Consider the following 115,343-nt stretch of genomic DNA (forward strand, 5'->3'; position numbering starts at 1 on the left):
TAAGAACGGCGGGGATACGGAGGCGACCCCCACGACCTTGAGCGTGACGGACGGCGAGACGGCGGCTGCTCTCCCCGCTCCGCCAACCCGTCCCGGCTATACGTTCGCGGGATGGAACACGCTGCCGGACGGCAGCGGAACCGTCTTTGACGCGACGACCGCCGTGAGCGGCAATGCGACGGTCTATGCCCGGTGGAGCCTGCTTCCTTCTTACACGGTCACGTTCGATAAGAACGGCGGGGACACGGAGGCGACCCCCACGACCTTGACCGTGACGGACGGCGAGACGGCGGCTGCCCTCCCTGCTCCTCCGAGCCGTCCCGGCTATACGTTCGCGGGATGGAATACGCTGCCGGACGGCAGCGGAACCGTCTTCGACGCGACGACCGCCGTGAGCGGCAATATGACCGTCTATGCCCGGTGGAGCCTCAGTCCTCCTGCCAATCTCAAGGCGTCTCCCGGCAACGGTCAAGTATCATTGGCCTGGGACGCGGTCCCGTCGGCCGACGATTACCGCTTGTATATCGGCACCGCGTCAGGCGCATACGATCCAATGCCGCTCGCCACGGTGACAGGAGCTACCTACACGGCAACAGGTCTTGTCAACGATACGACCTATTATTTCGTCGTGAAGGCGCACAACGCCGCGGACGTCAGCGAATACTCGAACGAGGCGAGCGCGACGCCGCACGCCCCGAATTCGTCGGCGCCGTCGACGCCGGAATCCGAACGGTCTACGATTCAAGTCGTAGACGGCAACGGCGGGTCCCTCGTATCGAATGCCTATATCGTCCGTTCGTCTGCCAACGACGGACGCCGGCAAACGGCGGTCGAACTGACGCAAGAGCAGGCGGCCCGAGCGATCGACAAGCTGGGGGCGCTCGGTTCCGATTTCGCGAAGATGCTCATCCCGGACGAAGATAACGGGGACGTCGAGCAGGTCGTGACGTTCCCGAAGGTTTCGGTCGATTTGCTGTCCGAAAGCAAGATCCGGATGGAGATTTCCGGGACGCGGGCGCATGTCGTCATCCCGGACGCAACGTTCGAAGGGGGAACGGACGGGCTTCGTTTCCGCATCGAACCGGCCAGGGAAGAAGACGTCGAATCGATCGAATCGCTGGCAACGACGGATCCGCTCGTGCTCGAAGCCGCGAGAGGCGGCACGGTCGATACCGTCGGACGTCCGATGACGATCGGATCGAACGCGACCGGCGGATACGAGGCGATTCTGCCGCTGACCGATGCGCCGCTCAACGACGAACAGCTGAAGCGAGTCGCGGTCTTCGCGTCGTATGACGACGGCACGAAGGAGCTGGCGAGAGGAAGCATCGTCCCCTATGACGGCGAAGATCGGCCGGGGATCCGCTTTCCCGTCTCCGCCGGCAAGACGGGCACGTTTACCGTCGTCCTTTGGACGAATCCGGAGCATCAAGCGTTTCTGTTCGGTAATCCCGACGGGACGTTCGCTCCGGACCGAAACGTAACCCGCGCGGAAGTCGCGGCGATGCTGGTCCGGGTGTTCGACCGGGATGAGGACGCGGCGCCTGGAGATTTCCCGGACGTCGGGGATAGGCATTGGGCGAAGGAGTACATTGACCGCGCCTCCGCCATGAGCCTCATGATCGGATATCCCGACGGCAGCTTCAAGCCGGACGCGACGATCACGCGGGCGGAGATGGCGAGCGCGATCGCCCCGTTGCTGCCCGATGCCACGGGCGCAAGCGCCGGATTTGCCGATATCGACGGAAGCTGGGCGAAAGCCGTCATCGAGCAAGCGAATGCGGCAGGTATCGTATACGGGTATGAGGACGGCACGTTCCGCCCGAATTCGACGCTGACCCGCGCCGAGGCGGTCGCGATGATCGACAGACTGCTGGACCGCGGACCGCTGATCGAATCGCCGCGGCAATGGCCGGACGTCGCGCAAGCCCACTGGGCGTACGGCTATATCCAGGAAGCATCCATGGATCATTCCTACGAGCAACAGGACGGCACGGAGAAGTTCATTCCGGAACCGTAAGCCGGTTCCGTCGGACGGCGGGGCTAACGCCCCCCCATGGTAGAAGTAGAATATGAGGAAATGAACGATGGAAAACGCAGATCGTAGAATATGGGAGTGTCTATCATGTCATGGATGCAAGGGCGAAGAGTCATTCTTCTTGTTCTGTCTTTCGTGTTGCTGCTGACTGCGGCGGTTCCTTACGGTTCCGGGAAGGCGAATGCGGCGGAGACGGGAACGGGAAGCCGAATCGTGAAAATCGCCGCGGGAGCCTATCATTCGCTGGCGCTGAAGTCGACCGGAACCGTGGTGGCTTGGGGAAGTAATAGCGCCGGTCAAACGGACGTGCCGGCCGAGCTTGCCGGGCCGGGGAAAGTGATCGATATCGCGGCGGCGGGGAATTATTCGCTGGCGCTGAAAGCGGACGGCACCGTCGTCGGCTGGGGTGACGATCATAACGGTACAACGGACGTGCCGGCCGGACTGACCGGGGTTGCGGCGATCGCGGCGGGAGGGGCTCATGCGCTGGCGCTGAAAGCGAACGGCACCGTCGTCGCCTGGGGAAGAAATAGTCAGGGTCAAACGGACGTGCCGGCCGGACTGACGGGGGTCGTGGCGATCGCGGCGGGAGGGTCGCATTCGCTGGCGCTGAAGGCGGACGGCTCCGTCGTTGTCTGGGGAAGTAATTCCAATGGTCAATTGAACATGCCGGGCGGCGGACTGACCGGAGTCGCGGCGATCGCGGCGGGAGAGCTTCATTCGCTGGCGCTCAAAGCCGACGGCACCGTCGCTGCCTGGGGAAGTAATGGCGGCGGCCAATCGACCGTGCCGGGCGGACTGACCGGGGTCGTGGCGATCGCGGCGAAGTTGACTCATTCGCTGGCGCTCAAAGCCGATGGCACCGTCTCCGCCTGGGGAAGCAATAATTTTGGCGAATCGACCGTGCCGGGCGGACTTGCCGGGGTCGTGGCGATCGCGGCGGGAGAGACTCATTCGCTGGCGCTCAAAGCCGACGGCACCGTCGTCGCCTGGGGGGATGATAGTTATGGCCAAACAGACGTGCCGGCCGATCTTGCCCAACCGGTCAAAGCGATCGGTGTCGCGGCGGGATCGATTCATGCGCTGGCGCTGAAGTCGGACGGTACGGTCGTCGCCTGGGGAGGCAGCGCGGGAGATGTCTGGGGAGGCGACGACCCGAGACTTGGTGAAGTGACCGTGCCGGCCGGGCTGACCGGAGTGGCGGCGATCGCCGCGGGATCGTATCATTCGCTGGCCCTGAAAGCGAACGGCACTGTCGTCGCCTGGGGAGATGACCGTTACGGTCAAACGGACGTGCCCGGGCTCGCCGGCGTGAAGGCCGTCTCGGGGGGAACGGAACATTCGCTGGCGCTGACGGCGAACGGCACCGTCATCGCTTGGGGAGACGATCTTTATCAACAATCGGATGTGCCTGCCGATCTTAAGGTGCCGGGGGCAGTGGCGGCGATCTCGGCGGGAGGCTTTCATTCGATGGCGCTGAAGGCGGACGGCACCGTCGAAGCCTGGGGAAGTGATAGCAATGGTCAAACGGACGTGCCGGCCGATCTTAAGGTGCCGGGGACCGTGGTGGCGATCGCGGCGGGCGGGTCGCATTCGATGGCGCTGAAAGCGGACGGCACGGTGGTCGCCTGGGGGGGAAGCGCTCTTTCCGGCCAAGCGTACGTGCCGGCCGATCTCTCCGACGTGGTGGCGATCTCGGCGGGCGGGTTGAGTTCGCTGGCGCTGAAAGCGGACGGCACCGTCGTCGCCTGGGGAGAAGGTCAATCGGACATGCCGGCCGGACTCTCCAACGTGGCGGCGATCTGGGCGGGAGGCACGATTTCGCTGGCGCTGAAGACGGACGGCACCGTCGTCGTCTGGGGAGCCAGCCCGGAAGATATCGATTATTACGGTCAAGCGGACGTGCCGGGCAATGACCGCCTGAGCAGCCTGACGGTGCAGGAGGGCGGGCTGGACGCCGCGTTCTCCCCTTCGGTCACCGCTTATACCCTCGACGACCTGTCGGTATCGAGCGTGCATATCAAGGCAACGCTGGCGGATACGGCGAACGCCCAGCTGTATATCAACAACAAGCTGGTAGCCAGCGGGGCTACCGCTACGGTCAACCTCCCGGGAGCGACGACGGTCATCCCGATTCGGGTGGAACCGTATTTGAAGCCGGCTCGGACATACACGATCACCGTGCATAGAGACGCTGCGCCTCCCGACGTTCATTTCGCCACGAACGGCAATGCGGCGCCTTCGCACACGGCGGCAAGCACTGTGACCGTGACGGATACGGAAAGCGGCGTCGATGCGGCCTCGCTGCAATACGCGTGGACGCAAAGCGCGGCCGTTCCCGCAGACGGCTGGACCGCTTTCGCCGACGGCGACACGCTGCGGCAGACAAGCGGAGACGGCGAGTGGTACTTGCATATCCGCGCGCAGGATCTGGCCGGGAATGTCGCCGACGCGGTATCGAATGCGTTCGTGCTGGACAACACGGCGCCGGAGCTTGCGCTGAACGGCAGCAATCCGATGAATATCCCGCAAGGCGGGACGTATGCGGAACCGGGGGCGGTGGCGACCGATGCGATCGACGGCGCGATTCCGGCCTCGTCCATCACGATCTCGGGCGCCGTCGACACGACGCGCCTCGGCCATTACCCGATTCAATATGCGGTCGCGGACCGCGCCGGGAATAACGCTTCGGTCATCCGCGATGTGTACGTGTACGACGGGGACGCGCCGGCGATTTATTTGAACGGACCGAATCCCATGACGGTGGAAGCAGACAGCGTCTTTACCGATCCAGGCGCAACGGCGCAGGATGTGCAGGACGGCGACCTTTCCGCTTCGATCGCGGCGACCGGAACGGTGGATACGTCGACAATCGGCACGTATACGCTGACCTATGACGTTTCCGATGCCGCAGGCAATGCGGCCGCGACCGTGACGCGCACGGTCTATGTGAAGGATACGCAGCCTCCCGTTCTCACGCTGCTCGGCGATCCCGTGATGAGCGTGCCGCTTGGCGCAGGGTTTGCCGATCCCGGAGCGCAAGCGACCGATGCCTATTACGGGGATGTCTCCCCTCTCATTGTCGTGTCCGGAACGGTAGATACAAGCCAAGCGGGCGAGTATACGCTGCGGTACCATGTGGAAGATCCGTCCGGCAACGCCGCCGCGGAAGCGACGCGCACGGTGACGGTCACCGCTCCTGATAGTTCCGACGGATCCGACGACGGCTCCGATGGCTCTAATGGCTCCAATGGTTCCGATGGCTCCAATGGCTCCAATGGCTCCAACGGTTCCGATGGATCCAACGGACCCGGAAATTCGGGGAACTCGGGAACGAACGAACCCCCGGACAACGGGTCTGCGGTCTTCCACCAGGTGAGCGTCAAAATCAACGGCGCGGTCAAGTGGGTGGCCGCATCGTACGAGATGTCCGGCGGGCAAAGCACAACCCGGATTTTCCCGACGGCGGGGCAGCTGTCCGAAGCGTTGGAAGCCATGCCGGACAGCATTCGGATCGAAGCGCAAAACATCGGAGACTCGGTCAAGATGGACGTTCCGGCCGCTCCGCTGCTGCACGCGCTGGACGTTCGTCCCGACGCCCTGTTGGAATGGAGCGTCAACGGAAACGGCCTGCGCCTTCCGCTTAACGTCCTGCAAAGCGTTCCGAAGGAGGCGACCGTGACCTTCGGGATCGCGGCAGCTGCGGGTTCCGCCGGCGACGCCGGGAACGGAGCGATCGCGCGTGCCGGCGGGGAGCCGCAGCTCCCTCATCCGGTCGTTTATTCGCTCCAGGCCAACGACGGCAGCAGCATCGATTGGGGCCGAACGTACGCGATCCTGACGGCCGTTCTGCCCGAACCGGCCGATCCGGATCAAGCGACGGCCGTACGCATTGACGAGAACGGGCGGATGCGGTTCGCGCCGGCTGTCTTCTCGAACGACGGCTCCCCCCTGGTGACGATTCGTTCGCCTTACGCCGGCGCTTATTCGGTTATCCGATCGGAGCATTCGTTTGCGGATTTGAACGGGCATTGGGCACAAAAGGATATCGTCCTGATGGCGAACAAGCTGCTTGTCGCAGGCAGAACGCAAGACCGATATGTGCCGGACGCTAACATTAGCCGCGCCGAATTTGCCGTCCTGCTCGTGCGCGCGCTCGGCCTGGACGATGTACCAAACGATCCGACGCCTTTCCGGGACGTGGCGCCGGGTGCATGGTATGCGGGAGCCGTCCGGGCCGCTCATCAGCGTCAGCTCATCGGCGGTTTCGAAGACGGAACGTTCCGCCCGGAAGCTCCCATTACCCGCGAACAGATGGCGGTCATGATCGTCAGGGCGATGGCGTACGCCGGATATGCGCCGGACGCGAACGGGGCCGCTACGGGAACGTTCGCCGACGAATCGGACATCGCGCCATGGGCGGACAACGCGGTCGGTCGGCTGACCGGAGCTTCCATCATCCGCGGTTTGACCGCAACGAAGTTCGGCCCCCAAGAGTATGTGTCCCGCGCGCAAAGCGCCGTCCTGTTGAAGCGGATGCTGCAGGCGATGCAATTTATCAATCCGTAAGCTTAAGGTTTCGAGCGGAAATGCGGGGCCCGTACGTTTTGGCAAATGCTCGTGTGCTTTCAGCGCCGGCAGGGCGGCGGTGATTTCATGGATCGTGCGATGATTCGTTCTTATGGCATTGGGTTGAGATCGGCTATTGTAACTCAAACATTAAGCCCCGTTTTTTAGCGGGGCTTTCGGCAATACCGTACTGTAAAAACTCCCTTTCTCGTTCTAACTGTAGAATCCGATCCATCCCTTCAATGTCTCCGGAAGTGCGGAGCAAGGAATGGAGAGAGGCAAATTTGCGATGGGCTGAGTTATCCTGCGGTAGCCCGAACCTGATAGACCTTATGGGACAATCATTCCTTGAAAAAGATCGCCATGCGGAGGGGATGCTTCGGCCGGATACGATATTTTAGATCGTTAGGCGGCAGGAGCGTCGGGACGCCAACGGACTACAGTAGCTAACCTCTTTTTCAGTACTTTTTTTCCTCTGGCGGGATGTTTATACTAAAGGGGAATTTTTCCGGAAAGAGAGGGATCGACATGGAAAAACGGCTTTACGGCAACACCGGCATGGAAGTGAGCGTACTCGGCTTCGGGGGCGCGGAGATCGGGTCCGGGGCGACGGTTCAAGACGTGGACAAGCTGCTCGGCGGCGCGCTCGATGCGGGTCTCAACGTGATCGACACGGCCGAGTGCTACGGCTCGAGCGAGGAATTGATCGGAAAGACCGTCTCCCGTCGGCGCGGGGACTATTATCTGTTCACCAAGTGCGGGCACACGTCGGGCCTCGACGGAACGGATTGGGATCCGGCCATGCTGGAAGCGAGCATCGACCGCAGCCTGAAGCGTCTGCAGACCGACTACGTGGACGTCATCCATCTTCATACGTGTTCGGAGGAGCTGCTGCGGAAGGGCGACGTGATCGACGTGCTGCGGCGGGCGAAGGAGAAGGGGAAAACCCGGTTCATCGGCTACAGCGGCGACAGCAAGGCGGCCCTGTACGCCATTCAATGCGGCGCGTTCGACTCGCTGGAGACGTCGGTCAGCATCGCCGACCAGGAAGCGATCGAGCTGACGCTTCCGGAAGCGCAGAAGCGCGGAATCGGCGTTGTGGTCAAGCGCCCGATCGCCAACGCGGCGTGGAAGACGGAAGAGCGGCCGGCGAGCGACTACGTCGCGCCTTATTGGGAACGGCTGCGCAAGCTCGGCTACGATTTCCTGCGCGCGGATTTGCAGGAGGCGGTCGGCACCGCGCTTCGGTTCACGCTGTCCATCCCCGGCGTATCCGCGGCGATCGTCGGAACCCGGAATCCGTCCCGCTGGCCGGAGAACGCCCGCCTGCTGGAGCGGGGACCGCTGACTCAAGAGCAGTACGCGGAGATTCGCCGGATCTGGCAGGAGACGGCCGAGCCGGATTGGACCGGGAGGGGCTGAAAGTCCCAAGCCGCCGGTCCCCCTGGGCTTCGATGAAAAATCACTCAGAATTAAGATGACTCCTTGGCTGAGAATGTATAATAACCAGCAGATTAGTTGGTTGTTTTTTCCGGTCAAAGGAGATGACGACGATCAGAAGCCTGATACGAATGGCGGCGGCGGCCTTGGGGCTCTTCCTTGCGGTCGGCACGGGCACGGCGCTGGCAAGCGAACAACAAGCTTTACCGATAGAGAACGGCAACGCGGTAGAAGTGAGCGAGCATCTGTGGACGGTGAACGGAGAGACGTTCGCTCCGGTCAAGGAGCTGGCGGACCGGATGGGCTGGCAGCTTGCCTACGAGCCGGAATCCGGACTCGTTACCGTGAGCAACGGGATGGACGACACGCTCTCGTTCCAAGAGGGCACATCATCGCTTGAATTCAACGGAAGCACATACGGCACGGAAAGCGCTGCCAAGCTTAAGGACGGCGACATGTACTTCCCGCTGCGCCTGCTCGCGGAAGCCATGAACGCGAACGTAACCTGGAACGAAGAGCGGAAGGCTGCGGTGATTCAGCCGCAGCCGGAATACGTCGTCGCGGAAGGCGACACGCTGTGGAGCCTCGCGGAAGATCAAGAGACGACGCCGCGGGAGCTGATGCTCCGCAACGGGCTGCCGGATATTAATTTGCAAATCGGTCAGCAACTGAAGCTGGTCGTGCCCGAATTTCTCGATCCAAACGTTCAGGCCGCAGCGAAGGCCCAGGCGGAGGTTCAGGCCAAGGTTGCCGTCGCCCGGGAAGTGAAGGCGTCGGAAGCCGAGCCGGAGATCGATGCGGAAGACCTGGCGCTGCTGGCGAAGCTGGTGCAGGTGGAGTCGGGCTACGAGCCCTACGAGGGCAAGCTCGCCGTGGCCAACGTGGTTCTGAACCGCGTCAAGACGGGCCGTTATTCCGACACGGTCAAAGGCGTCATTTACGCCCCCGGCCAGTTCCCTCCGGCGACGAACGGGACGCTGGCGAAGACCAAGGCGTCCGAGGACAGCATCAAGGCGGCCAAAGCCGCGCTGTCCGGAGAGAACAACGTGCCCGGAGCGGTATACTTCTTCAACCCGCAGCGGGAGCCCGGCAAGTTGAAGTCGCTGACGAAAGTCAAGCAGATCGGCCATCATGTATTCGCGAAATAGAAGCGTCAGCAGAGCGCCCGCGCAAGGTCCGGAGAATTCATCGCCGGGCCGATGCGCGGGCGCTTTTCGCTTGGCCGGGGCCAGGGGCGGGCCGCAGGTCTAAGTTCCGGCCTGCCGCTTGTATTCGTTGGGGCTGAGGCCGACATCGTGCTTGAACAGCTTGGAGAAGTAGGAGTAATTGGCGTACCCGACTTTGCTCGCGACGGCGTAGACGGACAGGCGGGTCGTCGCGAGCAGCCGCTTCGCCGCTTCGATCCGGGCCTGAATGACATAATTGCCGATGGAGACGCCGGTCTCCTTCTTGAACAGCCTGGCCAGGTAGTCCGGATGAAGGTAGACGATCTCGGCCAGGCTGTTGCGGGTGAGAGGGTCCCCGCAATGGGCGTGGATATGCCGCTTGATCTGCTCGACCACGGATTGAGGCCGTTCGGCGAACACCTGGTATTCCATGGCGGTGTTCGCCAGGCAGCTCAAGTATTGCTCCATATCTTCGACCGAGTCCAAGGAACGGGCCAGCAGCGTGTCGTTCGTCCTGCCGGTGTACAGCCGGTGGGCCTGGATTCCTTTCGACTTGAGGAAAGAGTACACCAGCTGCACGATATCGAGCCGGAACAGGCCGAGGACGGTCTTGTTCAGCGCTCCGTCCCCGGAACGGTCCCGCAGGAAGCGGATCGTCTCTTCGAGGAAAGCGGCGGGGCGGTTCCCGTTCAACAGCTCCTCCAGCCTCGACAGATCCGGCGGAGCATAGCCGGCAGGAGCCTCGAGGCGGAATTGCTCGGTTCGAAACGTGCGGTTGCGGCATCGCACCCAATCTTCGTCCAGATCGAGCAGCCGCTTCACGCCTCGGCCGATCGATTCCAGACGTTCGGGCGGCGCGATATTGCAGATGACGTCGCATTTCAGGAACCGGTTCGCCTTCTCGATGAAGGAAGCGCATAGTGCCGTCAGGGGCCGGCCGTCGTCGGGCGGGCCGTTCCACCGAAGGACGGCGATCCGGTTGTCGTCCTTGTGCTCCAGCACCGTCTCGACGGAGAAGCCGGGGTGCCGGAACAGCTCCCCGAACACGTTCAGGAACGCGAAGTCGAACAGGCTTTTCTCTTCCTTGCCCATGCTGCCGTCTCGCGGGAAGACGTTCAGAAGAAGCGTCTGGAACTGATCGTCCAGCCGGTAAGAGAGCTGCTCCTCTTCGGCGGAACGGGCGACGGCGGCCGGCTTGGGCGGCGAGGAAGCGCAGCTCCCGATCAATCCGCGCCAGAAGTGCTCCAAGCGCTTCGCCCGGCTTCTTTTCCAATAGTAGCCTTCCTGAACGGCCTGCTCGCGGTTCATCTGCTCGTTCGCCCGGGCGACCGCCTTCTGGATAATGAGCATCAGCTTGTCGAACTCGATCGGCTTGAGAAAATATTCGAAGCTCTGCAGCTCGATCGCTTTCTGCGCGTAATTGAAGTCCGCATAGTTGGTCAGCAGGATCGCCTGGACGTCATAGCGCTCCTCGCGGATCCAGGCCAGAAGCTCCAGGCCGCTGCCCTGCGGCATCTCGATGTCGGAGATCAGGATGTGCACGGGATGGTTTCGCAGAATTTCCCGCGCCTGGGCGACGTTATGGGCCGTATAGACCGTCTCGATCCGGAGCGATTCCCAATCGATCTTCTTCTCCAGTGCGGTGACGACGTAGAAGTCGTCGTCGACAACCAGCGCGTTCATCAGGCGCTCTCTCCTCTCTCAGGCAGTTCCCCGGGCGGATTCGGAAGCAGCAGCTCGATGCAGGCGCCGCCCGCCTCCCCGTTGTAAAAACGGACTTTCGCCTTCTGGCGGTAAAGATAACCGAGACGCTGGACGGTGTTCATAATGCCGATGCGGCTGCCGTCGGTCTGGTCCAGCGGCTGCCCGCCGGCCAGCTTCTCCAGAATGTCCGCCGCGAAGCCGGGACCGGTATCGGCGATGCGGATGACGGTCCACTCCTCGCCTGCCTCCGTCCGCCGGTCCGCCGCCAGCGAGATTTGCGATTCGTTTTCCCTCGACACCCCGTATTTCATCGCGTTTTCCACGAACGTCTGCAGCACCAGAGGCGGAACGAGCGTGCCGCGCGACCGGTCGGACTGCTCGATCCGGTACGCGAAGGAGTCCCGGTAACGGTTCTTCTGGATCTCGAGATAGACCCGGACGTGGCCGATCTCGTCCTCCAGCCGGACGAAGTCCTGGCCGTGCTTGAAAATATAACGGAAATACTCCGAAGTGGACAGCGCCATCCGCTGGATCTCCTCGTGCATCTGCATCTGGGCCATGCTGTAGATGGTCGTCAGGCAGTTCAGGAAAAAATGCGGCTTGATCTGAAGCTTCATATAATCCAGCTGAATGCTCCGCTTCTCCAATTCGCGTTCGTAGATGTCGATCTTGAATTCCCGAACCTGTTTTACGAGGTTCAGAAACTGCGTGTTGGCTTTCTCCAGCTCCGCAAGCTTGCTGTCCCCGATGTCCTTCAGCTCGCCGTCGCCGGTCCAGAACGCCAGGTTGTACGAGAAGCTCTTGATCGGCTTCAGCACTTTATTCTTGATGTAGAGCATCATGAACCCGAGGCTGCAGGCGACGATCGCGGCCAGCAGGACGATCAGCAGCTGGGCGATCATGATCTTCTCGAAAGCGCCGAATTGAATGACGAGCCGCACGTAGAAGGAAGCGTTCGAGAACTCGCCTTTGACCGTCGTCCGGGAACGAACGAGGTTCTGCAGAGCCATAGACTCCGTGCCGTTCGTCAGCGCCTTGCCGTTGTTCAGCACGGGGCTGGCCACGCTTTTGCCTTCCTCGTCGATCAAGGAGATATAGCCGTTCTTGCCCAGATCGATCTGCCGCAGCGGCCGGATCAGATCGTCGGCGGAGACGAGGCAGATCAGGAAGGTGCCGTTGTAAGGGATGATGTTGAAGATGTAATGCGTCCCGCCCAGGCTGAGCGTCGACCATCGGGAGGAGTATTTCTCGTAAAGGTTCTTGTCTTTGACGAACGCCCGGATCTGATCCTGCAGCGCCCCGTATTCGGCATAGGTCAGGTTCATGGGCGCGCAATTGACGAGAAAGTCCTGGCCGCTTAAATAAAGGAAGAAATCGTACTCCTCCCCATAGCCCTTCTGCAGTTCGGCGAAGCGCTTGTACAAGTCGTTTTTCGCCTTGATGAACTTGCCGTCGAGAGAGCCCAGCTTGTTCATCGTCTTCAGGTTCTCGTCGTTGGCCAGCGTCCAGCCCATGAAGTGGTTGATATACGCGAAGTTGCTGTTGATCCGGTCGAGGTACAGGCTGGCGGTGTCCCGCAAATACCGGGCGGACTGCTGCTTGACGATCGAGATGGAAGCGAAGCTGATGATAAAGTCGAGCACCAGCACGGAGAAAGAGATGACGAGCATGATTTTCACGTAGTGCTGGATCGGATACAGTTTGCCTTCCGCCCGTTGTGCCATGCGCTTCGCGGCCTCGCTTTCGGATCCGGTTCTATGAATGCGATTTCTTTTGTTTGAAATATTATAAAGCCACCCTGCGAAAAAACAAGACGCCCGGCATAGGAACGCCGCTTAAGGTCCGGATAGCGTCAGGGAAAGTCCGGATTTCGCCCTTGGCCGATCCGCTGCCGGATGCATGGCCGCCGGCGGTTCGCCCCCGGAGGTCCGGATCGTGCCCCAGAAGGTCCGCCCGTCGCCCGGCGGCGGACTTATACTAAGAATCGTTCCGCGGCTATCGCACGGCGCGGCGGACTTAAGAGACCGGCAGAAGGGGGATACGGGCTTTGAATCATCGTGCGGCAAGCGGCAATTGGCAGCGCGCGTTCGGAAGGGTCGGGAGGAACTGGGGGCTGTACTTGCTGCTGCTTCCGGCCGTCATTCTGCTGCTAATCTTCACTTACAGGCCGATGTACGGCGTCATGATCGCATTTAAGGATTTCAGCCCGGCTTTGGGCATTACGGGCAGTCCTTGGGCGGGACTCAAGTATTTCGAGAAGTTCTTCCATTCCTATCAATTCTCCATCACGATCCGGAACACGCTCCTGATCAGCTTGTACAGCTTCGCCACGTTCCCGATTCCGATCGTCTTCGCGCTGCTCGTCAATCAACTGCGCGCGAACCGGTTCAAGCGGGCGTTCCAGACGCTGACCTACATGCCGCACTTCATCTCGACCGTCGTCGTCGTCGGCCTGCTGCTCATCCTGCTGTCCCCGGGGAACGGGTTGATCGGCCAGCTGTACGGCTTGTTCGGGGCGAAGGCGCCCAACCTGATGGGATCGTCCGCCCTGTTCAGCAGCGTGTACGTCTGGTCCGACGTCTGGCAGCATACGGGCTGGGACAGCATCATCTACCTGGCGGCGCTGTCCGCGGTCGATCCGAGCCTGTACGAAGCGGCGACGGTGGACGGAGCGAGCCGGTGGCAGAAAATCCGGTTCATCGACATTCCGATGCTGCTGCCGACGGCCATCACGCTGCTTATTCTGAGAGTCGGCGGACTGCTCGGCGTCGGATTCGAGAAGGCCTACCTCATGCAGAACAACCTGAACCTCTCGGGAAGCGAGGTCATCTCCACCTACGTGTACAAGATCGGGCTGATGAGCGCCCAGTACAGCTTCTCGGCGGCGATCAACCTGTTCAATACGATGATCAACTTCGTCCTGCTCGTCCTGGTCAATCGGATCGCCCGAAAATATTCCGAGCACAGTCTATGGTAACGGGAGAGGAGGAGCAACGCTACATGGAAGCGACCACCCCGGCGCCGCCCCGGCCGAAGAAAGGGCGATCCTCCGACGCGCTGCTGGAAGCGCTGCTGTATGCGGGTGCCGCGATCGTGCTCGTCGCGACCGTGTACCCGCTCTATTTTATCGCCATCGCGTCGTTCAGCGATCCGTCCGCCGTCGGCAACGGACAGGTGTGGCTGTATCCGCGGGGATTCACCCTCGACGGCTACAAGGAGCTGCTGAAGCACGCCAACATCTGGGTCGGCTACAGGAACACGATCCTCTATACGGTAACCGGCACCCTCATCGGTCTGGCGGTCAACGTCTCGGCGGCATATGCGCTCTCGAGAAGAGATCTGGTCGGCCGCAAAGCGATTACGCTGTTTTTTATCTTCACGATGTTTTTCAACGGCGGCCTCATTCCGACGTTCCTGACGGTCCGCGATTTCCATCTGTACGACACGTTCCTGGTCATGGTGCTGCCGTTCTCGGTCGCGGTGTTCGATATCATCGTGGCGCGTACGTTCTTCCGGACGAGCATTCCCGCCGAGCTGTGGGAGGCCGCCCAGCTGGACGGCTGCGGGAATCTGCGATTCTACGTCCGAATCGTCCTGCCGCTGTCCAAGGCCGTCATCGCGGTGCTGGCCCTGTGGTTCGCGGTCGGCCAATGGAATTCTTACTTCAACGCGCTGATCTACTTGCAGAACAAGGATCTGTTCCCGCTGCAGCTCATTCTGCGCGACATCCTGATCACCAACCAGATGCAGTCGAGCATGGGCACCGGCGAAGCCGCGCAAATCGCGCTGCGGCTGGCCAATATGCTGCGTTATTCCGTCATTATCGTCTCGACGATTCCGATCATGTGCGCGTACCCGTTCGTTCAGAAGTATTTCAACAAGGGGGTGATGATCGGCGCGGTCAAGGAATGATGGCTTCATCGGAAACGGCATGGTAAGGTAAAAACAACCGAGGGGGATTGGAACGTGGGAATCCATTCATCGAAATCCGCGAAAAGAAGGTTCGCCGCCGCGGCGCTGGTAGCGGCGCTGGGCGCTTCCGTCCTGGCGGGCTGCAGCGGCAAGAACGAGAACGCGGCCGGCAGCTCCGCGTCGTCGCAGGCCAAGTCCGACGGCAACTTCCATCAGGAGGGGCTGCCCATCGTCGACAAGCCGGTCACGCTGAACGTGCTGACGATCCGCTGGGGCAACATGGGGGACAGCTTCGCGAAGAACCAGTGGCTGCAGGAGCTGGAGAAGAACTCGAACGTCAAGATCAACTGGCAGGTCGTCTCCTCCAACGATTGGAACGACCAGAAGTCGGTCATGCTCGCCAGCGGCAAGCTCCCGGACGTCATCATCGGCGACCTGGCGTTCAGCGACTCGGACATCGTCAACAATCTGAGCTTGTTCCGGCCGCTGGACGACTATATCGACAAGGACATGCCGAACCTGAAGGCGGCGATCGAGGAATCTCCGGAGCTGAAGAAGATCAGCACGTTCCCGGACGGGAAGATGTATTCCTTGCCGGCCCGGCTTCCGTCGCGTCCCGTTACCCAGAACCAGCCGGTCATCAACAAGGCCTGGCTCGATAAGCTGGGACTGAAGGCCCCCGCGAATACGGACGAATTGTACCAGGTCCTCAAGGCGTTCAAGGAGAAGGATCCGAACGGCAACGGGAAGCAGGACGAGATTCCGACCAGCAATTCGGGAGACATCGAGATGCTGCTGCTCTCGCCCTTCGGCATTACCGATCTTCGCGGCAATCATATGCTGGTGAACGACGGTAAGCCAGAATACTTCCCGACGTCCGACCAGTATAAGAAAGCGATCGAATGGGCCCATCAGCTTTATGCGGACGGCCTCATCGACCCGGAATCGTTCACGCAGGACGGCACGATGCTGACGGCGAAGCGCCAGAATCCGGACGCTCCTCTGATCGGATTTACCTATCAATGGACGCCGGACGCGGTATTCGGTCCATGGAGCAGCCAGTACGAGGCGATCCCGACCATCGCCGGCCCGGACGGAAAACGGTATCAGGAAGGCGACCCGAACGGCCTCAGCTACCGGCGCAACGAGATGCTGATCACGGCCTCCTGCAATTACCCCGACGTAGCGGCCCGTTGGGCGGATCAGTTCTATACCGGCGAAGCAAGCATCCAGAACTTCTGGGGCGCCATCGGAACGGCCATCCAGAAGGATGCCGGGGGCGCGTATACGCTGATGGACCCGCCGGAAGGAACCAGCGCCGACGCCTGGTATTGGGATAACTCCTTGCGGGACTTCGGTCCCAAATACGTAAGCCCCGATTTCGAGAAAAGCATCAAGCTGGACCCGACGACCGGCGACGGCCTGAAGCTGGAGATCGACAAGCTCGGCAAGGACTACGTCACGACGCCGTTCCCGAACGTCATGTATACGTCCGAGGAGTACCAGGAGCTGCCGACCCTGACGACGGACATCGACAGCTACATCGCCAGCACCCGCGCCCAATGGGTCACCAAGGGCGGCGTCGACGAGGGCTGGGACGCCTACGTGAAGAAGCTGAACGACATGGGGCTGGAGAAGCTGGTCAAGATCTACAACGATGCCTATACGCGGTACATGGACATCAAGTAATCTGCCAAAAGGAAAGCGCCATCGGGTCGATGGCCTCAGGGGCGGGCGCTGCTCTAACGAATCCTGGAGACGCTATTCGTGCAGAAACAAGGGATTTCAAAATGTAACGAACCTGTAAGATCTTATTTGGGGTGACGAACGCCGTTATTCGGACTTTCTGGGCCCATAAGATCGCTCGGCTTCGTTAAAATGCAAAGATTTTCTTTTTTGGCCAAATAAGAGCGCGAGGTTTCGTTAGAAAGGCAACGACGACTTTCCCTCCGGGCGGTTAAAGCCCGGGGGATTTTTTTATCCGAAAGCCGATTTTACAAAAAACTCGACTTGGCGAAAACGCTGCGTTAACAAAACGGGACTATGATGGTTCTGTTCTCATCAGTCTCTATGAGGGGCAGGTATCTATCATGAAACGAAAACGCATTCCGAACAAGAAGTGGGCGGCACCGGTACTCGGACTGGCGCTCGTTCTCCCGGCGGCATTGCCGGCTCAGGCGGCAACTCCGGCGCAGGCTGCCGTGAAGTCGATCGAATTCGTGGGCATGAACGCACCGGCGGGCGCGCAGCAGATGGCTCAGGTGTATACCGGCGCATCCGTGAAAGTTACGTACGGCGACGGTACCGTCAAAACGTTCCCGCTCGCGTACAAACAGCTGTTCAAGTCGACCGATTCCGTCGGCGGCACGATCGCGGGCGTCTCCGTAGACGCCAACGGCAAGCCGATCATGGATACGAGCGCGCCGAACAACCCGGTGCCCTACGTATCCGACGCTCCGGATGCCAACAGCCTGTTCCAGGTTCCCGGAATGAGCCCGACTTCGCTCGGCGGCAATCCGCTGTCGCTGGTCACCCACTACGAATACATCACCTCCAACAATGCCGGGGATTCCGCCTACGGTCTCGTTCCGGCCAGCATGAGCCTGACGAAGATCGACCAGAACAAGACGACCGGGGAACTGACTCCCGTCGAGCTGCAGAAGGTCGATTTCTCCGGAGTGGACGGGCTGTGGATCCCGTGCAACGGGTCGCTGACTCCGTGGAACACGCATTTGGGCAGCGAAGAGTATGAAGCGGATGCGAGGGCCTACGAGGCGGATCCGACCCAGACTTACTTGAGCTCCTTCGTGCAAAACTATTATCAGGATACGACCAAGAAAGGCAATCCGTACGACTATAACTACATCGTCGAAGTGTCGGTGGACCAGGACAACAAGGCGAGCGCGGTCAAGCACTACAGCCTCGGCCGGTTCTCCCACGAGCTGGCGAAGGTGGCTCCGGACGGCAAAACGGTCTATTTCGGAGACGACGGCGGGAACACGATGCTGTTCATGTACGTCGCCGACAAGGCGCAGGACCTGTCCGCCGGCACGCTGTACGCCGCGAAGTGGATTCAGACGAGCGCGGCGAACGGCGGCTCCGCCAACCTGGAGTGGATCAGCCTCGGCCATGCCACGGATGACGAGATTCGCGCCGAGATCGACAAGGGACTGACGTTCAGCGACATTTTCGAGACGTCGGACAAGCCGGCCGACGGCTTCGCCACGATCAAGACATACCCGAGCGGCAAAACCGAATATTTGAAGCTGAAGCCCGGCATGGAGAAGGCGGCCGCGTTCCTCGAATCCCGGCGCTATGCGGCCATGCTCGGCGCGACGTCCGAGTTCAACAAGATGGAAGGCGTCACGCTGAATGCCAAGGACAAGAAGGCGTACATCGCCATGTCTTACGTGGAGAAGTCGATGGAGAAGGACAGCAAGGGAGCCGATCCGGTCGACGATATTCACGTGGACAAAATCTCTTCCGGCGTAACGTACGAGCTCTCGCTGGGCGGCGGCCAGAAGGACCGGAGCGGAGAAGCGATCGCGAGCGACTACGTGCCGCAGACGATGAAGGGCCTGCTCTGGGGCGAAGATTTGTCGGCGCCGGACGCCAAGGGAGACACGGCCGCGGACGACAAAGTCGCCAATCCCGACAACCTGAGCTATTCGGAGCAGCTTCGCACGCTGTTTATCGGTGAGGACAGCGGAATGCACGCCAACAACTACGTTTGGGCGTACAACATCGACACCGGCAAGCTCTCCCGGATTCTGAGCACGCCTTCCGGCGCGGAAGCGACCGGCCTGCAGGCGGTAGAAGACCTGAACGGCTTCAGCTACGTGATGAGCAACCTGCAGCACCCGGGCGACGAGATGATCGTTCCCGATCCGCTGAAGACCGAAGTGCTGAACAACATCGACGCGAATTTCAACAACCGCAAGTCCGGCGTCGTCGGCTACGTCTCGGGCATTCCGAGCATGGAGCAGATCGCCGCGGCCGCTCCCGAGGAGTCCGGAGGCGGTCAGATTTCCTCTCCGGCGGACGATTCGCTGATCCCGCTGCGCGATACGGCGCAAGCGGCCGGAGCGAAAGTGGACTGGCACGGGAAAAACAAAGAAGTCGTCGTCACCAAGGGAACGCATACGCTGAGGCTGAATGTCGGCGAGAAAACGGCCCTGCTGGACGGAAAGAGCGTAAGCCTTCCGGTCGTCACGCAGTTTTCCAAAGGGAAAGTGATGTTCCCGTCCGGCGTCTGGGACCAATTCGCCAAGCTGTAAGCCGTTCTTCAAAGCAGCGCTTGCGCGGAACGATCGATTAACCGTGAGACCGTCCGGTTCGCCGGGCGGTCTCTCGTCCGAAGGAGAGAGAAAGATGAAGGCAGGAATTCGCTCCAGGAAATGGAGAGTCGCCGTTTTTGCGGCGCTGCTCGCGGCAGCCTCGTCGCAGCTTCTTCACGCGAGCGCGATGAGCATGAGCTCCGGCGACGCGGAGGCCGGCGAAGGCGCCGGCATTCAGGTGACGCTGGACGGCCGGCTGCTGCCGAATCCGGGAATCGAGAGCGGCGACTTAAGCGAGCTGCGGGTGCAAGTGCGGGACGTCGCCGAGGCTTTGAACCTGCCGGTCAAATGGGATGCGAAGCACCATGCGGCCATTGTCGGAGACGGCATGTATCCGGCGTCGGACGGCATGGACGGCTCCATGGCGGGCTCCATGGGGCACGCCGTCGTCTGGAACGGCGAACGGCTTCCGGCAGACGTCGACCCGATGCTGATGGGCCGCAGCATGACGGCGGTGGCGGATTCGCTGGCGGAAGCGATCGGCCTGTCGTACAAGTACGACGCCGGCCGCCATCGCATCGAGCTGCTTACCCCCGAAGCGGCCGAGCAGTTTGAGGCGGAAAAGCCGCAGGTGGAGGACGTGCTGAACGGCAAAGGCATGACGCCGACGATTGCCGCCGACGGGACGAAGGAGTTCACGTTGACCGCGGAGCTGCACGATTGGGTCCCGGTCGACGGCGTGATGACGACCGCCTGGACGTTCAACGGCCAAGCTCCCGGACCGACCATCCGGGTGACGGAAGGCGACCGCGTCCGTATTCATTTCGTCAATCATCTGCCGGAGCCGGCCACGATCCACTGGCACGGCGTGCTGGTGCCCAACGAGATGGACGGGGTGCCGGGCCTTACGCAGGAGGCGGTTCAGGCCGGCGGCACGTTCGATTACGAGTTTACGGCCAGCCACGCCGGGACGTTCATCTACCACTCGCATTACGACGATATGAAGCAGGTGGGCAACGGCATGTACGGCGCCTTCATCATCGATCCGAAGACGCCTGCCGTTCCCGCGGCCGATAATGGCGAGTTGACGGCGCAGACGGCTTACGACCACGATTACACGATGCTGCTGTCGGGCTTCCACGTCAATACGACGCCCGAGGACGAAGAGGACTATTTCACGATGAACGGCGTCAGCTACCCGGACACGCCGCCGCTGAACGTCAAGAAAGGCGAGACGGTGCGGATTCGGCTGATCAACATCGACACGATGGAGACGCACACGATGCATCTTCACGGCATGGACTTCCGGCTGATCGCGCGCAACGGCAGCCCGCTCAAGTCGGTCGAGACGATGAACACGCTGCTGATCGGGCCCGGAGAGACGGCCGACATCGCCCTGCGGGCGGACGCCGTCGGAAAATGGATGTTCCACTGCCACATTCTCGACCATACGATGAACGGCGGCGACGCCATGGGCGGCATGAGCATGGGCGAGATGGGCGGACTGATCAGCATTCTGAACGTGACGGAATAAGCAAAACGGCAAAAAAAAGATCGCTCCGCCTCCCGCTGGGAGGCAGAGCGATCTTTCGTTCATGCGGGAAATTATAAACTTTGATAGAATTGCTTCGCCTTGTCGATGAACACCTTGCGTTCTTCCGTCAAATCGTCCTCGTAAAAAATGGCTCCGACCGGGCAAGCGGTTTCACAAGCGCCGCAATCGATGCAAGTGTCGGCGTCGATGAAGTACTGATCGTCGCCTTCCTTGATACAGTCGACAGGGCACACGTCCGTGCAGTCCGCCGCCTTCTCGCCAATGCAAGCTTCCGTGATTACAAATGCCATAACACTCACACCCTCCTACAATTTGGTATCAGCTTCGAGAGTTGCCCGACATAGCTAATCATACGTTGGAGATTGGACGAGTATTCCGGATCCTAGCCATTGCCTGTTCGCTTTCATCTTACCGCATAACCTGTACGTGTTCAATATACTCTTGTGAGAATCGGCGCGTACGGCTAATCTTAGTTACGAACCCATTATTTTGATTCTCCCGGTAAAGGAGCGGAATGCGAAAGTGAAGATCAGGAGCCTTGAATTGTTCAAAGTGCCGCCGCGTTGGCTGTTTCTCAAGATCGAGACGGACGAAGGGCTGGCCGGTTGGGGCGAGCCGATCGTGGAAGGCAAGGCGGATACGGTCATGGCAGCCGTCAAGGAAATGGGCGAGACGATCGTCGGCAAGGACCCGATGCGGATCGAAGACCTGTTCCAGACCTTGTACCGGGCCGGCTTCTACCGCGGCGGTCCCGTTCTGACCAGCGCGCTGTCGGGCATCGAACAGGCGCTCTGGGACATCAAGGGCAAGTTCTACAACGCGCCGGTCTACGATTTGCTGGGAGGCGCCTGCCGCGACCGGATCCGCGTCTACAATTGGATCGGCGGCGACCGGCCGAGCGACGTGGGCGCGGAGGCGAAGAAGCAGATCGCCGCTGGATTTACGGCGGTGAAGATGAACGCGACGGAAGAGATGCACTACATCGACTCGTTCTCCAAAGTCGAACAAGCCGTCGCCCGGATCGCGGCGGCGCGCGAGGCCGGCGGGCCGGAACTCGGAATCGGCATCGATTTTCACGGACGGGTGCACAAGTCGATGGCCAAGATTCTCGCGAAGGAGCTTGAGCCGTTCCGGCCGATGTTCATCGAAGAGCCGGTGCTGCCCGAGAACAACGAAGCGCTGAAGGAGATCGCGCGCCATACGTCTTGCCCGATCGCCACGGGCGAGCGGATGTATACGCGCTGGGGCTTCAAGGAGCTGCTCGCGCAGGGCATCGTCGACATCATCCAGCCGGACCTGTCGCACGCCGGCGGCATTCTCGAGACGCGGAAGATCGCGGCGATGGCGGAAGCCTACGACGTAGCGGTCGCTCCGCACTGCCCGCTCGGCCCGATCGCGCTGGCCGCCTGCCTGCAGCTGGACGCCTGCACGCCGAACGCGATCATTCAGGAGCAGAGCCTCGGAATCCATTACAATCAAGGCAACGACCTTCTCGACTACGTCAAGGATGCTTCGGTCTTCCGGTACAGCGACGGCTACGTCGACAACCTGAAGCTGCCGGGGCTCGGCATCGAGGTGAACGAAGAGAAGGTTCGCGCGATGGCGGAGATCGGCCACCAATGGAAGAATCCCGTCTGGCGCCAGGCCGACGGCACGATTGCGGAATGGTAGAGTGCGAGTGACGCCGGTCCTCTATTAGCCAACAAGGGAGATGAGAGGCGATGAAGGTTCGGTTTCTCGGGACGGCGGCGTTCGAAGGCATTCCGTCGCTGTTCTGCAGCTGCGAGCTATGCCGGAAGGCCATGGAGCTCGGCGGGAAAAACATCCGGACGCGCACGTCGGTCCTGCTGGACGACGACCTGAAGGTGGATTTTCCTCCGGACACGATGTACCATATGCTCCGCGACCGGCTCGACTTGGACCGGGTCAAGGACATTCTGCTGACCCATTCGCATACCGACCATCTCTACGCGCCGGACCTGGCGGCCCGCCTGCCCGGTTACGCGCAGGCGGGCGAATCGCCCATTCATCTGTACGGGAACGACCTGGCGATCGCCGAATGTCTCCGGGCTCTGAACGCCGAAGGGGGCGTTCGGGGCAAATACGCGATTCACCGGGCGCAGCCTTTTCGGCGGATCGAGCTGCAGACGGGGATTGCCGTTCCGCTTCCGGCCAGCCACGACCCGAACGAGACCTGCCTTCTCTACTATATCGAGAAGAGCGGCAAGACGGTGCTGTACGGCCACGACGGCGGCTGGTTCCCGGAGGAGACCTGGAACTGGCTCCGGGACAAGAAGCTCGATCTCGCCATCCTGGAATGCACGATGGGCCGCATCGACCATCGGACGAACCATATGAACGTCGACGCCGTGCTGGAGACCGTCGACAAGTTCGCGGAGTACGGCATGATGAAGCCGGGCGGCGCGGTCGCGGTCACGCACTTCTCCCACAACGCGCATCTGCTGCACGAGGAGCTGATCGGCATCTTCGAGCCGCACGGCATCCGGGTTGCCTATGACGGGATGGTTCTGGACATGTAGAGCATTCCATCCCGAGACCTTTTTTCCAGATTGCGGTATACTGGGGAAAAGGGAGGAATGCGCATGAGGGCCAAGGAAATCGCGTTCGTTCTGCTTCGGATTATGGCGTTATACGTCATCATTCGCGGAATCGGCCAATTCGCGAACCTGTTCCAGGCGTTATATCCATACTTCATCGATCAGGATTCGGGTCAGCTGCTCAATTGGGGGCTGATCGTGACGGCCATTCTGGCCAGCGGGATCATCTACCTGCTCGCCGGATGGTGGCTCTGGAACCGCACGGGCAGGCTCGTGCGGTTCTTCGCCGTCGGCAAGAACGAAGTTCCGGAGCAAAGCCGGCCGGCTTCTTATCGGGAATGGTATGCGCTCGGCTTCACGATCGTCGGGATCGTGCTGCTCGTCGAGAACATCCCGAATTTGTTCCTGTACATCGCTCAGCTGGTTCAAATCGCCCATAGCGAAATTCCTTCCGGATTCGATATGCTCCGGCGTCAAACCTGGATCGCGCTCGTCGCCGTGCTGCTGAAGCTGGCGATCGCGCTCGTTCTCGTCCTGAGGGCGCACGGTTTGTACGGCCTGATCCGCAAAATCCGCGAGCTCGGGACAGGGGACCGGCGTTCGGAAGCGTAGGAGAGCGGCTGATCACGGAGCAAGCGCCTGGCGAGCGGTGTCCGTGATCAGCCGAGCTACCCGATTCGCGCTTTTATCGGGGGCTCCAGCGCTCTTCGATCTTCATCAGCTTCCAGATTCCGTACGAGACGGCCCAGGAGACGGCGAACAGGGCGACGGTCATGTATCCGACGTCGGCGAGGTTCAGCGCTTGAACCCACTGCGAGAAGGAACCGTCCATGCCGAGCTTCGAAGTCAGCACCTGGGCCAGCTCGATGGAGCCGATGAAGAGCGCCGCCACGACGGACAGGCCGGTGACCGTCATATTATAGTAGGCTTTGCGCAGCGGAGTGCGAAAAGCCCAGCGATAAGCGGTCGTCATGAAGACGCCGTCCGCGGTATCCATCAGGCTCATGCCGGAGGCGAACAGCAGCGGCAGGGCCAGAATACCGGATACCGGGAGCTCGTTCCCGCCGGTCCCGGCCGAGAGCGCCATGAGCGCCACTTCGCTGGCGGTATCGAACCCGAGGCCGAACAGCAAGCCGATCGGATAGACGTGCCAGCTTTGGCCGACCAGCCGAAACAGCGGATTCAGCAACCGGGCCAGAAGTCCCCGGGATTCGAGCATCCTCTCCAACTGATCGTTCCGGTACGAGCCGGAGCGCATCTTCCGGAATACCTGGTAGATCTGCAGAAGAATCGCCAGGTTCAGCGCCCCCATCAGCACGAGGAAAAATCCCGATACGGAAGCGCCGATGACCCCGCCGATATCCCGGAACTGCGGCAGACGGGCCCCCGCCCAGCGCGCGGCGAGCGCGACGGCGACGGCCATGCAGCAGACGACGGTCGAATGTCCAAGAGAGAAGTAGAATCCGACTCCGGTCGGATTTTTGTTTTGCTGCAGAAGCTTGCGCACGGTATTGTCGATGGCGGCGATATGATCCGCGTCGAACGCGTGCCGAAGTCCCAGCGTATAAGCCAGAATGCCCAGGCCGAGCAGGGCGGGGGATTCCTTCAGGGACAGAAGCAGCAGGCCGATGCCGGCAAGATGGAGCGCCAGAACCGCCGCCCCGTATTTTTTCCACTTCGGTTTTCTCCGTTCGGCAATTTTCATAGACCCTTCCCCCTCATTCCGATGTTCACGTTCTTTTGCGTAATGAAATATAACATAATAAACCAAGGTTTGTGAACTGTTACAGCAAAATCAAATTTAATGCGGTAATTTTTTGTAAGATATATTGACACAAAATAAACAACAAACCTATAATGGCAGCAGAAACACTGGCATGATTTGGTTTTTCATCACAATGTGTGTTAGGTTTTACAAATGGAAAGCGGAGGGAGACAAGAGAATGAAGAGAAAAAGAACGAAGAGGTTCGGGATTTTGGCATTGGGGGCCGGTCTGCTGCTGCTGGCAGGATGCGGCGCGAACAATTCGGCGAACAACGGAGCGAGCCCGTCGGCAAGCGGCGGGTCGAGTCAACCGGCGAGCAGCAGTGCGGCAAGCGGCAGCCCGTCTGCTTCGGGAGACGGCATCAAGGTCGGCATTCTGCATTCGCTTAGCGGTACCATGGCGATCAGCGAAGTGTCGGTGCGCGATGCGGAGCTGATGGCGATCGACGAGATCAATGCCGCAGGCGGCGTGCTTGGGAAACAGATCGTGCCGGTCGTGGAGGACGGAGCCTCGGATTGGCCGACCTTCGCCGAGAAGGCGCGCAAGCTGCTGACCGACGACAAGGTCGCGACGGTGTTCGGCGGCTGGACGTCGGCCAGCCGGAAGGCGATGCTGCCGGTGTTCGAAGAGCTGAACGGCCTGCTTTGGTACCCGGTGCAGTACGAAGGCATGGAGAAGTCGCCGAACATTTTCTACACGGGCGCGACGACGAACCAGCAGATCGTGCCGGCGGTCGATTGGCTGCTGGAGAATAAAGGGAAGAAGTTCTACCTGCTCGGCTCGGATTACGTCTTCCCGAGAACCGCGAACATGATCATCAAAGCGCAGCTCAAAGCCAAGGGCGGCGAGCTGGCCGGAGAAGAATACACGCCGCTCGGCCACACGGACTTCAGCACGATTATCAGCAAGATTCAGGCCGCCAAGCCGGACGTCGTCTTCAACACGCTGAACGGGGACAGCAACGTCGCCTTCTTCAAGCAGTTGAAGGACGCGGGCATCACCAGCGACAAGCTGACGACGATGTCGGTCAGCGTCGCGGAGGAAGAGGCGCGCGGCATCGGGGCGGATGTGCTGGCGGGCCATCTGACGGCGTGGAACTACTTCCAGTCGATCGATTCGCCCGAGAACAAGAAGTTCGTGGACGCCTACAAAGCGAAGTACGGAGCGGACCGTGTCACGGACGACCCGATCGAGGCGGGCTACACGGCGGTGTACCTGTGGAAGGCAGCGGTGGAAAAAGCGGGCTCCACCGATGTGGATAAAGTGAAAGAAGCGGCCAAAGGCCTCGAATTCGACGCGCCGGAAGGCAAGGTGAAGATCGACGGCGACAACCAGCATCTGTACAAAGTGGCCCGCATCGGCGAAGCGCAGCCGGACGGACAGTTCAAGGAATTGTGGAATTCCGGCGACGCCGTGAAGCCGGATCCGTACCTCGAGACTTATGACTGGGCGGCCGGGCTGAGCGGCGGCAACGGGTAACCTCGCCTCGCGGTATTGCCGCGGGCAAGGGCGCGCGAGGCGGGAGATCTTCCCGCCTCCCGCCGTCTATTTGAGAAGAAAAGGAGGCGTCCCTGATGTCGGTCTGGCTCGTACAGATGTTCAATTCCTTGAGCGTAAGCTCGATCCTGCTGCTCATCGCGCTGGGGCTCGCCATTACGTTCGGCCTCATGAACGTCATCAACATGGCGCACGGCGAATTGATCATGATCGGCGCCTACACCGCCTACGTCATGCAGAACCTGTTCGCGGACTATTTACCCGCTTCGTGGTTCGGCGCGTATTTCGCGGTCGCCATTCCCGCCGCGTTCTGCGTGTCGTTCCTGGTCGGGCTGGCGCTCGAAGCGGGGCTGATCCGGTTCCTGTACGGCCGGCCGCTCGACAGCCTGCTGGCGACGTGGGGCGTCGGCATGGTGCTGCAGCAGCTGGCCCGCACGATCTTCGGGGCGCCGAACGTCGGCGTCAAAAGCCCGGAGTGGCTGAACGGCGGTCTCTCGCTCGGCGGAAGCGTGCTGCCGTACAAACGGCTTTTTATCATCGGGCTCGTGATCGTGACGCTGATTGCGATGTACCTGTACATCTACCGCAGCGCCGCGGGACGGAGAATGCGCGCCGTCATGCAGAACCGCCAGATGGCGGCGTGTCTGGGCATCTCGACGCGTCGGGTGGACGCGATGACGTTCGCCATCGGCTCGGGCATCGCGGGCGTCGCCGGCTGCGCGCTCTCGCTGATCGGACCGATCGGTCCGTCGCTCGGAACCTATTATATCGTGGACGCTTTCATGGTGGTCGTTCTGGGCGGCGTCGGCAAGCTGCTCGGCACCGTAGCGGGAGCCCTCGGAATGGGCGTGTTCAACACGTATTTCGAATTCTGGACGAACGCTTCGCTCGGCAAGGTGCTCGTATTCGCCTGCATCGTGGCTTTCCTGCAATGGAAGCCGCAGGGGCTGGTGGCCATGCGCACGCGAAGCCTTGACTAAGGGGGGAAGACGATGCTGCTCAAGAACGCAACCGTTCGGCGGAAGATCGTCATCACGCTCGCGTACGCGGCTGTCGTGGCTTTGCTGGCGTGCGCTCCGATGTTCCTCTCGGATTTCCGGCTGAACCTGCTCGGCAAGTTTCTGGCTTACGGCGTCGTGGCTCTCGGACTGGACCTGATCTGGGGCTATACGGGCATTCTGAGTCTCGGCCACGGGATCTTCTTCGGCATCGGCGCTTATTGCATGGCGATGTACTTGAAGCTGGAAGCGACCGGGGCAGGCCGCCTTCCGGATTTCATGCAATGGAGCGGCGTGACGAGCCTCCCGTGGTTCTGGGAGCCGTTCCGCTTTTTCGGCGTCGCGCTGCTCCTGTCCGTCCTGCTGCCGATGCTGCTCGCGCTTCTGCTCGGCTTCTTCACCTTCCGCAACCGGATTCGCGGCGTCTACTTCACGATTCTAACCCAGGCGCTGGTGCTGATCGTCGTGACGCTGATGATCGGACAGCAGGCATACACGGGCGGCACGAACGGCATTACCGGCTTCCGTCACGTCCTCGGCTTCTCGCTGGCGTCTCCGTCGGTCAAGAACGGGCTGTATTACATTTCCGCGGCGGCGCTTGTCGGCAGCTTCCTGCTGTGCCGCCGGCTCGTGCGCGGACCGTTCGGCAAAGTGCTGCAAGCGGTGAGGGACGGACAGAACCGGCTGCGATTTCTCGGCTACGATCCGGCGAAGTATCAGATGTTCGTCTTCACAGTGTCGGCAGGCTTGGCCGGTCTGGCCGGCGTCCTGTTCGTGCTTCAGGTCGGCATCATCTCTCCGTCGATGATGGATATCGTGCCCTCTATTGAAATGGTGCTCTGGGTGGCGATCGGCGGCCGGGGCTCGCTGATCGGCGCTGCGGCCGGCGCCCTGCTCATCAATGCCTCCAAGAGCGGACTCAGCGAGACGTATCCGGACTTCTGGACTTTTTTGCTGGGCGGCTTGTTCATCGTGGTGGTCGTGTTCCTGCCGAAAGGGCTGTTCGGCTTGCTCGCCCGGTTGGGCGCGCGAATGAAAGGGGGGCTGGGCGATGCCATGGCCGGCGGAAGAGGTCGTGCTGTCGTTGGAGAAGATCACCGTTGAGTTCGACGGCTTCAGAGCGGTGAACGGGATGGACTTGTCACTGCGCAAGAACGAGGTGCACTTCCTGATCGGCCCGAACGGGGCGGGCAAGACGACGATGCTGGACGTCATGTGCGGCAAGGCGAGGCCGGCTTCGGGCCGTATTCTGTTCCGGGACCGGATCGACCTGTCGAAGAAGAAAGAGCATCAGATCGCCCAGCTCGGCATCGGCCGCAAATTCCAGGCTCCTTCGATCTTCTCGGAGCTGACGGTCGAGGAGAACCTGGCGCTGTCGCTGCAAAAGAAGAAGGGCGTGTTCAGCGTCCTGTTCGCCCGGCGCAAGGAGGAGGACGCGAGGGCGATCGAACGGATGCTGAGCACGATCGGCCTTGGAGAGGTATCCGGCCGGCGCGCCGGGGGACTCTCTCACGGGCAGAAGCAGTGGCTGGAGATCGGCATGCTGCTTATTCAGGAACCGGCGGTCGTGCTGCTTGACGAACCGGTGGCGGGAATGACCGACGCGGAGACGGAAAAGACCGGGGAGCTGCTGCGCCGCATTTCCGTGGATCGATGCGTGCTCGTCGTCGAGCACGACATGGAGTTCGTCCGGCAGTTCGCCGGCAAAGTGACGATCATGCACGAAGGCAAGCTGCTGATGGAAGGAACGATGGACGAAGTGCAGGCGGACGCCCGCGTCGCCGAAGTCTACTTGGGCAAGAGGAGGGATGCGGATGTTGTCGGTGCGCCGGCTTGAGTCGGGCTACGGGGAGAGCGTCGTCGTCCGGGACGTCAGCCTGGAAGTGCGGCCGGGGCAGGTCGTCTGCCTGATGGGACGCAACGGCGTCGGCAAAACGACGCTGTTGAAGACGATCATGGGCGCCTTGAAAGCGCGAGGCGGCTCCATCCGCTTCGGGGAGGCCGAGCTGACCCGCAAGGCGCCGGGCGCCCGCGCGGCCGCCGGCATCGGTTATGTGCCGCAAGGGCGGGAGATCTTCCCTCAGCTCAGCGTGTATGAGAATTTGCTGCTCGGCCTGGAAGCCGGCCGGGAGAGCCGCAAGCGCGGCATCCCGGAGGCGGCGCTGGAGAAATTTCCGGTGCTGAGGACGATGTACCGGCGCAAGGGCGGAGACCTGAGCGGCGGCCAGCAGCAGCAGCTCGCCTTCGCGCGGGCGCTGGCCGCGGAGCCCAAGCTGCTGCTGCTGGATGAGCCGACCGAGGGCATTCAGCCTTCGATCGTCCAGGAGATTCGGGACGTCATCGTGAACATCAAGCAGGATGGGAGCACGGCCATTCTGCTGGTCGAGCAAAGTTTGGAGTTCGTGCGCAGCGTGGCCGACTACGTCTATGTCATCGACAAGGGAACGGTCGTCGCCGCGGGAGCGTTCGAGGAATTGGACGAATCCGAGCTGCATCGGCACTTGGCCGTATGACGGCCGATCGGCATTCCGGAATACGGTTGGAGGGGATCGCATGAAGCTGTCAGCGCGGGAGCAGGAGAAGCTGCTCGTCGTCGTCGCGGCGGATCTGGCCGGGCGCCGCAGGGCGCGGGGATTGAAGCTGAACTACCCCGAAGCCGTGGCGCTCATTACTTACGAGATCATGGAAGGAGCCCGCGACGGCCGGACGGTGGCGGAGCTGATGGACGCGGGTACCCGCATTCTGTCCCGGGAGGACGTCATGGAGGGCGTGCCGGAGATGATCGCGGATATTCAGGTGGAGGCGACTTTTCCGGATGGGACGAAGCTGGTCACGGTTCACCATCCGATTCGATAAACGTCCGGAGAGGAGAGATGGGCGATGATACCCGGCGAATGGAAGCTGCGGGAGGAAGACATCGAGTGCAACGCGGGGCGGCGGACTTGCGGCTTGGCGGTGCTGAATACGGGAGACCGGCCGGTGCAGGTCGGCTCGCACTTCCACTTCTATGAAGTGAACGAGGCGCTGCGCTTCGATCGCGAGGCGGCTAGAGGCATGAGGCTGAACGTTCCCGCGGGCAGCGCCGTCCGGTTCGAGCCTGGCGACGCGCGGACGGTCGAGCTGGTGGCGTTGGGAGGCAAGCGGGAAGTGTACGGTCTGAATCGGAAAACTAACGGGTACGCCGGCGGGGAGTGAGCGCATTGGCTTTACGCATGACGAGGCGGCAGTATGCCGACATGTTCGGCCCGACGACGGGCGATCGCGTCCGGCTCGCGGATACCGGGCTGTTCCTGCGAATCGAACGGGATGAGACGGTCTACGGGGACGAGGTCAAATTCGGAGGCGGAAAAGTGATCCGCGACGGCATGGGCCAGCATCCGCACCTGACCCGCGAAGAGGGCGCGATGGACCTGGTGCTGACGAACGCGATCATCTTGGACTACACGGGCATTTACAAAGCGGATATCGGCGTGCGGGACGGCCGGATCGCCGCCATCGGCAAGGCCGGCAATCCGCTGCTCATGGACGGCGTCACGATCGGCATCGGCGCTTCGACGGAGATTATCGCCGCCGAGGGGATGATCGTGACGGCCGGCGGCATCGACGCCCACATCCACTTTATCTGCCCGCAGCAGATCGAGGCGGCGATCTCTTCGGGCGTGACGACGATGATCGGAGGCGGCACGGGCCCGGCGACGGGAACGAACGCCACGACCTGCACGCCGGGAGAATGGAATATGCACCGGATGCTGGAGGCGGCCGAAGCGTTCCCGGTCAACCTGGGCTTTCTCGGCAAAGGCAACTGCTCGGCGGAGGAGCCGCTGATCGAGCAGATCCGGGCCGGCGCGATCGGGCTGAAGCTGCACGAGGATTGGGGAACGACGGCGTCCGCCATCGATACGTGCCTCAGGGTGGCGGACGCGTACGACGTGCAGGTGGCCATTCACACGGACACCTTGAACGAGGGCGGATTCGTGGAGGAGACGCTGAAGGCGATCGGCGGCCGGGTCATTCATACGTACCATACGGAAGGAGCGGGCGGCGGACACGCTCCCGACATCATGAAGGTGGCCAGCCATCCGAACGTGCTGCCCTCGTCTACCAATCCGACGCGGCCCTATACGGTCAATACGATAGACGAGCATCTGGACATGCTGATGGTCTGCCATCATCTGGACGCGAGCGTGCCGGAGGACATCGCCTTCGCGGACTCCCGCATCCGGAAGGAGACGATCGCGGCGGAGGATATTTTGCACGACCTGGGCGTCTTCAGCATGATCAGCTCGGATTCGCAGGCGATGGGCCGCGTGGGCGAAGTGATTCTCCGGACTTGGCAGACGGCGGACAAGATGAAGAAGCAGCGGGGGCCGCTGACGGAGGACGATGAAGAAGCGGACAACTTCCGCATCAAGCGGTACGTGGCCAAATATACGATCAATCCGGCCATCACGCACGGCATCGACGCCTACGTCGGTTCCGTCGAAGTCGGGAAGGCGGCGGATCTGGTCGTGTGGGACCCGGCTTTTTTCGGCGTCCGGCCGGAACTGATCCTGAAGGGCGGCATGATCGCGCACAGCCTGATGGGCGATCCGAACGCGTCCATTCCGACGCCGCAGCCGGCGCTCTACCGGCCGATGTTCGGCTCGTTCGGGAAGGCGCGGCATGCGACATCGTTTACCTTCGTGTCCCAAGCGGCCTTGGACGCCGGAATCGGCGGAAAGCTGGGCCTCTCGAAGACGCTGCTTCCCGTCAAAGGCGTTCGGACGCTGACGAAGGCGAGCATGAAATGGAACGGGGAGACGCCGGCGATCGGGGTCGATCCGCAGACGTACGAGGTGACGGTGGACGGGGAGCCGATCTCCTGCGAGCCGGTTGACGTCGTTCCGATGGCGCAGCGGTATTTTCTATTCTAAAGGAGGAAACGGGATGATCATTGAACGGATCGTCGGCAATACGGAGAAAACGGAGCTTGGTTCGAAGCGGATCGAGATCGTATATATGCGCAGCGACGATCTGGTCAAGCGAGTTCAGCGCGTCGAGACGGACCGCGGGACGCAGCTCGGCATCCGCCTGAGCGAGCCCAAAGATTTGTGCGACGGGGACATCCTGTTCGCGGATGAAGGAAGGGCCGTCGTTCTGCGCGTGCTGCCGGATCTATTGATCGTCATTCGCCCGCGGTCGACCGGCCAGATGGGCTTTATCGCGCATCAGATCGGCAATCGGCACGTGCCGGCCCAATTCGAAGGGGATACGATGCTGGTGCAGTACGACCGGCTGCTGACGGAGCTGCTGGAGCAGCACGAGGTGCCTTTTATCGTGGAGGAGAGAGCGGTGCGTCAGGCGTTCCGCCATATCGGGCACAGCCACGACCATGCGCCGGGGCATTCCGTCCGTTTTTCGCCGGACGACGGTTACGCGCGCGGTCATGAGCATCCCCATTCTCATTCCCATTCCCATGAACATTCGCCAGACCGCAGCCACGCCCATTCGCACGGGAGCTAGGATGGACGAAGCCCGGTACTTGCTGCTTCAACTGTGCGACAGCGGGTTTCCTTCCGGCGCGTTCTCGCATTCCTTCGGCTTCGAGACGTACCTTCACGAAGGAACGATAACCGACGCTTCGTCTTTTCGGCGATGGCTGGAAGCTTATTTTCTCAAGCAGTGGGTCTACAACGACGGGTTCGCCGTCAGGCTGGCATACGAAGCGCTGGAACGGGGCGACCCGGAAGCGGTGTGGGCGCTCGACCGCCGGCTCACGCTGCAGACCGTTCCGCGCGAACAGCGTCTCGCCGGCATCCGCATGGGGCGCCGCATGCTGGAGCTCGTACAGGAGCTTCTGGACGGGGAGCTGCTCGGCCGGTACAGGGAGCGGATCGCGGGCAAAAAGGCGTTCGGCCAGGTTCCGGTGCTGTTCGCATTGATCTGCGTTAGGTGCCAGGTTCCGCTGCGAGATGCGCTGCGGCATACGGCTTACGCCGCCGCGGTATCGCTCGTGCAGAACGGAGTGCGCGCGATTCCGCTGGGCCAGACCGACGGGCAGCGGCTGCTGTTCGGCCTGAATCCGGTCATGGCCGAAGCGGCCGGCATCGTTGAGACTTTGCCGCCCGAAGACTTCGGGATCAGCCCGCCTGGACTGGAGCTGGCGTCCATTCGACATGAGCGTCTCGACGGAAGAATGTTTATGTCTTAGAAAAGCGAAGTAGGCGGGTAGACAGCCTACATGAGCGAAAGTTCGGCGGAACGTGACAAAGTAGGCGGTTATACCGCCTACTTGGGAATTGAAGCGTTAGAGGCAGCAAAATGCCAATGTGGTGGGATTTTGGAGGATGAGACGGGGAACCGTGTTGTCGGGCAGCTCTTCTCCGTTTATTTCGCCGAATTTTAAAGCATAAGGGGGAGAACGGAATGAGGCCGATTCGAATCGGGATTGGCGGACCGGTCGGCGCCGGCAAGACGATGCTGCTGGAGCGTCTGACGCGAAGGCTGAACGGCGAGCTCGGCATGGCCGTCATCACCAATGACATCTATACGAAGGAAGACGCGAAATTCATGGTGCGGAACGGGGTGCTTCCCGCGGACCGAATTATCGGCGTCGAGACCGGAGGGTGCCCGCATACGGCCATTCGCGAGGATGCCTCCATGAATTTTGCGGCCGTTCAGGAGCTGGAAGACCGCTTCTCCGATCTGGAGCTGATCTTCATCGAGAGCGGCGGCGACAACCTTTCGGCGACCTTCTCTCCGGAGTTGGCCGATTTCTCGATCTACGTGATCGACGTGGCCCAAGGCGAGAAAATCCCCCGCAAAGGGGGCCAAGGGATGATCAAATCGGATCTGCTGGTGATCAACAAAATCGATCTGGCGCCGTATGTGGGAGCCAGTCTGGAAGTGATGCGGCGGGAAGCGGACGAAGCCCGATCGCGCCGGCCCGTAATCATGACCAATCTGAAGATCGATCAAGGGCTGGAGGAAGTTGTGGCTTGGCTCCGCAGCGAGGTGCTGCTGGAAGGGCTGCAGCCGCATGGCTGACGGTTTCGCGGGCCTTGGACGGGCGATCGGCGAACGTGCGGGTTACGGTTTCGTTGGCGACGCTGGCCACGAGGGGAACAACCATGAGAGGAACCGTCACGAGAGCGGCAGATATACAGCCGTAAATCTTCCGAGCGTTGGCCGTGAGGGTCTCGCATACACCGGCTATCTCCGGCTCTCATTGGAGTATCGGAACCGGGAGACGGTCGTCGGCGGGAGCTACGCTTCGGGAGCGTTCAAGATTTCCCGCCCGTTGAAGGCGGATCTATCCGGCCAAAAGCTCCTGTACCTGATGAACCCGGGCGGCGGGTACGTGGACGGGGACCGCTACCGGATGGAAGTGGCGCTGGGGGCCGGGGCCGAGCTTGCGTTGACGACCCAATCCGCGACTAAGGTGTACCGGACGCCCAAAGGACGAGTGTGCTCGGACACCGATATCCGCTTGGCGGACGGGGCGCTGCTCGAGCTGCTGCCCGATCCGGTCATCGCGTATGAGGACGCCGTCTATTTTCAGCAAACGACAATCCGGATGGAGGCAGGCGCATGCCTGATTCTGGCGGACGCCTGGACGCCGGGCTGGAGTCCTTCCGGCCGGTCCTTCCGATACCGGCGAATCGACTCGCTGACCGAGCTGTATGTCGGAGAGGAATTGCAGCTGGTCGACCGGCTCTGCCTGAGACCTGACGGAGAGATGGCGGAAATCGGGGAACTGGAGGGCTATACCCATTACGGCTCCCTTCTAGTCGTTCACCAAAAGGGAACGCAGGAGGCGGTAGACGAATTGTACGAGGGGCTTCGGAATGCAGTTCCCGCTGAGGGGATTCGGTTCGGGCTGACCTCTCTTGCCTTGCCTGGTTTCATCCTGCGGATCATGGCCCGCAGCACCGAAGATTTGCAGCGGCTGACCGCCATCTGCCACGATGAGGTCAGGAAGCGCTGGCTCGGCAAGCCGCCGCTTCGCATTCGGAAGTAGAGCCGCCGTTATCGGGAAAAGAGCGCTCAATTCCCGTGGGAATCGAGCGCTCTTGAGAGACGGATCTGCCGGCCCTTTCACACAGGAGAGCAATCAGGTTACTCACATTCGAACTGTCGCCGGCTTTTCCGCTCAAGAGAGAAATCAGGTTACTCACATTCGTATTGTCGCAGTCTTTTCCCTCAACAAAGTAAACGGGTTGCTCGTATACGCCGGCAGTCGCGCTTATTTCCCCAAGTCCAGCCACCGGGCTTCGTCCGGGGTCAGCGCTACCTGAAGGGCGTTCGCGCTGGAGTGAAGCTCCTGCACGGTGTTCGGCCCGATCAGGGCGCATACCGGGAACGGCTGGTTCAGCACATAGGCGAGCGCGATGTCGTTCGCCGATACGCCCTTCTCCCGGCCCAGCGCCTCGGCCCGGCGGTACCGCTCCCAGTTCGCGTCGCTGTAGTAGACGCGCCGGATTTCGGGGTCGCCGTTGTCCGGGTTGTACCGGCCGGTGAAAAATCCGCTCGCCTGCGAGGACCAGGACAGTAGCGGAAGCTGCGTCCGCTCGTGCCACGCCAGATCGTCCGCGTACACGGAGACGCACCCCTCCCAGCGCGGTTCGTTCGGCTTCGCCAGGCTCAGGTTCGGGCTGTTGCAAGCCATGCCGACGAGACCGTGAGCCGCGGCGTATTCGTTCGCCTCCTGAATGCGCGCGACCGTCCAGTTGGACACTCCCAGCGCGCGGCAGTACCCCGCCTCCAGCAAGGAGTTCATCGACTCCAGGATATAGCCGACCGACTTGTCCGGATCGTCCCGGTGCAGCATGAAAATATCGACGTAATCCGTCTGCATCCGCTCGAACGTCTCGGCCAGATCCTGCTCCATGAACTCGCGCGTCATCCGCGGCGAACCGTACGGATGGGCTCCTTTGCCGATGATGACCATCTCCGCGCGATTGCCGCGCTCCTTCATCCACAACCCGACCGCCCGCGAACTGCGGTCGCCGTACACGTGCGCGGTATCGATGCAGTTGCCGCCGAGCGCGGCGTACGCGTCCATCAGCTCCGCCGAATGCTCCATGCGATCGGAGTCCAGCATCATCGAGCCGAGCACGAGCTTGGAGCACGCGATCTTGTCCGTTACCGCCACCAAGGGCATTTTCGCGGCGTTTGTCATAGGACCACCCTCGCTTTCTCGCGGGCCGACTTCAGCACCGCATCAATGACCTTCATATTGGCCTCCGCGTCCGCGGGCGGGAATTTCAAAACCTCTTCGCCCCAGATCGAGCGCGCGAACTGATCGGCCTGCAGCGAATACTGGTTCGCGTATTCGCCCTTCTCTTCGCGCCGCTCTCCGCGCGAATAGACGACGAAGTCGGGATCGTCCTTATTCGGGAGAAAAGCGCCCGGAACTTCGATGCGCCCGTCCGTGCCGACGATCTCGAGATCATTCCGGAAATCGGCCCACATGCCGCAATCGAACGTAAGCGAGACGCCGCCGGGAAATTCGAGCAGACCGGCGCACATCATGTCGACGTTGTCGTGCTCGGGCGAGAAGAACGCGTGAGCGGTCGCGGCCGCCGGCTCGGCGCCGAGGAGGAAGCGGGCGGCGCTGATCGGGTAGCAGCCGACGTCGTAGACCGAGCCCCCGCCCCAATCGGCGCGGTAGCGGACGTTGCCCTTATCCCCTGCGTTGTTGAACGTGAACACGCCGTGCAGGCCGCGAAGCTCGCCGATCTCGCCCGCGGCGATGAGCGCCTTGATCCGTTCCATGCGCGGATGATGCCGGTACATGAACGCCTCCGCCAGCTTCACCCCGGCCCGCTCGCAGGCTTCCGCCATCTCCCGGGCTTCCGAAGCGTTCAGCGCGATCGGCTTCTCGCACAGCACGTGCTTGCCGGCTTCCGCCGCGCGAATCGTCCATTCCTTGTGCAGATGGTTCGGCAGCGGAATGTACACGGCATCGATGCCCGGGTCCCGCAGAAGCTCCTCATAGCTGCCGTAAAAGTCAGGGATGCCGTATTGGCGGGCGGCCGCCTCGGCCTTGCCGGCGTCTCGGCTGGCGATCGCGGCGACGCGGCCGGTGGCCGAAGCCTGGATGGCCGGAACGACCGACCGGTTGATCCCCGCCGCTCCCAGAACGCCCCAGTTCAGTTGTCTCAAAGGGCAACACCTCGTTTTTTTCGAATATTGGATTTGCTATGATATTGTCATTATACTGAAGTGGAATTTATTACGAAATCTAATTATATTGATAGACCTATCACAATATTGTCATTCAGGCGGGGAGGCGGCAACCGTTGAAAATCATCGCTTTGCCCAGCATAGACGCCGATCAATTTCCTTGCTTTCCCGAGATGGCGGGCTGGGTCAAGGACGAGCCTCAGCATGCCGCCGTGCGGGTGCCCGGCGAGTTCCAGCACTTCAATCTTCACGTCGTCCTGAAAGGGAAGGGCTTCGTCTATGTCGACGGCCGCAGGTTCGAGCTCCAGGCCGGGGACGCGTTCCTGTTCGGCCCGCATCAGGAACAGCGCTACGGCTCCAGCCCGGACGATCCGTGGGACGTCTATTTCGTGCATTTTTACGGGACCAAGATCAAGGAATATCTGGCGGAAAAGGGATTTCTGCGGACAAGCCTATGGACTTTGAAGTCGACGGGGAGGCTGCGGGATGCGTTCGAGGCGCTCGTGGCGGAAGGCGAGAGCAGCCAGGCGTGGCGGCCGGCGCTGTTCTCCGCGCTCGCCTATGCGATCGTGGTGGAATTCGCGGCGCAGGCGGCGCCATTAGCCCCCCGGAAGGAAGGCGGCAGCGCCGCGGCGATTCTCGAGCTGCTTCCCTTGATGCAGGAACGCGCCTGCGAGCCGTTCGAGCTGCGGGAATGGGCCGGCCGGGCGGGGGTGAGCACGTTCTATTTCTGCAAGCTGTTCCGCAAGGTGATGCAATCCTCCCCGATGGAATTCGTCGCGCTGTGCCGAATCCGGCAGGCGAAGACGATGCTGATCGAGAACCGGGACCTGCCCCTCGCGGACATCGCCGAAGCGTGCGGATATCCGAGCGTCAGCTATTTCATTCAGCGCTTCAAGAAACAGGAAGGGCTGACGCCCCGGGAATACCGGCGCAACGTGTGAGCCGCGCCATTCTTCTATTGCGCAATTTCGGCCCCTTCCCTTAAACTGGATGAGTCCCGATCATCATCATGAAGGCGATACGAAGGGGCCTATTCGGGAGGGCACTTTACCTTGAAACTTCAATCCAGATCCAATTACCTTCTGTTATTGCTCGTCGTTTTCGGAGGCTTCCTCATTTTCGGCTTCTCGGAAAATATCAAAGGCCCCGCCATCCCGAGGATGCAGGCGGATTTCGGCCTGGACGAAGGTCAGCTCGGCGTGCTGCTCGCGCTCAATTCGCTCGGCTACCTGGTCGCCTGCACGTTCACGTCGGCGCTTGCCGGCCGAATCGGCATTAAGCTGACCGGGATCATCGCCTTCGGTTCGATGGCGATTTCCGGCGTACTGATGTATGTATCGACCGGCTATACGTCTCTCTCAAGTTCTTATTTTCTCATGTATATCGGCAACGGAATGCTGGAGATCGGGCTCGCGATCATGGCGGCCCGAATCTTCACGAAGAACATGGGGACGATGATGAATCTGGCCCACTTCTTCTACGGGCTCAGCTCGATCGCGGCCCCGTTGATCGCGGCTCGCATGATGGGCTGGCACCTCGGGGGCGGAGAGCTCGGCTGGCGGGGGATGTATCTTCTGATGCTTTCCCTGTCCGTGCTGCCGATTATTCCGTCGCTGTTCGGCAAGTTCCCGGGACAAGAACATGCCAAGGACGAGCGAATCTCGCTGCGCCTCCTCTCGCGCGATCCGATCGCATGGTTCATCGTGGCCATTCTCACGTTCGGCGTCATCTCCGAGCTGGCGGTCGGCAGCTGGCTGGTCAACTTCCTGGAGAAGGCGTACGACTGGTCGGCGGGGGACGCTTCCGGCATGCTGTCGGCGTTCTTCCTGTTCTTCACGTTCGCCCGATTGTTCCTTGGGCCGGTCACGGACAGGATCGGCTATGCGCGGTCCGTCGGCATTTTCTCCGCCTTCTCCGGCTTGTGCAGCCTGGCGGCGATTCTGATCGGCGAGCCGGGCGCCATCCTGTTCGCGATCGCCGGAGCCGGCATCGCGCCGATCTACCCGACCGTTATGGCGATGATCGCCAAGCGTTATCCCAAAGGGACGGACACCGCGATTACGTTCACCGTTACGCTGATGGGCATCGGCAGCGTGCTCGGCAACCTAGTCATCGGTTTCCTGATCGACTTTGTCCGCGGCCTGTTCGAACGGGAGGGCTCGGCCCGAAGCCAGATTCTCGGCCTGCAGGCGGGTTACGGCTTTATCGCCGCGATGGCTTTGCTTTGCTCGGTCTGCTGCGTCTATCTTTATGTTCTGCTCCGCCGGAGAGGCGAAATGGTTTAAAGACGGAGGACCCGGCAGCCGGCAAGTCCATGGCAGGATAAAAGGCTGACGAGCCCGCGGGAAAAGGTGAACATGCTAAAAAGCCGACGGATCAGACTGGCGACGTGGCTCGCCATTATGGCGGCGATTGTCGCCGCGCTCGCAATGTCCTTCTTCGAATCGGCAAACGGCAGAATCGAGCCCAGAGCGAAGAACGGCGTATTGGATTTGAGAGACTGGGACTTGAAGAAGGACGGGGCGCTGCGGCTGAACGGCGCCTGGTCTTTCTATTGGGGGCAGCTGTTGACGGAGGGGGCCGGGACGGACTCCGCATCGCTGGCGAAAGTACCCGGCACCTGGAAGGGCGCCGGATTGCCGGGGCGGGGCTACGCGACTTACCGGCTCCATGTGCGGACCCGCGGCGGCGACGGTCCGCTCGCTCTGCAGATTCCCGCGATCGCGCCGGCCTACCGAATTTACGCGGACGGCAAGGAGATCGCTCAGGTAGGAACCGTGGCAGCGGATAAGGGCGAGACGCGCAACGCCTATTTTCCTCAGACCGTCGAGTTTACCCCTGCCTCCGACGAGTTCGATCTGCTGGTTCAAGTAGCCAATCGGCTTTATCCGAACGGAGGCATCTGGTTCAGCCTGACGCTTGGCGCCGAAGGGGACATGCTCCATCGGCAGGAGCGAAGCTCGCTCGCGGATATGGCCGTTTTCGGAGGATGCGCGCTGCTCGGATTGTATCAGTTGGCACTTTATGCGCTGCGCCGTTCCGAGCGCTCGATCTTGTACTTCGGCATCTGCTGCCTGCTCGGCGCGATCCGCCAATGGGTCGTGGGCGACATCTACCTGGCTGAGTTCTATCCGGACGTCAGTATCCGGCTGCTCATCGCTCTCGAATATTTGGCTTTTTACGGCGGCGTGACGATGGCGGCGCTGTTCGTCCGGGAGTTGTACCCGAAGGAGTTCAGCGGAAAAATCGTCAAGTCTCTCGCATGGGTGGGGGCCGGTTTTATCGGGACGGTCCTGCTGCTCCCCGCCGAGACGTATACCGAGCTGATCGGGTATTTCCAGTGGGTGGCCTTGTTCGCCTTCGCCTTTTTTATCGGCGGGTTCGCGTTGGCGTCGTGGCGAGGCCGCGGCGGCGCGCTGCTGCAGCTGACAGGCTGGCTCGCCTTTGTCGCCTCGGCCGTGCACGATATTTTTTACAGCAAAGACTGGATCTTCTGGATCGACGTGCAGCTTGTTCCTTACGGGTTCATTCTGCTCGTCTTCATCGAGGTGCTGGAGCTGGCCCGGAGGTTCGTGAACGCTTACCGGACGATCGGTACGATGTCGGACGAACTGATCGCCATGAACCGGATGAAGGACGAATTTCTGGCCAATACGTCGCATGAGCTGAAGACGCCGCTGCACGGGATCATGAACCTCACCCAGGCGTTGTCCGAAGGGAGATCCGGCCCGCTTAACGGGACGCAGCGGGAGCAGCTCGAAGCCGTCGTCTCGGTAGCCCGCCGGATGTCCAACCTGATCAACGACATTCTCGATTTGTCCTTGCTGAGGAACAACGGGATTCGGCTGCGGCGAGGGCGCGTCGACGTCAGGGCGGTCGTGACCGCCCAGGAGGAAGTGTTCCGGCACTACATCGGGAGCAAACCGGTGTCGCTGCGGCTCGAGTGGCCGGAGTCGCTGCCTGACGCATACGCGGACGAGAGCCGGCTGCTTCAGGTTGTCTACAATCTGATCGGCAACGCGATCAAGTTCACGCCGGAAGGCGAAGTCGTCGTCTCCGCCCGGGCGGAAGGCGCCATGCTGCGGATCTCCGTCGCCGACACCGGCATCGGAATTCCGGAGGACAAGCTGGAGACGATCTTCCAATCGTTCGAGCAGGTAGGCACCTCCGCGGCGCCGGAATACGGCGGGGCCGGGCTGGGGCTCGGCATCGCGAAGCGGCTTGTCGAGCTGCACGGGGGCGCCGTCGCGGTCGCTTCGAAAAGGGGAGAAGGCTCCGTCTTTTCATTCACGGTTCCCGTTGCGGAAGGAGTCCGCGAGATGCAAGAAGGCAGCTTCGGCGATCCGGATTCCGCCATCTTCGGGGCGGCGCGGCTGTCGGCCGGCCGGGCGGAAGCGGCGGCTTCTCTCGAATTTCCGGAAGCCGTGCAGTCGGAACAGGCGATTCTGGCCGTCGACGACGACCCGGTGAACCTTCGGGTGCTGAAGACCGTGCTGGCGAATGAGCCGTACGAGGTGCTCACGGCGTCCGGCGGGCTGGAGGCGCTGAACCTGCTGGAGCGTTCCGGCGGCCGGATCGGCCTGGTCATTCTGGACGTCATGATGCCCGGGATGTCGGGATACGAGACTTGCCGCAGGATCCGGGAGAAATACGGGCTGTCCGAGCTGCCGGTGCTGCTGACGACGGTGAGAAGCGGCCCGGACGATCTGATGTACGGCTTCGAGGCGGGGGCGAACGATTTCCTGGCCAAGCCGTTTCAGCCGCACGAGCTGCGGGCCAGAGCGCGCACGCTGCTGGAGATGAAGCGGTCCGCGGAGGAAGCCGTTCGCTCCGAGATGGCGTTCCTGCAGGCGCAGATCAAGCCTCATTTTCTGTATAACGCCTTGAACACGATCGTCTCGTTCGCGCTGGACGAACCGCAGACCTCGCACGATTTGCTGCTTCATCTGGGGCGCTATTTGCGGGGCAGCTTCGATTTCAAAAACAAGCAGAGACTCGTTCCGCTGAGAAAAGAGCTCGAGCTGACGGAGGCGTATCTGTCCATCGAGCGGGCGCGCTTCGGAGACCGGCTGCGCGTTCGCTATGAAGTGGACGAGTCGGCCGCTTGCCTGCTTCCGCCGACGACGCTGCAGCCTCTCGTAGAGAACGCCGTCCGGCACGGCGTAACGAAGAAAGAGGAAGGCGGAACGGTTACGGTAACCGTTCGGGCCGGCGGCGGAAGTGCCGTCATTACCGTCGAAGACGACGGGATCGGCATGAATTCCGCGGCTCAGGCGATCCTCTCGAGGGAAGCGGAAGGCGCGGGAGGCGTCGGCCTGCGGAACATTCACCAGCGCCTGATTCGAATGTACGGCAAGGGGCTCGATATCGAAAGCGCGCCCGGAAGCGGGACCCGGGTGACGATCCGCGTTCCGCTCGAGAACGGGAACGATAGGGAGGAGGAACGGGGATGATCCGGGTAGTAGCCGTGGACGACGAGCCGCCGGCTCTCAAAAGGGTGGAGAAGCTGCTGCGGGCGAAGGCGGACGTCGTGCAAATCGGCGGTCTTTTCGACAGCTCCAAGCAGTTCTGGGAGCATGTCTTGACCTCGGCGGAGCCGATCGATCTGGCGCTGCTAGACATGGAGATGCCGGGACTACACGGGCTGGAATTGGCCAAGCGCCTTCGCGAGGTCCGGCCGGAAATCCAAATCGCCTTCCTGACGGCTTACGAGGAGTATGCCCGCGACGCGTTCGACGTAGAAGCGCTCGATTATCTGCTCAAACCGATCACGGACGCGGATCTGGCGCGAACGTTCGACCGCTTCGCGAAGCGGAGCGGCCGCGGCGCTTCCCTCCCGGTTGCGGAACCGAAGCTGTCCGTTCGCAGCTTCGGCCCCTTCTCCGTTACGACGGATCGGGGGGAGGCGGTGCGCTTCCGCAATTCCAAGAGCCGGGAACTGCTGGCGTATTTGCACCATGCCGGCGGCAAGCCGGTCGGCAAAGCCCAAATCATGAACGATATATGGCAGGGCAAGGACGTGGAGCGAACGCAGGTCAATCTGCACTCGACGGTATATCAGCTCCGGAAGGACCTGGAAGCTTGCGGTCTGCACGGGGTCGTGGAGCAGACGAAGACGGCGGGGGGCGGCTACGGTCTGCGCTGGCCCGTCGCGGTCGGCGACGATGTCGCCGAGTACGAAGCGGCGCTCCGTCAATACGGCAGCACGAAGTCAATGACGCCGTTGATCCGCGCCATCCAGCTGTACGGAGAAGGCTTCCTGGCCGGGAGCGGTTACGGCTGGGCGGCGCCGCGGCAGGCCGAGCTGGAGCTGAGCTACGCGGAGCTGCTGGAAGCGATGGTAGGCGCTTATATCCGGCTGCAGCGTTACGAGATTGCGTTGGACCCGATGCGGAAGTGGGTTCATCTGCAGCCGCTGGAAGAGAGGCTTCACGCGAAGATGGTCGCCCTGCTGCTGATGATGGACCGGGAGGACGATGCGCGAAAATATTACCGGCTTGCGGCGGAGTCGCTGGAGCCATCCGACGAATCGGCTCTGCCGGATTTTTCCCGCCTGCTTGCGGATCCGTCTGCTTTCTTTTGATCGGCCTGCGAGATTGGGCAGTTTGGCTTCTCCTCCAAGGAGAGGCTTTTTCTTTTTTTTATTTCGACAATTTTTTTGGTTTTTCGCGCAAACCTGACATGAAGCGCTTTCTTTTCAGTCTTCCGGCAGGCGGTATTGATAGAATACCAAACAGCGGCTTCACGGCCATGCGCGAATCGGGAGGGAATAGAATGCGTTGGAAGATCAGATTGAACGGTTGGGTGCTGACGCTGGCGATGCTTGCGGCGATCGGCGGCATGACGGGACTGTTCGCGGCCGGATCGGGCCGCGCCTACGCGACCGTCCAAACCTGGGAGAATCTCGGCAGCCCGGGTTTTTCGGCGGGACAGGTCGACGATTTGTCGCTCTACGTGGACGGAGGCACTCCTTATGTGGCTTATCGGGATACGGCCAATGGCTACAAGGCAACGGTGATGAAGTACGACGGCAGCAATTGGGGGACGGTAGGCAGCGCCGGCTTTACGCCAGGCAGAGCCTATTTCACCTCATTATACGTGGATCAAGGCATACCCTATGTCGCTTTTCAAGACGGAGCAAACCTTTCCAAGCTTACCGTGATGAAGTATGACCAGGGCAGCTGGACAACGGTGGGCAGTGCCGGATTCTCGGCAGGCGAAGCCGACTATATCTCGCTGTCCGTCAGCGGCGGCACCCCCTATGTCGCATTTGAGGACAAGGGGAACTCTTCCAAGGCCACGGTGATGACGTACGACGGAAACAATTGGGTAACGGTGGGCAGCGCCGGATTATCGGCAGGCGAGGCCGTCTATGATTCGCTGGCTGTCGATAACGGTATTCCCTATCTCGTATTTAACGATGGGGGAATCGGCTATAAGCTTACGGCGATGAAATTCAACGGATCCGATTGGGAGACGATCGGCAACGCCGGGTTCACCGCAGGGAGCGGCAATTATATCTCGTTGAAAGTAGACCGCGGCACGCCATATGTAGCCTTCTCCGATTATTCGCTGGGAGGTTTCGATAACGGTAAGGCTACGGTGATGAAATATAACGGCACCGAGTGGGAAAAGGTTGGGAACGCCGGTTTCTCGGCAGACACCGCCGTCTATACTTCTCTGGCGATGAAGGACGGCGTTCCCTATGTCGTTTACGAGGATTATGGGAACGGCTACAAGGCGACCGTCATGAAGAACGACGGAAGCGGGTGGCAGGCGGTAGGCGGCGTCGGTTTTTCGACGCAAGGTGCTTATACCGGCCTGTTTATCGACAACGGCAACCTTTACGTCGCTTATCAGGATGTGGCTCAATCCTTCAAGAGCACCGTCATGAAGCTGATCACGAGATACAATGTCGTCTACGACGGCAACGGGAACTCGGCGGGGACGGTTCCGACGGACAGCGGCAATTACGATCCCAATGCCTCCGCTACGGTTCTGGGCAATCCCGGGAATCTTGAAAAAGCCGGCTATACGTTCGCCGGGTGGAACACGGCTCCCGACGGCACAGGGACGGATTATGCGGAGTTCGATACGCTGACGCTCGGTTCGGCCGATGCCAGGCTGTATGCGATGTGGACCCCGAACGACTATGCGGTCGCGTACGACGGCAACGGCAGCTCGGGCGGCGACGCGCCTGCCGGCGGCAGCTATCCTTTCGGCTCCAGCATTTCATTGCCTGACAGCGGAAGCGTGGCCAGGACAGGCTATTCGCTGACCGGCTGGAATACGGAGGCGGACGGCAGCGGAACGAATTACGCCGCCGGGAGCGCGTATACGATCGGCGCGTCGGACGTAACTCTCTTTGCGCAGTGGACGATCAACCGCTATGCGGTCGCGTACGACGGCAACGGCCATACGTCCGGCAGCGTGCCTTCCGGCGGAAGTTACGACTACGGCAGCGCAGTTACGGTATCGGAGAACGCGCCCGGATTGGATAGGACGGGTTATACGTTTGCAGGATGGAACACGAAGGCGGACGGCAGCGGCACGGACTATGCAGGCGGAGACGACTTTACGCTGGGCGCCGAAGACGTGACGCTTTATGCCCGGTGGACGGTCAACCGATACGCGGTGGCATACGATGGCAACGGCAATGAGACCGGCGACGCTCCTTCCGGCGGCAGCTACGATTACGGCAGTGCGGTTACGGTATCGGGGAACACGGACGGCTTGGCCCTGACGGGCTATACGTTCGCGGGCTGGAACACGAAGGCGGACGGCAGCGGCACGAGCTACGCCGCCGGAAGCACCTATACGGTCGATGCGTCGGACGCGACGCTGTATGCGCAGTGGACGATCAACCGCCACGCCGTCGCCTATGACGGCAACGGAAGCGATCAAGGATCCGTGCCGTCCGCCGGCGTCTCTTATGATTACGGCAGCAGCGTCGGCGTACTGGAAAACACGGGCGGCCTGGCCCGCACCGGTTATACGTTCGCAGGCTGGAATACGAAGGCGGACGGAAGCGGCACGGATTATGACGGCGGAGCCGACTTCACGCTGGGCGACGCGGACGTGACGCTGTATGCGCAGTGGACGGTCAACCCATACGCGGTGGCATACGACGGCAACGGCAATGCGTCCGGCGACGTGCCTTCCGGGGGCAGCTACGATTACGGCAGCGCGGTTACGGTATCGGGAAACACGGACGGCCTGACCAAGACGGGCTACACGTTCGCAGGCTGGAATACGAAGGCGGACGGAAGCGGCACCGCATATGCCGAATCGGATAGTTTCACGATGGAAGCGGCGGACGTGACGCTGTATGCGCAGTGGACGATCAACCGCTACGCCGTCGCTTATGACGGTAACGGAAGCGATCAAGGATCCGTGCCGTCCGCCAGCGTTTCTTATGATTACGGCAGCAGCGTCAGCATATTGGAAAATACGGGCGGCCTGGCCCGCACCGGCTATACGTTCGCGGGCTGGAACACGGAAGCGGACGGAAGCGGCACGGATTATTCCGGCGGAGCCGGCTTCACGCTGGGAGACGCAGACGTGACGCTGTATGCGCAGTGGACGGTCAACCTATACGCGACGGCGTATGACGGCAACGGCAATACGTCCGGCGACGCGCCTGCCGGCGGCAGCTACGACTACGGAAGCGCCGTAACGGTAGCGGGGAACACGGACGGTTTAGCGAAGACAGGCTACACGTTCGCCGGCTGGAACACGGAGGCGGACGGAAGCGGCGACGCATATGCCGAATCGGATACTTTCACGATGGAAGCGGCGGACGTGACGCTATACGCGCAATGGACGATCAACACCTACTCCTTCGCCTATGACGGCAACGGAAGCACGGATGGCGACTTGCCGGCCGACAGCCAATCTTACGACTACGGCGCCAGCGTCGTCGTATTAGGCAACGAGGGCGATCTCGCCAGAACGGGCTATACGTTCGCGGGGTGGAATACCGCGGCGGACGGCAGCGGTACGAGTTACGGCGAATCTGACGAGTTCACGATCGGCGCGGCGGATGCGACGCTGTATGCGCAGTGGATGCCGATTCCGTACACGGTCAGCTTCGAGAGCAACGGCGGCTCGGCGGTGGACGACCAGACGGTCGACTATGGCAGCGCGGTTGCGATGCCGTCCGATCCGGCGAAGGCGGGCTACACGTTCGGCGGATGGTATACGGACAGCGAGCTTCGCACGGCGTTCGAGAACACGGCGATTACGGACGATACGACGCTGTACGCGAAATGGACGCTGAACCGGTACACGGTCAGCTTCGACAGCCAAGGCGGATCGCCGGTCGACAGCCGGACGGTCGACTATGGCAGCGCGGTTGCGATGCCGTCCGATCCGACGAAGGCGGGCTACACGTTCGGCGGATGGTATACGGACAGCGAGCTTCGCACCGTGTTCGAGAACACGGCGATTACGGGCGATACGACGCTGTACGCGAAATGGACGCTGAACCGGTACACGGTCAGCTTCGACAGCCAAGGCGGATCGCCGGTCGACAGCCGGACCGTCGATTACGGCGACAAGGCGGCGAAGCCCGCCGATCCCGCGAGGGCTGGGTATGCGTTTGCCGGGTGGTATGCGGATAGCGATTATATTTCCGCATTCGACTTCTCGGAAACGGCGATTACGGCGAATCTCAAGCTGTATGCCAAGTGGATCGTCAATAGCGGCAACGGAGGCAATAGCGGCAACGGAGGCAATGGCGGGAATACGGGCAACGGAGGCAATAGCGGCAATGGCGGGAACAACGCCGGCACCGGCGACAACCCGGGCGTGCCTTCTGTGCCGGGCGATGCTCCCGTCACTTCGTCCAATGGACAATTGACGCTTCCGGCGGGAAGAGAAGGGGAAGTCGGATTTGGGGGCGCAATCTCCGTCTCGATTCCGTCCGACGCGACGGGCGGCAAAGATTTGACTTTGACGATCAAGAAAGTGACGGACGTTTCGGATCTCCTCGCGAACCGTGAAGCGCCGATCAGCCCGATCTTCGAGCTGACGAAGAGCTTCACGGAGAAGTTCCGGAAGCCGGTCACGCTGACGCTCACTTTCGATCCAAAGCTGCTGAAGGCCGATCAGGTGCCGGTCGTCTTCTACTACGATGAGGAAAAGAAGGCTTGGACGGCCGTGGAAGGCGGCACGATCGGCGAGGGAAGTTTGAGCGTCGAGGTCGATCATTTCACGAAATTCGCGGTATTCGCGGTTGATTCGGCACCGGAGATCCGCTTCGGAGACATCTCCGGACACTGGGCGGAGGAGAGCATTCGGGAAGCGGCCGGCGCGGGCATCGTCACCGGATATTCCGACGGCACATTCAAGCCGAATAATCCCGTGACAAGAGCGGAATTTGCGGTTATGCTGATTCATGCGCTGATGCCGCAAGCGGATGAAGCGGACTTGAGCTTCACGGATGCCGGGAAGATCGGCGCCTGGGCGAAGCCTTCCGTAGCGCAGGCCGTGCAAGCGGGCGTGATCAAGGGGTACCAGGACGGCACTTTCCGTCCGGAGGCGCCGATCACGCGCGTCGAAATGGCCGCGATGGTCGCGAACGCCCTAGGGTTGAAATCCGGTGCGGCGACGGCAACCGGCTTCACCGACGATAGGGAGATTCCGTTATGGGCCAAATCTTCCGTCGCAGCCTTGAAGCAGCTCGGCCTTATGCAAGGAGGAGGAAACAACGCCTTCGCTCCGAACGGCGGAGCCACGAGAGCCGAAGCGGTCGCGCTGCTGGTCAACGCCCTGGCGCAGCGAAGCGGCGCGAATGATTGATCCAAACGGGAGCGCACGTCACTAACTTCCAAACGGGGTGCCATATTTTAAGTGAAAAACAGGAAAACCGCCATTTTTCTGCTAGTCAGCCAGATCGTCTACGCCTTGTTCTCGCTCGCGTGGATCATCGTGGCGCTGATGTCCTTTATGATGTTCGATTCTCCCGACGCGCTGAGCGACGGAACGACATTGTTCGTGTTCATCATGGTATGGATGTACCCGGTGGCTTTGATCGGATCGGCCATCGTCGGCTGGGTGCTCTATCATAAGCGGAAATTCAGAGGCGCGGTCTGGATCGATTTGATCCCGATGCTGTGGGTATTGGGCATCGTTTTGCTGTATACCGTTTCTTGAGCCGTTCTGAAGCGAATCGTCCCGCGTCCGGTTTCTCTCCGTCGAAGGAGAGCCGGGGCGGGACGATTTTATTGTCGCGTTCGATGAAATCAGAATCTTCATCAGCCGGTCGACTTCCCGCTGCCAGTAACCTTCTCCTGCGAACGAATCTTGGAGCATCAGCCCGGAAACGACGGAGAAGAAGAGAAACAAGCGCTGCCGCGGATCGCCTTCGCCGAACTCGCCGAGCTGCTGGCCTTTGACGAAGACGGGGACGAGCAGATCGATCGTATCCCGGGGGCTATAGCGTTCGACCGCCTGTCTCGCCTGTGCCGGAACCCCCTCGGCCGTCTGGGCTTGACGGATGAGCAGGAAGAAATGCTTGTGATTGTCGGCCAGCATGTTCAGGGTAAGAGCCTTGAACTGTTCCAGAGGGGTGCCGGGAAGGTTCGGAACGTTGCGGATTGCGGCTTGGGCCTCGTCTATCGCTTCTTCCACGAGCAGCGCGAACAGCTCCTCCTTGGACTGAAAATACCGCTAAGAGAGTCCTTGGCTGATGCCGGCTTCGGCGGCGATCGCGCTCATCTTCGTCCCGGCGAGGCCCTTGCCGGCGAACACTTTGAGGGCAGCCTTCTTGATTTGTTCCCGTCTCTCGTCGTTGTTGCGTTCCGCGGCGTCGTTCGATGTCGCCATTAGCGGTCACTCTCCTTTTTTTACGATTGCGAATTCCGGGTTTGTTCTTCGCTCGTTTCCCAGAGCCGCCGCGCGTCCTCCAGGCTGCGAGCCGGCGCGGCGGGAACGGCTTCCTTCAAATCCGCATAGTATCGGCCGCTTTGGCCGCTGACTTCGTCCGAATCCGCCAGCCAGACGAGCGTCTCCGCTCCTCTCTCCGGCGTCCGGGAAAACCGCTTCATCACCGCCATCGTCATTCGCGCCAGCAGCCCGTTATCCTGGTTGAAGTTCGTGGCCACGAGTCCGGGGTCGAAGCAGCTGGCGGTAACGCCGGATCCTTCCAACCTCCGGGCCAGCTCGGATGTGAACAGAACGTTGGCCAGCTTGGTCTCGCCGTACCGAAAGTTGGGGCCGCCCGTCATCGTTTGCGGGAAGCTGAAGCGTTTCTTAGCGCTCAGGTCGTCAAAATCGATGCCCTTCTTGGCCATCTTGTGGCCGTGGGAGGACGTGGTGATGATCCGGGCCTCCCCGCTCTCCTTCAACCGCTTGAGCAACAGCGTCGTCAACAGGAAAGGGGCGAGGTGGTTGACCGCCCAGGTTTGCTCGATGCCGTCCCCAGTCATGATCCGCTTCACGAACATCGCTCCGGCGTTGTTGACGAGCACGTCGATCCGGGGGCAACGCGCCAGAATCTCGGAGGCGACGCGCCGAATGGAGCGCTGGTCGGTCAGGTCGGCCAGGAAGACGTCGACTTTGGCTCTGCCGCCTGTCAGCTCCTTGAGCATAGCCGCCGTCTCGTTCGCCTTGGCTTCGCTGCGCGCCACGATCCCGAGATTCGCGCCCCGAGCCGCCAGTTCCTTCGCCGCCGCCAGTCCGATTCCGCTGGTCGCTCCGGTAATCAACACGTACTTGCCTTGTACGCTCCACTTCTCATTCTTACTTCTTGCCATTTTCGATCAAACTCCTTCTCATGATTGGTTTGGTAAGGATTCGGATGAGGGATATTGGGCTCCTAATCGTTCAAATAGTAAATGAATGAATCATTCATTTATGTTGTGTCTGTATCATAAGATCAAATCCGGATGATGTCAACTGTTTTTTCTACGTGTTTTTTTCTAAGGCGGCAAGCGCATCGGCTCGCCATCGAAGTCTGCCGAATGGGCTTCCGATGCGATGATTTGCATCGTTAGCGCACGGTGCCAGGCTTCGGAATGTGCTGCTAACGATGTTTCGCATCGCAAGCGCATCGGCTCGCCACCGAAGTCTGCCGAATGAGCTTCCGATGCGATGATTTGCATCGTTAGCGCACGGTGCCAGGCTTCGGAATGTGCTGCTAACGATGTTTCGCATCGCAAGCGCATCGGCTCGCCATCGAAGTCTGCCGAATGGGCTCCCGATGCGTTATGAAAGTGTCAGTGGTTACGCAAAAATTCCTGCAGGAGAGAGATGGAGGGACTGCCACCGGTGCTGGTCGTGACCGCCGAGTACGATCCGCTTCGCGACGAGGGAGAGCAATACGCCCGGAAAATGGCGGAAAGCGGCATTCGGGTAACGATGAAGCGGTATCCCGGCATGATTCACTTGTCCTACGCGATGACGGACGTGTTCGAAGATGGCCACGACGTCTACCGGCTGATTGATCGCGAGCTGAACGCGGCCCGATTAATCCGGTGACCGTAACCCCTCGTCATCGTAGGCTTCCCTTGCCCGCAGAACGGCATCGTAATGGGCCTCCGTCCATTGATGGAGAGCCCTCATCGGTTCGATCAACGTCATCCCGAGCGGCGTCAGCTCGTATTCGACGGTCGGAGGGACGGTCGGGTACACCTCGCGCTTCACCAATCCGTCTCTCTCCAGCTGCCGAAGCGTTTGGGTCAGCATCTTCTGGGTGACGCCTTCAATTCGGCGCTTGAGCTCGCTGTAGCGCTTTTTCCCGAATTCCAATTCGTAGAATACGAGCACCGTCCATTTGGTGGAGACGATCTCCAGCGCCCTCCGATAGTGGCAAGGCGACTCGCCGCCGCCTGGGGGAACATGGCGAATATTCATGCAAGAAGTCACCCTTCCTTATGAAAACCCCGTAACTAACAGCATTGTACCACGTTTCCTCAGCTGACCGATTCGTGATTTCGGGCAGCTCCGGCGCAGACGGAACGGAGTCTCCCGGTCTGAAGTCCGAAGTCGTCCGCAGCCTCGAGGCGGGGACGAAACCGTTCTTCCGTCGGCCTCAAATTCCCGTCCGGGGACCGTCCCGCCGAACCCGGCCTTTCGATAAGCTAAAGACATCCAAACTTTGGCAGAGAGGCGGGAGTTTATGGGAAAGGTTACAGCTTCAAGCGGCACGGAAGAGAATCGGAGGATCCGTTTTTTTGAAGGGGAAAAAGCGTTGGTGCTTGTCGGACTGCTCGGTTTCCTGTTGGCCGGCATCTGCGGGCTCTTCGTCCTGATTCGGGGGGCGGAGGTGGCGCCTGGGGGCGATATCTCGAAGGCGTTCTCGTTCAACGCCGCGCTCGGCATCTTTATTCTGTCGACGGCGGCCATTGTGCCGTTCTCCGGCCTCAAAGCCCGGACCCGGGCCGTCTTCCGGCGGGGCTACATCGTTCTGGCGCTCTATGCTTACGGAGCGGAGACGATCCAGAATGCCCGCGGGGTCAATCCGCGGTTCGTCGAAGACGGCTCGGCTTTCGACCATGTCGTCGGGAACGTGTTCGCGTTCGTCGCGCTCATGCTGATCGTGCTGTATCTGGTCATGGCGGTCGGCTACTTCCGTTCGAAAACGTACGCCCGTCGCCCCGAGCTGATTCTCGGCATTCGTTATTCCATGATCGCCGTGCTTATCTCGTTCTCGGCCGGGGTGTGGATCTCGATGAACCAAGGCCGGTTCGTCGGGGCGCACGGCAATATCATCTGGCTGCACGGACTCGGCTTTCATGCGCTTCAAGCGATTCCTCTGGCCGCCTGGCTCGCGGAAAACACGGCGCTGCCGAATGCGGCCCGGCGCATGCGGATTCACGGAGTCGGCATCGCCTTCCTGCTGGGCCTCGCCGCGATCGGCTGCCAGACGCTCCAAGGCGAATCGATCATGCAATGGTCCGCGCTTCCGATCGCCGCCGGCTGCTGCTTCCTCGCCGCGCTGGCCATCGGGGCGGGGGTTCTGCTCCAAGCCGCGAAGGACCGCGGCAAGGTTTTCCCGGCGAAGCCGTCCGGCCGCGCTCTCTAATCGCGGACGATCATGACGTAATGGGCGCCGCCGGTATGCAGCAGCGCCAGCCGTTCCTGCACGGGGCGGCCGGCCCCCATGGCGACGAGGGGCGTCGCGGTCTCCACCTGCATGGGGGAGGCGGCTTCGCCCCCGGAGTTCGTACTGTCCGTCGAGTTGCCGGGAGGCGTTCCGGTCCCCTTCTCTTTGTCCTTATCCGAAGAGGTCGTCGTTGCGGCTTCGGTCGTCTTCCGCTCCCAAAATTTGATCGAGGCTTGAAGCACCGAGGTGTCGTTCAGCAGGCTCAGCATCTCCGGCCCGAGGCCGGGCTCGTCCTCACCTCTCATTCGGGCGTGGATGGCCGCGGCGGACAGGGTCAGAATCTGCTCGTCGGACAGACGGGCCGCCATCAGGGAACGCATCTCCGCAATCTGGTCGGGGGGCGCGCCGCTTCCGGGATCGTGTCCGCCGCTCGCCTTGGCGATCTGAACGAGGGCATGAATGAGGCAATGGCCGCCCCCGGGATTGTCCAGCTTGCGGAAGTCCTTGGGCGCCTCGCCCCGATAAACGCGAACCTGAATGCCGAGCCGGCTGGCGACGAGATGGCCTTCCGCTTCCGTCAGGAAAGCCGCGCTCTCGGTCACGTCCTTCCGGTAAGCGCTCAGGAAGCGGGCTTGCGCCTCGGGCAGAATCGCCCCGGCATCGTCGACCAAGGGTCGGCTCGGCCGTTGCTCGGAGAAGAGACCGAACGGGTCTGGCAGCTTGCCGGAGGCGCCGTCGGTTTTTCCCGTCTGGGATCCGGTTCCGTCCAGACGGGCTTTCTTTTTGGCCTTCGGGGCTTCGTTGTCGTCCTCAAAGCGGTTTTTGCCCGTTCTGGCTCTGCTGCGGATCGTATCCGACACGTCTTTTTCCCAATCGATCTCATCGTCTGCGCCCGAATCTTTGAACGAGTCGGGGTACGTCTGCTCGATCAGGCTTAAGTGCTCGTCCAGCAGCTTGGCCCGGGAATCGGTCGGAGCGGCCTTGACGTCGATCAGGCCGAAAATCGCCCAAAGCAACCGTTCCTTCGATTGGCGATTGCCGTCCTCATGCTGAACGAGCACCTGGCGCCTCATCCCTTCCGACTTGCCGCCGACATCGGCCGCGGCCAGCGTGGAGCCCGGCGAATAGTTGATGTAAGTAAGCAGGTCGTTGATATACTGCTGGAGGATCAGCGCTCCTTGCAGCGGCGTGTCGTACTTTTTCGCTTTCTTCAGCTCGGCCAGGCGATCGGCCTGCCCGTCGACGACCTCGGGGAATTCCTCCTTGAGCGATTTTGCCCGGGCTTCAGCCTCGGGAACGAGCACGTCCCGCATTTTGCCGTGTGCTTCGTCCACGGAGCTGCGGATCAGCTCTTTCCGGATCCGGTCCAGGTGTACGATCCAGGCCGTCGTATGCGCGCCCATCGTTCCTGAGAAAGGGGAAGGCGTCCGTCCGGCCGAGCGAATCTCGCTGATCTTGCCCTTGTCGTCGAGAAGCACCTGGGTGGCGATCGGCTGTTTGCGCTCCAGCGCTTCTTCCGCCGCCGCGGCGGCCTCGGTGGCGGCGGCCGAAACCGCAGAGCCGGTCCCGCCGTTGTCAGGGGATTCTACGTCTTTATCCGAGACCTCGTGCCGGACTTTCGCCGATTCGTTCGTCTTCTCCGCCGTTTCGCCCTTTAAATCGTCCGCTTTCCGGAACTGCTCCATTTTTTTGGTATGCTTCTCCTCAAGCGAACGGACCCAGGCATTGCTCTCGTCCAGCCGATTCAATTCCCGCTCTTCCTTTTCTTTCTCCGTGCTCCATTTCGGAATGTCGGTGGGAACCCGCGCGGTCCAGTTGGCCGTTTCTAGTTTCCTTAGGTCGATGTTCTCTTTCAGCTTGTCGATGCGTTCTTGCTTCTTGCCCTTCTTCTTGTCGTTCAACTCTCTTTGCCATTCCAGCCAGCCGCCTTCTTCCAGGGCGACTTCCCGTTCCAAGGCATCGACGACGGCCGCTTCCTCCAGCTTCTGTTCTCCCGAGAAGACGAGCGGGAATGAGATTTTGATCGTCTGGACGTGCTGAAGGATCGCGAAGCGCATCCGGGTCGCCGGATTGAGCGGCTTCGTGCCGGGCGCCATCTTCTGGGCCAGGTCGGCGTTGCCTTCGATCGCCGCCAACGCGACGGAAGAAGCGTCAAACAGCGAGAGGATCGCGTCGAGCAGCTGGTCTTTGTCCTGCCAATTGCCGGGTTGATGATCGGCGAGCAGCTTCGCTTTGCCCGACTCGCCCTTGCCTTTGCCGGCCAAAGAGGGGCTCTTCTCCATCACGTTGATGACCGACAGCGGCATCAGCTCCCGGAAGTGGAGATAAGCGCCGATGAACGCCTGCAACAGCAAGATCGCGCCGCTATGATCGGGCTCGGAGGCAGAGGGGACCGCGGCGGAGACGCCGTTGGTATCGGTCATGGCGACGGTGGGCGGGCCGCCGGTAACGCCGTTGGTATCGGTCATGGCGACGGTGGGCGGGCCGGCGCTTACGCCGCTGGCGTTGTCATTGGCCGTGACCGGAGGCGCGCTTGGAGTCGCGTTCATCGCAACGTCGCTTGCCGTCTCGGTCGCGGAATCGCGGCTTGACGCAACCGCCGCCTTCAACGGCCCGCGGAAAGAGAGCAAATGTTTCAGGGCGTCGTTGTATTTGGCCAGATGCCCTTCGGGAAGCTGGCTCACCAGGTTCATGCCCGGCAAACTAAACGTGCTCTCCGCAAGCTCCAGCATCGCTTGGATCGCCTCCGCCGGCGTCCGTCCCTCGACGCGCATGCGGATCGCGGCTTCATGCACGGAGAAAGCCGTCGTGTGGTCTCCCATCGATTTGCCGAATACGCGATCCGGACGCCCGGCGATCACGAGACGACCCAGCTTCTCGGGAGCGTTCTTGTTCGGAAGGATCTGAGCCGCGACTTGCCGCTGCAGCACAGGAGCGCGGCCGGAAGCGGAGCCGCGATCCGTCTTTTCTCCCGGCGCGGCAAGCGGAGCGCGGCTTCTCATCAGTTGGAGCACGCCCTGGTTCCCGACGGACTGCTGCAGCCGCTGCAGCACGGAGGCGTCAGCCAAGTTCAAGGGCGCGGACGCGGGGGAAGAAGCCGCAGGCCGATTCGCCGCGGATCGCTGCGAAGCCGAATGCCCGGCGGCGGAATCGGGTGTCGACTTGGTTGAAGCGGAAACAGCGCGCATAGGATCTCCCGTCCTCCTTCCTGCCAAGGAGCCTCAAAATCTCGATCCTATTCGATTCGACGATTTTCGCCCAGGTCCTGCCAGATTGCGTCAAAAAAGAGCGCTCCCCGACCCCTCATTCGGCCGGAAGCGCTCTTTAGTCGGTTTGCGGGCAGGCCGCCTTAGCGAATGACGCCGCAGGCGATTCGGTTGCCGGAGTTGCCCGACGGGTCGGTTACGTAATCGTCCGCTTTCTCGTGAATGACGATCGACGTCCCGCCTTTCTTGAGCAGGGAATTCGCCTCGCCTTTCTTCAGCGTGACGTTCTTGCTCTCGATATCCGCCTTGACGGTGCCGTCGGCCGCAACCTGAATGTTGGGAAGATCGCCGACATGGAAGCCCTTCGGATTGTAGAAGCCGTGCTGCTTGTGGGTCGTGTTGAAATGTTCTCCCGCGCTCGCGAAGTCCGGCGGCTCGCATTTGCCGGTCTCATGAATGTGGAAGCCGTGAACGCCGGGCGGCAGCCCCTTGGCTTCCAAATGGATTTTGACGGAGCCGTCCGCTTGGGTGAACATGGCGGTTCCAACCTCTTGGCCTTGGGAATTGACGATCTTCGCCGTGACCGACGGAGTTCCTTCATTGGCGCTGGCGGCGGGAAGCGATCCGGCCATTCCCCACAGTAGCAGACTTAGGGCGCCCAGACCGGCTGCCGCGACTTTCGTTCTCATTGCGCGTTTCATCCTCCTGTTGCGGTTTGGTATTCCTGCATAGCATTTCCTTTTTCCGATCAATTATGAATTTCCAAACGCGCATGCTATAATAAGGCCAAATTTCTCGGACAAATCGGGCGCATGGGAGGAGGGCCAAGGTGGATCACTTGATGGACTACGTTCAACTGATCTTCTCGATCGGCCTGATCTATTCCCTGGCGCTTCTTCCGTTCTCTTTTTTCATTGCCAAGGAGAGACATTGGAGCCGCGAAACGGTCGTCGTCGTTCCGGTTCCGCTCACGCCGGCAAGTCCGGCTCGGTTGAACGGCATCCGGCGATGGATGGTGCGGACGGTCAAACGAAGAGAAGCGCCGGACGGAGATGCGGATTGTTCCTTCCCTTATTGAATCGCAATTCATTCAAGAGGGAGGACAACTGTGAAAATAAGAAGGAAAGTCCTGGTCATTGCGCTCGGAATCATTCCGATCGTTCTGCTTAGCGGATGCACCGCCGCAAACCCGTCGAATCCGATCGAGGCCGATTCCCCCGGGTTCTTCAACCACTACTTGATCTATCCGTTTTCATTCCTGATCCAGTTTGTCGCGAATGCGTTCCATGGAGACTACGGACTCTCCATCGTGCTCATGACATTCCTCATCCGGCTCGCGATCATGCCGCTGATGATGAATCAAACGAAGAAGCAGATGGCCATGAGGGAAAAGATGGCCGCCATGCAGCCGGAGCTTAACGCGCTCAAGGAAAAATACAAGAACGATTCGACTGCGGAAGCCAAGCGTCAACAGCAGCTCGAGATGATGCAGCTGTATCAGAAGCACCAATTCAATCCTTTGAACATGGGCTGCTTGCCGATGCTTCTGCAATGGCCGATCACGCTTGCCTTCTACTACGCCATTCGCCGGACGCCGGAGATTGCCACCCACCATTTTTTGTGGTTCAGCTTGGGAAAGCCGGATCTGGTCCTGCCGCTGATTGCGGCTGCGGTCTACTTCGTCCAGTTTCGCGTATCGCAGTCCGTTTCGGCGCAATACCAGCAGAATGCCAACAACCAACTGGCGTTTATCGGCTTGTTGTCTCCGCTGATGATGGGGGTATTCGCTTTTACAATGCCGGCCGCGCTGCCGCTTTATTGGTCGATAGGCGGCATCTTCATCATCGCCCAGACGATCTTGCTGAATAAAATGTACGCGAAGCCGAAGCCCAACGAGGAAATCGTTCTAGTGAAATAGAGCAGAGCGACAAAAGACCTTCGCGCCGCCGAAAAAGCGGCCGCGGAGGTCTTTTGTCATTGAGGCGGACCAGATGCAATTTTGTTCCTTCTATTCCCAGAATATATCATATAATGGACAAGAAGGAGGTTGGGAGCGCATGGGATCGACGGGAATGGAAAAAAGAGCGCTGGTGACGGGCGGCAGCCGCGGCATCGGGCGTGGGATCGCGCTGGAGCTGGCCGGAGCGGGGTACCGGGTGGCCATCGCGCATTGGCGGGACGACGAGGCGGCGGCCGACACGGCGAAGCGGATTCTGGCGGAGACGGGACGGGAATGTCCCGTCGTCTCGGCCGATCTGGCCGAACCCGGCGGAGCGGTACGAACGCTGAACGAAGCCGCGGAACGGCTCGGAGGTCTCGAGGCGCTCGTCAACAACGCCGGGATCTGCCGATTCGCCGCCGTTCAGGAGATGACGGAGGAGCATATCGACCGAATCATGAACATCAACTTCCGTTCCCCGCTTCTGCTCATGCGGGAGGCGGCCCGGCTCATGATCGCGAACGGGACGAAGGGAGGAATCGTCAACATTACGTCGTCAAGGGCTCAGCGGGCTTACCCGGGAGATGCCGTGTACGGCGGATTGAAGGCGGCTTTGCAGCGGGCGACCGAATCGGCCGCGCTCGATTTGGCGCCGCACGGCATTCGGGTCAACGCGGTCGGTCCGGGCGCTACCGAAGTGAGAAATCCGGATCGCCCCAATCAGGCGCTCGGAGCCCGGATCCCGCTCGGACGGATGGGGATGCCGGCGGATATCGGCAAAGCTGTCGCCTGGCTCCTTTCCCCGGAGGCTTCCTACATTACGGGAATCGGATTGCGCGTGGACGGCGGCTTGATCCTGCCCGGCATGCCGGAATAATCGCATTCAAAAGGAGAGACTGATCATGGGACTCGAGATTACGAATGTCAAAACGATTTTGACCGCCCCGGCCGGCATCAATCTGGTCGTCGTCAAAGTAGAAACGTCGGAACCCGGCCTGTACGGCGTCGGCTGCGCGACCTTTACGCAGCGGTATACGGCCGTGGCGGATGCGATCGACGCCTATCTCAAGCCGTTCGTCATCGGGAAGGATCCGCAGCGCATCGAGGATATTTGGCAGACCGCGGCGGTTAGCGGCTATTGGCGCAACGGACCGATCATGAACAATGCGCTGTCCGGCATCGACATGGCGCTATGGGACATCAAGGGCAAACTGACCGGTCAACCTCTCTACCAGCTGTTGGGAGGCAAATGCCGCGAAGCGGCCGCCGTTTACCGGCACGCGGACGGCAGAGATTTGGGAGCGGTCGAGGAGCAGGCGCAGCGTTTCATAGAGGAGGGAATCCGCTATATCCGCTGCCAATGGGGCGGCTACGGCGGCAGGAACGATTCGGTTCCGCCCGAGAATGCGCTGCCCGGCGCGTACTATGATCCCGCTGCCTATGCGCGCAGCGTGGTGTCTCTGTTCGACCGGATGCGGGCTCGGCTCGGCTTCGAGATCGAGCTTCTGCACGACGTTCACGAACGGCTGCAGCCGATCGAAGCCGTTCGGCTGGCGAAGCAGTTGGAGCCGTACCGCCTGTTCTTCCTCGAAGATCCGCTGGCTCCGGAGCACTTGAATGCCTTGGGCACGCTGCGCAGCCAGACGGCCACGCCGATCGCTATCGGCGAGCTGTTCGTTCACCCGCAGGAGTGGACCCCGATGATTGCTCAGGGTCTGATCGACTACATCCGCGTCCATATTTCCGCCATCGGCGGGATTACGCCCGCGCGGAAGCTGGCGGCGCTGGCCGAAGCCTTCGGGGTACGCACCGCATGGCACGGGCCGGGCGACGTATCTCCCATCGGACACGCGGCCAATTTGCATTTGGATCTGAGCTGCCCCAACTTCGGAATCCAGGAATGGTACGAATTCCCTGAGGCCGTGAGGGAAGTGTTCCCCGGTTCGCCGGTCGTCCGCAACGGCTACGCGTATGTAAACGAAGCTCCCGGACTCGGCGTGGATATCGACGAAGCGAAGGCGGCCCTGTATCCGTGCCGGAACGATCTGCCCGCCTGGACGCTGGCGCGGCTGCCGGACGGGTCTCCGGCCAGGCCGTAGACAGGCCTTAGAAGAGCAGACAAACCTGAAACGCCCTCAACCGCGAAGCATGGATGGATGCCGAGCGATTGGGGGCGTTTCTGCACAAAATTGTCCTGAAAAACAAAAAATCGGCCACCACGTCGGTGCCGCACGTCTGTTTCAGATAGATTTTAACTAAAGATAGATGTCCTCGCCATCTATAATATTAGTATAACTCGCGTTTTATTATAAGTCTATACTTTTGGAGAAGTTTTGGATATATTTTTTCAGCACCCCATCAGAAGGAGGGAGAAAGCTTGATTACGCTGCAAGGCATCGGCAAGTCCTTCAAGGTCGCGAGGCGCGCGGCGGGGCTGCGGCAGGCGGCCAAATCGCTGTTCGTCCGCGAGCATACCGTCGTCGAAGCGCTGCGGGACATCACGTTCCAGGTCGGAGAAGGGGAGATCGTCGGGTACATCGGCCCCAACGGCGCGGGCAAATCGACCAGCATCAAGGTGATGAGCGGCATCCTGGTGCCGGATGCGGGAACGTGTTCCATTATGGGCTTCACGCCCTGGAAAGAGAGAACCGCCTACGTGCGGAACATCGGCGTCGTCTTCGGGCAGCGTTCGCAGCTGTGGTGGGACGTGCCGGTCCTCGATTCGTTCCAGCTGCTGCGGGACATCTACAAGATTCCGGCCGCCGAATATGCCGGCCAACTGGCGCTGCTGACGGAGACGCTCGAGCTGGGAAGCCTGCTGCAGACGCCGGTCCGCCAGCTGAGCCTGGGGCAGCGGATGCGCTGCGAGATCGCCGCGTCGCTGCTGCACAGCCCGCGCGTCCTGTTCCTGGACGAGCCGACGATCGGCCTGGACGCGGTTAGCAAGCAGGCGGTCCGGCAGTTCATCCGAACGATCAACCGGGAAAAGGGCGTCACCGTCATCCTCACGACCCACGATATGAGCGATATCGAAGCGCTGGCGAGCCGCATTCTGCTGATCGGCAAAGGGACGCTGCTTTACGACGGAACGCTAAGCCAGCTTCGCGGCCGGTTCGGCAGCCACCGGACGGTCACCGCCCATTACAGCGAGAACGCCCGGCCGCCGGAGATTCCGGGCGCGCAGACGATCTCCTGGTCGCCGGAACGCGCGGTGTTCAGCGTCGATACCGGCCAATTGCCGATCGCCGACGTTCTCGCCCGGCTGTCCGGGCAAGTCGAGCTGCTCGACGTGGAGATCGAGGCGAAGCCGGTCGAAGAGCTGATCATCGAGCTCTATAAGGAGCACCGAATATGAGAGCCTATCTGTCCGTCTGGAAGCTGCGCTTCATCAACGGCATGCAGTACCGCACCGCCGCCGTGGCGGGAATCGCGACGCAGCTTTTTTTCGGCCTCATCTTCATCATGGTCTACGTCGCCTTCTACGGGCAAGGTTCGTCCCATACGAATTTCCCATTGCCGGATCTGGTCTCCTACGTTTGGCTCCAACAAATCTTCCTCTCGTTTATTATGCTGTGGTTCCGGGATAACGAAATATTCGCGCTGATCACCGGCGGGAACATCGCTTACGAGCTTTGCCGCCCGTGCGGCCTGTACCCGTTCTGGTTCGCCAAGCTGGTCGGACAGCGGCTGTCGAGCGCGGTGCTCCGCTGCTTTCCGATTCTGATCATCGTCTTTTTCCTGCCGCAGCCGTATCGCTTAAGCCCGCCGCCTTCGCCGGCCGCGTTCGCGTTGTTCGTCTTGGCGCTGCTGATCGGCCTGGTGCTCGTCGTGAGCGTCTCCATGCTGATCTACATCTCCGTCTTCTGGACGCTGTCGCCGACCGGATCCACGCTCATGATCTCGGTAGCCGGGGAATTTTTCGCCGGGATGGTCATTCCCGTTCCGCTCATGCCGGTCTGGCTGCAGCGTGTGTCCGACTTCCTGCCGTTCCGCTGGTCCGCGGACTTCCCGTTCCGGGTCTATTCCGGGCAGATTCCGGCGAGCGACGCGCTGTGGGGCATCGCGGCCCAGCTGGCCTGGATCGCCGTCGTGGTCGGGTTCGGACAGTGGAGCATGCGGCGGGCGCTGCGTCAAGTCGTCGTACAGGGAGGGTGAGGGCGTGAGACTTTATTTCCGATATTTGTCGATTCTGTTCAAATCCCAGCTGCAGTATCGGACGTCGTTCTGGCTGCTGACCGTCGGCCAGTTCTTCGTGCCTTTCTCGGTGTTCGCGGGACTCTATTTCATGTTCGACCGCTTCGGGCAGCTGCGCGAATGGTCTTTCTTCGAGACGGCGCTCTGCTATGCGATCATTCATATGGCTTTCGCGCTAAGCGAATGCTTCGTGCGAGGGTTCGACGCCTTCTCCGGCCTGATCTCGAGGGGCGACTTCGACCGCCTGCTCGTCCGGCCCCGAAGCACGGCGCTGCAGGTGCTCGGCTCGCAGTTCGAATTCACCCGCTTCGGGCGGCTGCTGCAGGGCATCGTCGTGCTGGCGTGGGCGCTGTACAAGCTGCCGATCGAATGGGACGCCGCCAAAGCGGCGACGCTCGTCCTGATGATTCTGGGCGGCGTGCTGATTTTCGCGGGCATCTACGTCCTGTTCGCCACGCTCTGCTTCTGGACCGTCCAAGGGCTGGAGATCGCCAACATCTTCACCGACGGCGGCCGCGAGATGGCCCAGTATCCGCTGAACATCTACCAGAAATGGGTCACCCTCTTCTTCACCTTTATCATCCCGTTCGCCTGCGTCAACTATCTTCCGCTGCTGTACCTGCTCGGCCGCGCAGACGGCGATCCCGTACGCTACATGCTGCAGCCTCTGGCGGGGATCCTGTTCCTGCTTCCCTGCTTGCTGGTGTGGCGAATCGGCGTCCGGCATTACCGGTCGACGGGGTCCTGAGTTGCAGAGGGATAGAGAGCTCTCGTCGGGAGCTCTGCGGAGGCTCTCTTTTGTTTGGCGGGACGATCGTCTGCTGCGGAAAAGAAAGCTGGGGGGACAGCTCCAGTGGAGAGGGCGCGCGAGTTCTAACGAATCTCAGCGACGTTATTCGGTCAAATTCAAAGGTTAAGATAGTGTAACGAATCGAAGAGACCTTATTGGGTAGAAGAACGCCATTTTCCGCTCCAATGGGGACTAATAAGCTTGCTCCGTTTCGTTAAAACGCAAACTGATGTCTATCGGGGCACATAAGAGCGCTGGGATTCGTTAGCGCGGGAAGTGGTGGGGGGAGAGGGGCTGCGCCTACTTCGGAAAACTTGAACGCCGCACCAGGCAAGGCTGTGCTATAATTTGGTAAGCGATAGAACGGCTTGCAAGGGCGGTCGGCTAGTCTCCCGGAAGGGAGGCGATGCCCGTGGAGGTCTACCAAGCATTGACGCTAATGATCTCATTCGCGACATTGGTTGTGTTGATCCTATCCTTCCGCAAAAAGAAATAGACCGCCCTCGCCCAAAGGATGCGGTCTATTTCTGCCCGTAACACCTGGTCAAGCCTACCGCCCTTAAAAGCGGCTATTGCAGAGGAGTCGTGTTGGCGCACGGCTCCTTCTACATGATAAGCACTTTGCCTTTCCAGTATACCATCGGGCGTTCGGGCTTTCAATCCGCGCATCCGCTCGTTCGGCCTGCAATGGTCAACCCAGAGGAGGAGAATCGCGCATGATCGACAAGGAACAATGGGAACCGGCGGAGCCGGGGGTCAAACGGAGAATTTTCAGCCCCGGCCGGTCGCTGATGATGATGGAGGTCCGGTTCGAGGCGGGAGCGGAAGGCTATGAGCACGATCACCCGCACGAGCAAATGAGCTATTGTCTGCGAGGCCGCTTCGAATTCCGCATCGACGGGACGAAGCATCTGGTGCGTGCCGGGGAGACGATTGTCATTCCGAGCGGTGCGCGGCATGGCGTAACCGCGTTGGAGGAGGGCGCTCTGCTGGACGCGTTCACGCCGTTGAGAGAAGATTTGCTAAACCGGCGACCGAAGGAGTAAGGCCGGTCGCATCGAAGCCCCCGACGAGGCTCATCTTAAGATTCGCCGCGCCCGGGGGTTCGACGTTCGCATGCCGCGATGCATTCACTTTCCGCCCGGAAGGCAATGAGAAATTGCAGGAAGCCGGCTTCGAGGTGACGTTCGACCCGAGCTGCGGGCGGTCAGCACGATGTTCGTCGGCTTTCCGCCAGCTTCACGGTGAAGGCGACATACGACAGCCTGAGCCAGTTGGTCGGCCAGTTCGCCTCCAAGCCGGCGGTCGCGCTCTCTCTTAAGGCCAAACTGTTGGCGGCCAAGGCGGCAAGCGCGATCGGCGTCAGCAAAGCCGAAGCGCAAGCGATCCAGGCGTTCGTCAAGGAAGCGAACGCGCAAAGCGGCAAGGCGCTGACCGCCGAGCGAGCGCAATTCCTTGTTCGGCTGGCCGAAGCTTTAGCGGCATAGTTTCGTTTGACGTATCGGAAGCCCCATTCCCTTATAGACCGGGAATGGGGCTCCTCATTTCACCGGTTTTGCCTTTGAATTACAACCCTGCGCGTTCGACGGGTTCCAGCCGGTTGCTTCTCTGAAATTCAACCATCCATCCCGGATATTCGGGAGGAAGCGCGCTGACCTCGTCAAGACGCCGGATTTCGTCCTCGGTCAACGTCAGCTCCGCAGCGGCCAGATTGGCCTCAAGCTGGTCAAGCCGCTTCGCGCCGACGAGTACGGAGGTGACGACCGGCCGGGTCAGCAGCCATGCCAGCGCGATTCCGGCGAGTTGGGTTCCATGCGCTTCGGCAATGGGTTTCAGGGTGTCGATAATATTCCAGGCGCGTTCCTTGTCCACGATCGGAAAATCGAACGACGAGCGGCGCGAGCCTTCCGCCTTCTGGTTGCGACGGTCGTAACGTCCCGACAGCAGGCCGCCCGCAAGCGGACTCCAGACCAGAAGTCCCATTTTTTTCGCTTCCAGCATCGGTGCCAGCTCGCGTTCTAAATCGCGGCCGGCCAAGGAATAATAAGCCTGCAGCGTTTCGAAACGAGCCCGGTTTTTCCGTTCCGATAGGCCGAGCGCTTCGGCGATTTTCCAGGCATGCCAGTTGGATACGCCGATGTACCGGACCTTCCCCTGCGCGACCAAATCGTCCAGCGCCCGCAGGGTTTCGTCGACGGGCGTCAAGTCATCGTCGGCATGGATTTGATAAAGGTCGATATAATCGGTTTGCAGCCGCTTCAAGCTGGCCTCCACGGCGTCCATGATATGGCCTCTCGAAGCTCCCGCGTCATTCCGGCCCGGACCGACCCGCATGGCCGCTTTGGTAGCCACGACGACGTCTTTCCTCGCAACTCCCAGGTTGCGTAACGACAGACCCAGCATCTTTTCGCTTTCGCCGCCGCCATATACATCGGCCGTATCGAATAAATTAACGCCGGCTTCGAGACTTTTTTGGACCATCCTATCGGCTTCATCTTGTCCGACGGCGCCGACGAATCGGTAAGCCCCGTCCCCCTTGCCGAAAGCCATGGCTCCGAAAGCGAGCTGAGAAACCAGCAAACCCGTATTGCCGAGTCTTTTATACTTCATGCGAAGAAGCCTCCTTGTACATCTGATCCTTCCTTACACCCGTTATTATCCGGCAGGCCCGATTCCAGGGATAGTTCATTCATACGGAGTTTCTGCCTAATCCTGCAGAATGGCGGAGAGCGATCGGCTCCGTTGCTTTTCCGATTTTCTCGTGTTTAAATATTGCCTAAGATGACAACCCTCCAAAAGGAAACGGACGAATTCCATGGATAACAAACAGACGCATGCGACGGAGATCCTTGGCCGGCTGTTGGCCCAAGTCTTGCGATTCCCTATCGCTTCGGGGGTTTTGCGGACGGCTGTTCCTTTTCTGGAAGTGCTGAAGGAGAGCAGTCCGACGTTGCTCTCTCATGGCGTTCTCAAGCCTTCTTTATGTATCGTCCTGCAGGGAAGGAAGAGATTGCAGGTCGGCAATAAGATCATTGAATATACAACGGGGGATTATCTGGCCGCAAGCGTGGACATGCCGGTTAACGGGCAGGTCGTCGAAGCCGCGGCCGATAGGCCGTATGTGGCCTTGAGGGTGGAACTGACGCCGGGAGAAGTGGCTGACGTCGCTTCGGAGGCCCGACTGGATCTTCGTCCGGAACCGGGCTTGCAGCCGGGCGTCTTTGTTGGCAAACCCGGCGCGGAAGTGCTGGAAGGCTTTGAAAAGCTCTTTCGGCTTTCGTCGGACGCCCGGGCTGCCGGTTTCCTCGGTCCGGCCGTCAAACGGGAGATGATCTACTGGTTGCTCCAGGGCGAAGATGGAACGCTCTTCTACAAAAACATGCTGCTGCACCAGGAAGCTTCCGGGGTTGGCAAGGTGATCGGTTGGATCAAAGCCAACTTCGACAGTCCTTTCACGATTGAACAATTGGCCGAACTGGGGAATATGAGCGTCTCGAACCTGCACCATAAATTCAAAGAAGTAACCGCCCTGACGCCGTTGCAGTACCAGAAGCGGCTTCGGCTGCAGGAGGCGCGAAGGCTGCTGCTTGACGGAGCCAACGTGACCGAGACAACGCTGCGGGTCGGTTACCAAAGCTCTACGCAATTCGGCCGCGAATATAAACGGCTTTTCGGGTTACCGCCGCTGCTGGATATTCGGACGATCCGCGAGGGCGGGCGTCCATTGGAACGGGAAGTGGAATAACAAAAAACCGGCCCTTGGGCCGGTCAGACTGTTTAAAAAAGTGAAGGGAATGGCCCCCTCCCGATTTGCAAACAATTCAGTGTGGGAATTATCGTAGCAATTGCCTTTTCGACCCAAGCTGCCGATCATAGAACAGGCCTGTTGCAATAACGCAGAGGTCCAAATGACACATCCCTATCGCCCTATTCATACTCCCGGTCTTGAGATTGTCAACGGGCAGCATTGGACGGACGGATGGAGCGAAATGACTATTCGCGACAACAATGGCTATCGTATCGCATTTGGTGCATAAGAGAGGGCCTATTCTTGACTTGTTTACGACTTTGTAACCGTAACGTTATTGAGTCATAGAAAAACGCCAGTTAACAATGCAACGGCAATTATGATACAAAAATGTTATCGCTGAATGCCGGCATCTTAGGATTGGGCACGTTTCCGGACATTCGTCCAGCATTATGCGGAATTCTCGCGGTGCTTCAATCCGCTCTATAAGCGGCCTCCAAGGCACCTGTATCCTCAAAGCCCCGGAAGTACTTAATCTTACCGTCTTCCACTTCGCAAACCACCGCCCAGTAGCTTTCAAACATTTTGCCGGTAGGCCGAATCCGATGCTTAAATCTTCCCCAAGCGAAAGCAGTGGTTTCGTCGGCAAGGATCTTGCGGATCTCGAAATCTTGGGTATCAAGATCTTTCTGAAACTTGGACAATAGTGTCCTTACGCCTTCTATCCCACAATAAGTTCCATAGAAGTAGTGTCGGTTCGACTCCTTCTCGAATGCCGCAATAAATTTGGCATCATGCTGTACATAACTGAGCGCTTTGTCAATATCAGATAAATTCTGGAAATATTGAAGCAACACTTGGTCCGGTTTCATCTGGCTCTACACTCCTTTTTTTAGAGATGGAACGACAACGGGCGACATCTTACTGCAAGGCTGTAAGCCGGCTCGAAATGATGCCAAGGTGTACGGCTTCGTGCTTCAGAGCGAAATTGAACGACTCACGTCCAATCACGATCCGATGCAGAACCTTACCGCTTGTACTAATCGAATTGGCCATGGTTAAAACGCCTCCCGTTTAAATTGTTGTAAGCGTGTCGCTCTCACATCCAAAGTGTAATTCTCTCTTCGCAAAGCAACAATCACGAGATTCCGATTCAATTGATCGGTTTCAGTAATGATGGAATGATGGATTGGGGTAAATTGGATTTCCATCTATAATGATGAATGGTGATTAAAAGGGGGAGTGAGGAGTGGAATTTAGGCAGCTTGAGTATTTTGCCGCCGTTTGCAAAGAAATGCATTTCTCAAGAGCGGCCGAGAACCTGTGCACGACACAGTCGAATCTGAGCCAGCAGATCAAGTTTTTAGAAAACGAGCTTGGGACGCCCCTGTTCGATCGCATTGGCAAACGGATTGTCTTGACGGAGGCGGGTAAGATTTTGCTGGACCAATGTTATATCATCTTCGAACGCATCGACTATATAAAGGGAGCGATTACGGATCTGAAGCGTATGGAAGGCGGCAGGCTGGACATCGGGATTCTTCCCGGGGATGGAGATTTGCTGTTCGATACGCTGTTGATCGATTTCCACCGTACATATCCCAAGCTTTCCATACGCGTTACGGAGACCGTGGATGTATATGAGCAGGTTGCGGACGGCACAAGAGATTTGGGCATTACTATTGTCCCTGCGAATCCGGATGATCGCATCTCGATCATTCCTCTGTTCCACGAGGAGTTTGCATTGGCCATCCGTTCGGATCACCCCTTTGCGAAGTCAAAGGCCCTCCCCTTTGAACAATTACAGCAGCTAAAGATGGTCATGTTCGGTCCGGACCATCAGATTACGAAGGTCATTCAATCCTGCTGCCAAGAAAAGGGGATAGAGTTAGACAACCCTATCGTAACCTCCACGTTGTCGACGCTTCTGTCCTTAGTCGAACAAGGGATAGGAGCGGCAATTCTTCCGCGGTTGCTGCTAGATTACCTCAAACGCGATAACATCTCGGCCGTAACGCTGCTCAATCCGACGCCAAGCCAGGATATTTGCATCCTCTATCGAACGGATAAATTTATGGGGCAAGCCGCAAAAATTTTTATAGCCGAGTTGCAATCCTTCATTCAAAACGTATTGGAGCTCTCCTCTCGGTCGTTGGGATAAAAAAAACGACATCTCTGTCGTCAGACTGTCAAGAAAGTCTCGGCAGTCTATATTTTTGTCTTGGTGGTTTATCAACCCGATCCCCAGTTGGATTACGAATTGGTTTGCATCGAGCATCTGGTGCCGGAAGATCATCTTCTCCGTCTTGTTGCCAGACATATCGTTAACCGAACAAGCACTCATGACTGCAACCGCACAGAACATAAAGAAGATCGCCCTCCGCCTGGCCAAGAAGGCCAAGTAGAGGGCGATTGACGTTCTATGAGGGGATTCAGTCCCTAAGTAAGCTGAAGCACCTCAAGTTTACCCTCTAAATAAGGGAAGAAACCGCATTTCTAAACAGTCTGACCGGCCCTTGGGCCGGTTTTTTGTTATTCGTTCACGCCGATCAAGCGATGTTGAGCTCCAGCGGATCTTCCTCGTTGCGGTCGAACGCTTCCCGGTCGAACTCGCCTTCGGAGTTCGCCACGACAAGAGCGCTGACCGTCGTGCCGGTCGCATTGATCGCCGTACGGCCCATGTCGACGACCGCGTCGATCGCAAGCACCATGCCCAGCCCTTCCAATGGCAGGCCGAGCGTCGTCAGAACGACGGTCGTGGAGATCGAAGCCGGTCCGGGCACGCCCGCTACGCCGACGGACGCGATGATGGCCGCCGCGACGATCAGAATGTAGTCGGACAGATGCAGGTCGATGCCGTAAACGCGGGCCACGAAGATCGAGACGACGGCCGGCCAGACGCCGCCGCAGCCGTTCATGTTGATGGTGGCGCCGAGCGGAGCGACGAAGCTGGCGATGCGCGGCGAGACGCGAAGCCGCTTGGTGATGACTTCCAGGTTCACCGGCAGCGTCACGTAGCTGCTCCGCGTCGTGAACGCGACGGCGATGGTCGGATACGCTTTGCGGACGAACTTGAGCGGGTTGACCTTGGCGGCGAACGAGACCAGACCGCCGAACGTCAGCACGAAATGCAGGATCAGCGCGACATAAGTAGCGATGATCAGCATGATGAGCGGCTCCAGCGTATCCCAGCCGTATTTCGCCGCCATGTTCGCGATCAGGGCGTACACGCCGTAAGGCGTCAGCCGGACGACGTATTTCGTCACCTGGAACATGATCTCCTTGAACGATTCGACGAACTGCTTGACGGGCGCGACGGTTTCGGGCTTCTTCGAGCTCAGCTTGACGATCGCGACCGCGAAGAACAGCGCGAACACGATGACAGGAACGACGTTGCCTTCCGCCATGTCGCTGATCGGGTTCGTCGGAACGAGATCGAGGATAACCTGGGACACCGTCGGCACTTCGCGGGCCTGGAAATCGGCCGGGACGGCCTGATGAATGCCGGAGCCCGGGTCGAAGAGAAGCGCCACGAGCAGCCCGATAATGGCCGCGATTCCCGTCGTTCCCAGGAACAAGCCGACGGTCTTGAGGCCGAGCTTGCGCAGCTGGCCGACGTTGGTCAGCGATGTGATGCTCGTAATGATCGATGCCGCCACGAGCGGAATGACGATCATCTTGATCAGGTCGACATAGATCGTGCCGATCGTGGTGACGCTGGTCGCATCGTGATGGCCCTTGTTGAAAAAGATGCCGGCCAGCAGCCCGAGCCCGAGAGCGATCAGGACCCGATAGCCGAAGTTGATCCGCTTGCGCGCAAGGTAGTAAAGCACGCCGATCAGGACGATGGAGGTAAGCAAGCTGACCCAGTCATTTTGAAAGGCTGTGAGCAAATTGTTGGTTTTCAAAATGAAATCCTCCTTATTCCGAGTTGATAACTCTGATTAGTACATCCGATTGTAGGACCAACGTTGTGGATTGTCAACAAAAAAATCGGTATCGCCGCGCGGACTTATGGACGAATCATTCTTGCTATATCGTTATGAGGCTCATCCGCAAATCATGCAAGCCCATTCTTCTTCTCCTATGAAAAGTCGCCAATCGGACATACGCCGACAGGCTAGGAGGAGCATTTACTTCCAATGGTCTCTTTTTTGCTTTTTATAAGCCGTAGGGCTCATGCCGAGCCGCTTGCGGAATTGGTTGATGAAGTGGTTATAATTCTGAAAACCGACCTCGTAGCACACTTCGGATGCGGAACGGCCGGAGTGCTCGAGAAGCAGGGCGGCCTGTCGTATGCGCATCTCGTTCAGCGAGTCGATAATCGACTGGCCGGTTCCTTCTTTGAACAGGTGGGACAGCCTCGACGGCGAAAGTCCGACGCTGCGGGCCAACTCGTCGATGCGCGTGGGATGCTGCATCTGCCTGGACAGCAGGCGCAGCGTTTCTTCGACGCGAACATCCAGCTTGCGTCGCCGGCGCCGTTCGAGCAGCATCAGAATTTCGCGCAGCGCTCCGTAACAAAGATCCTCCCAATAGTCTCCTTGCTGGCGCCAATCCTCGAGGATTCTCCGGAAGGCCCGATAGATCCGTTTCCGGGCGTGCTCGTTGTCGATCTTCCGCACGGCTAACGATTCGTCCGGCAGCAGGCTCGCTTCGATGCGCTCGGGAGAGAAGTGAACCCAGAAGAAATCCCAGATCTTGCCCGACGACGTGCCGTATCGATGAGGAGTCCCCGGCTTCAACAAAGCGATTTCCCCGGGACCGCACAGCGCCGTTTCCCGTCCCGGCACCTGAAAATAGCCCTCCCCCGCCAAGGTAAAGGCGATCAGCCAGTCGGATCTTCCTTCCGGCCGCTCGATCCAATAGGCATCCGATTCCCGGAAGTGATCCGAGTACAAAATTCCCTCGTTCTGAAGCGGGTAACTCCATGGGTTCGTCACGTTGCGTTCTCCTCCGAATCCGTTGGTCGCAGCTTATGGCTCGAGCATAACGGAATTCAAGCACCTTTTCCAGGGTGGCAGCAGGATTGTGTGAATATTCGGCAGCATTCAGAATTCCGCCGTCTCCCGTCCGGCGTTATGCTTGAAGCGATAACAGAACGAAGACGAATCATCGTCATAGGAGGAATCCGCATATGGAAGCCAAATTGCGCTCCCTCACGCAGGAGCAGAAGAGTAAGTTCGATACGGAAGGCTATGTGATCGTGAAAGGCTTGTTCTCGGAGGAAGATCTGGCGGCGATCGACCGCGCGTTCGACGATATCGGGAATCGCACGGTTCCGGGCCATTTCGAACCGGACCTGAATCCAGCCACGAGCGACCCGCTCAAGCGATACCCCCGCGTCATGCATCCCCACCGGTTCGACGAGACGTCGATGAAGTACTTGCTGCACCCGCCGGTAATGGACGTTCTGGCGGATTTGTACGGGGAAGAAGCGCTGGCCGCGCAGAGCATGTTCTACTATAAGCCGCCGGGCTCCCGCGGACAGGCGCTGCATCAGGACAACTTCTATTTGAAAGTGGAGCCGGGCAACTGCATCGCGGCTTGGACGGCGATCGATCCGGCGGACGAGGAGAACGGCGGGCTGCTCGTCGTTCCGAAGACGAACGACTACGACATCGTATGCCCCGACGTCGCGGACGCCAAGGAATCGTTCACGGCGCATTACGTGAAGCCGCCGAAGGAAGAGAAAGCCGTTCCGGCGGTCATGGACCGGGGAGACGTGCTGTTTTTCAACGGCAACCTCATTCACGGCTCCTACCGGAACAAGACGAAGGACCGCTTCCGCCGCGCGTTCATCTGCCATTACGCGAACGAATCGGCTACGCATATCGCGCAATTTTACCGGCCTCTGTACCGCGCGGACGGCACGGCCGTCGATCTGGAGCTGAACGAAGGGGGAGGACCCTGCGGTGTGGAATTCGAGACCGTCTACCCGCACTGACCGGGAGGCGGGGCCTGTACTCGACGTGCAGATGTCCTGGTGGGGGATGAGCGGACTCGGAACGGAGGGCGAAGATTCCGCCGAAGCTCGCTTTCGGCGCATTGCCGAAGCGGGGTTTGACGGCATCAACGGCTTCGTGCCCGCGCCGGAGGAGGCGGGGCGCTGGCGCCGCTTGCTGGACGAATACAGCTTGACGTTCAGCGTGAACGCTTATCCGCGGACGGCCGCCGATATGGCCGAATTCCTTCGGGCGGCGAAGGAGTTCGGACGGGTGGAATACGTCAACGCGCAGGTGATGACGCCGTTCGTGACCGGCGCGGCGGCGGAACGGCTGCTGCGGGACATCGCGGAACTGTCGCGGGAAGCAGGCATTCCCGTGTACGTGGAGACGCATCGCGGAACGATCACGCAAGACCTGCTGCGCACGATCGATTACGCGGAGCGGATCGAAGAGCTGCGCCTGACGATCGACTATTCGCATTACGTGGTCGCGGGAGAGCTTCATACGATCGGCGACGAGGCGGAGGCGCTGCTGCAGCGGCTCCTTCCCCGGACCTCGAGCATTCACGCACGGGTGTCGAACGGGGAGCAGGTCCAGGTCAACCTCTCCGATGACGGGGAACACCCGATGCTGCCGCATTTCAAGCGCTGGTGGCGGGACGGCATGCGTCATTGGCTCGGGTCCGCCCGTTCCGGAGAACGCTTCCCGTTCGTCTGCGAGCTGGGGCCGCCGTCTTATGCGATTACGGCGGACGAGCAAGGCGCCCGGACGAAGGAGCTGGGCGACCGCTGGAAGCAATCGCTCCAGCTGGCGAACATCGCCCGCGGGCTGTGGAGCGAAGCGGCGGCGGCCGGCCGGGGCTGAAGAAGCGGTTCAGGCCGGGCCTCCGGCCGGTTCCGACGAAGTCTCGAACGGAAGGGGCGGTCAAACCGCCCACATTCGAGCCATTCGCCGGATTTCCGCCCATGTAGGCAGTCAAACCGCCTATATTCGACCAATCTGCGAACGTTTAGCCCGTGAACGCGCCTTCTTCGGCTCTCTCGCAGCCGAATCTCGCCGGACTTCTAGGCAGGACCGCCGATCCGCAGTATAATCGGAGGAGCGTGTTCAGCCTAGGCAGCGAGGTGACGTTCTTTATGGAAGCGAAATTTTGTTTGACGTGCGGGCACGAGCTCGAAACCCGGGATATCGGGGGAACGCCGCGCCGCGCTTGTCCGGCGTGCAGCTTCGTATTCTGGGGCGACTACAGCATCGGCGTCGGCGCGCTCGTGGAGCGGGACGGCAAAATTTTGCTCGTTCGCCGCGCGCAGGAGCCGGGCAAAGGCTACTGGACGAATCCGGGAGGCTACGCCGAGCAGTTGGAACGGATCGACGAGACCGTGCGGCGCGAAGTGCTGGAAGAATGCGGCATCGAGGCGATCGTGACGGGCGTGGCCGCGCTGCGGGATTTGCCGAGGAACGTGCATAACCTGTATGTCGCGTTCACGATGGAGTACGTCGGGGGAGAGCCGGTGCCCGACAACGTGGAAGTGGACGGGGCCGGATTTTTCAGCCTCGAGGAGATGGAGTCGATGAACGTGGCGGGCTTCACCCGCTGGCTGATCGACGTAGCGCAACGCGGCTCGTCCGCGGGACTGCTGATTGATTCTCAGCCGATCGTTCCGCTGGAAGGGCACGGTTTGTTCCGCAAGTAACCATGATTTACAAAGGACTGCTTTCCGGGCTTTCGCGCCGGGAGGCGGTCCTTTTCGCGCGATCGGGCGCGCCTCGTTCCGGGGTTTACAGAAATCCGGATTTGTACCATGATAGGAAGAACGAAAATATAGAGATACTGGGGAGCGGAGAGACCATGAGCATGACGATGACCAAGACGTACAAAATCGTTTTTTTCGATATCGACGGAACGCTGGTGGACGAGGAGAAGCGGATTCCCCCGGACGCGATCGAAGCGATCGCGCGCTTGAAGGAGAGCGGCGTGGAGCCGGTGATCGCCACGGGGAGGGCGCCGTATTTTTTCAAAGAGCTCGCGGAAGAGGCAGGCATCGAATCTTGGGTGTGCCTGAACGGCGCCTATGTCGTTTATCGGGGCAAGGTGCTGTTCGAACGGACGATCCCGATGTCAGACCTCGAGAAGCTGGTGACGCTGTCCGCTTCGCTCAATCATCCACTTGTCTTCGAAGGAAAGGATGCCTTCTATGCCAATCGCGACGGGCGTCACGAGTCCGTATTCGATTCCATCGAATCGCTGAGAGTGCTGCAGCCCCTTTTTGATGCTGATTTCTGGAAAAAAGAAGGCGTCTACCAGGTGTTTCTCCACTGCGAGAGCCGGGACGAGCATCATTATCCGGACGCGCTGCCGAACTTGCGCTTCGTCCGCTGGCACGAGAAGGCGATGGACGTCCTCACCCGAACGGGCTCCAAAGCCGAAGGAATCTCGGCGCTGCTGGCCGCGCTCGGTCTCCGGCCCGAAGACGCGGTTGCGTTCGGCGACGGGCTAAACGACAAAGAGATGCTGGAATTGGTCGGTCTCGGCATCGCCATGGGCAACGCGCATCCGGAGCTGCTGCCTTACGCCAATTATGTAACCACGCGGGTGGACGAAGGCGGCGTGCGCAACGGCCTCGTTCACGCCGGGCTGCTGTAAAGCGAGCGCTACTTCCGCGAAGACGGAAAGGTTCGGCGGCGGCGCACGAGTTGTAAAAAGGAGGGTGATCCCGTTGTTGAAGGATATCAAGGGCGAGCTGGACCAACCGGAAGTGACGGAATTGCTGGAAGCGTCGATGTTCCCGGATCCCGACATCGTTCGGATGGCGCTGGACGCGTATCGGAACGATCCGGCCTTGGAGCTGCTCGGCTATTACGAGGGCGAAGAGTTGGTCGGCGCGATCGGCTTCCGGATGAAAACAGGGAACGTGCTGGAGATCCGGCACATGGCCGTCTCGCCGGAGAAGCGCGGTCACGGTCATGGCCGGTTGATGGTATTGGAGACGCTGGCACGCAAGAACCCGGCGGAGCTGGTCGCCGAGACGGACGAAGAGGCGGTCGAGTTCTACCGGAACATCGGCTTCGTCGTCGAGAGCCTCGGCGAGCTGTATCCGGGCGTCGAGAGATTCCGCTGCCGGTACATCGTGAACCCGGAAGCGGAGGATTAATCGCGACCATGCAAATTAAAGTGGGCGTCATCGGCTCGGAAGCAATCGTGAGCCGCGTATTGCGCGTGCTGAAGTCGTTCCCGACGTTCCGGCCGCTTGCGCGAATCGCCCGGGACGAGGGAGAAGCGATCCGGGCGGCGGAAGAATTGGGAACGGACGTGGAGGCGCTGGTGCTGTCCGGCGCGCTCTCGCATCGCGCCGTAAAGCTGCGGACGGCCTTGAGGGTGCCCGCTTTTTACGTTCCGCTCAACGGAGCCGGCCTGTATAAAGCGATGTTCGCCGCGCTGCGAGCCGGCAAGCTCGAGGACGGGATCTCCGTCGACTCGCTCACGAAGGCGATGGTAGCGAGGACGCTGGCCGATCTCGGACTGGCGCATGCGAAAACCGTCGTTTACGACGGGCCGGCTTACGCTTCGGCGGACAAGCTGGTCGAATTCCATCGCCGTTTGGCCGACTCGGGCGAATGCGCCATGGCGTTCACCGGCGTCGAGCAGGCGGCGGAACAATTGACGAGGCTGTCGATCCCGAACGAATGGATTCTGCCTTCCGACCAGGACATCATCGTCACGCTGGAGCGGGCGCTGCTGTCGACGGAATCTCGCCGGAGCAAGGAGTCGCAGATCGTCGTCGGCATCATCAACGTGGACGATTTCGGCAAGCTGGCGATGAAGCGGGCGAGCGAGCACGAAGTGCAGAAGCTGAAGCTGGACATCCACCGGATGGCGCTCCATTACGCCGAGCTTCTCGACGGCTATTTGACGCCGCTCGGCGGGGACGAATATTTGTTTTTTACGACCCGGGGCATCTTCGAGCGGGAGACGGGCGGCTACAAGACGATCCCGCTGTCGAAGGACGTCTATCAGTCGTACGGTCTTTCCTTAAGCGTCGGCATCGGCTTCGGAACGTCGGCCAACGATGCCGGCACGAACGCGAGAAACGCCCTGCGCAAAGCGAAAGAGGCGGGCGGCAACGCGTGCTTCATCATTCGTGAGGACGCGACGCTCATCGGTCCGCTGGAGATGGCGGATCCGGTGCAGGCGATTCTCGCTCCGACGGACGCCGCGCTGATCCGGCAGGCGGAGGAAGCCGGCATGACGGGGGCGTATCTCAGCCGGCTGCTGCAGCATATGGCGAAATTCAAGAAGTACGAATACAAGGTACACGAGCTGGCCTCCTTGCTCGACATTACGACGCGCAGCGCCCACCGGCTGCTGAACCAATGGATCGACGGAGGTTTGGTCGACATCGCGGGCTTCGAGAAGGTTCCGAAAGGACGGCCGAGGCAAATTTACCGGTTTACTTTTCTGATGGGCAAATCTTTATAGCCTGTCTTCGTCTATTTAAAGACGACATTATGTCCTGTCTTTATATCTTCTCGCGTCGTATGCTTATGTCGTAAGGCAGGGGAAGAGAGGAGAGGACTCATGAGAACGATAGAGGAATTGGAACGCAAGCTGGCGGAGCCTACGCAGGAACTGGTGCGGGATCTCGCCGGTCTGTCCGGAGATATTGCGGTGCTCGGAGTCGGAGGCAAGATGGGGCCGAGCCTCGCGAGGCTCGCGGCGAATGCGATTCGCGAGGGAGATCTGAACAAACGCGTTATCGGCGTGTCGCGTTTCTCGAACGCGGAGGCGCGGCGGGAGCTGGAAGAGGCCGGCGTGGAGACGATCTCCTGCGAGCTGCTCGACGACGAGGCGCTGCGGGCGCTGCCGAACGTCGAGAACGTCATCTTTATGGCGGGCAACAAGTTCGGCACGAAGGGGCGGGAGCACTTCACTTGGGCGATGAACGCGTACTTGCCGGGGCGCGTCGCGGAGAAGTACAAGGATTCGCGAATCGTCGCGTTTTCGTCGGGCAATATCTATCCGCTGCTGCCGGTGTCCGGCGGCGGGGCGACCGAGGATACGGCTCCGGAGCCGGTCGGCGAATATGCGCAGTCGACGCTGGGGCGGGAGCGGATTTTCGAGTACCATTCCCACAAAAACGGCACGCCGATGACGATGTTCCGGCTGAACTATGCGATCGACATGCGCTACGGCGTGCTGCTGGAGCTGGCGCGAGCGGTGAACGAGGGCCGCGAGATAGACGTGACGATGGGCTTCGCCAACGTTATTTGGCAGGGAGATGCGAACGCGATGGCGCTGCGCTGCCTGACCCAGTGCTCCAGCCCGCCGAGCGTCGTAAACATCACGGGCCCGGAGACGATGTCGATCCGCTGGGCCGCGGGCGAATTCGCGAAGCGGCTGGGCAAGGAAGTCCGGTTCGTCGGCGCGGAAGCGGAGACGGCGCTGCTCAACAACGCGTCCAAGTCGCATCAGCTGTTCGGCTACCCGCGCGTATCGCTGCTGCAGATGATCGATTGGACGGCGGAATGGGTCCGGCAAGGCGGCACGGTGTGGAACAAGCCGACTCACTTCCAGGAGAGAAAGGGGAACTTCTGATGGCGGCTCATTCGGCAAAGCCCCGAACGTTGTCCGCCGAGCTCGCCGCTGCACTGCGGGAAGGCCTGGTCATTCCGGCGCATCCGCTCGCGCTGGACGAGAATCGCAAGCTCGATGCCGAGAGCCAGCGCGCGCTGACGAGATACTATATCGCGTCCGGAGCCGGGGGCGTCGCGGTCGGCGTTCATTCCACCCAGTTCGAGATTCGGGAACCGAAGCACGACTTGTTCGAGACGGTGCTCGCGATGGCCGCGGAGGAAGTCGCGAGAGCCGGGATCGAACGCCCGTTTATCCAGGTCGCGGGCATCTGCGGACCGACCGATCAGGCGCTGCGCGAGACGGACGTCGCGCTTCGGCTCGGCTACGACGCCGCGCTGCTCAGCATGGGCGGGCTGGCGGACCTGACGGAGGACGACCTGATGAGCCGGACGCGCCGGGTGGCGGAGAGGATGCCGGTGATCGGCTTCTACCTTCAGCCGTCCGTCGGCGGGCGCATCTTCACCTATGATTTCTGGCGTCAATTCGCCGAGATTCCGAACGTCGTCGCGATCAAAATGGCGCCGTTCAACCGCTATCAGACGCTGGACGTGGCGAGGGCGGTGTGCTCATCGTCCCGCCGGGACGAGATCGCGCTGTACACGGGGAACGACGACAATATCGTCGTCGACCTGCTCACGGCGTTCCGCTTCGACGTCGGAGGCGAGCTCGTCGAGAAGCCGATCGTCGGAGGCCTGCTCGGTCACTGGGCGGTCTGGACGCGCCGCGCGGTCGAACTGCTCGAAGAGATCAAGCGAATTCGCGGCTCGGAGACGATCTCCCGGGAATGGTTGACCCGGGCGATCCAAGTGACGGATGCGAACGCGGCGTTTTTCGACCCGGCTCATCATTTCGAAGGCTGCATTCCCGGAATCCACGAAGTGCTTCGCCGGCAGGGCCTGATGAAGGGCGTCTGGTGCCTGAACCCGGAAGAGACGCTGTCTCCGGGCCAGGCGGAAGAGATCGACCGCGTCTACGCCCAGTACCCTCACCTGAACGACGACGATTTCGTCGCCGCCGGCCTGTCGCGCTGGCGGGCCTCCGAATGACGCGATGAGGTTCAAGGACGTCTTCTCCATTATCGGCCCGAGCATGATCGGGCCTTCCAGCTCGCATACGGCGGGCGCCGTCCGGATCGGACGGGCGGCCCGTCAGACGCTTGGCGAGGCTCCGCTCGAGGCGGAGATCGTGCTGTACGGTTCCTTCGCCGACACGTACCGCGGGCACGGGACCGATCTGGCGCTCGTGGCGGGCTTGCTGGATTATCCTACGGACGACGAGAGGCTTCCGGACGCGTTCGCCCATGCGGCGCAGGCCGGAATGCGGGTCGAGCTGAGGGCGGCCCGGACGCCGGAAATCCATCCGAATACGGCGGCAATCCGGCTTCGCGGCGAGAAAGGAAGAGTGTTCGTCAAAGGCCGTTCCATCGGCGGCGGGAGCATCGAGATGGTCGCGGTCGACCGGTTCGACGTCAAGTTCACGGCGAGCTATCCGACCCTGCTCGTTTTTCATGCGGACCGCGAAGGCACGATTGCGGAATTAAGCGGTACCTTGAAGCGCGCGCGCGTGAACATCGGCCATATGCAGCTCGACCGCGAATCGAGGAACGGCGCGGCGTTGACGGTTATCGAATGCGACCAGGCGGTGCCGGAGCGGGAGCTTAAGCGAATCGGCCGGCTCGCAGGCGTCGCTCGTGTCCGAATGATCGATCTCACGGCGAAGGAAGGGATCTCATGAGATTCTCGAGCCTGTCGCAATTGAAGCGCCTGTGCGAAGAGGAAGGCTCGTCCATGTCCGATGTCATGATCGCCGACCAGGCGGCGGAGACCGGGCAGAGCGAGGAAAAAGTCTTCCGGCAGATGGCCGATTACTACCGGATCATGCGGGAGGCGGTCGGCAAAGGGCTGATGGAAGGCCGGAAATCGAGGAGCGGACTGACCGGCGGCGATGCGAGGCGCGTCAAGCTGCACGCGGACGGCGGGGAGCCCTCGCTGGGCGCGGATGCCGCTTCCGCGATGGCCTACGCGCTGGCGGTGTCGGAAGTCAACGCCTCGATGGGAAGGATCGTCGCGACGCCGACGGCCGGTTCGTGCGGCATCATCCCCGGCGTCTTCGTCAGCTCCCAGGAAAGATTCGGCTGGGAGGACGACGTTCTCGTTCGCGGGCTGTTCGCCGCCGGCGCCATCGGTTACGTCATCGCCAACAACTCGTTCGTGTCCGGCGCGGAGGGCGGCTGCCAAGCCGAAGTCGGCTCCGCCATCGGCATGGCGGCGGGCGCGCTGGTCGAGATGAGGGGAGGAACGCCCGAGCAGGCCGTTCACGCCGTCGGCCTGGCGCTCAAAAATTCGCTCGGTCTCATCTGCGATCCGGTCGCGGGCCTGGTCGAAATCCCATGCATCGTGCGCAACGGCTTCGGCGCCGTCACCGCGCTCGCGGCGGCCGATATGGCGCTCGCGGGCGTCGCCAGCGCCATCCCGTCCGACGAGGTGATCGAAGTCATGCTGGAGGTCGGCGCCGCGATGCCGGCCGAGCACCGGGAGACGGCGAAGGGCGGGCTGGCCCGGACGCCGACGGGGCGCCGGATCATGAAGGAGCTGTACGGAGAGGAGGGCCAGGCATGAGGCTGCTCGATGCCGCGCGCCGGAAGGCGGCGGACTGGATCGAATTCCGCCGGGAGCTTCACCGCTATCCGGAACTAAGCCTGGAGGAGTCCGAGACCGCGGCGCGGGTCCTGCGCCGGCTCGACGGGCTGGGCATTCCGTACCGCGCCGGCGTCGGCGGCCACGGAATCGTCGCCGAGATCGCCGGCGAGCGGCCGGGACCGACGATCGCGCTTCGCGCCGACATGGACGCGCTGCCGATCCGGGAGGAGGCGGATGTGCCTTATGCTTCGGAGAAGCCGGGCGTCATGCACGCCTGCGGCCACGATGCGCATACGGCCATTTTGCTGGGAGCCGCGGAACTGCTGGTCCGCGAGGGGTTCGGCGGCACGGTGCGGCTGCTGTTCCAGCCGGCCGAAGAGGTGAACGCCGGCGCGAAGGCGATGATCGCCGCAGGAGTGCTGGACGGCGTCGCCGAAATTTACGGTCTGCACAACCTGCCGACATTGTCCGCGGGCTATGCGGCGACGCGGGTCGGCCCGATGATGGGCTCCGTCGACCGGATCGAGATCTCCCTCGAGGGGAAGGGGGCCCACGGGGCGATCCCGGACGAGGGCATCGATCCGATCGTGTGCGCGGCGGCGCTCGTCCAATCGCTCCAAACGGTCGTCAGCCGCGAGATGTCCCCTTTCGCCAACGTCGTCGCGACGATCGGCAGCATCCATTCGGGAGAAGCGAACAACGTCATTCCGCAAACCTGCGAACTGACGGGAACGGTCCGCGCGTTCGATCCGAACGTACAGACCAAGCTGCCGGACGCGATCGACCGCATCGTAAAAGGAATCGCGCAAGCCCATCGCTGCACGGCCCGGCTTCGTTATATAAGACAAGTTCCGGTTCTGGTTAATCGCGAGCCGAATACGAGCCGGGTCGAAGCGGTAATCGCGGAGACGATCGGAGCGACGAGCCGGCTCGAGGCTGCGCCGACGTTGGCCGGCGAGGATTTCTCGCTGTATTTGCGCGAGGTGCCGGGCTGCTTCTTCTGGCTCGGCTCGGGCCCGAAGGAGAACGCGAATCAAGCGTTCGGGCTGCACCATCCGAAGTACGAGCTGAACGAGGATTGCATCCCGCTCGGGATGGCGCTGCTGGCCGGTATCGCGACGAGCCGGTTGAGATGAGGCGATAAGCAAGGAAGCTAGTAAGCTGGTAAGCTCGGGAATGGAGCGAGCCGTAAGCGCGTCCCTTGGATTGGGGAAGAGCCGTTGTAGGAGCGGCTCTTTTCTTTTTTTCGTTTTTTGCGGCCGGATCTTAAAAATGACGAACGATCGCAAAATCGGCTTATTTTCCACTTATCGCGTATCGGCTAGATTGACTATAGAAGACCGGCAATGGAGAAAGGGAGCGCCCAGGCGCGTTTTCCTTCATTGCCTGATTTCGCAACAATTATCGTCAACCTCGGGAGGAACCATGATCTTCGAACGACTGGAAGAACGACACTTGGACGAAGCGCTGTCGATTTGGAACGCCGAGCTGGGCGGTTCGTATCCGCTCCGGCCGCGCCTGCTGCGTCAGAACGTCGCCGCGGACAGCCGCCTGCTGCGGGAAGGCTCATGGGTCGCACGAGACCCCGGCACGGGAGCGTTTGTCGGCTTTGTGATCGCCAAGACGGCCGGCAAAGGAGACGAACGACGCTTTGGGCTGCGGGAGGATGCGGGCTGGATCCATGCGCTGCTGACCGCATCCGCTTGGAGAGGAAAAGGGATAGGAGGAGCTTTGCTCGGACGGGCGGAGGAGGCGCTGCGGGCGGCGGGCGTCAGGCGGATTGTTCTCGGCAACGATCTTCACCGCCGGATGTTCCCCGGCATCCCGGGCGAGCTGGCGGAGACGAAGCGTTGGTTCGAGAAGAGAGGATACGTTAGCCGGGAAAATGTCTACGATCTGATCAAGGCCTACGATACCGACGAGGAGACGGCTCTGCCCTCCCTGGGAGAAGCGGCGGCCCGGGTCGCGACTCCCAGGGACCGCGACGCGCTGACGGCTTTCATGGCCCGCTGTTTTCCGGGGACGTGGGATCTCCAGCACCGGGATTACTGGGAGCGGGGCGGAACCGGGCGCGAGTACGTCGTGCTGGAGAAGCAAGGCAAGCTAATCGGCTTCTGCCGGATGAACGACGGTGAATCGCCTTTATTGGCCCAGAACGTGTACTGGGCTCCTCTGTTCGAGGACGAGCTGGGCGGGATCGGTCCCTTGGGCATCGACGAGGCATATCGCGGTCACCGGTACGGAATTTCGATCGTGCAGGCGGCCATCCATTTCTTGCGAGAGCGCGGCATCCGGCGAATCGTGATCGACACCACGCCGTTCGTCGATTTCTACGGCAAGCTGGGTTACGAAGTTTGGAAGAGGTACGCGAAATACGACAAGAGCTTGGATTAGTTGACGCGAGATTCGCGTGAGGGGAGAAAGGGGAAAAGGCGAGCGGGCGGTTGGGCGGAAGAAGCTCAAATATGGAGCCGCATTCGTGAATAGACGCGGAAGTAGGCGAAAGAAGCTCAATATTTGAACCACATCCGCGCAATCGACATAGGAGAGTCGCAGGGCCGCGAGGACGACCCGGTCCCGTGATGCCACCGGGTACTTTCAAGGACCGCTAGAGCTCGGTCGGATAACCGTCAGGCGCCGTTATCGCCGCTTTCGTCCCGTTCCTCCGCTTCCGTCAACCCCATCGGACGGTATAAGGTTTCGTCCAGGAAGTCGTGCAGGTAGAAGCGGGAGAGGAGGTAGTGCTCGGCCATATCGGCGGGCTGGAATGTTTTCAGCGCGGCCTCCATTCGTGCCCGGGCGCGGCGAAGCCCTGCCCGGGTGATCCGGTAATTGTTCGTCAGCGAGCGCCGCTCGGGCTCGCTCCCGGGGAACAGCCTCCAGCGGTAGACGTATTTGTGGATGGTCCGCGAGCGGTCGGCGGCCGTCTCGAAATCGACCATCGCGGCGATCAAGCTTGCCGTCTCCCGGTTGCGAACCGCCGCGTCCAGCAATTTGGGCATGGACGCGTAGTAGTCCGCGTCGTCATGCCGGCCCAGTAGCGCTTCGGCCGTCTTCGGCCGGATGCCGTGAAAGACGTGCAGGAACCGGTCGATGAACCGCCTCCGGCTCCATCCGCCCGACCGCTTCAAATTCCAGGCGGCATCCGCGAAGTAAGCGGACGTGTACCAGGACGTCTCGAAGATGCCGTAAGGGACGCCGAGGCTGAAGACGGCCGTCCAATTCGTGCCGACGAGACCGGCCATGTTCTGCTCGGCCGCGACCCGGGCCCACTGCTCGATGTTGTCGATTCGCTCCTGCGCGAGCGGATAGTTCTGATCGTCTTTGCGGTCGAAGCAGCGCACGGACGGCGCGCCGATGACCTCGATGCCGAGCCCGCGCAGGCGAGAGGCGAGCGGGGAGACGAGCCGGTCGATGTTCTTGCCGTTATAGTGCCAGATCATGACCGCGACGCGCGGATCGAGATCGCGAAGCTCCTCGTCGGAGCAGGCCGCCAGAATGTCCTGCCAGATGATCGGTTTTTTGCCGAGAGAACAGGCGAACCCGATCAGCCGGTTGACGAAGCTCAGGAAGGCCCGGTTGCGGGAGCCGCCGAACGCCTCGCGGCATGCCGGGCACTCGCAGAGGCTGTATACCTCGTCGCAGCCCAGATGCAAATAGCGGGAGCGGGGATGGCGGGCAGCCATCTCCTCCAGCAGGCCGCAGACGAGCGCGAACGACTCCGGCCGGCTCGGACACAGCTCGCCGGTCGAAGCTTCGGTCTCCCGCAGATGCCTGTACTCGTCGCGGCCAAGAACATATTCCAGGTGCCCGAACGTCTGCTGCAGCGGAATGACCTCGATGAAATTCCGCTGCGCGGCGTCCAGCAGCGCGTCCAGCCGTTCGTCCGTCAGAGCGTGACGGGGATGCGCAAGGTCGCGATGCCTCGCGAACGGGAACTTGTCCTCGTATTCGATCAATAGGGCGTTCGTTTTGAACGCCGCCATCGTATCCATGTATTCGACCAGCAGCTCCGGCTTGGAGAACGTCTGGCGCAGGTCGTAGTTCAGGCAGCGAAGCGGGGCGTCCGGCCAGTCGGCGATATCCGCCGCCGGCAGAGGCGCACCTTGATCCAGCAGCTGCCGCAGCGTTTGCAGGCCGTAGAACAAGCCCGCCGCGTCGTTCGCGCCGATGAGGGCGGTCGACCCGCTGAGGATCAGACGGTAACCTTCGCGGGGCACCCCCTCGAGCTTGACCGTTTCAGCCGGCCCGTCCATATCCGTGCCAGGTCCCCATTGGATCGAGTAAGGGAAGGCATATCCCGACTGCACCTCGCCTGTCACTTCTTTCCCAAATGAGCCCCCCGACTGTACCTCTTCCGTCATCGCTTCCGCGAACGCGTCCTCCGGCGCTTGCCACGGAATAGCGACTGCCAAGCTTTTTTCCTCCAGCATCGCCCCCGGGAACAGCCTGCGGACCGCCTCGGCCAGTCGCTCATCCGGTTCCGCGGCGGTCAGAATCATGGGGCTGTTCGAAGCAGGTTCGTATGTCTCCCCTTCGCGGGGGAGCACGCGTTGGACGAGCGGCAGGGTCGTGAACATGGTCAAATTCCTCCTTGAATGGGCCGAGCGCAACAGTCGTTACTCTTTCAGCCGGTTATGATGTCTGCGGAATTCGCTCGGCGTAATGCCGGTGAATCGCTTGAACACGCGATTGAACGAGGCGACGGTATAGTAGCCGACGAGCGAAGCGATCTCCTGGATTTTCAGATCGGTCTCGCGCAGCATCTCGGTCGCCTTGTTCATGCGGACGGTCAGAATGTAGTCGCTGAAGTTCGTTCCCGTCTTCTCCTTGAAGTAAGTCGACAGGTAAGGTCCCGTGATGCCGAGCTTGCCCGCGATCGCGTCGAGCGACAGGTCGCTGCCGTAATTCGCTTCGACGTACTCCATGACGAATTTGGTCATGACGTCGGTCTCGGACCTCTTGGCCTGAACGGCCGCAGCCGACCGCGACAGGAAGCGATGGAAGAAAGCTTTGTACTGCTCCAGCGTGTGGCACGCCCTCAACTGATCGTACGGCGAGCCGCCTTCGGTGAACGAATGGATCGAGATGTTCTGGGCGTACATGATCTTCAAGGTCTTGTTGACGATCTCCTTGGCGAAATCCTGGAACTGTCGGGCCATCGCCCCGGCTTTCGCCAGCTGATCGAGCAACTGGTCCACAAGCGGGATGGTCACGTCGTCGCACCCGGACTGCAGGTTGGCCGTCAGCTCGTTCTCCTCGGAGGGCGAAGGAATCATTAAGGCCGGCTGCGGCCGCCATTCGGCGATGATCTGCACGTCCTCCCCCAGCCGCCTCTGCTTGATCAGGTCGAGCACGTTCTGATACGTCTCCGCGAAATCCGCAGAGTTGTGACGGACCGGGCTGACGGCGATCGTGAAGTTGCAGTAGACCGAGTCCTCGCGAAGCAGCCGAGCCAGCGCGTCCAGCCCCTCGAATTGCGCGCCCTCGCTGCCGCTCTTGTCGAACAGAATGGTCAGAATCTGATCCTTCTCCAGCTGGAAGGTCAAGGAGTCTTCGTACAGGCCGGAAAAATGCGCGTCGATCAGCTCCTTGTACGTGTTCAAGGCGCGATGGGGCGTGTTCGTAATCTCCGTGGCAAACCTTCCTTTGAAGTCAATCTGCGTCAGCGCGAACCGGTAAGGCTCGTCCGCGTTGAGCGCGGCCTGCAGCGGGGTTCCGGAGATATGGATCTTTTTCAGCTTCGTCATATAGGCGAACTGCTGCAGCAGGGTGTTCTTGGCCTGCAGGTCCTCGTGATATTCCCGGTTCGACCGCGACAAGTCGCTTAAGACGCTGTGGAGCAGGTTGAACTCCTTGATCCGGCTTCCTCGCCCCGCAGGCCCTCCCATCGCGTTGAGCGACTGGACCGAGCGGATCATGTTCGCCAGCGGATTATGGAACCGTCTGGAAAAATAATAGGAAACGGCCAATCCGATCAAAAGGGAAATCGCGAGCAGCGCCCCGATGATCAGGTTCAATCGGTGAATCTGGGCCGCCAATCCCGCATTCGATACGACCTCGAAATAAGTAAAGCCCGTCTCCGGGGCCGTGCGGTAAAAGTAATAATTGTCGTCCGCTCTCACGTAGCCGACGCCCGTCTTGGCGGCGATGGTTTTCGGCAGCGGGAAGCGGTCCGACGAGGAGAAGAGGACCTCGCGATCGGGGCCGAGGATGTAGAAGCCGCTGTCCGGCTTGGATTGGTGGAACGCCTCGTAGGTTTCTTCGCCGTTCAGCAGCACGATGAACGCGAAGCGGTGATCGAACGCGTTCTTGACCAGAATCGGCAGGAACAAGCCGAGGGGGTGGCGCTCGAACGCCGTGTCGGAGCTGAAGGTCGCCGCGGGATAAATTTTGAAGCTGGCGTCGCTCTCCATCTCCCGATCCCAGAATTCGGCGCCGTACGCCGGCGAAGCATAGAACTTGGAAAACATCGTCTCCGCGGTGCGGGTGCCGTCGCGCTCGATGACAAAATCGTCGTCCGGGAAGTAATAGATGATGTTGTTCACGTAGAGCAGGGTGTTGTTCAATTTGTGGCCCAGCTCTTTTTGCACGTTGACGACGACGTTGTAGCGGTTCATCGGGTTGCCCCGCCGCAGAATCTCCGTGTCGTTGTCGAACAGGTAGCCGAGCATAAAACTTCGGATCAGCTTGATGTGCTTCTCGTAATTGGCGGCGGTCGCATCGAGATTCAGGCTGCTGTTCAAAATAATCTCGTTTTTGAGATTGTGGCGGAAGAACGTGTAGGCGAAAGAATGGATGGATACCAGGAGCAGAATGATCGCGATGAAGCTGCCGAGCAACGTGTAGAAAAGAGACATCTGATGATTGGCCGTGCTGAGGAGTCGCGTCATTCGGTTCATCCCGTCACCCTTTTCGAAGATGATCTCGCAGTCTTTTAAAAACGAGTATAGTCCGATGTCAACTTTTCTCTCAATACTCATTGCTTCGGAAACTTGTCCTCTTTAACGATTCGCTCCTTTATCGCCCCGCATTGATAATATCGACAAGAAACGAAAGATCCCCCGATACCCGCGCTCGCCGGACGCTGCTATGATAGCCCCGATAGAAGCAAGGGGGATGGAACGAATGACCTATCGCGTGGCGATAATCGGAGCCGGCGGCATCGCCGGCAAGCATCTGGAGGCGATCGGGCTTGCGGAGAAGCTTGTCCCGTGCTCGATCGCGGATATCGATCGCCGGCGCGCGGACGAGCTGGCAGCCCTTTACGGCATCCGGGCTTATGCGGATTACAAGGAAATGATCGAGCGGGAGAGGCCGGACATCGCGGTCGTCACCTTGCCTCACTTTTTGCACAAGGAGGCATCCTTGTTCTCGGCGGCCCGCGGCTGCCATGTTCTGCTCGAGAAGCCGATGGCGCTGGATTCGGCCGAGTGCGACGAGATTGCCGCATTCGTCCGCGCAAGCCGGGTGAAGCTGATGGTCGGCCACACGCAGCACTACATCGCCGAGACGTTGGCGGCGAAGGAATGGATCGAGAGCGGCCGGCTGGGGAGGCTTGTGCTCCTTAACGACAGGCGCCATCAGCGCTACGACGTGCCGGGAAGGCCCGGCTGGTTTTTCGAGAAGGCGAAGGCCGGCGGCGGCATCCTGACGAATCTGGGTTCCCATTCGATCGACAAGATCCAGTGGCTGACGAACAGCCGGGTAACGAAGGTGAAGGCCGTGCTCGATTACGACTCTCCGATCGGGGATGTCGAAGGAGGCGGCACCGCTTTTCTCGAGACTTCGGCGGGGATTCCCGCGACGATCTCGCAATCCGGTTACCTTGGAGCCGTGGTCGACGAGACGGAGCTTCGTTTCACCGGCGGCAGCCTCCTGCTGCGAACCGGGGCCGGCTTGTGGGTAAGCGACGGGGGAGCTTACCGGGAAGCGCCCGTTCCGCCTCGGGCGAATCCCTTCCTGCGGCAATTCGAGGATCTGCTCGAAGCCATGGAAGAGGATCGCGAGCCTGCTTGCTCGATGGCCTATTCCCGCAGCGTCGTCGCGGCGGTGGAGAGTCTCTATCGTTCCCACGAGACAGGGACGGAAGTTTCGGTCCATGGAAGGGAGGGCTTCTAACCGTTGCGGAAGAACCTCGCGCTTGCGGGACATTCCGCTATCGCCGCTGCCGCGGCGCTTCTCCTTCGTTAAGAAAGTTCCTCGATTTTCGAATTTCCGAATCTTCGCGAAGATTACGGACACCGCATGATGGATGGGCGGCCCACCGATTCCGTAACATAGGCCGCATAGACAAGCCAGATTATTGGAGGAAGCAACATGGCGCAATTCCGATTCAGGTGGAACCGAAGCAAGTACCTGCTGCTGCTGTTCCTGCCGGCGCTCGCGTACTACGTTCTGTTCAAGTACGTCCCGATGTTCGGCATCTTGATCTCATTTAAGGATTATAACGCTTTCAAAGGCGTATGGGCGAGCGAATGGGTCGGCTTCAAATATTATTCGCTTTTCTTCCATAGCCCCGATTTTCCCAAGCTGCTGCGCAATACGGTGGTGCTGGGCGCGTACAAGGTCGTGTTCGGCTTCCCGGCTCCCATCGCGCTTGCGCTGCTGCTGAACGAAGTACGCCTCGGCATCGTCAAGCGGCTCGCCCAGACGATCAGCTATTTGCCTCACTTCATCTCCAACGTCGTCGTCGTCAGCATGATGTTCCTGTTCCTGTCCCCGTCGAGCGGCCTCGTGAACCGCGTGGTCGAATGGCTCGGCTACAGTTCGATCAATTTCATGCAGGACGAGCATTATTTCCGGACGCTCTACGTTCTCTCCGAGATCTGGCAGCACGTCGGCTGGGAGACGATCATCTACCTGGCGGCGCTGAGCGCCATCGATCCTCAGCTGTACGAAGCGGCACGGGTGGACGGCGCGAACCGCTGGCATCAGCTGCGCCACATTACGCTTCCGGGCATCTCGGCGGCGATCGTCATCCTGTTCATCCTGAATGTCGGCCACGTGCTGGATATCGGCTTCGAGAAAGTGCTGCTCATGCTCAATCCATCCATTTATTCCACGGCGGACGTGCTGAGCACCTACGTATACCGAACCGGCATTCAGTCGATGAACTACAGCTACGGAACGGCGATCGACCTGTTTACGAGCGTCGTGAACCTGCTGTTTATTCTTACGGCCAACTGGATCAGCCGCAGGACGAGCGAGACAAGCCTGTGGTGACGAAAGGAGAGAACGACCATCAAACCTAGATTCGGCATCTTCGATTCGCTGCTGTACCTCGTCTTGTTCCTGGTCGCGGCATCCGCCCTTTATCCGTTCCTCTACATGATCGCCGTCTCGCTGAGCGGCACGGTTCCCGTCCTGAAGGGCGAGGTGTTCTTCTGGCCCAAGGAATTCACCTTGAACACGTACGCAGCCGTCTTCGACAACCCGTCGATCGGGCGGGCTTACCTGAATACGATCGTCTATACGTCGCTCGGAACGACCACCTCCCTGCTGGTCAGCGCGGCGGGGGCCTACGCTCTCTCCAAACGGGAGATGCTGTTCCGCAGCGGCTTCATGGTTATGGTCGTCATCACGCTGTTCTTCAGCGGGGGGATGATTCCGACCTTCCTGGTCGTCCGCAGCTATCACCTGCTCGACACGATCTGGGCGATGGTGCTGCCGGGCGCGGTCAGCACCTGGAATCTGATCGTCATGCGCACGTTTTTCTCCTCGATGCCGCAGGAAGTCGAAGAATCCGGCAAGATCGACGGCCTGAACGATATCGGCATCTTTATCCGGCTCGTGCTTCCGCTGTCCAAAGCGATCCTCGCGACGATCGGCTTGTTCTACGGCGTCGCGATCTGGAACAACTTCTTCTCCGCGCTGCTCTACTTGCGGGACACCGACCTGTTCCCGCTGCAGGTCATCGTCCGCAGCATGGTGCTGCAGGGCTCGGGCGGCGCCAACGGCGCGGGCAATATCGGCGGGGACAGCATCATCGTCGACGAGTCTCTCAAATACGCGACGATCATCGTGACGACGGTTCCCATTCTATTGGTCTACCCGTTCCTCCAGAAGTATTTCGCCAAGGGAGCGCTTATCGGGTCGGTCAAGGGTTGACATAGAGGCAAGCGACTACCGAAAATCAGGGAAGAAAAGCGAGGGGAAAAGCATGAAGAAAAAACAGGCGGCCGTCGTGTTATCCGCGGTCATGGGACTGAGCCTGGCGCTGGGCGCATGCTCGAACGGCAAGGACAACAATGGAGGGAGCCCGTCTCCTTCCGCCTCTACGGCTTCTCCGGGAGCCGGCGCGCCGGGGGCGGGCTCCTCGGAGCCGCTCAAGCCGCAGACGTTTACTTTTCTGGACTACAGCAATCCGAGCTGGCCTTACGACAAGAACTGGAAGGTCTGGCAGTATATCAAAGAGAAGACCGGCGTGACGCTGGACGTGCAGCTGCCGGCGGGCAATCTGCTGGAGGACGCGCTCAGCCTGACGATCGCTTCGGGCGACATGCCCGATCTGATGTGGACGCAGGAGAAGTCCGTCGCCGACAAGTTCGGCCAGCAGGGCGCGCTCGTCAACATCCTTGATTACGTCGACGACATGCCCAACTTCAAGGAGTGGATGAAGAAGTATCCGACGGAGACGCAGAACATGCTCTCTTCCGACGGCAAGATGTACGAATTCCCGAATCAGGGCCTCGGCGAGTCGAACCGGCGCTCCTGGATGTACCGCGAGGACGTGTTCAAGAAGCTGGGCCTGACGGCTCCGAAGACGTGGGACGAGCTATACGAGACGCTGAAAAAGCTGAAGGCGGCCTATCCCGACAGCTATCCGCTGAGCTTCCGCAACGGGCTTCGCTACTTCGAAGACTTCGGAGCTACCTTCAACGTACCGGCGCCTGTCGACGCGCAGAGCGCCAGCGTCTACTACGACAGCGCATCCGGCGAATGGAAATACGCGCCGGTCCAGGATGAATACAAGACGATGCTCACTTACTTCAACAAGTTCTACAAGGACGGCCTGATCCCGAAGGACTTCCTGACCATCGACACGAAGATGTGGCAGGATATCGTCTCCACGAACCGGGCGTTCGTCACGCTCGACTACATCGGCCGCATCGACTTCTACAACGCGGCGCTGCGCCCGGACAACCCGGAATTCACGATGAACTTCATGGCGCCTCCGGCCGGCGAAGGGGGCTCGCAGAAGAACGCCTACACGGCGACGTCGGAAGAAGGCTTCATGATCTCCTCCAAGTCCTCTAAGATCAAGGACATCGTCAAGTTCATCGATTTCTTCTATTCGGACGAAGGGCGCAAGCTCGTCAGCTGGGGCAAGGAAGGCGAGACCTACGATTCGAACGGCTTCACCGAGAAGTACGCCGATATTACGGATCTGCGCAAGAAGACCGGCCTCTCGACGGACGGCACCTATGCCTGGTTCGACTTCGACGCCCACATCTCGGTGTCATCGCCGGAGCTGAAGGCCGCTTACGAGGAATCGCCCAAGTATGACGGCGACAAGCAGTCCAAGCTCGCCTTCACTCCGGACGAGCAGCAAATCCTGAGCACGAAGGGCGATTCGCTGAACAGCCATCGCGACGAGAACTTCTCCAAGTTCATCATGGGCACCCGCAGCTTCGACGATTGGGACAAGTTCGTCGACGAGGAGAAGAAGCTTGGGTACGAGGACATCTTGGCGATCTACAAAAAAGCGGACGAGCGCGCGAAAGCGGCCGTCAAATAATCGTTAACCGAAAAGCAAGCCCCGTGGTCGCACCGACGGGGCTTGTCTATTCCCATACGGACCGAGAGGGATGAGGAAATGGCCATTCGCAAGGCAAGGCAACGAATCGCCGCTTGGACGGCAGCGCTGATGCTGGCCGCAAGCTTCCCGGCCGCCGTATCGCCGAACGCCGCGCAAGCCGCGGATTTGCCGACGGTTGTGCCGCTGTCTCTGCAGCTCAACAACATGGATTCCGCGACGAATGCGGCGGGAGATACGGTCGGGACCGCAGGCATCGCGCTGGAGGCGAACACGGACCCGGCCTATGTCAAGGAAGGAGCGGGCTCGAAGAAGTGGAAGCTGGCGATCAACGTCGATGCCGACAATCCGGACTCTTATATCGCCGGCGCGGCGCTCATTTACCCGAAGGAAGCCCCGAACGTCGATCTGAACGGATACTCCGCGCTGTCGTTCTGGGCGTATAACGAGAAGGCGCGAACAGGCGATCAGGCGGACAAGCCGATTCAACTCCGCTTCTTCATGAAGGGCGACAGCGAGTATTACTATTATCGCCTGCCGCTGGACTGGACCGGGTGGAAGCAGGTCGAGGTGCCGCTCGACGTCGTGAAGACGCAGACGAGTTCGGCTGGCGTCAAGGCATGGGGCCCGATGGACTACGTCCGCTTCGATCAAGCCGGCGTCGGCGGCACGACGCTCGATCCGACGCTAAACATGTATTTGGACGACATCCGGTTGACGGGACAAGGCGAGGTTTACCCGGTCGCGGCGGACAAGCCGTCCGGCGAGTACGTGAACAAGGCGACGGTGACGTTGACCAGCTTGTCGAAGCCCTCCTCTCTGTCGACGATCTACTACAAGAGAGAAGGGGTCGACAGCGACTTCCAGCGCTATACCTCGCCGATCGTGCTGACCGAGGACACGACGCTGGTGACCAAGGCATCCGTCGGGGGTGTGGACAGCGAGGAGACAACTTATCGGTATACTTTCGTTTACCGCGATGTCGTGGAAAATGTAACGGCCAGCCCGACGGCCGGAACGTACGCCGAGCCGAAGACGGTTGCTCTTAGCTCGGAGACGGACGGGGCGGAGATCTATTACAGGATCGACGGCGTCGACCCGGACTATCGGCTCTACTCGGAGCCGATCGTCGTCGACCGTTCGCAGACGATCGTCGCCAAAGCGGTGCTGGACGGCAAGACGAGCGAAGAGACGAGCCACGCGTATCGGATCGACCTCTCCGGCAGCTCCAGCATCCCGGTCGGCGACACGGAATCGTTCTCCGGTTGGAGCAATACGACCCCCGTGCAGACGCCCGCCGTGTTGGGCGATTGGGCGGGGAAGTGGACGGACCCGACGGCGCCGATCGATATTACGGATGTGACGACGGCCCCTTGGCAGACGAACGATCAGCTCGAGTTTTGGCTCTATTCGGAGACGGCTTCGAACAAGAAAGTGTACGTCATTCTCAGTACGCCGGACGATAGCGTGGCGGGCAACGAATATTTCATGAGCTCGTTCTATGTGGATTGGACGGGCTGGAAAAAGATCGAGCTGCCGTTCAACCAATTCCTGAACTCCAACGGCGGGGCGAACTTGAGCAACCTGACGAAGATCATCCTCCATCCCCGCTGGTACGATTCGGACCCCGCGCCGAGCCCGGACGACAAGCTCATCTTCGACGCGCTCGCCCTGACGAAGAACGCCGTCGAGCCTTCGATCCGTTCCATCGACAAGAGCGCGCTTCCGGACAGCTCGCTGCATTATTCCTTCTCGCTCAAAAATATCGGAGACGCGGACACCGCGTATCAACTGACGCTGACGACGCCTTTCGCCGCCGGCTACGACGCGACATTTCCCTCGGCGACCGATGTCGTGGCGAAGGGAGAGGAGACGGACGTCGACATCCAGGTGAACGTGCCCGCCTCCGCGCAAGCCGGCGATGCCCGGCAGGCGATCCTGTCGGTCAAGCCGCTTCAGGGAGGCAAGGAGACGACCGTCGCGATGAATCTCAAGGTGGGAGCGCCAAGAGAAGCGACTAAGGCGCATCCTTACGTGATGGCCTCACAGGAGCAGCTGAATCAAGCCAAGGAGAAAATTCAAAAGTACGTCTGGGCGCAGGACTACCTGGCCGCCATCCGGCTGAAGGCCGACGAATGGGTCGACAGGACGGTGTATTATCCGTCCAAGCCGGGAGGCGAGAGCACTCTGTACGTCTGCGGCGACACTCCGCTCGTGTTCGACTACGACAAGCCGCACGAGCATCTGTGCCCGACCGACGGCCAGTGGCTTACCGGAGACGACCTTGACGCGGCGTGGCGCTTTACCGCCCATACGGTGAACATGGAGGCGGCTCGCAATCTCGCGATCGTCTATGCGCTGACCGGCGAGACGAAGTATGCGTTGAAGGCCAAGGAAATCCTGGTGAACTACGCGGAATTGTACCCGAGCTATCCGCTGCAGCCGCTCAACGGCCGCATCTTCTACCAATCGCTCGACGAAGCCGTGCAGATGATCGATCTGGCGCAGGCTTACGACCTGATCGAGCCGAGCGGCTTCATGAACGAAGCCGAGAAGTACGACGTCGAACAGAACTTGTTCGCTCCGTCGGCCAAGACGCTTCAGGGCTACGACGTCGGCAAATCGAACTGGCAGACCTGGCATAACGCGGCGATCGGAACGATCGGGGCGATTCTGGAAGACAAGACGCTGATGGACTTCTCCGTCAGCGGCCGCAGCGGGTTCAACTTCCAGATGGACAACAGCGTATTGTCCGACGGATTCTGGTACGAGGGAGCGATCGGGTACCATTTCTACGCGCAATCCGCGCTGTTCGACCATGCGCAGGCGCTGAAAAGCATGGGATACGACCTGTTCGCCAACCCGAACTTCAAGAAAATGTACGATGTGACGCTGCAGTATGCTTTTCCCGATCTGGGCATCATCAACGGCAACGATTCCGGCAAGTATCCGACGAGCCTCGCGGCGCCCGGGAGAGTCGTGCCGATGGATTACGAGGCTGTGTACGCGTATTATGACGATCCGGCCTACGGCGCGCTGCTTCACGAACTGTATGCGGACAAGCAGCGCGTGCGGGGAGGCTTCGTCGTGCCGGGCGACACGTCTTCCGGCATCGTCGGCGAGCAGGCCGTCTTCTATGGAAAAGATGCCATCCCGAACGGGGGCTCGCTGCCTTCCGCCAGCCTGAACTTCACGGGTATCGGCCATTCGGTGCTGCGGGCCGGCGAAGGGGACGATCAGCTGTACGCGCTCGTCGATTACGGCAACCACGGCGGCTATCACGGCCATCCCGACAAGCTTCACCTGGAGATCTTCGGCGAAGGGGAGCGGCTCGCGCCGGATCTCGGCATTCCGCCGTACAGCAACTCGATGTACGAATCCTATTACAAAAAGTCGTTCGCCCACAACACCGTGCTCGTCGACGGAGATACGCAGCAGATTCCGACCGACGAGAGCGGCGCGGAAACCTACGATCCGACGAAGCTGTTCCTGCAGTCGGCACCGTTCAAGATCATGAAGAACACGTCAAGCAAGGCGTACGCGGGCATGAACCGGTATGAGCGAACTGTCGCGGTCACGGGCGATTATCTCATCGACTTGTTCAGCGTCTCCTCCGATACCGAGCATCAGTATGACTGGGTGCTGCACGGAACGGGGACGTTCGCGCCCGGCACGGAGATGAGCCCCTTCGCGGGACCGCTCGGGACGAAGGACGCCTACCCGTTCTTCCGCAACGGCACCGTGAAGGAATTGACGGGACCTTGGGAGGGCGCTTGGAAAACGGCGGCGGGCAACGGTCTGAAGCTGTTCAGCCTGACGGGCTCCGCGGCGACGCCGTCGCAGATGATCGTCGGGGAAGCCCCGGGTCCGGGCAACGCGACGGACGTTTACACGCCGACGCTGGTCAATCGGGTGAACGCGAAGAGCGCTCAGTTCGTGAGCGTGCTTGAGCCTTATCGCGGGTCGAGCAAAATCCAGGCCGTCCGCAAATTGGACGACGGCCGGGTGGAAGTGGATCTGCTGGACGGTCGCAAGCAAGTGTTCGATTACAATGGCGGAGAAGAGCAGATCGGCGGGCTGCAGTATTCGTTCGTGGACGGCCGGAACGATGCGGCGGCGGACGTTCAAATCACGGCAAATCTGGAAGGCGGGGAACTGAGCCTTCGTTCGGACGAACAGGACGGCCTCAACAGCATGACGGCCGTCGTATACGCTCCCGGCGTTTCCGGAGTGCAATGGAACGGGAAAGATGTATCCTTTACGACGGACAATGGCTTCGTGATGGCCAGCGTTCAAGCGGAGACGCCAACGCCTACGCCAACGCCTACGCCGACACCAACGCCGACACCGACTCCGACTCCAACACCAACGCCGACACCGACACCGACACCGACGCCAACGCCAACGCCGTCACCGACTCCGGTGCCTACGTCATCGCCGACCGCTCCGCCGGCCGATCCGGATCGGGTTGACAAGCAAGTCCCGGCCGGAGAGTCTGCGGAGCTGTCGCTGGGAGACGAGATGACGCTTGTTGTGCCGAGGGGAGCGATCGGCCAAACGGTGAAGTACGCGATTCAGAAGCTAAGCGATCCGACCGTGCTGGACCTTTTGCTGCAAGGAAGCCCTGGGGCGCTCAGCCCGGTTTTCGAGGTTACCAAGGATCAAGCGGGCACGTTCGCGGTGCCGATCAAGCTTCGTTTTCAGTTTGACCCGTCCAAGATAAGCGCGGGTCAACGGGCCTCGGTCTATTATTATGATGAGACCGGGCATCGGTGGATCGAGATGGGCGGAACGGTCAGCGGTTCCTTCATCGAAGTCGAATCCAATCATCTGACCAAATTCGCGGTGCTTGCCGCCAGCGAGCCGAACCGGCCAAGCTTTCCGGATACGGAAGGCCACTGGGCGGCCGATGCCATCCAAGAGGCCTTGGACGCAGGCATCGTCAAGGGATATGCCGACGGGACGTTCAAGCCCGACCGGAGCGTGACGCGTGCAGAGTTTTCCGTTATGCTCATGAACGCGCTGCAGCCGGGAGCGCAGCCTTCGGAGCTTCCGGATTTTGCGGATGCCGACCGCATCGGAGATTGGGCCAAGCCGGCGATCGCGCTTGCGGTTCATGCCGGGATCCTGCACGGTTACGGCGATCATACCGTTCGGCCGAACGAGGAGTTGAACCGCGCGCAGCTCGCGGCCATGCTGGCGAATGCGTTGGGGGCGGCCGAAGAGACAGCGACGCAGGGCACGGCCGACTTCGACGACGGCACGGCCATTCCGAAGTGGGCGGCCGTCGCGGTGCGCGCGGTTCTTGAGCGAGGGCTGATTCAGGGCAGACCGGGCAACCGCTTTGAACCGGACGGCACCGTCAGCAGAGCAGAGGCCGTCACCGTTATCATCCGGCTGATGGATGAGCTTGGGCGGACGATCCGCCCTGTCGATCAGCGCTAACGAATCTGTAAGGTCTTATTTGCCTCAAAAAGAGAGAGGCGGCGCTGTAACGGAACCTAGCGAGCTTATCGGCCCAAGAAATACGGGAAATCGGCGATCTTCCGCTCCATAAGATCACCTGGTTTCGTTAGCCTCGGCAAACCGTTGATTTGGGCCGAATAGCGTCTCCTGGTTTCGTTAGCGCGGCGACTGTCCTTCAAGTTGGAAGAGCGCACCATAGGGAAGAACCCGAAAAAGGCGGCGAAGGGAGCAAGCTCCCGATCGCCGCCTTACGTTTCGCTGCCGATGCCCTCGGCCGCTTGCCCTCAGTACAGCTGGGTGATTTTCCACCAATTGATATCGAACCCGCCCGTAATGGCATACAGGCCGAATTGGTAAGTGCCGGCCGGAATCTGAACGACGTGGGACACGGTCCGGTAACTGGACCAACTCCCGGTGTTGGGAACGTCGACCTCGCCCAGCACGGTTCCGCCCTCATTGATGTCCAGCGAGATCCTCCCGTTGTCGTTGGGCGAAGCGACCCGATATTCCACGAGATAGGTTCCCGTCCGCGGAATCTGGACATTGCCGAAGGCGATCCAGTCCTGGCTGTCGATGCCGCCGACGTCCGACCCTCCGCCGGTATCCGGTGTCGGCTCCGTCATGACGCCGCTCATGGCGGTGTAATCCTCCGCTTGGAACGTGCGCCCGTAGCAGCCGCCGGTACTCAGCTCGCAGATGTCCGAGCGGTTCGTGGACACTTTCAGGTCGTCGTACCAGATATATGAGTCGTTAGCAGGCGCGAAAGACGAAGTGGCCCCGCCGAAAAACGAGGAGAAATACGCCTTGTCCACCAAGTCCGAGTTGCGCACGAACCGCAGCCCCGTGATGTTGGCCGCGGAGACGCCGTTGTACCAGATTTGAATCTCCCCGTCGGAATTGGCGTTGCCGTTCGCGACCGTGTTGACCTTGAGGCGTTGAACGATATTGACCCATGTGCCCTTGGGATAGTAAATATCGGAGCCGTTGCTGTTTTTCAGAATCGCGTAATCCCCGTATTGGCCGGCATCGTCCATATGATAGTAATAGATAGCGGCTTGGCCCCCGGATCGCCAAATCATGCGCGAGCTGAAGCCGTTATAGCCGGTGCACGTCTGTCCGCCGGAGCAAGCGGCGCCTCCCGCCAGCCCGACTCCGAGCTTCCCGGCGAACTCCGTCGTTCCCCAGCTGAAGTCGCTGCTGAACCGGACCCAGTAGGACAAATAATACTCGCGCCCGGGCGTTACCTCGAACGGGGCTTGCGCGCCGGAGTTGGCCGGATCGATCTGGCCCTGCGGATAGAAAACGCGGAGGGATTGGCCGCCCGAATGATTGAAGTTGTAGCCGTCGATCCAGGTTCGGGTGCTCATGCCGTTGTCCCAGGGCGCGTTCCAGCCATCCAAAGCCCATTCGCTCAACGTGTAGGCGCTTCCTCTGGCAGGACGCTCAAAGGTGTCGATCTTGGGAGCGGCGAAAGCGGCGGCGGCGTTCATCAGGAGCAGAACCAACAGCAGGACGATCGTTTTTCTCATCGAATGCCTCCTTCTGGGAATGTTCATCCTTTCCTTCCGGTGCCGGTGCGCTCCGATCCTCCTTTCCTCCTCCGTCACGAGCGCAGGTTTAATCTAACATCGGATCATCCGGGCGAAAATATTGAAATATTTAGATTATCGTCAAAAATATTGCTCGCCCTGCGCGAGGCTCTTATTCATTTTTTCGATTTTTCACCCTGCTTGTTGTTTGGGTTCGGCGGCAAAAAAGAAGGGGCGCTCATCGCGCCCATTTACATGAATTTGCATACCGTTCACCCGGCCGATTCGCCGCTCCTGGCCTCCGTCAGCCCTCTTTTCTCCCGATATTGTCCCGGAGTTATTCCTTCCTGCTTCCGGAACGAGCGGATGAAGTTCTGCGGATTGTTGTAGCGGAGCCGGGCGGCGATGTCCTTCACCGGCATTTCGGTCTCCGTCAGCCATTTCTTCGCCATATGGAGCCGATAAGCGGCCAGGTATTCGCTGAACGAGACGTTCGTCTCCTTGCGGAAAACGCTGCTCAAGTAATTCGCGTTGTAATTGAGCCGCGAAGCGCACTCCTCCAAGGACAAATCGGTGTCGTACTGGCGCTGGATCAGATCGATGATCTTCTCCGAGATGTTCTGGTATTGCGACTGCTGCCGATCCGCGAAGATGCGCAGCATCGGATGGATGACTCCCGTCCAGAACCAGTCTTCGATCTCCGGCACGGTGCTCAGGTCGATCATCTCTTCCAGCAGCGTCCCTTGGGCGCGACGGACCTGATTCAGGCTGATGCCGGATTCCTGCATCGTCATGAGCAGGCTGTTCAGGAGCCGGGCGAGCGGAACCTGATACTCCTGGGGCGACATTTCCGCGGCAAATACGTTGTCCATGAACGACCGCAGAAGCTCCTTCGCCTTCTCCCGGTCCGCGAGCTTGATCGCGTCGAGCAGCTCGTTCTCCAGATGCGACGGATAGCGAATCTTCAAGTAATGCTTGCCCGAATTGAGGTTCTCGTACTGGATGACGATGCCCTCGCCCAGCTTCAGCCGGTGCTTGAGCGCGTCGAGTCCTTCGCGGTAGGCGAGCGGAAGCTGCTTGATGTTGCGAAAAGGCAGACTCATGCCGATGCTGACCGTCAGGCTCAGGAAGCTTTGGATCTGGCGCTGCAAATTTTCGGTCGTCTCATAGAGTGCTCCGTTGAATTCGGCCGGGTCGGCGGAGGAGCTTCCGTACATGACCACGACCGTCTGGTCGATCTCCACGGGAACGAACCGGCCGGAAGGCTCGATCAGCTCCTCGATCATGTTGTGGATGGCAAACAGCAGCAGATCGTAGTCGTTCCTGTCGTAGCGGGTCCGATCCAGCGCGTCGATCTGCAGCGTCAGAACGGCCATCTGGTTCCAGTCTTCCAGCTGCGGACCGAAGCCGAACCCCCGAAGCTGGCCGGCCAGCTCGCCCAGCTTGACGTTCCCTTGGAACGCTTTGGCCAGATAGAAAGACCTTACCTGCTTCAGGTGCTGGTGAACCTCGCTCTCCAGCCGCGAATTCGACTGGAACAGCTGGTGGATGTGCTCGCCGATCACCTGGAATTCGTTGCTTCTCTCCCGGCCGGTGCCGGGAAGCCGGTCGTTGATCAGCTTGAGCAGTTTTTGGATGGGGGAATACATGCGCCGCGACCCGAACCATGCGATCAGCAGCGTAACGACGAGCATGAACAGGCAGACGGCCAGCGTATACAGACCGATCTTGTCGGACTCCCGCGTTAAGCTGGCGATGGACGTTAACGACAGGTAGATCCAGCCGTTGTAGGGAGAGCGGTAATACGTGACGGAATAAGAATGCTGATCGATGCGGGATTTGAACTGGCCGGACGACTGAGAGAGCTTGTCGATCCCGCCGAATCCGGTCTCGGAGACGGGACGCCCGATCAAGTCGTGATCGGGATGGAGCAGGATGCGATACCGGTCGTCGAGCACCATGATCGTGTCGGACGCGTCCGCCGATTCGTGCTGCAGCAAGGACTCCAGGCTGCAGGCCGGGATATTGGCCATGATGAGGCCGTACGGGTTCGGCTTGTCGACCGGCAGCTTCTTGGTCAAGCCGATGCTGTAGGGGCAGACGGCGCTGCTGGCGCTCTCCTCGCTGTAAAACCAGCGCGACGGATTCAGCAGCCAGGCGCTTTGATCGTTCGACCGGAGCAGCCGGTCGAGCGGCTCCGAATAAGCGTAATCCTTGAACCGGTACACGCCGGAATTTTTGATCATCCAATCCTGCTTCTCGTTGACGAGCACCACGTCTTCCAGCTTCGTATCGAATACCTGCATATGCCGAAGCTCGTTGCGCAGGTTGTCATATAGCGTGAAATCGGTTACATTCAAAGGGCTGTTCATGGCCCGGTTCAGCACGGCCGAGTTGACCAATTGATTCAAAGTGTGATTGACAGTCGTTAAGATTTGCTCTACATTTGCATTAATTTGTATGAGAAGCTGTTCTTTTCCTTTATTGACATGAGATTGAACTTCCCTCGCCGATGTCGCGTAGGAGAACAGGCCGATGAACAGCACCGGAACCATGCTGAGCAGAAAGCCGAACGCGGTCATCTTGGTCAAAAAACTGGAAGAACGCATCCCAGATCCCTACCTTTGCCGGAAGATTCTTTCATTGTAGGGCAAAGCCCGCCCTGCCGACAATAATCATTGTCTCGGCCGATGATCATTAGACCAGAAAGGAAGGGATCTCGATGCCACGCAACCGGATCGCCGTTCGACCGGCCCGCGCCGGCCGCCGTTCGGGCGCGGCGGCGATGCTCGCTCTGCTCGTTTTGCTCTGCGCTTGCGCCGATCGGGGTTCCTCTCCGGGTACGCCTTCGAACGACGGGGAGCGTCCGGTCGTGACGCTGATGGCTCCGCTCCATTTTCCGAATACCCCTTCCGATTCGATCGTCCGTTCCATCGAGAACCTGACAGGCACGAAGCTCGCGATCGAGTGGGTCCGCGACGAGATTTACACGGACAAGATGAACACGGCGCTGACGACGAGCTCGCTGAAGAAAGCGACTTTCGTAAAATACACGGACTACATTCTGATGAAGAACGCCATTCGTTCGGACCAGTTCTGGGAGATCGGGCCTTATCTCGACGATTATCCGAACCTGAAGAACCTGAATCCGAACATCCTGCTTCAAACCGCCGTCGACGGGAAAATTTACGGCTTGTACACCGAACGTCCGTCCTCGCGGCAGGGGATCATGATCCGGGAGGATTGGCTGAACCGCCTGCATCTCCAAAAGCCCGGGAATCTCGACGAGCTGTACCGGGTGATGCGGGCGTTCACGTATGACGACCCGGACGGGAACGGCAAGAACGACACCATCGGACTGACCGACCGCGACGACCTCGTGTTCGGCGCCTTCAAAACGCTGAGCTCGTACTTCGGCACGCCGAACGATTGGGGAGTCGAGGGCGATCGGCTGGTGCCCGAATTCGAGACGAAGGGCTATCTGGACACGATGAACTTCATGAGAAAGCTGTACAAAGAGAAAATCATCAACTCGGACTTCGCGATCACGAGCAAAGACGTGCAGCGGGATCAGCTGATTCGCGGCATGGCGGGCGTCTACATCGGCGCGATGTCGGACGTGCAGCGGCTGTCCGACGAAGCGAAGAAGGTGAATCCGGCCGCCAGGTTCACGCTCGTGAACCGGCTCGCCGGGCCCGACGGCTACAAAGTATGGTCGATTCCGAATTTCAACGGCTTGTACCTGTTCTCGAAAAACGCGATCAAGACGGAGGAGGAGCTGAAGCAGGTTCTGGCGTTCTTCGACCGGACGATGGATCCGGACGTGGCCAATCTGATGAAGTACGGCGAGGAAGGCAGACATTACCGGCTCGAAGGAGACGAGGTGTATCTGCCCGAGGAGAGCACGCAGCTGCGGGTGGACGAAGTCGCCTCCCTCTACGCGCTGATGATCGCCGATCTGCACAACCCGAACATCCGAAAGGTCGCCCGCCAGGAGCCGCTCTGGGAGTCGGCGGACCGGCTGATCGAGGACAACGAGAGCTTTATCGTGCCGGATCCGACCGTCGGGCTCGAATCTCGAACGTTCGACGAGAAGAGCGCGGAGCTCGGCCGAATCATCACCGACGCTACCTACAACTATATGCTCGGCAAGCTGGACGAGAGCGGATTTCGCAAGGAAGTCGAGCATTGGAAAACGAGCGGGGGAGACCAGGTGATCCGCGAGTACGAGCAGGCTTATTTCCATAGAGAGAATTGATAGGAACACGCGCGGACCGTTAAAATGAGTAGAAAATGGGAATGGCGGTGAAGCGATCGTGTCGAAGAAGCTCGAGGAGACGAAGAAGCGGAACGAAGCCGACCGGGTCAGAGAGCAGACGGAGCCGTATCCGGGCAGCGAGCCCGGCGAGTTCCTGGGCATGGAGGAGCCACGCTTCGAGATCGTGGAAGGCGTTCAGTATGAGATGAAGCCTTCGCCGACGGTTGTCCATCAGCAAATTTCCGTTGCTTTGACCATAATGCTGAACAAGACGTGCGCAGCCAACGGAACCATTCTGTATTCGCCGATCGACGTGTACCTGGATCGGGACAATCTGTTTCAGCCGGACCTGATCTTCATCCTTCACGAGAACGCCGCGATCATCAAGGAGAAGCGAATCGAAGGCGTCCCCGACCTTGTCGTCGAGATCCTGTCGCCTTCCACCAGCCGGAACGACAAAGTCCGCAAGAAACGCCAATTCGAGCGCTTCGGCCTGAAAGAATACTGGATCGTCGACCCGGTTCACCGCTCGATCGACCAGTTCGTGCGGACCGAAGGCAAGCTGGCGCTGTTCGAGACGTACGTTTTCGAAGGCAAGCTGACGTCGCCTTTCCTCTCCTGCATCGAGATCGACATCTCCCGCGTTTTTCCCGAACTGCGCGAAGACTAAACGGATGATCGAGCGCCCTGCTTCCTGCCGGAAGCGGGGCGCTCGGTCTTTGAACAGTAAATCGCCGACCCCCCATCCCCTCAAAACGCCCGCTGGACGGGATTTTCTCCTTTTATGGGTTCATGAGAGCACGTATTCAGCGTACGAACCGGAAAAGCTCCCTTTAAACGGCCCCCGATTCGCAAAATCGCGGTTCAAGGCCCGAATAAGCGGAGCATTTCCCGTTTATTCTTGGCAAGAAGCCACAGTTGGCTTCAGGGAAGGGAGATTTTCCTGTTCCTTGTCCATCCTCTCCGCTAAGGAAGGTTCGGAAGGAGGAGGAATTTAGCTACTCTTCATCAACGCGAGAGCACTGCGGCCGAGCCGGTCCGCGGCCGCGGCGGCGGTCGAAAGGCCGAGACGGGTCATCGCCAGCAGAACGGCGCCGACGACCGGCGGATATCTCGGCGGCGTCATTCGGTAGCGGGCGTTCCTCCCTGCCGCAAGAGTCTCATGGAGCCGACGCGAGACGTATCCGCTGTTCGCAACGCCTCCGATGAGCGCCACCTCGATCTCGGCGGTCGCGAAGGAACGGGCGAGCAGCTCGACGCCGACGGCGATCTGTTCGACCGCCCGCTCGCATACCCGGACGGCGAGCGGGCTGCCCCGATCGGCCGCTGCAGTCACCGCAGGCGCGAAAAGTCCGAACGTCCGGTTCCGCGCCTGCGCCTCTTCCCCGAATCCATGGCGGCCCATGGCGGACAGTTCGGCAAGCGATCCGACGCGCCAATGGCTCAACATGGCTTGGATGAGACCGGCGTCCTCATCGGCCATGCGGCCGGCCAGCGCCTCGTAGACGGCGTCATAGGCGAGGAAGCGGGCGGCAGCGGCGGCATAATGGCCGAAATCGTAATTGCGGATGAACGTCCCGTCCTCCGGGATGCCGGCGATGATGGAGCCGGTTCCCGCAATGACGATGATGCCGGGCTTCGCCATGAGAGCGCCGCAATGCGCGACGACTGCGTCGTTGACGTGCCAACGCGACCCGCCCAGGCCGGGAACGTCCGTCAGCGATTCGACCCATTCCCGGTCCGCCTCCGAATCGAAGCCGGCGATCCCGGCGGCCAAGCCGATCACGCTATCCTGCGTCCGTCCGGCAGCCGCCAGCGCTTGCCGGATCGCTTCTTGAACGTTGCGTCTGGCGTTGACGTCTTTGTGTATCGATGCCGGGCCTCCTTCGGCGTAAGCGAGCGCCGTTCCGGACGAATCGGACACCAGCACGCGCGTCAGGGTGCCGCCTCCGTCGATGCCGATCAAGATCGGGTCAGATGAATGAAGCATATTGCCCCTCCTTTTGAGTCTCCCCAGATTATACTTGAACGCTCAAGCGAAACGATAGGGCTTGTTCGAGTATCCTCGCAAACGAACGGATGTCGGCCCTAACCATGCGCCTTACCGAATCGGTAAGGCTGCTCATTCTCTCAGCTTGTAATCATCAGATCAGAACCTCCCCGGCGGGACGCAATCTGTTGGAATGATTGTTTCGGCACCCGCCCGCGGTCGCTTATCGTTTGACCTGCAGCAACAACCATCATTCCCCAACAAAAAATGGAGGTCAAACGAATGTCCAAGAAAGGTTCCGTTCTGCTGGGCGCCGCGCTCATATTCGGCTTGCTGGCCGGCTGCGCGGGCGGCAACGACAACGAAGGGGGAGCTTCGCCATCCGCCGACACCGGCGGTTCCGCTTCCGCTCCCGCCGGCGCATCCGCCGGCTCGGCCGCGCCGTCCTCCCCGGACAAGCCGGCGGAGATTACGGTCATGCTTCCGCTGAACACCGCGGAGACGCCGCCGGACACGATCAAGAGCGAAGTCGAGAAGCTGACGAACACGAAGCTGACTTATCAGTTCTTCCCCGCGGATACCTACGAGGAAAAGCTGAACGCTTCGCTCGCGACCGGCTCGCTCGCCGACGCGACCTACCTGAAGAACCAGGCCACGTTCATCCAGATGAAAAGCGCGATCCGCGACGGCCAATTCTGGGAGATCGGGCCGTACATGGACCAGTTCCCGAACCTGAGCAAGCTGAAAAAGCAGGTGCTGGACAATACGAAGGTCGACGGCAAGCTGTATTCGCTCTACGTCGGCCGCCCGCTCGCCCGCCAAGGGCTCGTCTACCGGAAGGATTGGGCCGACAAGCTGGGCCTGAAGGCGCCGGAGACGGTCGACGACGTCGTCGCCATGGCGAAGGCGTTCACCGAGCAGGACCCGGACGGCGACGGCAAACCGAACACGATCGGCCTGACGGACCGGAACGATCTGATCTACGGCGCGTTCAAGACGCTCGCCTCCTGGATGGGCACGCCGAACGGCTGGGGCGAGAAGGACGGACAGCTTCAGCCCGACTTTGCGTTCCCGCAGTACATCGCTTCGATGGACGTCCTGAAGCAGCTTCGCGACGCCAAAGAGATGAACCAGGACTTCGCGGCGACGAGCAAAACCGACCAGATCAAGCTGTTCACCGGCGGTCAGGCCGGGCTGTATATCGGTTCCATGGCGGACGTCGATTCCTTGAACAAAGATCTGATCAAGAACGTTCCGACCGCCGTGCTCGACACCCAGGCGCTGATCAAGGGGCCGGACGGCATCCAGGCGACCTGGGCGATTCCGGGCTACAACAACGTCGTGCTGTTCCCCAAGAGCGCGGTCAAAGACGAGGCGGAGCTGAAGCAGGTGCTCGCCTTCTTCGATAAGATGATGACGCCCGAAGTGGCCAACATGATGTACTGGGGCGTCGAAGGAACGCATTATACCGTCGAGGACGGCAAAGCGAAGGCGTCCGACAACCAGGAGCTGACCGAGCGCGAGGTCAAAGGGTTCAGAGACAGCGTGATCGGCGAGCCGGAGACGAACGGCATGTACGAAGGCTACTTCACGCTGCCGGCGCGGATTCACGGCGAGGAATTGACGGCCGAGAACGAGAAGATCGCCGTGAACGACCCGACGGCCGCGCTGGACTCCGCCACTTATACGGAGCAGGGCGAGGAACTGCAGAAGCTGATCACGGACGCGTCTTACCAGTACATGTACGGCAAGATCGACAAAGCAGGCTTCGACAAGGCGGTCGAGCAGTGGAAGAGCCGCGGCGGGGATAAGATCATCGAAGAGTTCAATGCTGCCTACAAGAAGTAACCGGAGTTCGGGGAGGCCGCCGGCCGGCGGCGGTCTTCCCGATCCACGCCAGAGCGGAAAGGAAGAACCTCGCGATGCAGGAAGCGGTCGTCCGGGCGCAAGCCGCCCCGAGAGCCGGAAGCGAGCGGTCGAAGCGGATTCGGCGCAACAAGTGGCTGTATGCCATGGTGCTTCCGGGCTTTCTCTATTTTCTCGTCTTCAAGTACATTCCGATGTACGGACTCATCATCTCGTTCCAGGACTACAAGCCGTTTCAAGGCATCTCCGGCAGCAAGTGGGTCGGCTTCGCGCATTTCGAGCGGCTGTTCGCCGAGCCGGATTTCCTGCGAATCTTGCTGAACACGCTGACGCTGTTCGGAATGAATCTGCTGTTTTATTTTCCGGTGCCGATCCTTCTCGCTCTCATGCTGAACGAAGTGCGCATCGGCTTTTTCAAACGGTTCTTTCAGACGCTCATTTACTTGCCCCACTTCATGTCCTGGGTCATCATCGTCTCGATCGGCTACGTCATGCTGACGATGGACGGCGGCATCGTGAACGAACTGCTGGAGAGCATGGGCTTTGAGAAAATCAACTTCCTGCTCAGTCCGGAATGGTTCCGGCCGATGTATATCATCCAGGTGATCTGGCGGGAAGCGGGTTGGGGAACGATCATTTATTTGGCGGCGATCGCGTCGGTCGACACGCAGCTCTATGAAGCGGCGCGCATGGACGGCGCCGGACGCCTGCGCCAGATTTGGCATATTACGCTGCCGGCCATCCGCAGCGTCATCATCGTGCTGCTCGTTCTGAAGATCGGCGACGTGCTGGAGCTCGGCTTCGAGCATGTCTACCTGCTGCTCAATTCGATGAACCGCCACGTAGCGGAGATTATCGACACGTACGTCTACACGGCCGGCCTGCAGCAAGGCAAGTTCAGCTACAGCACCGCCGTCGGCTTTTTCAAATCGCTCATCGGGCTTGTTCTCGTCATGACGGCGAACCGGCTGGCCAAGAAAATGGGAGAAGAAGGCGTCTACTGAATCGGAGGGAGACACATTATGGTAGAGGACCGCACCTGGGGCGGCCGGCTGTTCGGCATCGTCAACTTCGCGCTTCTCTCTCTCGTGGCGCTGATTACGATCCTGCCCTTTATCCACGTCGTGGCCGGTTCGTTCACGACCGGCGCGGAGATGGCGGCGAAGAAGTTCGTGCTCATCCCGACGGAATGGAGCCTGGAAGCGTACCGCTTCATCTTCTCGACGTCCACGCTGTTCCGCGCGATGGCCGTCTCGATCGGCATCACGGCGTTCGGCACGCTGTTCAGCATGACGCTCACTTCCCTGATGGCCTACGGGCTGTCGCGCCGGGACCTGGACGGCCGCAAGCTGCTCATGTTCTTCGTCGTGTTCACGATGCTGTTCAACGGCGGGCTCATTCCGACGTTCCTCGTCGTCAAGGAGCTCGGACTGATCGACACCTACGCGGCGCTCGTGCTGCCGCTGTCGATCAACGCGTTCAATCTGATCATTCTCAAAAACTTCTTCCAGAACATCCCGGAAGGGCTGGAGGAATCGGCGAAGATCGACGGCTGCAGCGACTTCGGCATTCTGCTGCGGATCGTGCTTCCGCTGTCGATGCCGGCGATCGCGACCATTTCGCTTTTTTACGCGGTGACCTATTGGAACACGTACCTGAACGCGATTCTGTATTTGAACGACAACAAGATGTGGCCGATCCAGGTGCTGCTGCGGCAGATCGTCGTGCTCGCGAGCGGCATGGACTACAGCTCGGACCTCGATTCCGCGGTGCCGCCGCCCGATCAGGCGGTCAAGATGGCGGTCATCGTCGTGGCGACGCTGCCGATTCTGCTCGTGTATCCGTTCTTGCAGAAGCACTTCGCCAAAGGAGCCTTGCTCGGTTCCATCAAGGGCTGACGGGCCCGCGCGGGGTCAATCCGATTCTCGCTCGAATCGGCGCAGACGCGACCGCAATCGCCTCTGCCGCCATTTCAGAAGCAGGATGCCGCCAAGCAGCGCGCAGGCTCCGAGAGAGATATATTTGAGCGAGCTTTCCACCCAGCCGAACACGATCTCCCATTGTTCCCCGAACGCATAGCCGACGCCGACGAAGGCCAGCACCCAAAGCGCCGAGCCAAGGTAGGAGTACACGGCGAACGTGCGGAACGGAACGCGGACGATGCCGGCGAAATAACCGATGAACTGCCGGACGCCCGGCACGAAAAAGCTGAACAACAGCAGCCGGTTGCCGTATTTGCCGTAGAACCTTCTCGTTTTCTCCAAGTAGGCGGGCTTCAGAAACAGCCATTTCCCGTAGCGGTCGATAAGCGGCGCTCCGAGCTTGTACCCGAGCCAATAGGTGACCGTCATGCCCAGGATCGATCCGATCCAGGCCGCGGCCACGGCCGGCAGCAAGCTCAGCACGCCTTTATAGGACAAGTAGCCGGTATAGGCCAGCGTCGTGTTGCCGGGCGGGATCGGAAGCGCGATCGCGTCCAGCGGAAGGCCGACCAGCAGCACGAGATAGCCGTAATGGGCGAATAATCGTTCGATCAAATCGGGAAGCTGCATGCGATGGCTCCTTTAGGTTTTCGTTCAAGCGCCGAGGCAACGGGTTCAGCTTCCATTATGTACGTTAGTTCTTAACGAAATCTAAAGCGGTCGGTTAAAATAAACTTAAGCATGAGAGCGTCAATTCCTTCCTCCTCTATGATAAAATGAGATATTTCATATTTTCATAGGAACCCCCATAGGAGGAGACGAGGATGAACCCCATCAAGTTGCCGATTTCGGAAAGTAGCGCCGGTTTTCCGGGAAAAGCCTACCGGGCAGTGCTGTTCGATCTTGACGACACGCTGCTCGATTACGGGGCTTCCATCGTCCACGCGATGAGGAAAACCTGCGGAGACCACGGCTTGTTCCGGAACGATCCGGCCGGATGGGAGGCGTTCTGGGCGGCGTTCACGGAGCACAATACGCGATACTGGCTCGATTTCACCGGCGGCGGAGCCGTCAAATCGATGCCGGACGTGCTGAAGTTCTCGTTCCGGGACGCGCTCGCGGAAGCTTCGGAGCCGCTTCAGGGGAGGCTGGCGGAGTGCTATTGGCACTATTTCTGCGAAACTTGCCTTTTCGAAGAGGGAGCGGACGTTCTGCTCTCCGCGCTCGCCGGCAAGTACCCGCTGGGCATTGTCAGCAACGGAATCGGAGAAGCGCAGCGCAGACGGCTGAAGGCCGGGCGGATCGAGGACCGGTTCCGGTCGGTCGTCGTGTCGGACGAGGTCGGACTGCGAAAGCCGGACGCCGCCATCTTCGAGAGGGCGCTGGCGGAGCTGGAGGTTAAGCGGGAGGAGGTGCTGTTCGTCGGCGATTCGCTTGCATTCGATTACGAGGGCGCGATTCGGGCGGGGATCGATTTTTGCTGGTATAACCGGCGGGGAGAGGAGCGGCCTCAAGGCGTGCGGCCGACGTACGCGGTGGCGAAGCTGGCGGCCGTCGCGGCTTTGCTGTAGGTGCGAGACGGCGGGCGGGAGCGGCGGTTCCGACGGGCATTTCCCTGCTCCGGCGCTCTTGTGTTATGATACATTCAAAGATTTGAAGACTGTGCAAAGGGGAACGGACGCGGATGAATCTTGAACTCCAGCGGTTTAAAGCCGAGTTTTTCAAGGCTTTGGCGCATCCGATGCGCATCCGGATTCTCGAGGTGCTGTCCGAGGGAGACCGGACGGTGAACGAGATCCAGACCGCGATCGGAAGCGAAGGCTCCGCCGTCTCCCAGCAGCTCGCCGTCCTGAGAAGCAAAAACGTCGTGTCCGGGAGCAAGGAAGGAACATCCGTCGTTTACCGTTTGCGCGATCCGCTGGTGAAGGATTTGCTGGCGGTAGCCAAACAAATTTTCGACAACCATCTGGTCGGAACGATTACGCTGTTGGAAAATATGCGGGCGACCGACAATTAACCGGAGCCGCCGCTATCGATCAATGCCTGGACGACATCGCCCGGGGCATTGATTTTTTTATGCGTTAGACATATGATTTGTTATATATTCAAATAATCAAATATATGAAAAAAGAAGGGCTAACATGATCGGGTTGGAAAGGTTCCGCGGCTACAGCCTGCAGTCGCTGCGCAAGGATTTGCTCGCGGGCGTGATCGTTGCCATCGTTGCCATTCCGCTGGCGATGTCGTTCGCGATCGCCTCGGGCGTCAAGCCGCAGTACGGCATTTACTCGACGATCGTCGCCGGCTTCCTCATCTCGTTGCTCGGCGGTTCGAGGTTCCAGATCGGAGGACCGACCGGAGCGTTCATCCCGATCCTTCTCGGCATCGTGCTCCAGTACGGCTACGAAAATTTGCTGTTGGCCGGCATGATGGCCGGCGTTCTGCTTATGCTGATGGGTTTTCTGCGGCTCGGCGTGCTGATCCAGTTCATCCCCAAGCCGGTGACGGTCGGCTTTACGACCGGCATCGCCGTTACGATCTTTTCAGGCCAGATCGGGAATTTCCTCGGGCTGACCGGTCTCAAGCGCCACGAAAATTTTCTCCCGAGCATGAAGGAACTGGCCGACCATCTGGGCGGCGTCAATCCGTACGCGGTCGCCACCGCCGCGATCGGACTGGCCGTCATCGTCCTGCTGCCGAAGCTGTATCCCCGCGTCCCTTCCTCGCTTGTCGGGCTCGTCGTCGCGACGGCGGTCGCCGCCTTGGCATTTTCCGGCAAGGTCGCCACGATCGGCTCGACGTACGGCGCGATTTCCTCGTCGCTTCCTTCCCTGACCCTCCCGTCTTTGAACGTGGACCGGCTCATCCAGCTCATTCATCCGGCCCTCGTCATCGCCATGCTCGGCGGCATCGAGTCGCTGCTCTCGGCCGTCGTGGCGGACGGGATGACGGGCAGGCGGCATGACAGCAACCGCGAGTTGATCGGGCAGGGAACGGCCAATCTGATCGCTCCGCTGTTCGGGGGAATTCCCGCCACCGGCGCCATCGCCCGTACCGCCACGAACATCAAGAACGGAGCGGCGTCGCCGGTCTCCGGCATGGTGCACTCGCTGGTCGTGCTGCTCATTCTGGTCGCCTGCGCTCCGCTGGCGTCGTCCATCCCGCTCTCGGCGATGGCGCCGATCCTGATGATCGTCGCCTGGAACATGAGCGAGCGGAAGGAGTTCGTCCGCCTTCTCAAGCTGAGGACGAACGATTCGCTCGTGCTTGCCGTGACGTTCCTGCTCACGGTGCTCGTCAACTTGACGACCGCCGTCGAGATCGGACTCGGGCTGGCGGCGGTTGTTTTTCTCATTCGCATGAGGAGCGCCTTGACCGTCACTAAGGTGTTGCCGGACCCGGCTGAGAGCAAAGGGAAGGTGAGACCTTACAAGGAGGAGGAGGCTGGCGGTTGTCCGCAGTTCGGCATTTGTACGATCGAGGGGCCGCTGTTTTTCGCCTCGGCGGGCTCGTTCGAGCGGCTTGTGGAACAGGCGGCGGGAGAGCGGGCGGGGGTGCTGCTGCTGCGCATGAGCCGAGTCCCGTTCATGGACGCGACGGGCGCGTCCAAGCTGGCCGAGGTGGCGGACCGGTACGAGGCTTCGGGACGGACGCTGCTCCTTTCGGGCCTTCGGCCTCAGCCGCGGGCATACTTGGACAAGATCGGCCTGCTTGGCAGGATCGGACCGGAGCGGTTATTCGAGCATACGGGCGAAGCTATCGCGTATGCCCTGGCCCGGATGGACCGAGGCATATGCGCCGGTTGCCGCCGGTTCGCGTTCCGCGAGTGCGACCGGCTGTCCGCTATGCCTCATGAGGAGCCGGCGTCCCCGGGTACTTGACGACCGGCCGTTTCTCTTTTCGCAAGGAGCGTATGAGCTCCTTGCTTATGAATGTAGTGGCCGTAAGCGAACGGCACGTAGCTGATGGCCCAGGCGGGGGCGTACGTCTGGGCCGTCCTTTCGACGGCGGACACGGTCATACGGGCGCTGCCGGCTCCAAACCTTTCGGAAACGCTTGCGATCATCAGAATTTCGGAGAGATCGGCAGACTGGGCGGAGCTTCTGTCGAAATAGGGGGGATGAGGCCAAAATATGAATTATCAGAATATTTGATTTATTTTGTTCGGCCGCCTATAATGAAGACAACAAAAGGAAAGGGGATAGTCCAATGGACTAGGCAAGCGAAGCGTATCCGGAAGCAAGGGAAGGATTACGAATCGCCGTCTGGATGCGTGACGGACCGGATATGCCGGACTTCAAGCGCCAAAGTCGGACAGTCTCTGGAACCGAAACATTACCATTATGGAGGACAGGAGAGTAAGGGACAATTGAATAGCTTGTGTCCAGTAAGCTAGGGCATCCGGTTATCAGCGGTTAACCGGGTGCCCTATTGATTTGCGTCCAGAGCGCCGGCACGGTCTTGTGGGGCGTGCGGAAATCTGCTTACATAGAGGAAAGACAGGCCGCGATTCGGCCGAATAAAAGGGGATATTCAGTCAATGAAAGGGCTGCTTGGGGCGATTCGGACGAAAAGGGGAACGGCGGTCGCGCTGGCCGCCGCCTTTCTCGTATTTGCGCTTGTATTCTGGGCGTGGGCATGGGCAAGCGGAGGAGGCGATCGTCGCACGGAAGACGAGGCGAACATGCCCCGCGATTACGAATACGGGACGGCGACGGCTCCGGGCGGCATGGTTCTCCATTTTCTGAGAACGCGCCCCG

General features: G+C 60.4%; 92 protein-coding genes (2 of these 92 running past the window's edge). 71 read left to right on the top strand and 21 right to left on the bottom strand.

The features are described from left to right. The 4 genes from H7C18_RS03015 to H7C18_RS03030 all read left to right on the top strand — a co-directional run. Window positions 1-2,020, top strand: the 3' portion of a protein-coding gene (locus H7C18_RS03015) for an NHL domain-containing protein (RefSeq protein ID WP_185127527.1). Its footprint begins 1,178 nt before the window's first position; the window shows 2,020 of its 3,198 coding nt (coding positions 1,179-3,198); its start codon lies off the left edge, out of view; the stop codon is at window positions 2,018-2,020. A gap of 105 nt (window positions 2,021-2,125) precedes the next feature. Further along, window positions 2,126-6,607: an RCC1 domain-containing protein gene (locus H7C18_RS03020; protein WP_185127528.1), complete on the top strand. Its 4,482-nt coding sequence runs from the start codon at window positions 2,126-2,128 to the stop codon at window positions 6,605-6,607. A 528-nt stretch (window positions 6,608-7,135) separates the two neighbouring features. After that, window positions 7,136-8,029 (top strand): aldo/keto reductase, encoded by an 894-nt coding sequence (locus tag H7C18_RS03025; protein WP_185127529.1) that lies wholly within the window; start codon window positions 7,136-7,138, stop codon window positions 8,027-8,029. A 149-nt stretch (window positions 8,030-8,178) separates the two neighbouring features. Then, window positions 8,179-9,195 (top strand): cell wall hydrolase, encoded by a 1,017-nt coding sequence (locus tag H7C18_RS03030; RefSeq protein ID WP_185127530.1) that lies wholly within the window; start codon window positions 8,179-8,181, stop codon window positions 9,193-9,195. Window positions 9,196-9,294: 99 nt separating this feature from the next. On the opposite strand, the gene H7C18_RS03035 is transcribed toward H7C18_RS03030, so the two are convergent. Together H7C18_RS03035 and H7C18_RS03040 are read right to left on the bottom strand one after the other, a co-directional pair. Further along, on the bottom strand, window positions 9,295-10,896 hold the full coding sequence (locus H7C18_RS03035; protein ID WP_185127531.1) for a response regulator transcription factor: 1,602 nt from the start codon (window positions 10,894-10,896) through the stop codon (window positions 9,295-9,297). Continuing rightward, entirely contained in the window at window positions 10,896-12,641 is a 1,746-nt protein-coding gene (locus H7C18_RS03040) for a cache domain-containing sensor histidine kinase (protein ID WP_185127532.1), read from the bottom strand. Before H7C18_RS03040 ends, H7C18_RS03035 begins: the two co-directional genes overlap by 1 nt. 323 nt (window positions 12,642-12,964) lie before the next feature. Between H7C18_RS03040 and H7C18_RS03045 the strand changes: the two genes are divergently transcribed. The 5 genes from H7C18_RS03045 to H7C18_RS03065 all read left to right on the top strand — a co-directional run bounded on the left by H7C18_RS03045 (window position 12,965) and on the right by H7C18_RS03065 (window position 20,640). Then, on the top strand, window positions 12,965-13,894 hold the full coding sequence (locus H7C18_RS03045) for an ABC transporter permease (RefSeq protein ID WP_238357431.1): 930 nt from the start codon (window positions 12,965-12,967) through the stop codon (window positions 13,892-13,894). Between the two features lie 23 nt (window positions 13,895-13,917). Beyond that, window positions 13,918-14,829: a carbohydrate ABC transporter permease gene (locus tag H7C18_RS03050; protein ID WP_185127533.1), complete on the top strand. Its 912-nt coding sequence runs from the start codon at window positions 13,918-13,920 to the stop codon at window positions 14,827-14,829. 54 nt (window positions 14,830-14,883) lie between these two features. Continuing rightward, window positions 14,884-16,518 (top strand): extracellular solute-binding protein, encoded by a 1,635-nt coding sequence (locus tag H7C18_RS03055; RefSeq protein ID WP_185127534.1) that lies wholly within the window; start codon window positions 14,884-14,886, stop codon window positions 16,516-16,518. A gap of 401 nt (window positions 16,519-16,919) precedes the next feature. Continuing rightward, the gene (locus tag H7C18_RS03060) at window positions 16,920-19,106 is read left to right on the top strand and encodes an alkaline phosphatase PhoX (protein ID WP_185127535.1); all 2,187 of its coding nucleotides are present in this window, start codon (window positions 16,920-16,922) and stop codon (window positions 19,104-19,106) included. Window positions 19,107-19,200: 94 nt separating this feature from the next. After that, entirely contained in the window at window positions 19,201-20,640 is a 1,440-nt protein-coding gene (locus tag H7C18_RS03065; protein WP_185127536.1) for a multicopper oxidase domain-containing protein, read from the top strand. A 71-nt stretch (window positions 20,641-20,711) separates the two neighbouring features. On the opposite strand, the gene H7C18_RS03070 is transcribed toward H7C18_RS03065, so the two are convergent. Further along, window positions 20,712-20,951, bottom strand: a complete 240-nt coding sequence (locus H7C18_RS03070) for an indolepyruvate ferredoxin oxidoreductase subunit alpha (protein WP_185127537.1) — start codon at window positions 20,949-20,951, stop codon at window positions 20,712-20,714. A 232-nt stretch (window positions 20,952-21,183) separates the two neighbouring features. On the opposite strand from H7C18_RS03070, the gene dgoD reads away from it, so the two are divergent. From dgoD to H7C18_RS03085, 3 genes are all read left to right on the top strand, one after another. Next, window positions 21,184-22,332: a galactonate dehydratase gene (gene dgoD / locus H7C18_RS03075; RefSeq protein ID WP_185127538.1), complete on the top strand. Its 1,149-nt coding sequence runs from the start codon at window positions 21,184-21,186 to the stop codon at window positions 22,330-22,332. 50 nt (window positions 22,333-22,382) lie between these two features. Beyond that, window positions 22,383-23,201 (top strand): MBL fold metallo-hydrolase, encoded by an 819-nt coding sequence (locus H7C18_RS03080; RefSeq protein WP_185127539.1) that lies wholly within the window; start codon window positions 22,383-22,385, stop codon window positions 23,199-23,201. A gap of 63 nt (window positions 23,202-23,264) precedes the next feature. After that, window positions 23,265-23,831 carry a hypothetical protein gene (locus H7C18_RS03085; protein ID WP_185127540.1) on the top strand — a complete coding sequence of 189 codons (567 nt, stop codon included), beginning with the start codon at window positions 23,265-23,267 and terminating at the stop codon, window positions 23,829-23,831. 73 nt (window positions 23,832-23,904) lie between these two features. Here the strand turns inward: H7C18_RS03085 and H7C18_RS03090 are convergent, their stop codons facing one another. Next, on the bottom strand, window positions 23,905-24,924 hold the full coding sequence (locus H7C18_RS03090) for a HoxN/HupN/NixA family nickel/cobalt transporter (protein ID WP_185127541.1): 1,020 nt from the start codon (window positions 24,922-24,924) through the stop codon (window positions 23,905-23,907). 238 nt (window positions 24,925-25,162) lie between these two features. Here H7C18_RS03090 and urtA point away from each other — a divergent pair, with 238 nt between their 5' ends. The 13 genes from urtA to H7C18_RS03155 all read left to right on the top strand — a co-directional run bounded on the left by urtA (window position 25,163) and on the right by H7C18_RS03155 (window position 35,479). Continuing rightward, window positions 25,163-26,464: an urea ABC transporter substrate-binding protein gene (urtA, locus tag H7C18_RS03095; RefSeq protein ID WP_185127542.1), complete on the top strand. Its 1,302-nt coding sequence runs from the start codon at window positions 25,163-25,165 to the stop codon at window positions 26,462-26,464. Window positions 26,465-26,559: 95 nt separating this feature from the next. Further along, a complete protein-coding gene (gene urtB, locus H7C18_RS03100) occupies window positions 26,560-27,462 on the top strand; it encodes an urea ABC transporter permease subunit UrtB (RefSeq protein WP_185127543.1) in 903 nt (300 codons plus the stop codon). A 12-nt stretch (window positions 27,463-27,474) separates the two neighbouring features. Continuing rightward, window positions 27,475-28,584, top strand: coding sequence for an urea ABC transporter permease subunit UrtC (gene urtC, locus H7C18_RS03105; RefSeq protein WP_185127544.1), 1,110 nt, complete (start codon window positions 27,475-27,477; stop codon window positions 28,582-28,584). Beyond that, window positions 28,532-29,317, top strand: a complete 786-nt coding sequence (urtD, locus tag H7C18_RS03110) for an urea ABC transporter ATP-binding protein UrtD (protein WP_185127545.1) — start codon at window positions 28,532-28,534, stop codon at window positions 29,315-29,317. Before urtC ends, urtD begins: the two co-directional genes overlap by 53 nt. Then, the gene (urtE, locus tag H7C18_RS03115) at window positions 29,295-29,993 is read left to right on the top strand and encodes an urea ABC transporter ATP-binding subunit UrtE (protein WP_185127546.1); all 699 of its coding nucleotides are present in this window, start codon (window positions 29,295-29,297) and stop codon (window positions 29,991-29,993) included. Before urtD ends, urtE begins: the two co-directional genes overlap by 23 nt. A 40-nt stretch (window positions 29,994-30,033) precedes the next feature. Next, window positions 30,034-30,336, top strand: a complete 303-nt coding sequence (locus H7C18_RS03120) for an urease subunit gamma (RefSeq protein WP_185127547.1) — start codon at window positions 30,034-30,036, stop codon at window positions 30,334-30,336. A 24-nt stretch (window positions 30,337-30,360) separates the two neighbouring features. Continuing rightward, a complete protein-coding gene (locus H7C18_RS03125) occupies window positions 30,361-30,675 on the top strand; it encodes an urease subunit beta (protein ID WP_185127548.1) in 315 nt (104 codons plus the stop codon). Between the two features lie 17 nt (window positions 30,676-30,692). Further along, complete coding sequence (gene ureC, locus H7C18_RS03130) at window positions 30,693-32,393, top strand: urease subunit alpha (protein WP_420481833.1); 1,701 nt, start codon at window positions 30,693-30,695, stop codon at window positions 32,391-32,393. Between the two features lie 13 nt (window positions 32,394-32,406). Then, a complete protein-coding gene (locus H7C18_RS03135) occupies window positions 32,407-32,982 on the top strand; it encodes an urease accessory protein UreE (protein WP_185127550.1) in 576 nt (191 codons plus the stop codon). Between the two features lies 1 nt (window position 32,983). After that, window positions 32,984-33,670, top strand: a complete 687-nt coding sequence (locus H7C18_RS03140) for an urease accessory protein UreF (RefSeq protein WP_185127551.1) — start codon at window positions 32,984-32,986, stop codon at window positions 33,668-33,670. Window positions 33,671-33,700: 30 nt separating this feature from the next. Next, window positions 33,701-33,865 (top strand): hypothetical protein, encoded by a 165-nt coding sequence (locus tag H7C18_RS03145; protein ID WP_185127552.1) that lies wholly within the window; start codon window positions 33,701-33,703, stop codon window positions 33,863-33,865. A 20-nt stretch (window positions 33,866-33,885) separates the two neighbouring features. Further along, a complete protein-coding gene (gene ureG / locus H7C18_RS03150; RefSeq protein WP_185127553.1) occupies window positions 33,886-34,506 on the top strand; it encodes an urease accessory protein UreG in 621 nt (206 codons plus the stop codon). Further along, window positions 34,499-35,479 carry an urease accessory protein UreD gene (locus H7C18_RS03155; RefSeq protein ID WP_238357432.1) on the top strand — a complete coding sequence of 327 codons (981 nt, stop codon included), beginning with the start codon at window positions 34,499-34,501 and terminating at the stop codon, window positions 35,477-35,479. Before ureG ends, H7C18_RS03155 begins: the two co-directional genes overlap by 8 nt. 225 nt (window positions 35,480-35,704) lie before the next feature. Here H7C18_RS03155 and H7C18_RS03160 read toward each other — a convergent pair whose 3' ends face one another. Together H7C18_RS03160 and H7C18_RS03165 are read right to left on the bottom strand one after the other, a co-directional pair. Beyond that, window positions 35,705-36,640, bottom strand: coding sequence for an aldo/keto reductase (locus H7C18_RS03160; RefSeq protein WP_238357433.1), 936 nt, complete (start codon window positions 36,638-36,640; stop codon window positions 35,705-35,707). Continuing rightward, the gene (locus H7C18_RS03165) at window positions 36,637-37,626 is read right to left on the bottom strand and encodes a Gfo/Idh/MocA family protein (protein WP_185127555.1); all 990 of its coding nucleotides are present in this window, start codon (window positions 37,624-37,626) and stop codon (window positions 36,637-36,639) included. The genes H7C18_RS03160 and H7C18_RS03165 overlap by 4 nt, the downstream gene beginning before the upstream one ends. Window positions 37,627-37,763: 137 nt before the next feature. On the opposite strand from H7C18_RS03165, the gene H7C18_RS03170 reads away from it, so the two are divergent. From H7C18_RS03170 to H7C18_RS34930, 6 genes are all read left to right on the top strand, one after another. After that, the gene (locus tag H7C18_RS03170; RefSeq protein WP_185127556.1) at window positions 37,764-38,591 is read left to right on the top strand and encodes a helix-turn-helix transcriptional regulator; all 828 of its coding nucleotides are present in this window, start codon (window positions 37,764-37,766) and stop codon (window positions 38,589-38,591) included. Between the two features lie 111 nt (window positions 38,592-38,702). Further along, the gene (locus H7C18_RS03175; RefSeq protein WP_185127557.1) at window positions 38,703-39,935 is read left to right on the top strand and encodes an MFS transporter; all 1,233 of its coding nucleotides are present in this window, start codon (window positions 38,703-38,705) and stop codon (window positions 39,933-39,935) included. A gap of 72 nt (window positions 39,936-40,007) precedes the next feature. After that, window positions 40,008-43,103: a hybrid sensor histidine kinase/response regulator gene (locus H7C18_RS03180; protein WP_185127558.1), complete on the top strand. Its 3,096-nt coding sequence runs from the start codon at window positions 40,008-40,010 to the stop codon at window positions 43,101-43,103. Continuing rightward, window positions 43,100-44,233 (top strand): response regulator, encoded by a 1,134-nt coding sequence (locus H7C18_RS03185; protein WP_185127559.1) that lies wholly within the window; start codon window positions 43,100-43,102, stop codon window positions 44,231-44,233. The genes H7C18_RS03180 and H7C18_RS03185 overlap by 4 nt, the downstream gene beginning before the upstream one ends. A gap of 191 nt (window positions 44,234-44,424) precedes the next feature. Continuing rightward, entirely contained in the window at window positions 44,425-49,452 is a 5,028-nt protein-coding gene (locus H7C18_RS03190; protein ID WP_185127560.1) for an InlB B-repeat-containing protein, read from the top strand. 51 nt (window positions 49,453-49,503) lie between these two features. Beyond that, entirely contained in the window at window positions 49,504-49,806 is a 303-nt protein-coding gene (locus H7C18_RS34930) for a hypothetical protein (protein ID WP_238357434.1), read from the top strand. 516 nt (window positions 49,807-50,322) lie between these two features. Here H7C18_RS34930 and H7C18_RS35940 read toward each other — a convergent pair. Together H7C18_RS35940 and H7C18_RS03200 are read right to left on the bottom strand one after the other, a co-directional pair. Beyond that, a complete protein-coding gene (locus H7C18_RS35940; protein WP_420481830.1) occupies window positions 50,323-50,478 on the bottom strand; it encodes a TetR/AcrR family transcriptional regulator in 156 nt (51 codons plus the stop codon). Between the two features lie 20 nt (window positions 50,479-50,498). Then, a complete protein-coding gene (locus tag H7C18_RS03200) occupies window positions 50,499-51,407 on the bottom strand; it encodes an SDR family oxidoreductase (RefSeq protein WP_185127561.1) in 909 nt (302 codons plus the stop codon). Window positions 51,408-51,903: 496 nt separating this feature from the next. Between H7C18_RS03200 and H7C18_RS03205 the strand changes: the two genes are divergently transcribed. Further along, window positions 51,904-52,131: an alpha/beta hydrolase fold domain-containing protein gene (locus H7C18_RS03205; RefSeq protein ID WP_185127562.1), complete on the top strand. Its 228-nt coding sequence runs from the start codon at window positions 51,904-51,906 to the stop codon at window positions 52,129-52,131. Here the strand turns inward: H7C18_RS03205 and H7C18_RS03210 are convergent. After that, window positions 52,120-52,506, bottom strand: a complete 387-nt coding sequence (locus H7C18_RS03210) for a winged helix-turn-helix transcriptional regulator (RefSeq protein WP_185127563.1) — start codon at window positions 52,504-52,506, stop codon at window positions 52,120-52,122. The genes H7C18_RS03205 and H7C18_RS03210 overlap by 12 nt on opposite strands. 265 nt (window positions 52,507-52,771) lie before the next feature. Between H7C18_RS03210 and H7C18_RS03215 the strand changes: the two genes are divergently transcribed. Then, window positions 52,772-53,677 (top strand): hypothetical protein, encoded by a 906-nt coding sequence (locus H7C18_RS03215; RefSeq protein WP_185127564.1) that lies wholly within the window; start codon window positions 52,772-52,774, stop codon window positions 53,675-53,677. Here H7C18_RS03215 and H7C18_RS03220 read toward each other — a convergent pair. Both H7C18_RS03220 and H7C18_RS03225 read right to left on the bottom strand, forming a co-directional pair. Further along, a complete protein-coding gene (locus H7C18_RS03220) occupies window positions 53,674-56,886 on the bottom strand; it encodes a hypothetical protein (RefSeq protein WP_185127565.1) in 3,213 nt (1,070 codons plus the stop codon). The two genes, H7C18_RS03215 and H7C18_RS03220, sit on opposite strands and share 4 nt — an antisense overlap. 161 nt (window positions 56,887-57,047) lie before the next feature. After that, window positions 57,048-57,593: a superoxide dismutase family protein gene (locus H7C18_RS03225; protein ID WP_185127566.1), complete on the bottom strand. Its 546-nt coding sequence runs from the start codon at window positions 57,591-57,593 to the stop codon at window positions 57,048-57,050. Window positions 57,594-57,733: 140 nt separating this feature from the next. Between H7C18_RS03225 and H7C18_RS03230 the strand changes: the two genes are divergently transcribed. From H7C18_RS03230 to H7C18_RS03270, 10 genes are all read left to right on the top strand, one after another. Continuing rightward, window positions 57,734-57,982, top strand: a complete 249-nt coding sequence (locus H7C18_RS03230) for a hypothetical protein (protein WP_185127567.1) — start codon at window positions 57,734-57,736, stop codon at window positions 57,980-57,982. A gap of 30 nt (window positions 57,983-58,012) precedes the next feature. Beyond that, a complete protein-coding gene (yidC, locus tag H7C18_RS03235; protein ID WP_185127568.1) occupies window positions 58,013-58,822 on the top strand; it encodes a membrane protein insertase YidC in 810 nt (269 codons plus the stop codon). A gap of 139 nt (window positions 58,823-58,961) precedes the next feature. Further along, entirely contained in the window at window positions 58,962-59,720 is a 759-nt protein-coding gene (locus H7C18_RS03240; RefSeq protein WP_185127569.1) for an SDR family NAD(P)-dependent oxidoreductase, read from the top strand. A 25-nt stretch (window positions 59,721-59,745) separates the two neighbouring features. Then, a complete protein-coding gene (locus H7C18_RS03245) occupies window positions 59,746-60,942 on the top strand; it encodes an enolase C-terminal domain-like protein (protein ID WP_202886918.1) in 1,197 nt (398 codons plus the stop codon). Window positions 60,943-61,220: 278 nt separating this feature from the next. Continuing rightward, window positions 61,221-62,198 carry an ABC transporter ATP-binding protein gene (locus H7C18_RS03250; protein ID WP_185127570.1) on the top strand — a complete coding sequence of 326 codons (978 nt, stop codon included), beginning with the start codon at window positions 61,221-61,223 and terminating at the stop codon, window positions 62,196-62,198. Further along, window positions 62,195-62,998: an ABC transporter permease gene (locus H7C18_RS03255; RefSeq protein ID WP_185127571.1), complete on the top strand. Its 804-nt coding sequence runs from the start codon at window positions 62,195-62,197 to the stop codon at window positions 62,996-62,998. Before H7C18_RS03250 ends, H7C18_RS03255 begins: the two co-directional genes overlap by 4 nt. A 4-nt stretch (window positions 62,999-63,002) precedes the next feature. Then, window positions 63,003-63,785: an ABC-2 family transporter protein gene (locus H7C18_RS03260; protein WP_185127572.1), complete on the top strand. Its 783-nt coding sequence runs from the start codon at window positions 63,003-63,005 to the stop codon at window positions 63,783-63,785. 448 nt (window positions 63,786-64,233) lie between these two features. Continuing rightward, window positions 64,234-64,323 (top strand): putative holin-like toxin, encoded by a 90-nt coding sequence (locus tag H7C18_RS35945; RefSeq protein ID WP_420481831.1) that lies wholly within the window; start codon window positions 64,234-64,236, stop codon window positions 64,321-64,323. A gap of 220 nt (window positions 64,324-64,543) precedes the next feature. Further along, on the top strand, window positions 64,544-64,873 hold the full coding sequence (locus H7C18_RS03265) for a cupin domain-containing protein (RefSeq protein ID WP_185127573.1): 330 nt from the start codon (window positions 64,544-64,546) through the stop codon (window positions 64,871-64,873). 198 nt (window positions 64,874-65,071) lie between these two features. Next, window positions 65,072-65,314, top strand: coding sequence for a hypothetical protein (locus H7C18_RS03270; protein ID WP_185127574.1), 243 nt, complete (start codon window positions 65,072-65,074; stop codon window positions 65,312-65,314). A gap of 79 nt (window positions 65,315-65,393) precedes the next feature. On the opposite strand, the gene H7C18_RS03275 is transcribed toward H7C18_RS03270, so the two are convergent. After that, window positions 65,394-66,437 carry an aldo/keto reductase gene (locus H7C18_RS03275; RefSeq protein WP_185127575.1) on the bottom strand — a complete coding sequence of 348 codons (1,044 nt, stop codon included), beginning with the start codon at window positions 66,435-66,437 and terminating at the stop codon, window positions 65,394-65,396. Window positions 66,438-66,642: 205 nt separating this feature from the next. Between H7C18_RS03275 and H7C18_RS03280 the strand changes: the two genes are divergently transcribed. After that, window positions 66,643-67,572, top strand: a complete 930-nt coding sequence (locus H7C18_RS03280) for an AraC family transcriptional regulator (RefSeq protein WP_185127576.1) — start codon at window positions 66,643-66,645, stop codon at window positions 67,570-67,572. 476 nt (window positions 67,573-68,048) lie between these two features. Here H7C18_RS03280 and H7C18_RS03285 read toward each other — a convergent pair whose 3' ends face one another. Next, window positions 68,049-68,447 carry a nuclear transport factor 2 family protein gene (locus H7C18_RS03285; RefSeq protein WP_185127577.1) on the bottom strand — a complete coding sequence of 133 codons (399 nt, stop codon included), beginning with the start codon at window positions 68,445-68,447 and terminating at the stop codon, window positions 68,049-68,051. Between the two features lie 377 nt (window positions 68,448-68,824). Here H7C18_RS03285 and H7C18_RS03290 point away from each other — a divergent pair, with 377 nt between their 5' ends. After that, on the top strand, window positions 68,825-69,736 hold the full coding sequence (locus H7C18_RS03290) for a LysR substrate-binding domain-containing protein (protein ID WP_185127578.1): 912 nt from the start codon (window positions 68,825-68,827) through the stop codon (window positions 69,734-69,736). Between the two features lie 388 nt (window positions 69,737-70,124). Here the strand turns inward: H7C18_RS03290 and H7C18_RS03295 are convergent, their stop codons facing one another. Beyond that, a complete protein-coding gene (locus tag H7C18_RS03295) occupies window positions 70,125-71,486 on the bottom strand; it encodes a dicarboxylate/amino acid:cation symporter (RefSeq protein WP_420481834.1) in 1,362 nt (453 codons plus the stop codon). A 222-nt stretch (window positions 71,487-71,708) separates the two neighbouring features. Further along, a complete protein-coding gene (locus H7C18_RS03300) occupies window positions 71,709-72,518 on the bottom strand; it encodes a helix-turn-helix domain-containing protein (RefSeq protein ID WP_185127580.1) in 810 nt (269 codons plus the stop codon). Between the two features lie 194 nt (window positions 72,519-72,712). Here H7C18_RS03300 and H7C18_RS03305 point away from each other — a divergent pair, with 194 nt between their 5' ends. From H7C18_RS03305 to H7C18_RS03360, 12 genes are all read left to right on the top strand, one after another. Further along, complete coding sequence (locus H7C18_RS03305; protein WP_185127581.1) at window positions 72,713-73,522, top strand: phytanoyl-CoA dioxygenase family protein; 810 nt, start codon at window positions 72,713-72,715, stop codon at window positions 73,520-73,522. After that, on the top strand, window positions 73,491-74,387 hold the full coding sequence (locus H7C18_RS03310; RefSeq protein WP_337912807.1) for a sugar phosphate isomerase/epimerase family protein: 897 nt from the start codon (window positions 73,491-73,493) through the stop codon (window positions 74,385-74,387). Before H7C18_RS03305 ends, H7C18_RS03310 begins: the two co-directional genes overlap by 32 nt. Before the next feature lie 272 nt (window positions 74,388-74,659). Beyond that, entirely contained in the window at window positions 74,660-75,217 is a 558-nt protein-coding gene (locus H7C18_RS03315) for an NUDIX hydrolase (RefSeq protein WP_185127582.1), read from the top strand. Window positions 75,218-75,372: 155 nt separating this feature from the next. Continuing rightward, window positions 75,373-76,167, top strand: coding sequence for a Cof-type HAD-IIB family hydrolase (locus H7C18_RS03320; RefSeq protein WP_238357436.1), 795 nt, complete (start codon window positions 75,373-75,375; stop codon window positions 76,165-76,167). Between the two features lie 64 nt (window positions 76,168-76,231). Next, window positions 76,232-76,675 carry a GNAT family N-acetyltransferase gene (locus tag H7C18_RS03325; protein ID WP_337912808.1) on the top strand — a complete coding sequence of 148 codons (444 nt, stop codon included), beginning with the start codon at window positions 76,232-76,234 and terminating at the stop codon, window positions 76,673-76,675. A gap of 8 nt (window positions 76,676-76,683) precedes the next feature. After that, window positions 76,684-78,000: a hypothetical protein gene (locus tag H7C18_RS03330; RefSeq protein ID WP_185127584.1), complete on the top strand. Its 1,317-nt coding sequence runs from the start codon at window positions 76,684-76,686 to the stop codon at window positions 77,998-78,000. A gap of 99 nt (window positions 78,001-78,099) precedes the next feature. Further along, window positions 78,100-79,116 carry an NAD-dependent epimerase/dehydratase family protein gene (locus H7C18_RS03335; protein ID WP_185127585.1) on the top strand — a complete coding sequence of 339 codons (1,017 nt, stop codon included), beginning with the start codon at window positions 78,100-78,102 and terminating at the stop codon, window positions 79,114-79,116. Continuing rightward, entirely contained in the window at window positions 79,116-80,201 is a 1,086-nt protein-coding gene (locus H7C18_RS03340) for a dihydrodipicolinate synthase family protein (RefSeq protein ID WP_185127586.1), read from the top strand. The genes H7C18_RS03335 and H7C18_RS03340 overlap by 1 nt, the downstream gene beginning before the upstream one ends. A 4-nt stretch (window positions 80,202-80,205) precedes the next feature. After that, window positions 80,206-80,889: an L-serine ammonia-lyase, iron-sulfur-dependent subunit beta gene (gene sdaAB, locus H7C18_RS03345; protein WP_185127587.1), complete on the top strand. Its 684-nt coding sequence runs from the start codon at window positions 80,206-80,208 to the stop codon at window positions 80,887-80,889. After that, complete coding sequence (gene sdaAA / locus H7C18_RS03350; protein ID WP_185127588.1) at window positions 80,886-81,773, top strand: L-serine ammonia-lyase, iron-sulfur-dependent, subunit alpha; 888 nt, start codon at window positions 80,886-80,888, stop codon at window positions 81,771-81,773. The genes sdaAB and sdaAA overlap by 4 nt, the downstream gene beginning before the upstream one ends. Beyond that, the gene (locus H7C18_RS03355) at window positions 81,770-82,930 is read left to right on the top strand and encodes a M20 metallopeptidase family protein (RefSeq protein ID WP_185127589.1); all 1,161 of its coding nucleotides are present in this window, start codon (window positions 81,770-81,772) and stop codon (window positions 82,928-82,930) included. Before sdaAA ends, H7C18_RS03355 begins: the two co-directional genes overlap by 4 nt. 289 nt (window positions 82,931-83,219) lie before the next feature. Next, on the top strand, window positions 83,220-84,188 hold the full coding sequence (locus tag H7C18_RS03360; RefSeq protein ID WP_185127590.1) for a GNAT family N-acetyltransferase: 969 nt from the start codon (window positions 83,220-83,222) through the stop codon (window positions 84,186-84,188). 236 nt (window positions 84,189-84,424) lie between these two features. Here H7C18_RS03360 and H7C18_RS03365 read toward each other — a convergent pair whose 3' ends face one another. Beyond that, window positions 84,425-86,374, bottom strand: a complete 1,950-nt coding sequence (locus H7C18_RS03365; RefSeq protein ID WP_185127591.1) for a family 20 glycosylhydrolase — start codon at window positions 86,372-86,374, stop codon at window positions 84,425-84,427. Window positions 86,375-86,413: 39 nt separating this feature from the next. After that, the gene (locus H7C18_RS03370; RefSeq protein ID WP_185127592.1) at window positions 86,414-88,687 is read right to left on the bottom strand and encodes a helix-turn-helix domain-containing protein; all 2,274 of its coding nucleotides are present in this window, start codon (window positions 88,685-88,687) and stop codon (window positions 86,414-86,416) included. Window positions 88,688-88,922: 235 nt separating this feature from the next. On the opposite strand from H7C18_RS03370, the gene H7C18_RS03375 reads away from it, so the two are divergent. The 5 genes from H7C18_RS03375 to H7C18_RS03395 all read left to right on the top strand — a co-directional run bounded on the left by H7C18_RS03375 (window position 88,923) and on the right by H7C18_RS03395 (window position 98,997). Continuing rightward, complete coding sequence (locus tag H7C18_RS03375; protein WP_185127593.1) at window positions 88,923-89,915, top strand: Gfo/Idh/MocA family protein; 993 nt, start codon at window positions 88,923-88,925, stop codon at window positions 89,913-89,915. A gap of 198 nt (window positions 89,916-90,113) precedes the next feature. Beyond that, window positions 90,114-91,019, top strand: coding sequence for an ABC transporter permease (locus tag H7C18_RS03380; protein ID WP_185127594.1), 906 nt, complete (start codon window positions 90,114-90,116; stop codon window positions 91,017-91,019). 18 nt (window positions 91,020-91,037) lie between these two features. After that, window positions 91,038-91,904 carry a carbohydrate ABC transporter permease gene (locus H7C18_RS03385; RefSeq protein WP_337912841.1) on the top strand — a complete coding sequence of 289 codons (867 nt, stop codon included), beginning with the start codon at window positions 91,038-91,040 and terminating at the stop codon, window positions 91,902-91,904. Between the two features lie 52 nt (window positions 91,905-91,956). Beyond that, window positions 91,957-93,534 (top strand): extracellular solute-binding protein, encoded by a 1,578-nt coding sequence (locus H7C18_RS03390; protein WP_185127595.1) that lies wholly within the window; start codon window positions 91,957-91,959, stop codon window positions 93,532-93,534. 78 nt (window positions 93,535-93,612) lie between these two features. Beyond that, window positions 93,613-98,997, top strand: a complete 5,385-nt coding sequence (locus tag H7C18_RS03395) for an S-layer homology domain-containing protein (RefSeq protein WP_185127596.1) — start codon at window positions 93,613-93,615, stop codon at window positions 98,995-98,997. A gap of 305 nt (window positions 98,998-99,302) precedes the next feature. On the opposite strand, the gene H7C18_RS34820 is transcribed toward H7C18_RS03395, so the two are convergent. Next, complete coding sequence (locus H7C18_RS34820) at window positions 99,303-100,547, bottom strand: carbohydrate-binding protein (protein WP_202886919.1); 1,245 nt, start codon at window positions 100,545-100,547, stop codon at window positions 99,303-99,305. Window positions 100,548-100,819: 272 nt separating this feature from the next. Continuing rightward, window positions 100,820-103,156, bottom strand: coding sequence for a helix-turn-helix domain-containing protein (locus tag H7C18_RS03405; RefSeq protein ID WP_185127597.1), 2,337 nt, complete (start codon window positions 103,154-103,156; stop codon window positions 100,820-100,822). Between the two features lie 113 nt (window positions 103,157-103,269). Between H7C18_RS03405 and H7C18_RS03410 the strand changes: the two genes are divergently transcribed. Beyond that, complete coding sequence (locus H7C18_RS03410) at window positions 103,270-104,805, top strand: extracellular solute-binding protein (RefSeq protein WP_238357438.1); 1,536 nt, start codon at window positions 103,270-103,272, stop codon at window positions 104,803-104,805. A 58-nt stretch (window positions 104,806-104,863) separates the two neighbouring features. Continuing rightward, window positions 104,864-105,475: a Uma2 family endonuclease gene (locus H7C18_RS03415; RefSeq protein ID WP_185127598.1), complete on the top strand. Its 612-nt coding sequence runs from the start codon at window positions 104,864-104,866 to the stop codon at window positions 105,473-105,475. Window positions 105,476-105,799: 324 nt separating this feature from the next. Here H7C18_RS03415 and H7C18_RS03420 read toward each other — a convergent pair whose 3' ends face one another. After that, the gene (locus H7C18_RS03420) at window positions 105,800-106,795 is read right to left on the bottom strand and encodes a BadF/BadG/BcrA/BcrD ATPase family protein (RefSeq protein WP_185127599.1); all 996 of its coding nucleotides are present in this window, start codon (window positions 106,793-106,795) and stop codon (window positions 105,800-105,802) included. A gap of 282 nt (window positions 106,796-107,077) precedes the next feature. Between H7C18_RS03420 and H7C18_RS03425 the strand changes: the two genes are divergently transcribed. From H7C18_RS03425 to H7C18_RS03435, 3 genes are all read left to right on the top strand, one after another. Beyond that, complete coding sequence (locus H7C18_RS03425; protein ID WP_185127600.1) at window positions 107,078-108,643, top strand: extracellular solute-binding protein; 1,566 nt, start codon at window positions 107,078-107,080, stop codon at window positions 108,641-108,643. A gap of 74 nt (window positions 108,644-108,717) precedes the next feature. Continuing rightward, window positions 108,718-109,665 (top strand): ABC transporter permease, encoded by a 948-nt coding sequence (locus tag H7C18_RS03430; RefSeq protein ID WP_185127601.1) that lies wholly within the window; start codon window positions 108,718-108,720, stop codon window positions 109,663-109,665. Between the two features lie 18 nt (window positions 109,666-109,683). Next, window positions 109,684-110,559, top strand: coding sequence for a carbohydrate ABC transporter permease (locus H7C18_RS03435; RefSeq protein WP_185127602.1), 876 nt, complete (start codon window positions 109,684-109,686; stop codon window positions 110,557-110,559). Window positions 110,560-110,574: 15 nt separating this feature from the next. Here the strand turns inward: H7C18_RS03435 and H7C18_RS03440 are convergent, their stop codons facing one another. Further along, window positions 110,575-111,213, bottom strand: coding sequence for a DedA family protein (locus tag H7C18_RS03440; protein ID WP_185127603.1), 639 nt, complete (start codon window positions 111,211-111,213; stop codon window positions 110,575-110,577). Window positions 111,214-111,407: 194 nt separating this feature from the next. Here H7C18_RS03440 and H7C18_RS03445 point away from each other — a divergent pair, with 194 nt between their 5' ends. The 4 genes from H7C18_RS03445 to H7C18_RS03460 all read left to right on the top strand — a co-directional run. After that, entirely contained in the window at window positions 111,408-112,154 is a 747-nt protein-coding gene (locus H7C18_RS03445) for an HAD family hydrolase (protein WP_185127604.1), read from the top strand. A gap of 113 nt (window positions 112,155-112,267) precedes the next feature. Continuing rightward, window positions 112,268-112,600 carry an ArsR/SmtB family transcription factor gene (locus tag H7C18_RS03450; RefSeq protein ID WP_185127605.1) on the top strand — a complete coding sequence of 111 codons (333 nt, stop codon included), beginning with the start codon at window positions 112,268-112,270 and terminating at the stop codon, window positions 112,598-112,600. Between the two features lie 124 nt (window positions 112,601-112,724). After that, the gene (locus H7C18_RS03455; RefSeq protein ID WP_185127606.1) at window positions 112,725-114,464 is read left to right on the top strand and encodes a SulP family inorganic anion transporter; all 1,740 of its coding nucleotides are present in this window, start codon (window positions 112,725-112,727) and stop codon (window positions 114,462-114,464) included. A gap of 659 nt (window positions 114,465-115,123) precedes the next feature. Further along, on the top strand, window positions 115,124-115,343 hold the 5' portion of the coding sequence (locus H7C18_RS03460; RefSeq protein ID WP_185127607.1) for a hypothetical protein. The gene runs 596 nt beyond the window's last position; the window shows 220 of its 816 coding nt (coding positions 1-220); it begins with the start codon at window positions 115,124-115,126; its stop codon lies beyond the right edge, outside the window.

The organism is Cohnella zeiphila (assembly GCF_014212055.1).
Classification (GTDB): Bacteria; Bacillota; Bacilli; order Paenibacillales; family Paenibacillaceae; genus Cohnella; species Cohnella zeiphila.

Coding starts and splice junctions, on each gene's coding strand:
- H7C18_RS03275 (WP_185127575.1), bottom strand. CDS start 66,437: ATGAAGTATAAAAGACTCGGCAATACGGGTTTGCTGGTTTCTCAGCTC.
- H7C18_RS03025 (WP_185127529.1), top strand. CDS start 7,136: ATGGAAAAACGGCTTTACGGCAACACCGGCATGGAAGTGAGCGTACTC.
- H7C18_RS03285 (WP_185127577.1), bottom strand. CDS start 68,447: ATGAAACCGGACCAAGTGTTGCTTCAATATTTCCAGAATTTATCTGAT.
- H7C18_RS03440 (WP_185127603.1), bottom strand. CDS start 111,213: ATGCAGCTTCCCGATTTGATCGAACGATTATTCGCCCATTACGGCTAT.
- H7C18_RS03155 (WP_238357432.1), top strand. CDS start 34,499: ATGGCTGACGGTTTCGCGGGCCTTGGACGGGCGATCGGCGAACGTGCG.
- H7C18_RS03185 (WP_185127559.1), top strand. CDS start 43,100: ATGATCCGGGTAGTAGCCGTGGACGACGAGCCGCCGGCTCTCAAAAGG.
- H7C18_RS03040 (WP_185127532.1), bottom strand. CDS start 12,641: ATGGCACAACGGGCGGAAGGCAAACTGTATCCGATCCAGCACTACGTG.
- H7C18_RS03360 (WP_185127590.1), top strand. CDS start 83,220: ATGATCTTCGAACGACTGGAAGAACGACACTTGGACGAAGCGCTGTCG.
- H7C18_RS03225 (WP_185127566.1), bottom strand. CDS start 57,593: ATGAGAACGAAAGTCGCGGCAGCCGGTCTGGGCGCCCTAAGTCTGCTA.
- H7C18_RS03190 (WP_185127560.1), top strand. CDS start 44,425: ATGCGTTGGAAGATCAGATTGAACGGTTGGGTGCTGACGCTGGCGATG.
- H7C18_RS03435 (WP_185127602.1), top strand. CDS start 109,684: ATGGTAGAGGACCGCACCTGGGGCGGCCGGCTGTTCGGCATCGTCAAC.
- urtD (WP_185127545.1), top strand. CDS start 28,532: ATGCCATGGCCGGCGGAAGAGGTCGTGCTGTCGTTGGAGAAGATCACC.
- H7C18_RS03375 (WP_185127593.1), top strand. CDS start 88,923: ATGACCTATCGCGTGGCGATAATCGGAGCCGGCGGCATCGCCGGCAAG.
- H7C18_RS03145 (WP_185127552.1), top strand. CDS start 33,701: ATGAGCGAAAGTTCGGCGGAACGTGACAAAGTAGGCGGTTATACCGCC.
- H7C18_RS03425 (WP_185127600.1), top strand. CDS start 107,078: ATGTCCAAGAAAGGTTCCGTTCTGCTGGGCGCCGCGCTCATATTCGGC.
- H7C18_RS03380 (WP_185127594.1), top strand. CDS start 90,114: ATGGCGCAATTCCGATTCAGGTGGAACCGAAGCAAGTACCTGCTGCTG.
- sdaAB (WP_185127587.1), top strand. CDS start 80,206: ATGAGGTTCAAGGACGTCTTCTCCATTATCGGCCCGAGCATGATCGGG.
- H7C18_RS03220 (WP_185127565.1), bottom strand. CDS start 56,886: ATGCGCGCTGTTTCCGCTTCAACCAAGTCGACACCCGATTCCGCCGCC.
- urtE (WP_185127546.1), top strand. CDS start 29,295: ATGTTGTCGGTGCGCCGGCTTGAGTCGGGCTACGGGGAGAGCGTCGTC.
- H7C18_RS03450 (WP_185127605.1), top strand. CDS start 112,268: ATGAATCTTGAACTCCAGCGGTTTAAAGCCGAGTTTTTCAAGGCTTTG.
- H7C18_RS03060 (WP_185127535.1), top strand. CDS start 16,920: ATGAAACGAAAACGCATTCCGAACAAGAAGTGGGCGGCACCGGTACTC.
- H7C18_RS03245 (WP_202886918.1), top strand. CDS start 59,746: ATGGGACTCGAGATTACGAATGTCAAAACGATTTTGACCGCCCCGGCC.
- H7C18_RS03180 (WP_185127558.1), top strand. CDS start 40,008: ATGCTAAAAAGCCGACGGATCAGACTGGCGACGTGGCTCGCCATTATG.
- H7C18_RS03160 (WP_238357433.1), bottom strand. CDS start 36,640: ATGACAAACGCCGCGAAAATGCCCTTGGTGGCGGTAACGGACAAGATC.
- H7C18_RS03085 (WP_185127540.1), top strand. CDS start 23,265: ATGAGGGCCAAGGAAATCGCGTTCGTTCTGCTTCGGATTATGGCGTTA.
- urtB (WP_185127543.1), top strand. CDS start 26,560: ATGTCGGTCTGGCTCGTACAGATGTTCAATTCCTTGAGCGTAAGCTCG.
- H7C18_RS03265 (WP_185127573.1), top strand. CDS start 64,544: ATGATCGACAAGGAACAATGGGAACCGGCGGAGCCGGGGGTCAAACGG.
- H7C18_RS03330 (WP_185127584.1), top strand. CDS start 76,684: ATGCAAATTAAAGTGGGCGTCATCGGCTCGGAAGCAATCGTGAGCCGC.
- H7C18_RS03280 (WP_185127576.1), top strand. CDS start 66,643: ATGGATAACAAACAGACGCATGCGACGGAGATCCTTGGCCGGCTGTTG.
- ureG (WP_185127553.1), top strand. CDS start 33,886: ATGAGGCCGATTCGAATCGGGATTGGCGGACCGGTCGGCGCCGGCAAG.
- H7C18_RS03080 (WP_185127539.1), top strand. CDS start 22,383: ATGAAGGTTCGGTTTCTCGGGACGGCGGCGTTCGAAGGCATTCCGTCG.
- H7C18_RS03395 (WP_185127596.1), top strand. CDS start 93,613: ATGGCCATTCGCAAGGCAAGGCAACGAATCGCCGCTTGGACGGCAGCG.
- H7C18_RS03305 (WP_185127581.1), top strand. CDS start 72,713: ATGGAAGCCAAATTGCGCTCCCTCACGCAGGAGCAGAAGAGTAAGTTC.
- H7C18_RS03340 (WP_185127586.1), top strand. CDS start 79,116: ATGGCGGCTCATTCGGCAAAGCCCCGAACGTTGTCCGCCGAGCTCGCC.
- H7C18_RS03420 (WP_185127599.1), bottom strand. CDS start 106,795: ATGCTTCATTCATCTGACCCGATCTTGATCGGCATCGACGGAGGCGGC.
- H7C18_RS03205 (WP_185127562.1), top strand. CDS start 51,904: ATGGAGGGACTGCCACCGGTGCTGGTCGTGACCGCCGAGTACGATCCG.
- H7C18_RS03200 (WP_185127561.1), bottom strand. CDS start 51,407: ATGGCAAGAAGTAAGAATGAGAAGTGGAGCGTACAAGGCAAGTACGTG.
- H7C18_RS03370 (WP_185127592.1), bottom strand. CDS start 88,687: ATGACGCGACTCCTCAGCACGGCCAATCATCAGATGTCTCTTTTCTAC.
- H7C18_RS03240 (WP_185127569.1), top strand. CDS start 58,962: ATGGGATCGACGGGAATGGAAAAAAGAGCGCTGGTGACGGGCGGCAGC.
- H7C18_RS03365 (WP_185127591.1), bottom strand. CDS start 86,374: ATGTTCACGACCCTGCCGCTCGTCCAACGCGTGCTCCCCCGCGAAGGG.
- H7C18_RS03390 (WP_185127595.1), top strand. CDS start 91,957: ATGAAGAAAAAACAGGCGGCCGTCGTGTTATCCGCGGTCATGGGACTG.
- H7C18_RS03030 (WP_185127530.1), top strand. CDS start 8,179: ATGGCGGCGGCGGCCTTGGGGCTCTTCCTTGCGGTCGGCACGGGCACG.
- H7C18_RS03065 (WP_185127536.1), top strand. CDS start 19,201: ATGAAGGCAGGAATTCGCTCCAGGAAATGGAGAGTCGCCGTTTTTGCG.
- H7C18_RS03335 (WP_185127585.1), top strand. CDS start 78,100: ATGAGAACGATAGAGGAATTGGAACGCAAGCTGGCGGAGCCTACGCAG.
- H7C18_RS03445 (WP_185127604.1), top strand. CDS start 111,408: ATGAACCCCATCAAGTTGCCGATTTCGGAAAGTAGCGCCGGTTTTCCG.
- H7C18_RS03255 (WP_185127571.1), top strand. CDS start 62,195: ATGAGAGCCTATCTGTCCGTCTGGAAGCTGCGCTTCATCAACGGCATG.
- urtC (WP_185127544.1), top strand. CDS start 27,475: ATGCTGCTCAAGAACGCAACCGTTCGGCGGAAGATCGTCATCACGCTC.
- H7C18_RS03315 (WP_185127582.1), top strand. CDS start 74,660: ATGGAAGCGAAATTTTGTTTGACGTGCGGGCACGAGCTCGAAACCCGG.
- H7C18_RS03135 (WP_185127550.1), top strand. CDS start 32,407: ATGATCATTGAACGGATCGTCGGCAATACGGAGAAAACGGAGCTTGGT.
- H7C18_RS35945 (WP_420481831.1), top strand. CDS start 64,234: ATGCCCGTGGAGGTCTACCAAGCATTGACGCTAATGATCTCATTCGCG.
- H7C18_RS03405 (WP_185127597.1), bottom strand. CDS start 103,156: ATGCGTTCTTCCAGTTTTTTGACCAAGATGACCGCGTTCGGCTTTCTG.
- H7C18_RS03125 (WP_185127548.1), top strand. CDS start 30,361: ATGATACCCGGCGAATGGAAGCTGCGGGAGGAAGACATCGAGTGCAAC.
- H7C18_RS03215 (WP_185127564.1), top strand. CDS start 52,772: ATGGGAAAGGTTACAGCTTCAAGCGGCACGGAAGAGAATCGGAGGATC.
- H7C18_RS03355 (WP_185127589.1), top strand. CDS start 81,770: ATGAGGCTGCTCGATGCCGCGCGCCGGAAGGCGGCGGACTGGATCGAA.
- H7C18_RS03070 (WP_185127537.1), bottom strand. CDS start 20,951: ATGGCATTTGTAATCACGGAAGCTTGCATTGGCGAGAAGGCGGCGGAC.
- H7C18_RS03020 (WP_185127528.1), top strand. CDS start 2,126: ATGTCATGGATGCAAGGGCGAAGAGTCATTCTTCTTGTTCTGTCTTTC.
- H7C18_RS03410 (WP_238357438.1), top strand. CDS start 103,270: ATGCCACGCAACCGGATCGCCGTTCGACCGGCCCGCGCCGGCCGCCGT.
- H7C18_RS34820 (WP_202886919.1), bottom strand. CDS start 100,547: ATGAGAAAAACGATCGTCCTGCTGTTGGTTCTGCTCCTGATGAACGCC.
- H7C18_RS35940 (WP_420481830.1), bottom strand. CDS start 50,478: ATGGCGACATCGAACGACGCCGCGGAACGCAACAACGACGAGAGACGG.
- H7C18_RS03050 (WP_185127533.1), top strand. CDS start 13,918: ATGGAAGCGACCACCCCGGCGCCGCCCCGGCCGAAGAAAGGGCGATCC.
- H7C18_RS03210 (WP_185127563.1), bottom strand. CDS start 52,506: ATGAATATTCGCCATGTTCCCCCAGGCGGCGGCGAGTCGCCTTGCCAC.
- H7C18_RS03140 (WP_185127551.1), top strand. CDS start 32,984: ATGGACGAAGCCCGGTACTTGCTGCTTCAACTGTGCGACAGCGGGTTT.
- H7C18_RS03120 (WP_185127547.1), top strand. CDS start 30,034: ATGAAGCTGTCAGCGCGGGAGCAGGAGAAGCTGCTCGTCGTCGTCGCG.
- H7C18_RS03430 (WP_185127601.1), top strand. CDS start 108,718: ATGCAGGAAGCGGTCGTCCGGGCGCAAGCCGCCCCGAGAGCCGGAAGC.
- H7C18_RS03455 (WP_185127606.1), top strand. CDS start 112,725: ATGATCGGGTTGGAAAGGTTCCGCGGCTACAGCCTGCAGTCGCTGCGC.
- ureC (WP_420481833.1), top strand. CDS start 30,693: ATGACGAGGCGGCAGTATGCCGACATGTTCGGCCCGACGACGGGCGAT.
- H7C18_RS03090 (WP_185127541.1), bottom strand. CDS start 24,924: ATGAAAATTGCCGAACGGAGAAAACCGAAGTGGAAAAAATACGGGGCG.
- sdaAA (WP_185127588.1), top strand. CDS start 80,886: ATGAGATTCTCGAGCCTGTCGCAATTGAAGCGCCTGTGCGAAGAGGAA.
- urtA (WP_185127542.1), top strand. CDS start 25,163: ATGAAGAGAAAAAGAACGAAGAGGTTCGGGATTTTGGCATTGGGGGCC.
- H7C18_RS03035 (WP_185127531.1), bottom strand. CDS start 10,896: ATGAACGCGCTGGTTGTCGACGACGACTTCTACGTCGTCACCGCACTG.
- H7C18_RS03320 (WP_238357436.1), top strand. CDS start 75,373: ATGAGCATGACGATGACCAAGACGTACAAAATCGTTTTTTTCGATATC.